A 112,785-nucleotide genomic window follows, 5' to 3' on the forward strand; every position below is an offset into this window, starting at 1 on the left:
CACGCCCGGCGAGTGCACCGGGCTGTTGAGCGGCGCGTAGGCGAACCAGCCGAAGGCGGCCGGGCCGTCGGGCACGAACAGCGAACCCAGCACGATCAGACCGCCGAACAGGAAGAGCCAGTACGACAGCATGTTCAGGCGGGGGAAGGCGACGTCCGGCGCGCCGATCTGCAGCGGCATCAGCTCGTTGGCGAAGCCCGCGAAGCTCGGGGTGGCGAACAGCAGCAGCATGATCGTGCCGTGCATCGTGAACAGCTGGTTGAACTGGTTGTTGTCCACGATCTGCAGCCCCGGCCGGGCGAGTTCGGCCCGCATCAGCAGCGCCATCACCCCGCCCGCCAGGAAGAACAGGAACGACGTGATCAGGTAGAGGTGCCCGATCTTCTTGTGGTCCGTGGTGGTCAGCCAGTCCACGATCAGCCGGCCGTGCTGCCCGCTGCGTACGGGTCGCGCCACTGTCTGCATGGTCTCGGTCCCCATCACGTCATGATGCTCGCGCCGCCGTGCGCACCGACAGGGTGCGTGCGGGGGTTCTGTGTTCGAACCGTGTATTTCTCATGCGGCGTCAGCTCCCGCGGACCCGCACGCAATCAGGCCGGAAAGCATTCCCGGCGGCGCCCGGGCGCACTTCTCACGGCACTTTCCGACGGGGTATTCGACAAGCGGTCACGACACGCGGGAATTACGTTCGAAAGCGTGCGTAAGGGCTACTCGACCGCTCGTCCGTGTGACGCAGCGCGGTCGAAACCCGTGTCGTGATCCTGTGACAGAAGCGTGACCGGAGAGGGACGAGTGACCCCTGGGAACGGCCCGGACTTCCCCCTCCGACGGGCAGCGCCTAGCGTGGCCGCATGGCACCGATTCCCACTCCGCAGGCGGAGCCCCAGGACAGTCCGGAGTCGTACGTCGGCCTCGACGCGACCGGCGCCGAGCGCCGCGCGCGCGAGCGCGGCTGGAGCACGGTGCGCTCGCTGCCGCCGGGGGCGATCATCACGATGGAGTACCGCAGCGGCCGCCTGAACTTCGAGGTGAAGGACGGCCGCGTGGTGCGGGCCTGGAAGGGCTGATGCGCAGGGCCGATACGTGACGAAGGCCCCGGTTCCCGCGCGGGAACCGGGGCCTTCGTCACGCGGGGTCGGCTGTGCGTACCGGACCCCGCTGTCTGGCCGGTGTCAGCCGCCCGTGAGGGGGCGGGCAGAGGCCGGGGTGCCGCGTGGCACCCGGTCCGAGTGAGGCGGTCTGCGGCTGCCGACGGGAGTGACCGGGGTGCGCTCCGAGCGCGTCAGGTGCGGGCCGGGAGCCAGATAGACCGGCGCTCTGGGGGTGCGGGCCGCGGGCTCGTGCGGCGCGGACTCGTCCTGGGCGGACGGGCGCGGCTTGAGCAGCACCGGCGTGCCGACCGCCGGGGAGGCCGGTGCGGTGGCGCCGCCACGGGCGCGCCAGCGGTCGCGGAGGTCGAAGATCCCGACCTCGGCGCGGGCGATCAGCGGCTCGCACCAGGGCAGGGCGAGCAGCACCAGCAGGCCGGCGGCCCAGCCGAGGAGCACGTCGCTCAGCCAGTGCGTACCGAGGTAGACGGTGGCCATCCCCACGCCGAGCGCGGTCACCGCGGAGACGGCGGACAGCCAGCGGCGGGCTCTCGGGGTGGAGGCGAGATAGGCCAGGATTCCCCAGGTCACGACCGCGTTGGCGGTGTGGCCGCTGGGAAATATATCGCCGCCCAGACCCATCTCGTTCGAGCCGATGGTGGTCGCGTAGTGGGGGCCCAGGCGGCCCATGCCGATCTTGGCGGCGCCGACCGTGATGTTCAGCAGCAGCAGCGAGGCGCCCAGGGTGAGCATCGGGCGCAGGGTGTGCTGCCGCCAGGAGCGCCAGCCCAGCCAGGCCGCGACCATCACCGCGGTGGGGCCGCGCTGGCCGAGGACCACGTAGTAGTCGACGAACCAGTGGATGCCCTGCCACTGCTGGTACGGGCGGAAGAACATGACCTGCCAGTCCAGCCGGACCAGCCACGAGGTGGTCACCACGGCCCACACGATCGCCAGGTAGAACGCCAGGGTGCCGGTCAGCAGCGCCACCCGGTGCCGGCTCATCTTCGGCACATCGATGTGGGCCGGTCGTTCCGGCTCCCTGTCGAGTCTGGCGAACACCCGGTCCAGACGGGTGAGCTTTCGTTCGGTACGCACCCAATCGACGTTACAGCGAGTGAGCTCAGTTCTCGGTCGATACAGCGGCTTTGTGATGACGCCGTGATGTGGGATTCCTCTCAGGTCGGGGTTTATTTCCTGGGAATCCGCAATGCGCGGCGCGACCCTCCTTCAATTCCTTTGATCATTCTGGGAATCTGTTTTATGGGACTTATGAATTCGTTCACCGAATGATGGGGTGGATTTACCCGGCTGGTCACGGCGGACCGGAGCCGTTCAGCCAGAACGCTCCGTACACGGCCGACACCACCGCGACACCGCCCACCACCAGCGCCGACCGGGACGTACGCAGCCGGGACAGGGCCAGGGCGAGGGGCAGCAGCAGCGGGAAGGCGGGCAGCAGGAGGCGCGGTTTCGAGCCGAAGTAGCTCGACGCGCACAGCGCGAGCGCGGTGACCACGCCGGCGTACACCAGGAGCGGGAGCGGCTGGCGCTGCCGCACGCAGACGACGTACAGCCAGATCACCAGGCCGACCCCGGCGATGATTCCGACGCCCGCGAGGGCGCCCGGGAACGACGTGAACTTTTCGCCGACGAAGCGGGCGAAGGCGGCGCCGCCGTCGAAGCCGTTGCGCCAGCCCGCCTGGACGTCGAGATAGCCGAGGGGGCCCTTGCCGGTGCGGTGGCCGACCCACAGGACGTAGCCCGCGGCGCCCAGGGGGGCCAGGAGCAGCGCCAGGGCGCGCCGGACGGCCGAGGGGGCGCGTGGCGCGTCCGGGGCGCTCACGGTGGCCTTGGCGCGCCCTGTGGTGCCCTCTGAGGCCGGCGCGGGGGCGCGTCCGCCCGGGTGCGCGCCTTCCGGGTCCGCCGCGCTTCGCTCCCGCACGAAAGAGGCGATCCCGGCGGCCCAGACGGCCGCCACGACGGCCAGCCCGACCGGCCGGGTCAGCCCCGCCAGCGCGGCCAGCGCGCCCGCCGTCAGCCAGCGCCCGGTCAGCACGGCGTACAGCGCCCACGCGGCCAGCGCCGTGAACAGCGACTCGCTGTACGCCATCGACTGCACGATCCCGACCGGCAGCACGGCCCACAGCAGCACCGCGCAGACTCCGGCCCGGCGCCCGTACACGTGCTCCGCGACCGCGAAGATCCCCCAGGCCGCCGCGAGCGAGGCGAGCAGGCTCACCGTGAAGCCCGCGTCGGCGTACGACAGCGGGGTGAGCGTGTGCAGCAGCCGCTCCAGCCAGGGCAGCAGCGGGAAGAAGGCCAGGTTCGAGTGGACGTCGCCGTTCGGCAGCCGGACCTCGTAGCCGTAGCCCAGCTCGGCGACCCTGACGTACCACAGCGAGTCCCAGCGGGCCGTCAACAGCGTGTACCCGCTCCTGCCGCGCGCCGCGCTCCACCCGGCCAGCACGAGCAGGCCCAGGGCGCGCACGGCCGCGTACCCGAGAAGGGCCGGGGCCGCGCGGCGCAGGGCCGTGCCGCTGGGTGGCGCCACGCGCGTCGCAAGATCGGTCACGGGCTCGATTATCGACGGCCCGGGGAACCGGCCGGCCGGTCGGGGCGTGGTCGCGGAGGAGGGGGAGTGGCGCACGCCACACGAGTTCCGCGCCGGTCTGAGAGGTCCGCCACGTGACCGTGGCGCGAACTCGCGTACGCTGACGTGTCACTCGCCTTCGTTGCGCGGGCCGGAGACAGCCGCTCCTCTCCGGCCGAGATCACGGGGAGTCCCCACCCCGTGTGCCCGCCGACCGCGAGGGAACATCTGGGAGGTACGTACATGTCCGGGACGACCACGGCCGCCACCGCGCTGCGCCGTCGGGCGGCCGGCGCCGGTGCCAACCGCTGGGTCGTCCTCGTCGTCCTCTGCGTGAGCCTGCTGCTGGTCGCGGTCGACGCGACCGTGCTGCACGTGGCCGTGCCCGCCGTCACCGAGGACCTCAAGCCCGGCGCGATAGAGCTGCTCTGGATCGTCGACGTCTACCCCCTCGTCTGCGCCTCGCTGCTGATCCTCTTCGGCACGCTCGGCGACCGGGTCGGCCGCAGACGGATCCTGCTGCTCGGATACGCCCTCTTCGGCGTCGCCTCCGGTCTGGCCGCGCTCGCCCACGACCCGCAGGTGCTGATCCTGGCGCGGGCGCTGCTCGGCGTCGGCGGCGCGATGATCATGCCCGCGACGCTCTCGATCCTGCGCCAGGTCTTCCCCGACCGGCGCGAGCGGGCGCTGGCCATCGGTGTGTGGAGCGCGGTGGCCGCGGTCGGCGCGGCGGTCGGACCGCTCCTCGGCGGCTTCCTCCTCGAACACTTCTGGTGGGGCTCGGTCTTCCTCGTCAACATCCCCCTGATGCTGGTCAGCCTCCCGGTGGGCCGGCTTCTGCTGCCCGAGTCGCGCGGCACGGGCGACGGCCCCTGGGACGTCACCGGCGCCCTGATGGCGGCGGCCGGCCTGTTCGGAGTCGTCCTGGGCGTGAAGCGCCTCGGCGGCGGAGAGGCCCCGACGGGCGTCTTCACCCTGGCGCCCCTGTTCCTGGGCGCGCTGCTCCTGTTCGTCTTCGTACGACGTCAACGGCGGCGCACGCACCCGCTGGTGGACCTCGGCATGTTCGCCCGCCCGGCGTTCAGCACCGCCGTCGGCTGCATCGTGCTGGCGATGCTGGCGCTCGTCGGCCTGGAGCTGATCGCGGCGCAGTATCTGCAACTGGTCCTGGAACTCTCCCCGTTGGAGACGGGCCTGCGACTGCTGCCGCTGACCTTCGCGGCAATGGCGGCGGGCCTGGCGGGCGCGCGCATGCTGCGCCGCTTCGGCCCGCGCCGGATGGTGTGCTTCGGGTTCTGCCTGACGGCCGGCGCGGTGATCCTGCTGACCGCGATGGGCGGTTCGGACAACACGGGCTTGCTGGTCTCCGGCTTCATGCTGCTCGGCTTCGGCCTGGAGACCACGCTCTTCGGGGCCTACGAGTCCATGCTCAGCGAGGCTCCGCCGGAGCAGGCGGGCGGTGCGGCGGCGATCGGCGAGACCTCGTACCAGCTCGGCGCGGGCATCGGCATCGCGCTCCTCGGCAGCGTCATGAACGCGGCGTACGCGCCGGGCCTGGCGTCCGTGCCGGGCGTCCCGGCGTCGGCCTCCGCCTCGGCCGGGCACTCGCTGGGCGAGGCCTACGACATCGCCGACCACCTGGGCGGGCCCGTCGGCGTCGCCCTGCGCCGGGCGGCCCGGGACTCCTTCGTGCACGGGCTGCATGTGACGCTGCTGGTGAGCGCGGGGCTGCTGGTGCTGGGGGCCGTGATGGCGCTGCGGCTGCCCCGGGTCATGAACTGCGGGGAGGCGGTGGGGCCGGTGGAGCTGCCCGCGCCCCGGGAAGTCGCCGAGTCCCGCGTCTCGGCCTGACCTTCGACCCTCGCGCCGGTTCTCAGCCGTAACTAGCGGTGCTAGTTTTGAACTATGTCCGCATCCTCGAAACTGCCTCCGTTCGACCCCGCCGACCCCCTCGGCATCGACGACCTGCTGGAACCGGAAGACCTCGCCATCAGGGACACCGTGCGCAGCTGGGCGGCGGACCGCGTGCTGCCGTATGTCGCCGAGTGGTACGAGAAGGGCGAGCTGCCCGGGATCCGTGAGCTCGCCCGTGAGCTCGGGAGCCTCGGCGCGCTCGGCATGTCGCTCAGCGGGTACGGGTGCGCGGGCGCCAGCGCCGTGCAGTACGGCCTCGCCTGCCTCGAACTGGAAGCCGCCGACTCCGGCATCAGGTCGCTGGTCTCCGTGCAGGGCTCCCTCGCCATGTACGCCGTCCACCGCTTCGGGAGCGAGGAGCAGAAGCAGACCTGGCTCCCGCGCATGGCCGCCGGCGAGGTCATCGGCTGCTTCGGGCTGACCGAGCCCGACCACGGCTCCGACCCCGCCTCCATGCGCACGTACGCCAAGAAGGACGGCGGGGACTGGGTCCTGAGCGGACGCAAGATGTGGATCACCAACGGCTCGGTCGCCGGTGTCGCCGTCGTGTGGGCGCAGACCGACGACGGCATCCGGGGGTTCGTCGTCCCCACCGACAGCCCCGGCTTCTCCGCGCCGGAGATCAAGCACAAGTGGTCACTGCGGGCGAGCGTGACGAGCGAACTCGTCCTCGACGACGTGCGGCTGCCCGCCGATGCCGTACTGCCGGAGGTCGTCGGGCTGAAGGGGCCGCTGAGCTGTCTGTCCCACGCCCGGTACGGGATCGTGTGGGGCGCGATGGGCGCGGCCCGCAGCTGTCTGGAGGCAGCCGTCGACTACGCGAAGACGCGCGAGCAGTTCGGACGGCCCATCGGTGGCTTCCAGCTCACCCAGGCCAAACTCGCCGACATGGCGGTCGAACTGCACAAGGGGATTCTGCTCGCCCATCACCTGGGGCGCCGCATGGACGCCGGCCGCCTGCGTCCCGAGCAGGTCAGCTTCGGCAAGCTCAACAACGTACGGGAGGCCATCGAGATCTGCCGGACCTCGCGGACCATCCTCGGTGCCAACGGGATCTCGCTCGAATACCCCGTCATGCGGCACGCCACCAACCTCGAGTCGGTGCTGACGTACGAAGGCACCGTCGAGATGCACCAGCTCGTGCTGGGCAAGGCGCTCACCGGACTCGACGCGTTCCGGTAACCCTGCGCGGGGGCAGGGCCGGTGAGCGGCCCTGCCTCAGCTCTGGTTGAAGAAACCGTCCTCGCGGCGCGCGGCCGGCTCACCGCTGACGATCTCCGTGTTGGCGGGCGTCAGCAGGAAGACACGGGTCGCGACCCGCTCGATGGTGCCGCGCAGACCGAAGGTCAGACCGGCCGCGAAGTCGACGACGCGCTTGGCGTCGGCGGCCTCCATGGCCGTGAGGTTCACGATGACCGGCACGCCCTCGCGGAACAGCTCGCCGATGGCGCGCGCGTCCCGGAAGCTGTCCGGGGTCACCGTGCCGATCCGGCGGCCCTTCTCCTCGGCGGTGTCCGAGGCCACCTTGACCCTGGGGTCGGTGACCCAGGCATCCCCGGGCTGCTCGGTCCCTTCGGAGTAGTCGTCGTCGTAGTAACGCTCGTCATCGTTGTCGTCGACGAGGCCAAGCCAGGCACTCGCCTTGCGTACCGATCCCATGGACGCCTCCTCTCACAGCGGTCTCTCTTGCTCTTCGCATCCCTATGGTCATCCATGATGCGGATCGCGCGCCAAGTGGATAGACGCCGCGCGGGGGGTTTGTGACGGTACTGGTGCACAGCGAATACGTCGAGAGCCCGGATACCCCAAGGGTCGCGCAGCACACCGCTGCTGACTGTGAGTGAAATATGATTCTTCCCGGCGTACGGGTGATGACGGGTGCGTACGGGTGAACGGATCACGGGGGATCGTCATGTTCGGAATCGTCCGGCCCTGCCGGCACAGGCTCGGTGAAAATCTCAAGACGCAGTGGATGGCGCACCTGTGCGGGCTGTGCCTCGCACTGCGCAAGGATCACGGCCAGTTCGCGAGGGTCGTGACGAACTACGACGGGCTGCTCATATCGGTTCTGACGGAGGCTCAGTCAGAACGGGCGGGCGGATGGCGGCGTACGGCGGGCCCTTGTCCGCTGCGCGGGATGCGCACCGCGTCCGTCGCCCAGGGCGAGGGCGCGCGCCTCGCGGCCGCCGTCTCGCTGGTGCTCGCCTCGGCCAAGGTGCGTGACCATGTGGCCGACGGGGACGGGCTGCTGGCGCGCAGGCCGGTGGCGCTCGCGGCGCGCCGGGTCGCCGCGAGCTGGGGCGCGGCCGGCGCCCGTACCGGGTCCGACGTCGGATTCGATACGGCGGTGCTGCTCGACGCGGTCGAACGGCAGACCGGCGTCGAGGCGTTGGCCGGGCTCGGCACGTCGGTGCTGACGGTCACCGAGCCGACCGAGACCGCGACGGCGGCCGCCTTCGCGCACACGGCGGTGCTGGCCGGGCGGCCGGGCAACGCCGAGCCGCTCGCCGAGGCGGGGCGGCTGTTCGGGCGGCTCGCGCATCTGCTGGACGCCGTGGAGGACCGTGAGGCCGACGCGGCGGCGGGCGCCTGGAACCCCCTCACCGCCACCGGGACCTCCCTCGCCGAGGCGCGGCGGCTGGCCGACGACGCGGTGCACGGGGTCCGGCTCGCGCTGAGAGAGGTCGAGTTCGCGGACGGGAAGCTCGCGCACCGGCTGCTGGTGCACGAGCTGCCGGCGTCCGTGGACCGGGCCTTCGGGGGTGCGGGTGCTTCGTGCGCGCACGGGAGCGGGCCGTCGCTCGCGGGGCCGTACGCGCCGCCCGGTGGGCCGGGTGGGCCGCTGCCCCCGCAGCCGCCCCGGCGGGACCGGCGCGGGCTGCTCGCGGGGTGTGCGGTGTGGGCGGGGCTGGCCTGCACCTGCCAGTTGTGCTGTGGCGAGTACGAGGATCCGTGGAGCCGGGAGCGCAGGGACGGGCTGTGCAAGGACGCGGACTGCGGTGACTGCTGCGACTGCTGTTCGTGTTGCGACTGCGATTGTTGCGACGGGTGCGATTGCTGCGACTGCGGCTGCGACTGCTGAGCCGGTTACCGACGGTGTCGTATACGGGCTACGCCGGGGCCGATGGCGACCTGGCGATTCCCGGAGATCCTGTTTCCGCAACGTAAAACAAAAACATGATCCGGTGACCGCTGCCTCGTGAGCTTCGTTGAGCGGGAGCAGAACCATTTCTGCCCCTGTCCCAACTCGCCCCTCATATAAGGCATTTCAGTGGACGTCACAGCAAAAGCGACCACCAGCATCCGCACCAGGCTGCTGAGGATCCTGATCCTCGCCCTCGCGGTCCTGCTGGCGCTGCTCGGCCTCGCGGCCGCCGAACAGATCTCCGCCTACCGCAACGCCGCGGCCACGCAGGGCAACGCGAGACTGGAGATCACCCTCCAGGGCCTCGTGCACCAGCTGCAGAAGGAGCGCGGCCTCACCACCGGATACGTGGGCGGCGTCTGGCAGTTCAAGGCCAAGCTGCCGGCCCAGCGCAAGGCCACCGACGCCGCGCGCACCGAGCTCGACACGGCGCTGAAGGGCCGCGGCGACAGCGCCGCCGACTCCGTGCGCGAGTCCCTCGGCCGGCTCGACGGACTCGCCGGGATCCGCAGGCACGCCGACGACCACACCGGCGTCGTCAAGGACACCTTCGACTACTTCACCACCACGATCACCGAACTCGACCGGCTCGACCTCGGCCTCGACGAGGTGCACGACGGCACCCTGCGCGACGCCTACCAGTCGCTCCAGGTGCTCGGCAACGCCAAGGAGTTCATGGGCGAGGAGCGCGCGATCGCACTCGGCTCCGTGCGCGCGCAGGGCGGCCGGTTCCGCGGCGACGACTACAGCCGCTTCATGCAGATCCGGGCCGGCCGGCTCGCCGCCCTCGCCGCCTTCCCGCGCACGGCCACCGGCGCCCAGGAACGGCGCCTCGACGCGAGCCTGACCACGCCGGACGCGGAGCGCGCCCTCGCCTACGAGAGCGTCGCTGTGCACGGCGCGGGGCGGCTGAGCTCCCGTGACATCCCGCCCATGGCCTGGTGGGACGCGATGACCTCGACCATCAACGGACTGCGGGACGTGCAGATCGCGCTCGGCGCCGACGTCGAGAACCGCGCCACCGCACTGGAGAGCGACGCCCAGCGCGACCTCCTCCTGTTCGTGCTGCTCGCCCTCGCCACCGTCGGTGCGCTCGGCGCCCTCGCCCTCGACTGCGTCCGCTCCGTCTCCACCCCGCTGGCCGAACTCGCCCAGCAGGCACGGGAGATGGCCGGAGAGCGGCTGCCGCGGGCCGTCGCCGCCGTCCAGGACGCCGACTCCGGACACAGCCCCGAGCCGCCCGCCCCGCTCGCCCTGCCGGGCCGGGCGGGCGCCGAAGTCCGCGAGGTGGCCGAGGCGTTCGACCGGGTGCAGCGCTCCGCCTTCGACCTCGCCACCGAGCAGGCAGTACTGCGCCGCAACGCCACCGACTCGCTGGTCAGCCTCGGCCGCCGGAACCAGAACCTGGTGCGCCGGCAGATCAGCTTCATCAACAAGCTGGAGCACGAGGACGCCGACCCGGCGACGCTGGCCAACCTCTTCGAACTCGACCACCTGGCCACCCGGATGCGCCGCAACGCCGAGAGCCTGCTCGTGCTCGCCGGTGAGTCCAGCCCCCGGCCCTGGGCCACCCCGCTGGCCGTCACCGACGTGCTGCGCGCCGCGCTGGCCGAGGTCGAGGAGTACCGCAGGGTCACCCTGCGGCGGATCGAGCCCGTCCATGTCACCGGTTCGGTCGTCGCCGAAGTCGCCCATCTGCTGGCCGAGTTGATCGAGAACGCGCTGACCTTCTCGCCGCCGGACTCCGACGTGGAGATCGAGGGGCGGCGGACCAGCGCCGGGTACCTCGTCGCGATCGTCGACCACGGGCTCGGCATGGACACCCAGGCGCTCGCCGAGGCGAACGTACGCCTTTCCGGCACGGCCAGCTTCATGGCCGAACCAACCCGATTCCTCGGCCACTTCGTGGTCGGCGCCCTCGCCCGCAAGTGCGGCATCGAGGTACGGCTCGGCGAGGCGCCGGCGGCGGGTGTGGTGGCCCGGGTGCTGATCCCGGCGGCACTGCTGACGGACGCTCCGCAGGGGAAGGCGGACGCACCGGGCAAGGGCGGGGAGCAGACGGCGCCGGCGCTGCCCGCGCCGCGCAAGGAGGAGACGGCCCCCGCAGGGGAACTCGTCACGGTCGCGGCCGAAGCGAAGGGGAACACGAAGGTGAGCGACGGCAAGAGCCCCGGCGGGAAGAGCGGGAAGAGCACGTCCGCCGCCCGTACCCGCAACGGGCTCGTCAAGCGGCCGCAGCGCAGCGCCATCTCGGACGCCGTCAGCGAGGCCGACCGGCCCGGGCGTCCGGCGCCCGCCGGGCCCACGCCCGAGCGCAGCCCCGAGCAGGTCTCCGGAATGCTCTCCACCCTGCGCAGCGCCCATATGCGGGGCGGGATCAGCGTGGAGAAGGAGAAGCAGCGGTCCGCCGAGAAGGGCTCCGCCGAGCAGGGCGAGGGTGACGCCAAGTGACCACCGTCGACGCGCACAGCGACTCCCGTACCTTCAACTGGCTCCTCGCCAACTTCGTCAAGAGCACCGACGGTGTACGGGACGCGGTCGCCGTATCCTCCGACGGGCTGCTGATCGCCGTGTCTGACGGGCTCGGGCGGACCGAGGCGGACCATCTCGCCGCGATCGTGTCGGGGCTCAGCGGCCTGGCGCGCAGCGCGTCGCGGCGGTACGGCTTCGACGGGGTCAAGCTCATCATGATCGAGATGGGGCAGGGCTTCCTGCTCGTCTCCGCGATCAGGGACGGCAGCTGCCTCGGTGTGCTCGCCGACAGCAGCGGTGAACTGGGGCTCGTCGGCTACGAGATGGCCGTGCTCGCGGAGCGGGCGGGGGATCTGCTGACGCCGACCCTCATCGCCGATCTGCGGCAGGCGCTGCCGCGGTGAACGGTGGGGAGCCCATGGACGTACAACCCATGGAGGACGACGCGACGTTCGTCCGGCCGTTCATCATCACCGGCGGCCGGGCCGAGCCGCTCCAGGCCGACCTGCGCCTGGAGACGCTGGTCGTCGCCGTCGGCGTGCCCGACGAGACGCTGACGTTCGAGCGGCGGCACATCGTCGCGGTGTGCGCGGAGCCGACGACGCTCGCCGAGGTGGCCTCGCGCGTCGGTGTCCCTCTCGGAGTCGCCAAGGTGCTGGTCTCCGACCTCGTCGTCGCCGGTCGGCTGGACTGCCGGCAGCCCGCGGAGCTGCCGCTCCAGATGCTCGAAAGGATCAGGGACCATGTCCGGGCGCTCTGACAGGATCGTGCCGCTCGCCGTGAAGATCGTGGTGAGCGGCGGACTCGGTGTCGGCAAGACCACGTTCATCGGGGCCATTTCGGAGATCGAGCCGCTGGACACGGAGGCGGCGATCACTCAAGTCTCCGTGGGGGTCGACTCGTTGGACGGGGTGGAGTCGAAGACCACGACCACGGTCGCCCTGGACTTCGGGCGGATCACGCTCGATCCGACGATCGCGCTGTATCTGTTCGGGACGCCCGGGCAGGACCGGTTCTCGTTCCTGTGGGACGACCTGGTGGAAGGTGCGCTCGGGACGGTCGTCCTCGCGGACACGCGGCGGATCGAGGAGTGTTTTCCGGCGGTGGACTACTTCGAGTCCCATGGGGCGCCGTTCGTGCTGGCCGTGAACCGCTTCGATGGCGCCGAGCGGTTCGAACTGGAGGAAGTCCGGGAGGCGTTGGGGCTGGGGGCGGATGTTCCCGTGCTGGAGTGTGATGCGCGGGAGCGGGGGTCTGTGCGGGATGTTCTGGGGGCGTTGATGGATCGGGTGATCGGGGTTCGGGCTGCGCCCAAGAGGAGGGTTGCAATGGTTCGGTAGCGGCTGCGGGTGCTTTGTGGCTGGTCGCGCTCACGCGGCGGAGCCGCATATCGAAACAGCCCCGCGCCCCTTTGGGGCGCGGGGTGTGGCCGTCAGTTCTTTAGTTCTGGTGGGGAGATCTGGGACTTCTCGATCGCCGAACCCGTTGTTCCCCACTTCTTGAGGATCTTCGTGTAAGTGCCGTCCGCTATCAGCTTGTTGACCGCCGCCTGGAAGGCCGGGGCCAGCTTTGTGCCCTTCTTGAAGGCGAAGCCGACGTCCAGACGGTGGTACTCGTTGAGGAACTTGACGCCCTGTTGGTGGGCCACGGCGTAGCGGAGGCCGTTGATCGTGGACATCACCACGTCGCTGCGGCCCTGCTGGAGGGAGGACCAGATGGCGCCCTGCTCGCTGTAGGTCTGGATGCCGTACGGCTTCTTCCCGGCCGCCGTGCAGACCTTCTTGTTCTCCTCCAGCGTCGCCTCGAACGTCGTGCCGGCGCCCGTCGCCACGTTCAGGCCGCACAGCTGCCTGAGGTCCGTGACCTTGGCGAGCTTGCTGTCCTCGCGGGTGGCGAAGCCCTGGCCGTCGTTGATGTAGGTGACGAAGTCGATGGTCCTGCGGCGTTCGTCCGTGACGCCGAAGTTGCTCGCGCCGAAGTCGTACTTGCCGCTGTCGAGAGCCGGGAGGATCGCCTCGAAACTGGCTTGTTCCGTCTTGAGGCCGATGCCCAGGACCTTGGCCACCGCGTCCGCGAAGTCGACGTCCTGGCCGGTCAGTGTCTTGCCGTCAGCCAGGTAGGTGGTGCCGGGCGGGGTGCCGCCGACGCTGATCGCGACGGTGAGGGACCTGGTGCCGGCGGGCAGCAGCCTCGCGGCCGCCTCGTCCTTCGCGATGCCGGAGACGACGTCGGTCGTGGGGATCTTGTCCGCCTTCGCCGAGGTGCCCGCGGCGTCGGCCGGGTCGTCCGAGCCGGAGCCGCATGCCGTGAGCAGCAGAGCGGCCGAAGTAATCAGGGCGAAAGGCGCAAATACCCTTCTACGGGTACGCGTGGGCGTGCGCATCGTGTGCGGTCTCCTGAGAGCAGAAAGGAGTGGAGAGAAGCCGAAAGGAGCTGGGAACGGCGCGAGGGGAGGGGTGCGCGTGTGAAGGCGGAGAGGGAGAACGCGAAAGGCGCTCGGTCAGGAGCGCGCAGTGGGTCGGCTCAGCTCAACAGGAACAGGACCACACTCGACCGAAGTCGATGTGGGAGCGCGTGACCAGCCACTGCTGTGGATGCATGGGCCAAGTGGAACAGGCATCCGGTTCCGCGTCAACCGACATGAGACGTGCGGCTCACATGATGGACGGCCTTGACAGCGAGGGGAAACGGCGCCGTAAAGTCGACGGACGGCCCTGCTGAGGGGCTCGGCCGTAGCGCGCCCCGTGCGGCGCACTCGTGTGAAGGCACCCGCCGTCGATCGACGTCCACGGAGCCTTCGCATGTCCTCCGACACTCTCGCCAAAGTCCCGGCACCCGACATACCCGAGCAGGCCGACGCCCTGCGGATCGTTCCGCAACGGCGGTACGGCCAGTGGGCCGCTGCCGTGCTCGTGCTCGCGCTGCTCGGTCTCGCCGTCAACTCCGTTCTGCGCAACCGGGCGTTCCAGTGGGACGTCGTCGCCGACTACTTCACCTCGGACTCCGTGCTGCGCGGGCTGTGGCTCACGCTGTGGCTGACCGCGGTGGTGATGGTGCTCGGGTTCGCGCTCGGCACCCTGCTCGCTGCGTTCCGGCTGTCCGCCAACCCCGTGCTGAGATGGGTGAGTTGGGGGTACGTCTGGCTGTTCCGGTCGATCCCGATCCTGGTGCAGCTGCTGTTGTGGTTCAACATCGGCGCGCTGTACCCGGAGTTGTTCGGCGTCAGGACCGTCAACCTGCTCGGGCCCGTCGAGGTCGCCATCGTCGGGCTGACCCTGCACGAGGCCGCCTATGCCGCCGAGGTGGTGCGCGGCGGGATCCTCGCCGTCGACCGCGGGCAGATCGAGGCCGCCCAGGCGCTCGGGCTGAGCCGGTGGCGGCGCTGGCGGCGGATCGTGCTGCCGCAGGCGATGCGCTCCATCGTGCCGCCCGCCGGGAACATGCTGATCGGCACCCTCAAGGGCACCTCCATCGTCAGCGTCATCGCGGTCAGCGACCTGCTCTTCTCGGTGCAGCTCGTCTACCACCGCACCTACCAGGTCATCCCGCTGCTGATGGTCGCCACCCTCTGGTACACGATCGTCACCTCGGTGCTCGGCGTCGGCCAGTACTACGTGGAGAAGCACTACGCGCGCGGCTCGGAGCGGGTGCGATGAGGGCCTCCCTGGTGATCGTCGGGGCCGGGCCGCGGGGGACCGGTCTGATCGAGCGGATCGCCGCCAACGCGCCCGAGCTGTACGCCGGTTCGGGCCTCGACATCCATCTCGTGGACCCGCATCAGCCGGGCGCCGGGCGCATCTGGCGGGCCGCGCAGTCGCCGCTGCTGTGGATGAACTCCCACGCGGAGGACGTCACCATGTTCACCGACGAGACGGTGGCCATGGAGGGCCCGGTGCGCGAGGGCCCCACGCTGCACGAGTGGGCCGGCATCGACGGGCGCGTCTTCGCCGACCGGCAGCTGCAGGGCTCGTATCTGCGCTGGGTGCACGAGCAGGCCGTCGCCGCCCTGCCCCCGGACGTCACCGTCCACCACCACCCGCGCCGCGCCCTGCGGATCAGCGGCTCGCGCGAGGGGCGTCAGCAGGTGTGGCTGGAGGGCCGGCCCAGACCCCTCCTCGCCGACCTGGTCGTGGTCGCGGTCGGCCACCTCGACGCCGAACTCGACGATCAGCAGGGCGAGTTGGCGGCCTACGCGCGCACCCACGGGCTCGTCCACCTGCCGCCCGACTTCACCGCCGACAGCGACCTGTCCGCGCTCAGGCCCGGCGAACCCGTCCTCGTCCGCGGCTTCGGGCTCGCCTTCGTCGACCTGATGGTGCTGCTCACCGAGGGACGCGGCGGCCGGTACGAGGGGGACACGTACGTGCCCTCGGGACAGGAGCCCGTGCTGTACGTCGGGTCGCGGCGCGGAGTGCCGTACCACTCGAAGATCGGTTACGACTGGAGCGGCGAACGGCCGCCGCTGCCGCGGTTCTTCGGGCCCGTGCAGGTGCGGGAGCTGCTGGACCGGCCGCACGGGTTCGACTTCGGGCGGGACGTGTGGCCGCTGGTGGAGAAGGAGTTGGGGTTCGCCCACTACCACCGGTTGTTCACCGCGCACCAGGAGCGGACCGCGATGTCCTGGGCCGACTTCGAGGAGAAGTACGCGGCCGGGAGCGGGGCCGAGATCCAGGCGCTCGTGGCGTCCGCCGTGCCCGACCCGGCCGACCGGCTGGACCTCGCCGCGCTCGACCATCCGCTGGACGGGGTGCGCTACGGCTCCTTCGAGGAGTTCCAGGAGGGGCTGCGCGGATATGTCGAGGCCGATCTGAGGCGGCGTCATGACGACCGGAACAGTCCGGACTTGGCCGTCTTCCTCGGACTCCTGTCCGTCTACGGGCAGTTGATCCGGCTCGGTGGCATCGGGCCCTGGTGGCACGGGTTCTTCAGCTATCTGGCCTCCGGGCCGCCCGGACCGCGGCTGCGGCAGCTGCTGGCGCTGTCCCGGGCCGGGATCGTGAAGTTCCTCGGCGCGGACATGACCGTCACCGCGGCGGACGGGGTGTTCCGGGCGGCCGGCGCGACCGTGCCCGGTGCCTTCGTCGAGGCGCGGGCGCTGGTCGAGGCCCGGCTGCCCGAGCCCACCGTCAAAAGGGCGAGCGATCCGCTGCTGCGTGAGCTGGCCGCCGACGGCGCCGCCGAGACAGCGGACGGACTGCTGCGGGTGGACCCGGTCGACGGGCGCGTCCTCGACCGGGCCGGCCGGCCGCATCCACGGCGTTTCGCGCTGGGCCCGTTCACCGACGGGCGAACCCCCGGCGCCTTCACCCGCCCGCGCACCGGCGGGCCCGCCTTCCGGCAGAACGACGCCACAGCGCGGGCCGCACTGCGCTTCCTGGCCGAGCTCTCCTCCCGGGCGGCCGCATGACATCCCCTACCCCGAGGAACCCATCGATGAGTGTCATGGTCGACATCAGATCCGTCCACAAGAGCTTCGGACCGCTCGACGTCCTCAAGGGCATCGACCTCCAGGTGCGCACCGGCGAGGTCACCGTCGTCCTCGGCCCGTCCGGCTCCGGCAAGTCGACGCTGCTGCGCACCATCAACCACCTGGAGAAGGTGGACCACGGCGCGATCAGCGTGGACGGCACCCTGATCGGCTACCGGCGCTCCGGCGACAGACTGCACGAACTGCCCGAGCGCGAGGTGCTCAGACAGCGGACACGGATCGGCTTCGTCTTCCAGAACTTCAACCTGTTCCCGCACCTCACCGTGGTGGAGAACGTGATCGAGGCGCCGGTGTCCGCGCTGAAGCGGCCCCGCAGGGAAGCCGTGGCGAGTGCGCGCCGGCTGCTGGAGCGGGTGGGGCTCGGCGACAGGACCGACGCCTACCCGGGGCAGCTCTCCGGCGGCCAGCAGCAGCGGGTCGCCATCGCGCGGGCGCTCGCCCTGGAGCCGAAGCTGCTGCTCTTCGACGAGCCGACCTCCGCGCTCGACCCCGAACTGGTCGGTGAAGTCCTGGATGTCATAAGGGACTTGGCCCACCAGGGCACCACGATGATCGTCGTCACGCACGAGATCGGGTTCGCCCGCGAGGTCGCCGACACCGTTGTCTTCATGGCCGACGGGCGGATCGTCGAGCAGGGCCCGCCGACGGACGTACTGGACAACCCGCGGCACGAGCGCACGCGGGCCTTTCTCTCGAAGGTGCTGTGATGCTGCATCTCTCCGCCGCCGTCGACCAACCGTCCGCCTACGACGCGGGCTCCTACGTGGAGCTGGCGCGGCTCGCCGAGCGCGGCGGACTCGACTTCGTGACCCTCGGCGACACCTTCGCCCGCCCCGGGCCCGACGCGCTCGCCGTGCTGTCCAGGGTCGCGCCCGCCACCACCCGTGTCGGCCTGGTGCCCACCGTCACCACCACGCACACCGAGCCCTTCCATGTGCAGGCCGCCGTCGCCACCCTCGACTGGGTCAGCCGGGGCCGGGCCGGCTGGCGGATCGAGGTGTCGGCCACCGAGGGCGAGGCCCGGCTCTTCGGCCGCAGGCACGCGGCCCCCGCCGAGACGCTGTGGCACGAGGCCGGCGAAGTCGCCGACGTGGCCGCCAGGTTGTGGGACAGCTGGGAGGACGACGCCGAGATACGGGACGTGTCCACCGGCCGCTTCATCGACCGGGACAAGCTGCACCACGTCGACTTCGAGGGCACCGGCTTCTCGGTGAAGGGCCCCTCGACCGTCCCCCGCCCGCCGCAGGGCCATCCGGTACGGGTGGTCGACGCCACCGAGGGACCCGCCCGGCGTACCGCCGCCCGGTACGCCGACGTGGCCCTCGTGCGCGCCGCGAGCCCCGCGCAGGCGGGCGCCGTACGCGACCAACTCCGGGCGGACGCCAAGGACTTCGGGCGGGACCCCGACACCCTCCGGGTCCTCGCGAGCCTCCTCGTCGACCTCGGCGACGGCGAGCACGCGGCCGAACCGGGCCACGGCGGGGGCGGCCCCCGGCAGACCGCGCAGGGCCCGCTGTACCGGGGCGGCCCGGTGGACCTCGCCGAACTCGTCACCGCCTGGCACACGGACGGCATCGTCGACGGCTTCCACCTCACACCCGCCGAGCCCCGCCGCGACCTGGAGCGGCTCGTCAACGGCACGGTCGCGCTGCTCCAGCACCGCGGTCTGTTCCGCACCTTCTACCCGGGCAGCACGCTCCGGGAGCACCTCGGCCTCGCCAGGCCGGCCAACCAGTACGCCGTGACAGGGGGAACGTCATGACCGTACGGCCGCGCAGGCGGATGCATCTGGCGGCGTACTTTCCCGGCGTCGACAACACCACCGTACGGGCCGATCCGCGGTCGAGGTCGCGGATCGAGTTCTCGTCGTTCGAGCATCTCGCCCGCACCGCCGAACGCGGGCTGTTCGACTTCTTCTTCCTCGCCGAGTCGCTGACCGTGCTCAGCGCCCTGGCCGGGGTGACCGAGCGCCTCGGGCTCGCGGCCACCGTCGACGCGACCTTCAACGAGCCGTACGAACTCGCCCGCAGGCTGGCCACCCTGGACCACCTCAGCGGCGGGCGGGCGGCCTGGAACGTGGTGACCTCCTCCGACGCCTCCACCGGCGCGAACTTCCGCCGCGGCGTCTTCCTGAACCGGGCCGACCGGTATGTGCGGGCCGCCGAATTCGTCGCCGTGGCAAGGAAGTTGTGGGACTCCTGGACGCCGGAGGGCGTCTCCCGGCCGGTGGCACACCGGGGGCGGCACTTCGACATCGCGGGCGAGTTCACCGTGCCGCGCCCGCCGCAGGGGCACCCGGTCGTCATCCAGGCCGGCGACTCGGACGAGGGACGGGAGTTCGCCGCCGCCACCGCCGACGTCGTCTTCACGCGGCAGAGTTCGCTGGAGTCGGGGCGCGCCTTCTACGCCGACGTGAAGCGCCGCCTGGCGAAGTACGGCCGTACACCCGACGATCTCAAGATCATGTCCGGGGTCTCGGTCGTCCTCGGCGACACCGCGGCCGATGCTCGGGAGAAGGCCGCCGAGATCAGGCGGCAGCAGAACTCCTTGTACGACCCGGACGGGCCCCGGTCCTTCGTCGGCACCCCGGAGGCGGTCGCCGGTGAACTCGACGATCTCGTGCGGCGTGAGGCCTGCGACGGCTTCGTCCTCGTACCGCATCTCACCCCGACCGGACTCGACGGGTTCGTGGACCGGGTGGTGCCGCTGCTCCAGGAGCGCGGTGCGTTCCGTACGGAATACCGGGGGGCGACGTTGCGCTCCCATCTGGGGTTGTCCGAGCCGGTATGGAAGGGTTGATCGTATGAGTTCGGATGCGTCCGACGAGTGGAAGAAGTGGCACGAGCAGCGCGTGGAGTCGGTCGCCGGGCCCTACGGGCCGCTCGCGCTGACCGGCACGCACTGGCTCGACGACCATCCGGACGGTCGACTTCCGGACATCCCGGGGGTCTGGACGGCCGACGGGGACGGTGTGGTGCTGGCCGCCGCCGCGGTGGACGGTCTCACGGTCGACGGACGCCCGCTCGACGGCGAGGTGCGGCTGGCCGCCGACACCGGCGCGCTGGCCGCGGCCCGGGTCGCGCACGGCGAGCGGCGGCTGGTGGTGCTGGTGCGCGAAGGGCTCTGGGGGGTACGGGACTTCGACCCCGGAGCCGGGACGCGGCGGGCCTTCCGGGGCATCGACGCCACTCCGTACGATCCGCGCTGGTCGGTGCCGGGGCGGTTCACCCCGTACGGCGAGGACCGGACGGTGCGGGTGAGGAACCACGACGGGCGTGAGCGCGGGCTCGGACTCGCCGGCTCGCTGGCCTTCGCGCTGGACGGGCGGGAGTTCACCCTTCAGGTCGCCGCCCAGGGCGACGTCCTGTGGGCGGTGTTCGCCGACTCGACCAGCGGCGACGGCAGTTTCCGCTTCCGTTTCCTCTACCCGGCCGCCCCCGACGGACAGGGGCGTACGACCGTCGACTTCAACCGCGCCCAACTGCCGCCGTGCGCCTTCGCCGACCACTTCATCTGCCCCTTCCCGCCGCCCGGGAACACCCTCGACATCGCGATCGAGGCGGGGGAGCGCAACCTGGTCTGAACCAGGGCGCAAGTGGCCAAAAAACATGGTTCGTTCAGTGGTCGACGGCCGAAAGGCGCCCTTGCGTCTACCGGTCGTTCGGCCGAATACTCCCGGGAAGCGCTTGTCAGGGGCACGGCTTGTCCGAAATCCGGACGATCAAAGCCCTGACTGCGCCTCACGGGGCCCCGACCCCACGCGGGCCCCCCGACTTCCCCTTGGGAGGAACGAACGTGAGGATCAAGCGCACCACCCCCCGCAGCGGCATTTCGAGACGGACCCGGCTGATCGCCGTGACCACCGGACTCGTGGCCGCCGCCGCGATCGCGGTCCCCAGCGCGAACGCGTCCACCGCCACGCCCTTCAGCACGGCGCAGCTGAAAAGCGCCAACGCCTCCGTGCTGAAGGCCGACGTCCCCGGTACCGCCTGGGCCGTCGACAGCAAGACCAACCGCGTTGTCGTCACCGTCGACAGCACGGTCTCCAAGGCCGAGATCGCCAAGATCAAGAGTGCGGCGGGCAGCAACGCCGGCGCCCTCACCATCAAGCACACGGCCGGGCAGTTCAAGCCGCTGATCACCGGCGGCGACGCCATCTACGGCGGGGCGTACCGCTGCTCGCTCGGCTTCAACGTGCACAGCGGGAGCACGTACTACTTCCTGACCGCCGGGCACTGCGGCGAGGTCGCCTCGACCTGGTACTCCAACTCGGGGCACACCACGACGCTGGGCACGAACGTCAGCTACAGCTTCCCGACCAACGACTTCGCGCTGGTCCGCTACACCAACTCCTCGATCGCCCACCCGAGCGCGGTCGGCAGCCAGACCATCTCCAGTGCGGCCACCCCGAGCGTCGGTACGACCGTGTACCGCCGCGGCTCGACCACCGGCACGCACAGCGGGCGGGTCACCGCGCTGAACGCGACCGTCAACTACGGCAGTGGTGACATCGTCTACGGCATGATCCAGACCACGGTCTGCGCCGAGGGCGGCGACAGCGGCGGTCCGCTCTACGCGGGTACAGTCGCGTACGGTCTGACCTCCGGCGGCAGCGGCGACTGCACCTCCGGCGGCACGACCTTCTTCCAGCCGGTCACCGAGGCGCTGAGCTACTACGGCGTGAGCGTCGGCTGACGAACCTTCCGGCGGCCCCCGCGCGCAACAGGCGCGCGGGGGCTCCCTCTTGTGCGGGTTACGGAGTTACCGTCGAAGTACAGGTAGGGGTACAGGCAGGCACAGTCCCCTGGGGGCCGGCATGGTCGAGGAGCTGGTGGCGGCGGGAGTGACCCTCGCGTCCGCCGGCGTGGTGTACGCGATGGCCGCGGCACGGGTCGTCAAGCAGTACGAACGTGGTGTGGTGTTCCGGCTGGGCAGACTCCGTGACGAGGTGCGCGGACCGGGGTTCACGATGATCGTGCCCTTCGTGGACCGGCTGCAGAAGGTCAACATGCAGGTCGTGACGATGCCGGTGCCCGCGCAGGAGGGGATCACCCGGGACAACGTCACGGTGCGGGTGGACGCCGTCGTCTACTTCAAGGTGACCGGGCCCGCCGAGGCTGTGGTGCGGGTGGAGGACTACCGGTTCGCCGTGGCGCAGATGGCGCAGACCTCGCTTCGGTCCATCATCGGCAAGAGTGAGCTGGACGATCTGCTGTCGAATCGGGAGAAGCTCAATCAGGGGCTGGAGTTGATGATCGACAGCCCGGCCGTGGAGTGGGGGGTGACCATTGACCGGGTCGAGATCAAGGACGTGTCCCTGCCCGAGACCATGAAGCGGTCCATGGCCCGGCAGGCCGAGGCGGACCGGGAGCGGCGGGCCCGGGTCATCAACGCCGACGCGGAGTTGCAGGCGTCCAAGAAGCTGGCCGAGGCGGCGCAGCAGATGGCCGATACGCCGGCCGCGTTGCAGCTGCGGCTGCTGCAGACGGTGACCGCGGTGGCCGCCGAGAAGAACTCCACGCTTGTCCTGCCGTTTCCGGTGGAGTTGTTGCGGTTCCTTGAGAAGGCGCAGCAGCAGGGGCCGCAACCGGTGCAGCAGCAGCCGGTGCAGCAGTCAGTGGAGCAGCGACCGGTGCAGCAGTCAGTGGAGCAGCAACCGGTGCATGAGCAGCTCCCGGCTGCCGAGCCGCCGTCGGATTCAAGCCAGGGCTAGACCTTGCGGAGTGCGCACGCTGTTCGGCTGTGATGTTTGCAGTGTGAAGGCATGGGGGCGTGCGGAGTGTGTTCTACGCGCGTCCTGAAGACGCCCTTGTGTGCTCCCTGTGCGGCTCGGAATAGTAGGCGCCGTTCAACGCCTTCCGGCCCGGCGAAGTCCCCACAACCTCGCGGGCCGACCCCCCACAGGAGGACATGAGTTGAAGCATCGACGCATACCCAAGCGGCGTGCGGCCCTGGCGGGTGCGGGTGTCGCCGCGCTCGTGGCGGCCGGAGTCACGTTCCAGTCTGCGAACGCCAGTGAGCCTGTGAAGACCGGTGAGCCCCGGACGCTGTCCATCGCGGCGGCCGGAAAGCTCGCCTCCACGCTCGGCGAGGACCTCGGGACCGCGGCGGCGGGGACGTATTACGACGCGAAGGCCAAGAGCCTCGTCGTGAACGTTCTCGACGAGAGTGCCGCGAAGACCGTCGAGGCGGCCGGCGGCAAGGCCAGAATCGTCGCGAACTCCCTGGCCGAACTCGACGGCGCCCGTACGACGCTGGCGAAGGACGCGACCGTTCCGGGGACGTCCTGGGCCACCGACCCGGTGAGCAACAAGGTCGTCGTGACGGCCGACAGGACCGTTTCGAAGAGTGAGCTGGCCAAGGTCTCCGAGGTCGTGGAAGGGTTGGGCGGCAAGGCCGAACTCAAGCGGTCGAAGGGGGAGTTCAAGCCCTTCATCGCCGGCGGCGACGCCATCTCCGGCTCGGGCGGGCGGTGTTCGCTCGGGTTCAACGTGACCAAGGGCGGGGAGCCGTACTTCCTGACCGCCGGGCACTGCACCGACGCGATCTCGACGTGGTCGGACTCCAGCGGGAACGAGATCGGGACGAACGCCGACTCGCAGTTCCCGGGCAATGACTTCGGGCTGGTCAAGTACACGGCGGAGGTGGACCATCCGAGCGCGGTCGACCTGTACGACGGGTCCTCGCAGGCCATCACGCACGCGGCCGAGGCGACGGTGGGGGAGAAGGTGACGCGTAGTGGGTCCACCACGCAGGTGCACTCCGGGACGGTCACTGGGCTGAACGCCACCGTGAACTACTCCGAGGGCACGGTGAGCGGGCTCATCCAGACCGACGTGTGCGCGGAGCCGGGGGACAGCGGGGGGTCGCTGTTCGACGGGGACGCGGCGATCGGGCTGACGTCGGGGGGTAGCGGTGACTGCACCTCCGGCGGGGAGACGTTCTTCCAGCCGGTGACGGAGGCGCTGTCGGCCACGGGGGCCGAGATCGGCTGAGGGTGCGTTGTGGGTCGGGGTCGGGGCGGTACGGCGAACCCGCCGCCCACGGGGTTGCCGTCTCTTGAGGGGTGGGCGAACCCGAGTGGCCTCGTACGCGGCGGGTTGCGCCGTACCGCCCCGACCCGCTCCCGTGCGTGCGCGACTGCGGGCCCGGGGGCGGTGCGGCTTCGACCCGCCTCCGTGTGTGGGGGGCTTCGGTTTCCCCTGCGGGTGGTTACGGCGTCTGTGGCTGGCGTTTCGCGCGCAGTGTTGCTGCCAGGAGTGTGATCGTGATGCCTGCCGCTGCCCAGGCCGACAGGACCAGGAGGGGGCCTGTTGTGTCGTTGCCCTTGAAGTAGGCGATCGAGCGGGCCACCCAGGTGCCGGCGCCCGGTGGCAGTGCGGGGCCGATCGCTTTCCAGAACGGCGGCAGCATGGGGAGGGGGAAGGCGCCGCCCGCGCTGGGGTTGCCCGCGATCACCACCAGCAGGATTGCCAGCCCGATGCCGACGATCCCGAAGATCCCCTGCAGGGCGAGCGTCGCCGCGCCCACCGCGAAGGTGATCAGTGCGCCCAGCCCCCAGAGGGCCATGACGCTGCCCGGCAGGGCGCCCAGGATCGGGCCGACGATCACCGCTCCGCCGAGCCCGCCCACGATCGAGACGAGCGCCATCACCACCAGCCGGATCACCGCGCGGCGCGGGTTGGCCGGGCGGGCGCCCGTGCTGATCGCCAGGATCGAGGCGCACAGGTAGCCGCCCACGCACCAGCCGACGACCACGTAGAAGGACGACAGCCCGTCGAAGTCCGCCGCGGAGGCCGGGGCCACGTCGACCGTCCTGACCGTCCGCTGCTGGGAGGCCTCCAGGGCGGTGAGGTACTTCTCCAGGGTCGTGGCCAGGACCGTGCCGCCGCCGCTGGCCACCAGGAGGGTGTCGGTGGTGCGGGCCGGGTTGATGATCAGGGCGCCGTCGATGTCCCGGTTGAGGATCTTGTCGCGTGCCGTCGCTTCGTCGGAGACCGTTCGCGCGTCCAGGGGGGAGCCGGGCAGCTGGTTCAGCCGGGTCACCGCCTGCTGGGCCGCTGCCTGCGGGGCGACCACCCCGAAGGGCACGTCCTTCGGGGTGGGACTGTGCAGGGCGCCCACGTAGGAGGCGATGAACAGCAGCTGAAGGGCGATCACGCCGAGGACGAGCAGGGTGGCCCGCGGGGTGACGGCGTCCTTCACCTCACCGAGGAACGAGGTCTCTGTCATGTACCCACGGTGTGAGGCGGGGAGTGTTTTCGCAGGTGGGAGGCGGCCGAACGGTTGTCGCACGGGAGTTCGAATTTTGGTCTATGGTGGGGGTGGGGCGATCGGGAACTGATGTTCGAGGGTAGGAGGTGCGGATGTCGGGTTTCACGCATCTGCACACCGTTTCCGGGTTCTCCTTGCGGTACGGGGCCTCGCATCCGGAGCGGCTGGCCGAGCGTGCCGCCGAGCGGGATATGGACGCTCTGGCTCTCACCGATCGCGACACCCTCGCGGGGGCGGTTCGCTTCGCCAAGGCCTGTGGGAGGGCGGGTGTCCGTCCGTTGTTCGGTGCGGAGCTGGCGGTGGAGTCGCCCGCGCGGGTGCGGGAGGACGATCCGGTACGGCGGGAGCGGCGCCGTACTCCGGTGCGTGGCGGTGTCTTCGTCGATGAGTCGATGCCCAGGGTCACCTTTCTGGCCCGGGACGGTGCTCGGGGGTGGGCCGATCTGTGTCGGCTCGTCACTGCCGCTCACGCGGGTGAGGGGGCGCCGGTGGTGCCCTGGGGCAGTAATCATGCCGATGGGGTGAGTGTTCTGCTCGGGCCCGCCTCCGATGTCGGGCGGGCGCTGGCGGCGGGGCGGCCCGATCGTGCCGCCAAGCTGCTCGTTCCCTGGCGTGAGGTCTACGGCGACGCCCTGCGGCTGGAGGCCGTCTGGCACGGGCTGAAGGGTACCGGGAGCGGCTCCCTGCGGCTGGCCGCCCGTACCGTCGGCTTCGCCGCCGAGCAGCGGGTCCGGCCGGTGCTCAGCAATGCCGTCCGTTACGCCGATCCGGGGCTGGGGCCGGTCGCCGATGTGCTGGACGCGGCCCGCCGGCTCGTCCCGATCGATCCGGGGAAGGAGCTGGACTCCGGGGAGGCCTGGCTCAAGGGCGCGGGGGACATGTTCCAGGTCGCCGAGCGGATCGTCGAGGCCGCGGGCTATCGGCGTGACGTCGCTCAGCGGCTGCTGGAGCAGACGCGGGCCGTGGCCGCCGAGTGTCTCGTCGACCCCGAGGACGACCTCGGCATGGGTGCCGTCCACTTCCCCGAGCCGCATCTCGTGGGCGCCGGGCGGCGTACCGCCCAGCGGGCGCTGGCCTCGCGGGCGGCGGCGGGCATGGTGCGGTACGGCTATGCCGGCCGGCGTGACTACTGGGAGCGGATGCACCGGGAACTGGACATCATCGGTCACCACGGCTTCGCCTCTTACTTTTTGACGGTCGCTCAGGTGGTGGATGACGTAAGGGAGATGGGAATTCGGGTCGCTGCTCGTGGTTCCGGCGCGGGGTCGCTGGTGAATCATCTGCTGGGCATCGCGAACGCCGACCCGGTCGAGCAAGGGCTGCTCATGGAGCGGTTCTTGTCGAAGGAGCGGGTCGTGCTGCCCGACATCGACATCGACGTGGAGTCCGCGCGCCGGCTGGAGGTCTACCGCGCGATCATCGGACGGTTCGGGGAGGAGCGGGTCGCGACCGTCGCGATGCCCGAGACGTACCGGGTGCGGCATGCCGTGCGGGATGTGGGGGCGGCCTTGTCCATGGACCCGGCCGAGATCGATCGCATCGCCAAGTCCTTTCCGCACATCCGGGCGCGCGATGCCCGCGCGGCCCTGGAGGAGCTGCCCGAACTCAAGGCGCTGGCAGGGGAGATGGACAGGTACGGCCGGCTGTGGGAGCTGGTCGAGGCTCTTGACGCCTTGCCGCGCGGAGTCGCCATGCATCCGTGCGGGGTGCTGCTCTCCGACGCGTCCCTGCTGAGTCGTACGCCGGTCATGCCGACCAGTGGGGAAGGGTTCCCCATGTCGCAGTTCGACAAGGACGACGTGGAGGACCTCGGACTGCTCAAGCTCGATGTGCTGGGCGTGCGGATGCAGTCGGCCATGGCGCACGCGGTGGCGGAGGTCGAGCGGGCCACGGGAGAGCGGATCGATCTGGACGGGCTGGCGGGCGGGGATCCGGCCACTTATCAGCTCATCCGGTCGACCGAGACCCTGGGCTGCTTCCAGATCGAGTCGCCGGGGCAGCGGGATCTGGTGGGGCGGCTGCAACCGGCTACTTTTCATGATCTCGTCGTCGATATTTCGTTGTTCCGGCCGGGGCCGGTCGCCGCCGACATGGTGCGGCCGTTCATCGAGGCCCGGCACGGGCGGGCGCCGGTGCGGTATCCGCATCCGGATCTGGAGGAGCCGCTGAAGGGGACGTACGGGGTCGTCGTCTTCCACGAGCAGATCATCGACATCGTCGCCATCATGACCGGGTGCGGTCGGGGGGAGGCGGACCGGGTGCGACGGGGGCTGTCCGACCCCGAGTCGCAGGGGCGGATCAAGGTGTGGTTCGGGCAGCACGCGGCGGCCAACGGGTACGGGGAAGAAACGATTCGGCGGACTTGGGAGATCGTGGAGGCCTTCGGCAGCTACGGCTTCTGCAAGGCGCATGCCGTTGCGTTCGCCGTGCCCACCTATCAGTCGGCCTGGCTGAAGGCTCATCATCCCGCTGCTTTCTACGCGGGGCTGCTCACGCACGATCCCGGGATGTATCCGAAGCGGCTGCTGCTGGCGGACGCGCGGCGGCGGGGGGTGCCGGTGCTGCCGTTGGATGTCAATCGGTCGGCGGTCGCACATCGTATCGAACTGGTGTCTGAATCTGGGGTGTGGGGGCTGCGGTTGGCGCTCTCCGACGTGTACGGCATCAGCGAGGCCGAGGCGGCGCGGATCGCGGAGGGGCAGCCCTATGCCTCGCTGCTGGACTTCTGGGAGCGGGCGCGACCGAGCAGACCGCTCGCCCAACGGCTCGCGCAGGTGGGGGCGTTGGACGCCTTCGGCGCCAACCGGCGTGATCTGCAACTGCACTTGACCGAGCTGCACCGGGGGGCGCGGGGTGCGGGTGGCGGGCAACTGCCGCTGGCGGGCGGGCGGAAGACCGCGCCCGCCGGTCTGCCCGACCTGTCCGAGGCCGAGAAGCTCAGTGCCGAGCTGGGTGTGCTGTCGATGGACGCCTCACGCAATCTGATGGACGATCACCGGGCCTTCCTGGACGAGCTGGGCGTGGTGTCCGCACGTCGGCTGCGGGAGGCGCGGCACGGTGAGGTGGTGCTGGTCGCGGGTGCCAAGGCGGCCACCCAGACCCCGCCGATCCGGTCCGGCAAGCGGGTCATCTTCTCCACCCTCGACGACGGTACGGGGCTGGTCGACCTCGCCTTCTTCGACGACTCCCACGACGCCTGCGCCCACACCGTCTTCCACTCCTGGCTGCTGCTGGTGCGCGGGGTGGTGCAGCGGCGCGGGCCGCGGAGCCTGAGCGTGGTGGGTTCCGCCGCCTGGAACCTCGCCGAGCTGGCCGAGCTGCGCGCCGAGGGCGGTCTGGACGAGGTGGCGAAGCGGCTGGCGGAGCCGGTGGCGGAGGGGACCGGCTCGGATCCGGCCGGCGGACGGCGAATCCAAATGCCCACCGGATACGAAATGAACCCGTGGGCCGATCTGCGACCTGCGGGTCAAGAGGCTTCACAGATGCGGAAGTTGTGGCACCAGAGTCCGGGGAGTGCGGGATGACCATTCTGTGCGTACGTTTCCAGTTGCCGTCGGCGGACGAGGCCGCGCTGCCGGGGCTGCTCGGGTTGCTGGAGGAGTTCACCCCGGTCGTGGAGGCGCTGCCGCCGGACGGGGCGCTGGCCGATCTGCGGGGCGCCGAGCGGTACTTCGGGCGCAGCGCCGTCGAGCTGGCCTCGGTGATCCGGGTGCGCGCCCTCGCCCTGCACGGCGTCGACTGCGCGATCGGCGCCGGGCCGGGGCCGATGCTGGCCCGGATCGCGCTGCGGGCGGCCCGGCCGGGGCTGACCTGCGAGGTTCCGGAGGACCCGGACGGCATCGCGGAGTTCCTCGCGGACCGGGCGGTGGGCGTGCTGCCCGGTGTCGGCACGGCCACCGCTCGTACGCTGTGCGACTACGGTCTCGACACCCTGGGCAGGGTCGCCGGCGCGCCCGTCTCCACGTTGCAGCGGCTGGTCGGCGCGAAGGCGGGGCGCGAGCTGCACGAGAAGGCGAACGGCATCGACCGCGGAAGGGTTGTCCCGAACGGCATCTCCCGGTCCCTCGCCACCGAACGACCCTTCCCCCTCGACGAGTTGGACCCGGACCGGCACCGGCGTGCGCTGCTCTCGGCCGCCGAGGAACTGGGCACCCGCCTCCGCGCCGTGGACAAGGTCTGCCGCACTCTCACACTCACCGTGCGCTATGCCGACCGCACGGCCACGACCCGCACCCGCACCCTCAAGGAACCCACCGCCCACTCCGCCGCCCTGACCAGGACGGCCTACGAGATGTACGACGCCCTGGGCCTCCAGCGCGCCCGGGTCCGCTCCCTGCTCCTGCGCGCCGAGTCCCTCGGCCCCGCCGAACAGGCCTCCTACCAGCTCACCTTCGACCCGGCCGACGAGAAACTGCGCCGCATCGAGGAGGCCGCGGACCGGGTACGGGCGAAGTTCGGGGCGGGGGCCGTGATGCCGGGGGCGCTGGCGGCGTGAGGTGCCACAGGCCATAGGGTGCCCGCATGGGATGGCGGGGGCCGACGTATCGGACGGTGGACGGGGAGCGGATCGGCGGGACCTGGTGTCATGTCTGGCGGCGGCACCGGGGGAGCGACGAGTACTTCGTCGAGGATCTGGTCGTCTTCGCCGACGGCGCCGTCGGATGCGGGGAGTTGACGGATCTCGCCGGGCTGGAGCGGATGCTCGCCGCGGGCCGGATCGCCGTCACGGATCCCGCGACGCCTCCCCGAGAGGAGCCGGCGGGCAGGTGGGCCTCGCGCAGCGGCGGGCCACTGACACCGGAGAGCTTCCTCGCCGAAGTCGCCGACCGGATCGAGGAGTTGGCCGGGCGGCCGACCGCCGTGCAGCGCTGCCGGGAGGCGGTCGGCCGGTTCCGGAAGACGCCCACCGAAGCCAACCGGGGCCGGCTCCGGGAGGCCTACCTGGCCATTCCGGCGCACCTGCGCATCTTCTGCCTGGGCGACATGGACCGCCAGGACCGCCCGCTGCGGATCCTGCTCACGGACATCGGCGAACCGGTCGACGGCGACGGGCCGGTGGTCACGGCCGAGATGCACCAGGACGCGCTGGACTACTTCAAGCACGAGGACGAAGCCGTCGAGGGGGAGCGTGCCGCGCAGGCCGTCCGGCACGCCGACGACCCGACGGCCCCCGGGCGGCCGGCCGTCGTCCTGCACGAGACCTACTTCCCGAACGGCCGGCCGGCCGACCCCGGCCTCTCCGCCCTGCGCAACGACTTCCCGGCCCCCGTCCGCTGGGCCGGCGACATCTACCCCTCGGTGCTGCACGGCTACTGGGCCCTGTCGGTGGCCGAGGAGGCCGACCGGGTCACCGTCCGTGACGCCCCGACCCCGCGCGAGGCCCACGAACTCGGCAGTCGGGCCGCCCGGCGCGACGACTGGACCGCCGTACGTCTCGGCGTCATGGCCGGGCTGCTGCGGGCCAAGTTCACCCAACACCCCGAACTGGCGGAGATCCTGCTCGGCACCGGAGACGCGACGATCGCCTACACCGGGTACTCGGAGTCCCCGTACTGGAGGGACACCCGGGACCGGGGCGGCCGCAACTGGACCGGTCGTCTGCTGGAGTTGGTCCGTGCGGAACTCCTTGCCGGGCGGGTCAGTTGGCCCACGGGGGAGTGATGCGGGTGCCGTCCTCCAGTTGCGCCTCCAGGCCTATGGACGTCGTGACCCAGGTGATCGCCGTCTGATCGGTCGGGTTCTCCACGCCCAGGGTCGCGCCGGGGTTGACGATCAGGGTGTCGCCGGCGGTGATGCGGTCGGTGCGGTCGTCGAGGGTGATCAGGAGTTCGCCGACGAGGAGGTGGAGGATCTCCTCGCGGCTCACCGTGTGGACGGGGGCCTTGGTGTTCGGCGGGATCTCGCCGCGCCAGGCGCAGAGTTCCTTGCTGCCGGTGAGGGGCGAGGCGTACGAGACGAAGCGGGCGCCGTGGATCTCGTGGGTGACGGCCTCGGAGGTGCGGATGACGGGCATGAGTGCCTTCCGTTCGAGTCGAGTCGAGTCGGTCGGAGTCGAATGGTCAAGCTGCTTGACTACCTTTGCGGCTCCTATGGTCAAGCTGCTTGACCAGTTCGTCAAGGGTGTTTCAATGCCCCCGTGCACAATTCCGAGGCCATGGCCCTGTCCGCCGCCCTGCTCGCCGTAGCCGGTGAGCTCACCCAGCGCATCAACGCGGGTGTCGTCGCCCGCGGTTTCGAAGGGGTGCGGCCCGCGCACGGGTTCGCCTTCACCCGGCTCGCCCCGGACGGGGCGACCGTGACCGAGCTCGCCGTCCATCTCGGGGTCACCAAGCAGGCCGCGAGCCAGCTCGTCGACGATCTCGTGCGCAAGGGGTTCGCCGAGCGGCGGCCGCATCCCGTGGACGCGCGGGCCCGGCTGGTCGTGCTCACCGAGCGCGGGTGGGCGTGCACCCGGGCCGCCGAGGAGGTGGCCGGTGAAGTGGTCCAGGAGTGGGTCGGGGTCATCGGTGAGGGTGAAGTGCGGGCGTTGCGAGATCGATTGGGGCGGATTGCGCCCTATGGTCCCATCAGGCCCGCCTGGTGACGGTTCATCAGTGGCTACTGCAGAGTCAGTTACCACTGGAAGTTTTTACTGACGCGTAACTTCACAGTTGCACTACTCGCCCGTAACTTGACGAGTGAACAGCATCCTTCGTGATCCGGATCACAGGGCGTAAGGCCATCGCAACTCCCTTGAGCCGCAAGGAGATCACACGATGCTGCCCTGGAAACGAGTGCTCAGACCCCTGGCCGCGCTGCTGCTGACAGCCGCCGCAGCCACCGTCCCCGCCGCCACCGCAGCTCAGGCGGCCGACGCCACCGCGAGCTCGTCGAGTGGCTGGAACGACTACTCCTGCAAGCCGTCCGCCGCCCATCCCCGCCCCGTCGTCCTGGTCCACGGCACCTTCGCCAACTCCGTCGACAACTGGCTGTCCTTCGCGCCCTATCTGGAGGACCGCGGTTACTGCGTCTTCTCCCTGGACTACGGCCAGCTGTCCGGCGTCCCGCTCATCTACGGCCTCGGCCCCATCGACAAGTCGGCAGAGCAACTCTCCGCCTACGTCGACAAGGTGCTCGCCGCCACCGGTGCCGCCAAGGTCGACATCGTCGGCCACTCGCAGGGCGGCATGATGCCCCGCTACTACCTCAAGTTCCTCGGCGGAGCGGCCAAGGTGAACGCCATGGTCGGCATCGCGCCCAGCAACCACGGCACCGACCTGGACGGCCTGACCAACCTGCTGCCGTACTTCCCGGGCGCCGCGGACTTCCTGTCCACGTCCACCCCGGCGCTGGCCGACCAGGTCGTCGGCTCCGCCTTCCTCGCCAAGCTGAACGCGGGCGGCGACACCGTCCCCGGCGTCCACTACACGGTGATCGCCAGCAAGTACGACGAGGTCGTGACGCCTTACACGAGCCAGTTCCTGAGCGGTTCCGACGTGCACAACGTCCTCATCCAGAACCTGTGCGCGCTCGACCTCTCCGAACACGCCCTGCTCGGTCTCACCGACCGGATCGCGTTCCACGAGGTGGCCAACGCCCTCGACCCGGCGCACGCCACCGCCACCACCTGTGCGTCGGCGCTGAGCTGACGCACGAACGGGGCCTGTCCGACCTGAGCCGCCGGACAGGCCCCGCCCCCCGTCGTGGCCGTCAGCGGCCGTGGCGGCCGCCGGTGGTCGCGCGGCGGCGGACCGAGGCGAACAGGGCCGCCGCTCCGAGGGCCAGAGCGGCGGCGCCGCCGATGGCCAGGTACGGGGTGGTGCCGCTGCCGCCGGTCTCGGCGAGGTTCTCCGAAGTGCCCGCCGCCTCCGGCTGGTTGGCGGCGACCGGCTCCGTGGTGGCCGCGGGCTCCGCGGACGTGCCGGCGTCCTGGTCGCCGTGGCCGTGGTGTTCGACCGTCGACCTGTCGGCACCGTCCGCGATCTGCTCGTCGGAGGGCGCGGAGGCGGTCGGGGCCGGGGTCGCGCCGCTCGTCGTACCACTGCCGGAAGTGCTGCCGCTGCCGCCGCCGAAGGTGACGTCCGAGCAGGAGTAGAACGCCTCCGGGCTGTCCGAGCGCTGCCAGATCGCGTACAGGAGCTGCCTGCCGGAGCGGGCGGGGAGCGTGCCGGAGAAGGTGTAGAAGCCGCCCGAGGCGACCGGGTCGGTGGCCGTCGCGACGGGGTTGGCGAGGTCCAGGTCGGCCCAGGCCAGCGGCTTCGTCGGGTCGTAGCCGGGCTTGGTGACGTACACCTTGAAGGTGCCCTTGTGCGGGGCCGTCACACGGTACTTGAAGGTGTACGAGCCGCTCTTGACGGCGGTCGCGGGCCAGTCGGCGCGGGCCAGGTCGAGGCCCTTGAACTCGTCGTTGTTCGCGCTGCACAGCTTGCCGTCCGGGATCAGCGCCTGGTGCTGCCCGTTCGCGTCACCGATGCGGATGCCGTTCCAGTCGTAGAGCGCCTGGGTGCCCCCAGCCGCGACCGCCGCCTTGCACGCGTCCGACTTCGGGCTCTCCGGGTTCTCCGCGTAGCACTGCGCGACCCGGCTGACCGGGTCCCCCATCGTGCCGTGCGCGGACGCCGGGGCGGCGGCCAGCGCGGTCAGGGCGAGCGGAGCCGCGCCGAGAACGGCGAGCGTTGCGACCTTGCGGCGGCGTGCGGGCATCGGGGAACTCCTTGGGACGGGTGATCAGAAGCTAGCCCCAAGAAACCGTGAAATCGCCTGCTGGAGGCGGGTGATGGTGATCCTTATGGTCGCGTTAAGGGAGTGCTGAGACTGGGATCAGGTAGGTACCGTTCGCGGCATGGAAGACGACGGGATCCGGCCGGCCGGCGCCGCCGACGTGGCGGCCGTGAAGGCCGTGACCGACGCCGCGTACCACCACTACATCGAGCGGATCGGCGTGGTTCCGGTGCCCATGGAGGCGGACCACGCGGCGAACGTGGCCGCGGGGAAGGTGTTCGTGACGGGAGACCCCGTCATCGGGCTCGTCGTGCTGGAGGAGCACGACGACCATCTGTTCCTCGACAGCATCGCCGTCCACCCCGACGCGCACGGCAGGGGCGTGGGGGGACGGCTGCTGCGGTTCGTCGACGCCCGCGCGCGTGCGCTCGGCCTGCCCGAGGTCAGGCTCTACACCAACGCGATGATGTGGGAGAACCAGAAGATCTATCCGAAGTACGGCTACGAGGTCGTGGAGCGGCGCGTGGACGGTCCCTACGACCGCGTCCACTACCGCAAGCGGCTGGACTGACAGGCAGCGTCAGCCGTCCGGCCACCACGTGCGCGCGATGTCCTTTCGCACCTCCGGACGCCCGGCCGGACGCTCGTCGGCTTCCTCACGGACCTTGCGGGAGTCCGTCCTCTTCAGGGGCTTGTGCACGGTTGTCCGGCGCATGGCTGCCTCCTTCAGCGCCTACCGAGTTCCGCGTTCTCACGGAGGTAGACCCTTTTCGGGAGGGTGACTCATCGCTGCCGGTCTGTCAGTGGCGGCTGTCACGATTCGATTGTCAGTGGCGGGTGTCACTCTTGGCCTCATGACACACGACAACGAGCGTCTGACCGGGGCGAACGCCGGCACGGACCTGGACTGGGACGCGCAGGCGGCCGCCTTCGATGACGAACCGGACCACGGACTGCGCGATCCGGAGGTACGGCGGGCCTGGGCCGAGCGGCTGCGCGACTGGCTGCCGGGACGGGCCTTGGACGTCCTCGACCTCGGCTGCGGCACCGGCAGCCTGTCGCTCCTCGCGGCCGAACAGGGACACCGCGTCACCGGCGTCGACGGCTCCCCGGCCATGATCGACCTGGCCCGGGCCAAGCTGGCCGGGCGTGACGCGGTGTTCCTCGTCGGTGACGCGGCGGCACCGCCGGTGGGCGAGCAGCGCTACGACGTGATTCTCGTACGACACGTGGTGTGGGCGCTGCCCGACCCCGGCCGCGCCCTCCGGCACTGGCGCGGGCTGCTGCGCCCCGGCGGCCGCCTGGTGCTCGTCGAGGGCGTGTGGGGGACGGTCACGCCGGCCGGGATACCGGCCGACGTGCTGACCGGGCTCGTCACGCCCCTCGCCGCCGAGGTGCGGACGGAGCGGCTCTCGGGGGAGCCGGCGCTGTGGGGCAAGGAAGTGAGCGACGAGCGGTACGTGGTGGTCGCCATGGTGTGAGACCGGCCGGCTCAGGCCAGGAGCGTCTCGATGCCGGTCCCGCGGGCCAGCGCCTCCAGCTCGTCCAGTGCGGCGACGGCGGCCGCAGCGGCCCGCGGGTCCTTCTCCTCCAGACCACTGTCCGCGAACTCGTCCTCGTCCAGACGGCGTACGTCCGTGCCGTCCGCGGAGACCCACAGGTCCAGGTCGAGGTCCTCGACGACCAGCTCGCCGCCCGAGAGCACGGCGGGCCGGGTGATGTCGCAGTACCAGCCCTTCAGCGCGCCGTCGGCGTCCCGGACCTCCTTCACCGCGTACCAGCGGTCCCGCCAGTAGTACTCGGTGAAGACGTCGCCCGTCTCGAAGCGGACGAAGCCGAAGTCGCGGACGCCCTCGCCCGCCCAGGGGGCGCGTACGGCGACCCGGGTGCCGTCGTCGGCGAGCAGCTCGGCGTCGTAACGGATCTTCGTGCGGCCCGCCTTGACCAGGACGACGGTCAAGTCGCCGGTCCGCTCAGGTGAGTTCGCGGACAAAGCGCACCTCCGACCCGCAGATCTCGTACCCGAACCACTTGTTGATCGCGAGCATCGGACCGTTGCCCGCGTCGTTGCCCGTCAGCGCCTCGGTGAAGCCGGCGGCCCGCGCGCGGTGCAGGGAGGCGTTCTTGGCGAGCTTGGCCAGGCCCCGGCCGCGGAAGTCGCGGGAGGTGCCGGTCATGGCGGTGGCGTAGCGGCGCGAGGCGGGGTCCGTGTGGGCCACGCTGAACGCGGCTGGGCGGCCCTCCACCAGCGCGACCATCGTCAGCTCCCGGTCGAGGAGGGGGTGTTTCCAGTTCTCCTCGATCCAGTTCTGGTAGTCGCCGAACTCGGTGTCCACGTCGCTCGGTTCGTCCGAGGCCGTCTCCGCGTCCAGCTCGAACAGCGGGCGCGGGTCGTCCGTGAACTCCGCGGCGCTGCGCAGCTCGACCCCGGCCGGCGGGGTCTCCAGCGGCGGGAGGGCGGCGGCGGTCAGGTCGAGGCGGAGGAAGTGGGCGGAGCGGCTGGCGTGGTAGCCGTGCCGCTCGGCGAAGGTGCGGTTGGCCGGCTCGTCCAGCACCCAGGCGAACAGCTTGGTCGCGCCGTGCGAGGTGAGGTGCTCCTCGGCCGCGCGGACCAGGAGGTCGCCGGCGCCGCGGCGGGTGCGGTCCGGGCGTACGTAGATGTTGAGCATGCCCTGGCCCGGCTCCGGGCTGTCGTGGGCCAGCTGCACCTGGGCCGTGCCGATCACCTCGCCGTCCTCCTCCGCGACGAGGGAGCGGAAGCGGGCGTCGGGGTGGGTGTGGGCGAGGCGGTGCACGATGGCCGCCGGGGTCCACATGATGTACGGGAGGGCCAGATGCCGCACCAGGGCGAATGCCTCGACGTCGGCGGAGTCGTCGATGCGCAGGTCGCGCACGTTGAGTGTCATTGGGCGCACGCTACGACGGGACACGCCCGGACGCCTCTCATTTTCCGGCGGGTGCGGGAGAATCGGCAGCGTGACCTTGAAGATCCACATCGACGACAGCGCGCCGCCGTACGAGCAGGTGCGGGCGCAGATCTCCGAGCAGGCGCGGACGGGGGTGCTGCCGGTGGGGTACCGGCTGCCTACCGTGCGGGGGCTCGCGGAGGGGCTGGGGCTGGCGGCCAACACCGTGGCGAAGGCGTACCGGGCGCTGGAGAGTGACGGGGTGATCGAGACGCGGGGGCGCAACGGCACGTATGTGGCTGCCGCCGGCTCGGCCGCGGAGCGGGAGGCGGCGTCGGCCGCTCAGGCCTACGTGGAGCGGGTCCGGCGGCTCGGGCTGGGGGAGGAGGCGGCGCTGGCCGCTGTGCGGGATGCGCTGCGGGCGGGATATGGGGAGGGCTGAGACGGGTTCGGCACCGCCGGGATGCGCCGTCGTGGCTGATCGCCGTTGCGGCGGAAAGAAAACAGCGGAAAGAAACCAGCGGAAAGAAAACAGCGGAAAGAAAACAACGGAGGAAAGGGTCAGGGTGTGCGTGTGACCGGTAGGTCCGTCGTGCGGGCCCTTCTCGCGAAGGTGCTCGCGTCCCCGACCGCCGCCCCGTTCGGGTCGTTGTTGAAGTACGCGTAGACGTCCTCGGTCCTCGCCCAGGTGTCCGTGATCCGCTCCACCCACGTCTCCAGCGACTGGCGGCCGTAGTGCGGCCACGCCTTGGCGCGGCCCTGGTGGAAGCGGACGTACCCCCAGTCCGTCGTGCGCCACAGCGGTGTGGCCGGGCGGGAGCGGACGTCGGCCCAGCACAGGGCCGCTCCACGGGATTCGAGCAGCGAACGGATCTCGGGTGTCCACCAGGAGTCGTGCCGGGGCTCGACCGCGATCCGGGTGCCGGACGGGAAGCAGGCCAGGCAGGCGTCGAGGAGTTCCGCGTCCGCCCGCAGCGTCGGCGGGAGTTGGAGCAGGACCGGGCCCAGCCGGTCGCCCAGGCCCGCCGCGTGGTCCATCAGGCGGTGCACCGGCTCCTCGGGGTCACGCAGCCGCTTGATGTGGGTCAGATAGCGGCTCGCCTTCACCGCCACCACGAAGTCCCCCGGCACCCGCTCCCGCCACGCCGCGAAGTTCTCCCGGGACGGCAGACGGTAGAACGCGTTGTTGATCTCCACCGTGGCGAAGTGCTCCGCGTACTCCTCCAGCCACAGGCGCGTCGGACACCCGGGTGGGTACAGGACCCCTCGCCAGTCCTTGTACTGCCACCCTGATGTGCCGACGAACAGGGTCATACCTCCATCAAAGCACCCGAGGCCGAGCGCTACAGGTACAGCCCCGCGTCCGCCCCGTCCCGCGGGTCCGGCACGGCCGTCGGCGAGGTGCCGCGGCGCAGGGCGTACAGCTCCGCGAGGGTCGCGCCCTCGCGGCCGATGCCCTCCTCCGTGCCGAGCCAGTTCACCGCCTCCCGGCGGGTCAGGGCGCCCACCTCGATGCGGGCCAGGCAGCGGCCGGGGCGGACGACGGCCGGGTGGAGGCGCTCCAGGTCCTCGTTGGTCGTGACGCCCACCAGGACGTTGCGGCCCTGGCCGAGCAGGCCGTCGGTGAGGTTGAGCAGCCGGGACAGGGCCTGGCCCGCCGTGTGCTTGGCCTCGCCGCGGATCAGCTCGTCGCAGTCCTCCAGGAGCAGCAGGCGCCAGCGGCCCTTGCCCGTGCCGTCCTCCTCGCCGATCGCGATGTCCATCAGATAGCCGACGTCGGAGAAGAGCCGCTCGGGGTCGAGGACGCAGTCCACCTGGCACCAGTCCCGCCAGGAGCGGGCGAGTGTGCGCAGGGCGGAGGTCTTGCCGGTGCCCGGCGGGCCGTGCAGCAGCAGGAGCCGGCCCGCGATGTCCTCCGGCGTCGTCTTCATCAGGCGGTCCATCGCGTCCGCCACCGGCGCCGTGTAGTTCTCCCGGACCTCGTCCCACGTACCGGCGGAGATCTGCCGGGTCGTGCGGTGCGGGCCGCGCCTGGGGGAGACGTACCAGAAGCCCATCGTCACGTTCTCCGGCTGGGGTTCGGGCTCGTCCGCCGCGCCGTCCGTCGCCTGGTCGAGGACCTTCTTCGCGAGCTCGGCGGTGGTCGCCGTGACCGTGACGTCCGCGCCGCGGTTCCAGCGGGAGACCAGCAGCGTCCAGCCCTCGCCCTCCGCGAGCGTCGCGCTGCGGTCGTCGTCGCGGGCCACCCGCAGGACGTGGGCGCCGGCCGGCAGGAGGGTGGCCCCGGAGCGGACCCGGTCGATGTTCGCCGCATGCGAGTACGGCTGCTCGCCCGTCGCGAAGCGGCCGAGGAACAGCGCGTCGACGACGTCGGACGGCGAGTCGCTGTCGTCGACGTTGAGCCGGATCGGCAGCGCGTCGTGTGGGTTCGCAGACATGGCGTCCATGATCCGGCACGAGCGCCCCGCGTGCACCCGGTTTCCGTAGTGCGCCGGGTGTGTCGGCTGTGTCCCCGTGTCTCCTTCCGTGTCCCCTCCGCCCTGTTACAAGGCTGTCGATTTACGACATCTGCCCGATCGGGGACCTCCCCCGTTACTGTTTTCCTCGATGGGACGTCATGGGTGGACCTCGGGGGCACGGCGGTGGCGGCTCACCGCGCTGCTCGGCGTGGGCGTGGCCGCGCTGGCCCTGATCGTGACCTTGATCAACACACTGCCGGACAGCGGCGGCAGCACCGCCGGCACCTCGCGCAACGGCGACACGGTGCACGGCACTCCGGTGACCCCGCCCGACCAGGACGAGCCCGAGGTCGGCTGGGGCTTCACGCACACGCAGTACAGCGCCGACGAGGGCAGCTCCACCTCCACGGACCGGGTCGAGAAGCTGATCTCGGACGCCGGCGGGCTGCCGCAGGACCAGGCGATCATGGGCTGGGGCGCGGACAACCCCGAGCCGGTCAAGGGGCGTTACGACTTCGACGCGATGGACCGCCGTATCGACTTCATCCGCAAGTCCGGCGGCACACCCGTGGTCACCCTGTGCTGCTCGCCGGACTGGATGAAGGGCGGCAAGGCCGGCGTCGACAGCACGAACTGGAGCCAGTCCGCCCTGGAGACCGCCCCGCTGCCCGAGCACTACGCCGATTTCGCCGCGCTCGCCGCGACCGTCGCCAAGCGGTATCCGGACGTGCGGCACTTCATCGTCTGGAACGAGTTCAAGGGCTTCTGGAACGACGCCAAGGGCCGCTGGGACTACGAGGGTTACACCAAGCTGTACAACCTCGTCTACAAGGCCCTGAAGAAGGTCGACAAGGACATCATGGTCGGCGGGCCGTACCTGGTGATGGACAGCGTCGATCCGCGCGCGGACGAGGCCTCCAGGACCTTCAAGGGCGCCTGGGGCGCGATGGACCAGCGGGTCCTCGACGCCTTCGACTACTGGAACAGGAACAAGGCGGGCGCCGACTTCGTCGTCGTGGACGGCTCCAGCTACACCAACGACGACGAGATGCTCCCGAACGAGTTCGCGGCCACCGACAAGCTGACGGCCGTGGGGCAGTGGGTGCGGCAGCAGACGGACGACCTGCCGCTGTGGTGGGCCGAGTATTACGTCGAGCCCGCCGACGGCAACGACGAGCGCAAGGGCTGGTCCGAGACCCGCCGGGTCGCCGTCCAGGCGGCCGGGATGATCGCGATGGTCAAGGGCGGCGCCTCCTCCGGCTTCTACTGGAACCCGGAGGACGAGAAGGGCGACGACTGCGCCGGCTGTCTGTGGACGCCGACGAACAGCTCGGACGGCGGCAAGGAGCTGCCGATGTTCGGGCTGGTCTCCCGCTTCGACAAGGAGTTCCCGCCGGGGACTTCGTACAAGACCGTGTCGGTCGCCGCGGACGACGTGCCCAATGTGCGGGTGCTCGCCACCGACAGGACGGTCCTTGTGGTCAACACCCTGGGGCGGACCATCAGCGCGGAGATCGACGGCAAGCGGTTCGACATGGCCGCGTACGAAGTGAAGTGGCTCACCAGGTAGTCCCGGTGAGCCACTCGGACGTCTACTTCTCGGACGTCTACTTCATGGTCAGGAATCTCTGCACCAGCGAGGCCAGCAGCACCGCCAGCAGGGGCAGCGAGAACCAGAAGCTGCTCTGCAGCCGGCGCAGTCGGCGCACGCTCGGCCGCATCGCGACCCGTACCACTTCGCGCGCCGTCAGCAGCACGATCAGCGCGAGGGCGGCCAGGGCGCCGACGACCGACCACGGCGTCCAGGTGATCTGCGGACCGATCGGACCCGGGTCCGGCTGCGGCACCTTGCCCTCGGGCTGCTTCTTCAGGCTGTAGATCACGGCGTCGTCGTTGACGAAGACCTTCTTCAACTCCGCCCGCCGGTCCAGGTTCTGGATCAGCCGGGGCTCCCAGGTGGCCGAGTAGCCCACGTCCATCTGGAGATACGTCACCTGGCTCTCGTTGATCATCAGGTACGAGTTGGGGCCCGCGTCCTTGAGCGCCTTGACCAGGCCGGAGACCAGCACCGGGTCGGCCGGTGCCAGCGTGGGCACGTAGTTGACCTTCTCCATGTCCTTCGCGCCCCACGGCAGCGCCGGCGTCACGTCGTTCACCGTGTCGTTGCTCAGCCACAGCAGTCGGACCGTGGGTCTGTCGTGGGCGTACACGTAGTCCATGGCGGCGACCTCGCCGGGCCGCACCCGCTCGAACGGCTCGTTGCCCCAACGCGCCACCAGGAAGCCGCCCATGAGGAGCAGGCCCGCCAGCAGCGCCGCCAGCGGGGCGAGGCTGACCTTGTCCTTGTCCCGCTCCTCGACGGTCACGCCGGTGCGCGGGAACAGGGCGAGTCCGGCCAGCAGGGCCGCGCCGGGCACGGCGAACATGAAGACGCGCAGCGCCATCTCGCCGCCGTACGACTGCATGCCGAAGCCCAGGAACGGGACGAAGGTCAGAACCAGCAGCGAGCGTTCGCGGTACTTGTGGTCGCGGCGGCGCCACCAGCCCCAGCAGGCGAACAGCATGACCCCGCCGGCCAGCAGTACGCGCGTGTACAGGACGAGCTTGTGGGTCGAACTGCCGCCCTGGATACGGCCGGAGACGGACGTCGACACATTGCTGCCGACGCCGCCGACCCCGCCGAACAGGTCCTGGAAGTGCCCGGACCAGTACGGCTCGGCCATGAAGCCCAGCCAGACCGCGACCAGCACGCCGAACAGGATGGGCAGGCCTCGCAGTTCGGACCGGCCGATCAGGACGAGCACCGCGAGCACGCCCAGCATCACGAACGGGGTCAGCTGGTGGGCCGGGACGCTCGCCGCGAACAGGCCGATCAGCACGCCGAGCAGGACCGCCTTCTGGCGCCGGGTGGTCGGCTCGACCTCCAGCTCGCCCGGCCGTTTCTTCGTCCAGATCACGCGCGGTTCGCGGAACCAGACCAGCAGGATCGCGACGAAGGCCAGGTACAGCAGATAGGTGAAGCCCTGCGGCGAGAAGTAGTCCTGGCCGACCCAGCCGCTGAGCACGAAGATCCAGATGCCGGTCCACTTGGCCCGCCAGCTCGCCCGCATATGGCGGACGAGGAGGAACATCGGGGCCAGGTAGAGGAGTTGGACGGTCAGCGGCCACCAGCGGATGAGGTCGGTGAGGTCCGTCATCCCGCAGGCCCTGGTGACGAACGCGGCCACCGCGAAGAAGCCCGGCCAGCTCCAGCGCGCGTCCAGGTCCGGCACCGCCGACCCGGTGCGGTCGATGTAGTCCAGGAAGCCGAGGTGCTGGTAGGCGGTCGGGAACCGCGGCTCGGTCTCGATCACCGCGGGCAGCGCGTGCAGCGAGATCACGGTCGCGAGGAGGGTGACCAGCAGCAGCGCCCGGTGCTCACGGCCCAGCCACAGCAGCGAGGCGAACACCGCGACCAGCAGCGCGGCCCCGACCAGCGTGGGCAGCGGCAGGACCGAGATGAGCCCGAGCCCGCCCATCCGGTCCAGGTCGGCCTCGTCCAGGCGCAGCGCCGGCACCCAGTACAGCAGCAGGGCGGCGGCCAGCAGACAGCCGAGGACGACCCCGAGCCGGGACGGCCGCAGCCGCTCGCGCCACGGGACGGCGACCGGCGGCTCCGGCTCAGGGACGGGCGCTTCCTCCCGCACCGGCGCCTCTTCCCGTACCGGCGCTTCCTCCCGTGCGAGCGACGCCCCGGGCTCTCGTACGGACTCCCGCTCGAACTCCGCCTCGAAGGGCGCGTCCACCTCGATCTCGGCCGGTCCGAGGGAGGCCTCCGAGCCCGGCTCGCGCTCCTGTACGGGAAGCCCGACCTCCGGGTTCCTCGCCCAGGTAGGCCGGTGGTCCGGACGGACGACCGGCGTGCCCGTGGGCGGAGTTCCGGGTCCGGGGCGCACGTCCGGGCGGCGCTCCACGTGGTCGAAGTCGACGTGGATGCCGAGCGCCAGGGTGTCGGTGTCCAGCGCCCAGGCCGGACCGCGCCTGCGGGGCCGGTCGGTCGCCGGGACCTCGCGCGCCCCCAGGTCGGCGAGGTCACCGTCGGGTGCCGCGTGCTCCGGCACGGCGGCGGGCACCGCCCTGATGGTCCGGTAGAGCTTCGGCGCGGCGATCATCACGATCACCGCGAGCGAGGAGATCTCGGCGACACCGGCACCGGTCAGCCCCATGCGGGGGAGCAGCAGCAGTGTCAGACCGAGCACCAGGACGCACAACAGGCCCTGCAGCCAGGCGAGTCCGGCCGTGCGGCTCTGCGCGCGCAGCACCGCGAAGTACGTCTCCATGCAGACCCGCAGCAGCGCGCCGACCGCGAACCAGCGCAACAGCGGGGTCGCCGCGTCCGCGTAGCCCGCGCCGAACACGCCGAGGATCCACGGCGCCCCGATGAACAGCAGCCCGCAGATCGGCACCATGATCCGGGCCATCCGCTTCAGCGCGGCACGGGTGTTGGCGGCGAGGCGTCCCGGGTCGTGCGAGCCCTCGACGGTCAGCGAGGCGCCCATGTTGATGGCCAGCAGGTTGACCGTGCCGCCTATGGTCGTGGTGATGTAGAAGTAGGCGTTGTCCTCGGAGCTGACCTGCGAGGCGATGATCACCGGCACCAGGTAGACCACGGCGAGCGAGAACAGCGAGCCCGTGTAGTCGCCCGCGAGGAACGTGCCGATCTCCTTGACCGTCGGCGGCTTCGCGTGGTCCTCGGTGGCCTTGATGTGCCGGGGCACCAGGCGCCGGAACACCAGCCAGCCGAGCGGCACGACCGAGGTGGCGATCGCCAGCACCCAGGCGACGAAGACACCGCTCGTCGCCAGCGCGGCCGCGAGCCCGATGAGCAGGGCGAGCTTGACCATGGAGAACACGGTGTTGCCGACCGGCACCCAGCGTGCGCTGCGCAGCCCGGTCAGCACCCCGTCCTGCAGCGTGAGCAGGTTCCAGGCGACCACGGCGACGATGAAGCCGAGGCCGTTGAGCGGACCGTGCAGGAAGCGGTACGACGGCCCCCACACGTCCAGCGTCAGCAGGAACACGATCGCCGCGAGCCCGACCACGACCGAACTGCCCGCGTACGTACGGAAGATGAGCCGCCCGGTGGAGCGGCCCGCCACCGGGATGAAGCGGGCCAGGGCGCCCGTCAGGGTCACCGCGGTCAGTCCGGCCAGCAGCTTCATCGCCGCTATCGCGGCGGAGCCCTGGCCCACGGCGGATTCGGAGTAGTAGCGCGCGGCCACCAGCCAGTACCCCAGGCCCAGTACGGCCGAGATGCCGGTGTTCAGCATCAGGGCGTAGGCGTTGCGGAACAGCTGGCTGCCGCCGTTCCCCCGGCCCATGCCGGGCAGGCGGAAGCGGCGCCCCGACTGCTCGGGCGCCTCGGCCGGGGGCGACGCCGTCTCGGTTGTGGTCGTCGTGTCAGACACGGGTACGGATGGCCTTCCGGCGGACCTGGCGTGCTCTGCGGACCATGGCGTACCCCTTGGTGAGGGCACGGTCCCTGGCGAAGTTGCGGGCGATCGAACGGCCCTCGACGAGCCGCTCGAACTCCTCGATCCCGGTGCTGCGGCGCACGGTGACGCGTTGCAGCGCGTACGGGCCCTGACGGCGGCGCGCGAGGCCGTTGCCGACGGCGAGCGCCTGGGCGTAACCCGTCTCGCGCACGGCCTCGCGCACCCGGCGGCTGGAGTAGCCGTAGGGGTAGGCGAAGGAGGCCGGGACGGTGCCCAGTTCGTCGGCGACGATCTCCTTGCAGTGGATCAGTTCATGGCGAAGGGTGCCGTCGTCGAGCTGGTCGAGCTGGGGGTGGGTGTGGCTGTGGCCGCCGATCTCCACGTCCGCGGCGGCCAGTTCGCGCACCTGGTCCCAGTCGAGCATGGTGTCGAGGCCGCCCCCGGTGTCGTGACCGCCCTTGATCCAGCCCGTGGAGACGAACAGCGTGGCCGCGAAGCCGTGCTTGGCGAGCACGGGCAGGGCGTGCCGGTGCACGCCCTCGTAGCCGTCGTCGAAGGTGATCAGCAGGGGGCGCCTGGGCAGCGGGCGGGACGAGCGCCAACTCGCGGCGAGATCGGCCGTGTTGACCGGGGTGAAACCCAGGTCGCCGATCATCGCCATCTGTTCGGCGAACGCCTCCGGGGCCACCGACAGGGCGCGGGTGGCGTCGTTCGGCGCGGTCGCCACCGAGTGGTACATCAGGATCGGCACCGGAGTGTCAGCCATGAGATCCCCCCTCGATCCCGACGACGGCGAAGGTCGCTCCGCCACGGCGGGCGCGCAGACTCCCGACGACGTACCCGCCGGCCGCCGTGAGCACTCCGGCGACGATCGCGCCCGCGCGGCCCGCACCGCCCGGCCGGGCCAGCGCCGCGTCGCGCAGCCCGCGCGCCACACCGCTCGGCAGTACCCGGGTGGTGTACCGGCGTTCGGACTCGAGCCCCTTGTCCGCGCCGACACTCCGCGCCACCAGGGCCTTCGACAGGCCCTCGGCGTAGGCGCGCGTGCGGAAGTACCGGAAGTGCTCGCGCGCCTCGGGCACCCGGTGGTGGATCACCGCACGGTCGTCGATCAGCAGGACCGCGTCCGGTCTGGCGCGGCTGAGGCGGATGCACAGCTCCGTCTCCTCGCAGCCCAGCGGCCGCTTGTCGCCGTCGCGCCCGATGCCGGTCGCGAAGCCCCCGGCCGCGTCGAACGCCGTACGGCGGAAGGAGGCGTTGCCGCCCAGGACGTTGCGCACCCGGACCCGGCCCGGGGGCAGGCCGCGGTAGGTGCAGCCCACCACCCAGTCGAACTCCTCGGGGAACCAGGCCGGACGGCGGCCGGACGCCCAGATCGGCATCGTGCGGCCGCCGACGGCCATCACCCGCGGGTCGGCGTACCCCTCGGCGAAGCGCCGCAGCCACTCCCGCTCGGCCACGGCGTCGTCGTCGAGGAAGGCGATCACCTCGCCGCGGGATGCGGCGATGCCGGTGTTGCGGCCGGCGGACAGACCGCGCGGACCGGCGTTCGCGAGCACCTCGACCTCGGGAACCTCCTTGTACTCCTTGGTCAGTCGCTCCAGCAGCGCCGGGTTGTGGTCGACGACGAGCAGGGTCTCCAGGGCAGGCCTGGACTGCGCCCGCACGGAGGAGACCGCCGCGAGGATGTCCTCCCAGCGGTCCTCGGTGTAGACGCAGATCACGACGGAGATGTCGGGATCGCTCAAGACACCTCTCCTCGAACCGAGTCGAGCATCGGCGAGTGGTGTTCCTGCCGGCGCAGTTCCCTGCGGTTCGACCGCTCCTTGAGGATGACCTTGAGCACCCGGAACCCGTCGCGCACGGCCCGCAGATTGCTCGCGCCGTGGATGCGCAGGTACTCGTAGCTCGGGATCTCCTGCACCTTGAGTCCCGCCTTGACCACCCGGATGTTGATCAGGGTCTCGATCTCGAAGCCGGTGCAGTCGAGCGAGATCTTGTCCAGGCAGTGGCGCCAGAACGCGTTGTACCCGTAGCAGAGATCGGTGTAGCGGGCGCCGAACTTGCGGTTGACGATGGTGCACAGCGCCCAGTTGCCGAGCTTGCGGATGAAGGTCATGTCGTCGGTGCCACCGCCGTTGGCGAAGCGGGAGCCCTTGGCGAAGTCGGCGCCCGAGACCAGGGCGGAGACGTACGACACGATCTCGTTGCCGTCGGCCGAGCCGTCCGCGTCGACCATCACGATGATGTCGCCGCTGCACGCCTCGAAGCCGGTGATCAGGGCATCCCCCTTGCCCTTGCCCCGCTGCTCGACGACCTTGACGTCCGGCCACAGTCCGCGGGCCACGTCGACGGTGCCGTCCGTGGAGTTGCCGTCCACGAGGACGACTTCGTGTATCCAGTCCGGCAGCGTCTTGAAGACGTAGGGGAGATTCTCCGCCTCGTTCATGGCGGGAATCACCACGCTCACCGGTGGCGCGATGGCCAGATGTGAGGAGATCGGCCGGTATTCGGGCCGAACAACAGAACTCATGAGTCTTGGTCCCTCTCGTCCGGTGGACCGCCCGCCCCTGGGCGGCCCGGATCGTGTCCGGTTCGAAAGGGGGGTTTCACGCCTGTGGCATGACGAGATGGAACTACGCGCACGCCGAGGCGAGCTGGCAAAGCTGGCCGCCTGCCGCGATCAACGGCAGCCGGTCGCGCGGCACGACTCGGTCACATGAAGCGGTCACCGAGCACGGCACCCCCCTACCGCGCCCCGCTCCGGAAGCCATCGCGGTCCTTGAGCCCTCCCCATGAGCCGCTCGATGATGGACCGATGCGGGTGAGATTACGACGGTATTGATGATTGAACCCGTATGGCAAGACCTGAAACCGGGCCTCACATTTTTGTTGGTTTGACCGTTACACAACTTAGAAGAAGAAGGAGACAGCTGATCACGGTCACGGTGATGATCCCGCCGTGGACGGACCAGCGGTGGACGGCGAGCATCCCTTGTGCCACCAGCATGTCGATCACGACCGCGCCCGCGATGGCGGCGAGCGTCCGGCCGAAGGGTTCCAGTCCGCGCAGGGCGGCCGCGACGGCGGTCGCCGGTGCCGCGAGCAGGAAGAACAGGGTGAGCGGGCCGCGCAGCGGCGAGCCCGAGTCGAGAAGCGCGAGAAACGCGCCGAATCCCCCCACGGCGGTGGCCGCACCCGCGAGCAGCGGTGCCAGATCCCCGTCGTTCGATGGTCTCTTGATGCGGATGGTCTGCATTGGCGACTTTGCCCCCCAGCGCGCCGGATGCCGGACTTCAATGTCGCGCAGTGCGACAGGGGGAGTCAACAGGGGCAGTCAAGATGTTCCCCGGAGGCGCCGGCTGCCTCCGGGGAACTGGTGTTCAGGCTCTGGGGTGCGGTGTTACGGGACCAGCTTGAGGAGCTTGTTCGGTGAGCCGGTGCCCACGCTGGTCAGCACGCCCGAGGTCGCGCCGCCCACGAGTGCCGAGGCGACGGTCGCCGGGGTGGCCGAGGTGTGGCCCGCGAGGTAGACCGCCGCGGCGCCCGCGACGTGCGGGGTGGCCATGGAGGTGCCGGAGAGCGTGGCGGTCGCGGTGTCGCTGGTGTTGTAGCCCGCGAGGATCGAGGAGCCGGGCGCGAAGATGTCCAGGACCGAGCCGTAGTTCGAGTAACTGGCCCTGGCGTCCGAGCTGGTGGTCGCGCCGACCGTGATCGCGGTGGAGACGCGGGCCGGGGAGTACGAGGAGGCGTTGGCCGAGCTGTTGCCCGCCGCGACCGCGTACGTCACGCCGCTGGCTATGGAGTTGGCGACCGCCGTGTCCAGCGAGGTGGAGGCGGAGCCGCCCAGCGACATGTTGGCGACGGCCGGGGTGGTGTGGTTCTCGGTGACCCACTCGATGCCGTCGATCACGCCCGCGGTGGTGCCGGAACCGCTGTTGTCCAGCACCCGGACCGCCACGATGTTCGCCTTCTTGGCGACGCCGTAGGTGGTACCCGCGATCGTGGTGGCCACATGGGTGCCGTGGCCGTTGCCGTCGGAGGCGGTGGTGTCGCCGTCGACCGCGTCGTAGCCGTAGGAGGCACGGCCGCTGATCTGGGTGTGGGTGATGCGGACGCCGGTGTCGATGACGTACACCGTCACGCCGCTGCCCGCGGTGTCCGGGTAGGTGTACGTCCCGGAGAGCGGAAGCGAGGTCTGGTCGATGCGGTCCAGGCCCCAGGGAGCGCTGGACTGCGTGGTGTCGGCCAGCCGGACGCGCTGGTTCTGCTCGACCGAGGCCACCGACGGGTCGGCCGCGAGTCTCTTCGCCTCGGTCGCCGAGAGCGTGGCCGTGTATCCGTTGAGCACGGTGTCGAAGGTCTTGCCGACCGTGCCGCCGTACTCCTTGATCAGGCCCTTGCCCGTGCTGGAGGCCGCCTTGAAGCCGGCCCCCTTCTTCAGCGTGACGATGTAGCTGTCCTTGACGGCCGTGGGGGAGCCGGCGGCCAGGACCTTGCCCTCCGCCGGGGCCGCCTGGGCGGGCAGGGCGGTGAGCCCGCCGACGAGGGCGGCGGTCGCGAGGCCGGTGACGGCGGCGAACCGGAACTTCTTGCTACGCGGTTGTGCCATGACGAGGAGTCCTCCTCCATGGGGGGAAACGCGCCTGGGTAAGGCAACGCCGGAGTAAAGAGTGGCCCATCTACAGGCATAGAGAAAGGGAGTTGAGGAGGCGTCAACAAATCTGTCATGCGCACGTAATCAGAGTTGCTTTTGGCATGGACACTTCCCGTCAATGCGCGTAGTTGCTACGACAGTTGTGGCAGACATCCTGCTAAAGGGAGGTTCCATGAGACGTTCCCGACTTGCCGCTTACGTCAGCACGCTCCTCCTCGCCGTCGCCGCCGTCCTCACCGGGACCGGTACGGCCCACGCAGCCACAGCCCCCTATGTGGCCCTCGGCGACTCGTACTCCTCCGGTGTCGGCGCGGGCAGTTACATCTCGTCCAGCGGCGACTGCAAGCAGAGCACCAAGGCCTACCCGTACCTGTGGGCGGCCGCCCATTCACCCTCGTCGTTCAGCTTCAAGGCCTGCTCGGGCGCTCGTACGGGTGATGTCCTGGCCAACCAGCTGGGCACCCTCACGACCTCGACCGGCCTGGTCTCCATCAGCATCGGCGGCAACGACGCCGGCTTCTCCGACGTCATGACGACCTGTGTGCTCCAGTCCGACAGCGCCTGCCTCTCACGCATCAACACCGCGAAGGCGTACGTCGACTCGACGCTCCCGGGCCAGCTGGACAACGTCTACTCGGCGATCAGCGGCAAGGCGCCGAACGCCCACGTCGTCGTCCTCGGCTATCCCCGCTTCTACAAGCTCGGCACCACCTGCGTCGGCCTCTCCGAGACCAAGCGGAAGGCGATCAACGACGCGGCCGACTACCTGGACACCGCCACCGCCAAGGTCGCCGCCGACCACGGCTTCACCTTCGGCGACGTCCGCTCCACCTTCACCGGCCACGAACTCTGCTCCGGCAGCGCCTGGCTGCACAGCCTCAACCTGCTCAACATCGGCGAGTCGTACCACCCGACCGCGTCCGGCCAGTCCGGCGGCTATCTGCCCGTCCTGACCAGCGCGGCCTGATAACACGTGCCACCCGTCCCCTCACTGCGAGGGCGACGGCGAAGCACTGGGGGAGGCCCCGCCCGTCGGGGTCTCCGCCACACAGGTCACCGAGAACGGCACCGAGTTGGACGTCGTCGCCTTCGGCGAACGCACCTCGACACTGATCGAGTTGCTGAAGGTCCCCGTCTTGTCGTACGTCGTCACGTACGCCCTGTCCTGCTTGGACCTGCCGCCGCCGGCCGGGAAGGACATGGTCTTCCACCCCGGATCCATCACCTGCCCGTCCTTCGACACCCAGCGATAACTGACCTCGGCCGGCAGCTTCCCCACCGAGATCGTCGCCGTGAAGCCGGGCGCGTCGCTCTGCGCGGGCGGACAGCTGCCGGAGTACTGCGTGTTGGACCCCGTGAGCGTCACGCTCACCGACTGGGGCGCCGAACTCGGGCTGCTGCTCTTGCTCGGCGCCGTGTTGACCCCACCGGGCTTCGTGTCCGTCGGGCCCGCCGAAGTCGCCGTGTCGGAGCGGGTGTTGTCACCACCGGTGTTGTTGTCCCCACCGCCGTTGTCCCGGTTCAGCAGCCCGTACGTCAGCCCGGCCAGCGCCAGCGCCAGGACCACCACGCCGACGACCAGCACGACACCGGCGCGGCGGTTGCGGTCCGGCGGCGGCGCGCCGGTCGCGGTCGTCCCCGGGCTCGGCACCGGCTGGGTGCGGGGGGCCGGGTACGGCGTCTCCCGAGTCGGCGCCTGCTCCGGGTAGGCCGCGATCGTCGGCGGGTACGGCGCCGCCTGGAAGCCGTCCGTACGGGGAGCGCCCCCGGCCGCGACGAGCCGCAGGTCCTGCTCGGCCCGGTCGGCGGAGATCCGCTCGGCGGGGTCCTTGCGCAGCAGGCCCTCCACGACCGGGGTGAGCGGTCCCGCCCGCAGCGGCGGCGGCAACTCCTCGTCGACGATCGCGCGCAGGGTGCTCAGCGGGGTGTTCTGGCGGAACGGGGAGTTGCCCTCGACGGCCGCGTACAGCAGCACACCGAGCGACCACAGGTCGGACTCGGGGCCGGGGGTGCGCCCCAACGCCCGCTCGGGGGCGAGGAATTCGGGCGAGCCGATCACCTCGCCCGTCATCGTCAGCGCCGAACTGCCCTCGACCTGCGCGATGCCGAAGTCGGTGAGCACCACCCGGCCGTCGTTCGACAGCAGTACGTTGGCCGGCTTCACGTCCCGGTGCAGCACCCCGGCCTCGTGCGCGGCCCGCAGCGCGGCCAGCACCTCGGCGCCGATGTGCGCGACCCGCTGCGGCTCCAACGGGCCCTCGGCGTCCAGGAGTTCGGCCAGCGAGATACCGCGGACCAGCTCCATCACGATCCACGGGCGGCCGTCCTGGGTGGCCACGTCGTACACCGTGACAACGTTGCGGTTGGCGACCCGCGCCGCCGCCCACGCCTCGCGCTCCAGACGGGCGTACATCCGCTCGACGTCCTGGGCCGGCAATCCGGCGGGCGCGCGCACCTCCTTGACGGCGACCTCGCGGTGCAGGACCTCGTCGCGGGCCCGCCACACCGTGCCCATGCCGCCCTCGCCGAGAGGGGACAGGAGACGGTAGCGGCCCGCGATCAGACGTTCACTGCCCGGTTCTTCGGACACGGGCGTCCCCCATTCGCATCCGTGCGATTTCTCCACTCCGCGCGATTTCTCCACAAACGTAGCTCAGCCGAGTGCGGATGCCGCCCCCTTGAGAACCAATCCGATCCCGAGGGCCACGACGAGGAACGCCGACGCCAGCGGGGTCGCCCGGCGGACCAGGGTCGCCATCGGGTGGGTGGTCCAGCGGGGGCGCCTGTCCAGCACCCGGTTCATTCCCGTACCCAGCTTGACCACGGCGAACCCGGCCGCGGTGAGGGTGAGGGCGAGTCCCACGCCGTACGCGACGACGAGCAGCAGCCCGAACCAGGCCTGCCCCAGCGCCATCGCGCCGACCAGCACCACGACCGCGGACGGGCTCGGCACGAGACCGCCGGCGAAGCCGAGGAGGATCGTGCCGCGCAGGGTCGGGGCGATGGAGTGGGTGTGGGTGAAGCCGCCGTGGGTGTGCTCGATGGTGTCGGGGTGGTCGTGCGTGTGACCGTGATCGTGACTGTGTGAGTGGTCGTGATCGTGGCTGTGCCCGGGGGAGTGCGAGTGGGAGTGGGTTTCGGTGGTCGCCGAGACGGTCTCCGTGTGGGCGGCGACCAGGACCAGGGCGCGTTCCCCGGTCTCCTCGGTGTCGTGCGTGTGGGGGTGGGGGTGGTCGTGCGTGTGGCCGGTCCCGTGGGGGTGGTCGTGTGTGTGGCCGTCGGGGCCAGGGGGGTGCGGGTGCGTGTGCCCGTGTCCGGGGCCGCGGTTGCGCCAGGCCCGGCCTACCAGGCTCGCGCCCGCCGTGATCACCAGGACGCCGCTCGCGATGCCCAGCCAGGTGATCACCGAGGGCGCGGCGGCCGAGCCGGCCGTCACCAGGAGGCCGAGTGCGACGACGCCCAGCGTGTGGGTGACCGTGACCGACGCGGCCAGCGGCATGACGTCCTTGAGCCGGGCGCGGCCACCGCGGGCCGCTGCCGTCGCGGCCATCAGGGTCTTGCCGTGGCCCGGAGCCAGCGCGTGCATCGCGCCCAGGAAGACCGCGATGAGCAGGGCGAGCGCGGCGAAGCCGAAGGTCAGGTCGTGCCGGGCGACCAGGGAGTCCAGGGCGCGGGTCCAGCGGTCGGCGCCGCGCGGCAGCACGGAGGCGGCCGGAGCGTTCGTCTCGTCCTCGACCAGGGCCGGTCCACCGGGGCGCACGCGCAGCGACGCGGACGAGGTGTCGGCGGGGGAGGAGAGCAACTCCTTGGGGTAGCTGGTCAGTTCACCCGAGATCGACTTCTTCGGTACGTCCGTCGCGGTGAGCGTCATCCGGTCGCCGCGCGCGGTGATCTCCCGCCAGCCGGGGCCGGTGGTGGCGCCCGCGCTGTGGAAGCCGACGGTGAGGTTCTCGCCGTCGGGCAGCTCCGCGGTCAGCCGGCACTCCACCCGCAGCGTGTTGAGCCCGGCCTGTCCGGGCCGGGTCTGTGCCTTGCTGCCGCCCACCGTCAGAGCCGTCGCCCGCCCGTCGACGGTGAGCTTGCTGCCCTCGGCGGCCTTCTCGCACCGCTCCTTCGCCCAGGTGCCCATGCCGAGCCGTTCGATGTCCGGCTTGGCCTGGGTGGCAGGGATCTCGGCGAGGTCCTCGACGTGGTCGACGCGGAGCTTGCCGGGGGCGGCGACGAGGCCGTCGTAGCGGTTGACGGTGAAGTTGCCGAGGGGGTGCGCGCTCGCGCTGGTGGAAGGGATCAGCGCGAGCGCGCAGGCCGCCGTGAGGACGGCCCCGGTGGAGGCGAGCAACCGACGGGGTTTCACTTGGCCGCCTCCAGGTCCTTCAGTGCCTTGCGGGCCTCGCTCGCGCCCAGCGGTGAGAAGCCGGGGTTCAGCTTCAGCGCGGACCGCAGGGAGGCGCGGGCGTCCTCGGCGTGGCCGGTGGCGCGCTCGATCACACCGCGGTGGTAGAGGAACGTGGCGTTGCGGTAGCCGGTGGCCGTGGCCTGCTTCGCGTACGGGAGGGCCTCGGCGTCCTTGCCGTTGACGTGCAGCGCCCAGGCGAGGGCGTCCGCGGTGTGCACGGTGTGGCGGCGGGCCCACTCGGCGCGGGCGGCGCGCAGGGCGGAGGCCCTGTCCCCGTGGTCGGCCGCGGCGAGCGCGGTGTCGAGGTCGGCGTTGACGCCGTTGGCGCGGGCGAGCGCGGTCCAGGCGTCGACGAGGGCGTACTGGTCGCGGGCCTTGTCCTTGTCGCCGTCCTTGCCGCGGTCCTCGTACATCTCACCGAGTTCGACGAGGGGTTGGGGCAGCGGATAGCGGGCGACGACCTGCTCCATGCCCTTGAGTCCGGCGGCCTTGTCGCCGCTCGCGTACTGGGCGCGGGCGCGTCCCTCCAGGGCCGGGAGGTAGTTGTCGTCGGCGGCGAGGGCGCGGCCGTAGTAGGTGAGCGCGGTCTTGTAGTCGCCCTGGTTCCAGGCCAGCAGGCCGAGTTGGGCGGCCACGTAGGAGATGTCCCCGGGGGTACTGGAGGCCGACAGCGCCTGTTCGAGCACCCGCCGGGCCGTCTTCACGTCGCCGCGCAGCTCGTGCACGTAGGCGTACCGGGTGAAGACGGGGATGCCGGGGCGCCGGGTGTCCGCGGTGTCGGCGGCCTTCGACGCGTCGGCGTAGCGGCCGAGTTCGACGAGGGCGTCGATGCGGGAGGAGAGGGCGTCCTGGCTGTAGGGGTTCTCCTTCAGCACCTGGTCCGCGTACTTCAGCGCGTCCTTGAAGTCGTGCCGGGCCGCGGCGAGGGCGGCCTGCCCGGTGACGGCCTGCTCGTTGCCGGCCTTGATGTCGAGGGACCGCTTCAGCGCCTTGTCGGCCTGCGGGTAGCGGGAGGGATCGCCCTTGGTGCGGGCCTGCTCGACGTACGCGAGCCCGAGGGTGGCCCAACTGCCGTAGTCCTTCGGCTGGGCCCGGAGCTGGGCCTGCAGCGCGGTGATGCTCGCGTCGATGTTCCCGCTGTTGAGGAGCGCGGGGGACATGGCACTGGGAGCGGCGGCGACGCTCGTACCACCGTGGTCCCGAAGCGCCCCGAAGGCGATGGACCCGCCGGTGAGAGCGATGGCCAACAGCACGGCGGTACCGCCGAGTTGGACGGCCCGCAGCCGCTTCCCGGCCTCACCCACCCGACGAACGGCGGCGACCCGCTCGTCGTCGACGTCGGTCACCTCTTCGGAGGTACCCGCAGACTGCTCACTACCGTCCTCGGCACTCTCTTCGAAGCCTTCGGTGTCGTTGCTGCGCGGGCCCATGCCCTCTCCTCGATCGGCTTGCTGTCAAAGAAGGTTGTGCGGCGCGGCCCGGCCGTGGGGGATGGGTACGGATCGGGCCGCGCCAGTCGATGGGGGCCGGGGAGTCAGGCCCCGGCCCCGGTCCGAAGGGCCTAGTACACGCGGCTGCGCATCCGGCGCCACCACATCAGGCCCGCGCCGATCAGCGCGATACCGGCCGCACCGCCACCCGCGGAGGCGGCGATCAGACCCGTGTTGCTCATGCCGGTCGAGGAACCCGCCGGCTGCAGCGCGTCGCCCAGCTGGTTCTTGACGTCGCTGCCGCCGGAGACCCCCTTGGCGGTGGCACCGCGCGAACCGGCGGTCGGGTTGGCCAGGTACGGGAAGTACTTGCCGAAGCCCTTGTCGTTCTTGTCCACCGCGTCGCCCAGGTCGTTCTTGGAGCCGACCAGTTCGCCCTCCATGACCTGGAGCGCCTCGTCGATCACGTCGTCGGTGAGGCGACGGCCGTTCGGGAAGCCCTGGTTGTCACCGTCGAGGACGCCCAGCCGCTTGGGAGAGGCGGTCGGCTTGATGGACGTGTTCAGGCGCAGCTCCTCCGCCGGGGTCACCTTCGGCGGCTGGTTGAGGCCCTTGACGCCCTTGAGGAACACGTCGACGAGGTCGTTGCGCGGCTCCGACGGCGCCTTGATCTTGTAGATCGCCTCGATGAGCTTCGGCAGCTCCGGGTTGGTCACGTTCTTCAGGAACTGCGAGTCGTACCAGGGCGAGGACGCGTTGAACTTGTCCTTGTCCTTCAGCGGGTTGACGACCTCGTTGACCAGCGGGTTGCCGAGGCGCGAGACCTGCTCGTAGTAGCCCTGGGCGTTCTTGCGCTGCACGGTCGACCAGACGCCGATGACCGGCTGGTCCTTGGACTCCGTGAGCATGTCCGTGGGCAGCTGCAGGGCGATCGAGTTGACGTTGTAGCCCTTGAGGGTGTCCCGGCCGACCTCGGAGAGGTTCCCGCCGTACAGCAGGTCGAAGACGCGCAGGTCCGCGAAGAACGGGTCGTCGGCCTGGCCGGCGAAGGTCTGGCCGCCGTTCGACAGCTTGTAGATCGCCTGGTCGCGCAGCTTGCCGTAGTCGGGCATCGACGCCTTGCCGACGTCCGACGGCGCGACCGGGATGTCGTCGGCGAGCCTGGTCTTGGAGACGACCTTCTGGTTCTTCAGCTTGATCAGGTCGAGGTCGTACGTCTGCGTGATGTTCAGGTCGGGGTCGGTCAGGTTGTTGACCACGCCCGTGTTGTACAGGAACGACTTCTTGTTCTTCGTCTGCGTGGCGAAGGTGTAGCGGAGCAGCAACTCGCCCTGCGCGTCACCGTTGTTGTCGATGTGGATGTCGTACTGGGCGTCGTCCGCGAACTGGTAGAAGTTCGGACCGCCGGCCGGCTCCTCCATGGGGATGAAGTTGGCGATGAGCGTCGTCGTGTCCGGCTTGTCCGGGCTGACGAACGCGTACAGGTCCGTGTTGTCGTACTGGGGCTGCCCCGAGATCAGCGGGGCCTCCCGGTGGCTGGAGGCGGAGGCCGCCCCCGGTTCCAGCGTGGCCACACCGGCGGCCGCGAGCCCGCCGGCGGCCAGCGCACTGGCTATCAGGGTCGCGATGCTCCTGCGTCCCGAGCCGCTCCTGGAGATAGGTGTCATGCCGTCCGTCCTCAGTCCCAACTTGCCTGACGAACGCTGATTCGGAGCGGTCGGCAGGGTGGATTGGTCGAATCCCAAACGTCTTTACGGCGAACTCGGAATCTTGTTTCAGCGCGGACGGCAATCTTGTCCGGTGGGCTGCGGACCCGCGTTTTCGGCGCTGTGATCCGTACCCATCCAGAGGCGCGCTCGCTGCGAATGCCTCGTGTGACAGGGAGGGGCCACGTGCGGTCGGGGAAGAGGGGGATCGTGTTGGAGGCGGACGAACTTCTGGTGCTCGTCGCGGGCGGCGACCAGAAGGCATTCGAGGAGCTGTACGGCCTGGTGTCCGGTCCGGTGTTCGGACTGGTGCGCCGGGTCGTGCGGGACCCGGCGCAGTCGGAGGAGGTGGCTCAGGAAGTGCTGCTCGAACTCTGGCGGTCCGCCGCGCGGTTCGACCCCGGACGCGGCAGCGCGCTGTCCTGGATCCTCACCCTGGCCCACCGCCGTGCCGTCGACCGGGTCCGCAGCGCCCGCGCGGCCGGCGAACGCGAGCAGCGCGAGGCCCGTCGGGCCGCCAACAACCCCGCCTTCGACCATGTCGCCGAGGAGGTCGAGGCCGGCCTGGAGCGGGAATGGGTGCGCCGCTGCCTGGACCGTCTCACCGCGCTGCAGCGCCAGTCCGTCACCCTCGCCTACTACGACGGGTACACGTACCGTGAAGTGGCCGACCGGCTCTCGCTGCCGCTGGGCACGGTCAAGACCCGTATGCGCGATGGACTCACCCAGCTGCGCAAATGCCTGGGAGGTGTCGCATGAGTCTCTTCGGTCGAATGTTCCATCGCGAGGATCTGCACTCGCTCGCGGCGCCCTACGCGCTCGACGCCCTGGAAGCGGGGGAGCGGATCCGCTTCGAGAAGCATCTGAAGAGCTGTGACATGTGTGCCGCCGAGGCGCGCGCGCTGTCCGAGGACGCGGTGCGGCTCGCCTGGTCGACGGCGGCCCCGGCGCCGGCCGCGATGCGCGACCGGGTGCTGGCCGCCGTACGCGCGACTCCGCAGGAGCCGGGGCCGGTGCGGGAGCACACACCGCAGCTGCCGCCGCACGTCTGGGGCACGCAGCCGCCGCCGGCGCGCACCCGTGCGCCCCGCGAGCGCCGCCCCTTCTTCGTGCCGCTCGCCACGGCGACGGCCGCCGCGGCGCTCGTCGTGGCCTCCCTGTTCGCCGTACAGGCCAGGCAGACCCAGGACAAGCTGGACGCCGCGCAGTCGCAGGCACGTGAGATCAACCACGTTCTCGCAGCTCCCGACGCACGCGCGACCATCGGCAAGGACGCCCAGGGCCGAAGTCTGGGCGTGATCGCCTCCGCTTCCGAGGGGCAGGCGATCGTCACCCTGAGCGGATACGGCGAACCGTCAGGCGGACGCGTGCACCAGCTCTGGCTCATGCGCCCCGGCGCGCAACCACGCTCCCTCGGGCTCTTCAAGGGCGGCGACACGCCCTTGGTCGCCACCGACCTCAACAAGTCGGCTACATCACTCGCTGTGACCGTCGAGCCCGACGGAGGCTCACCGCAGCCCACCAGCCAGCCCATTGTCCAACTCGCCCTGAAATCGGTTGGATTCGGAGAGTGACGACGGAGGAGTCGTCAACACCCTTGCAGGGAAGGTGAATCCTGTGACCGCGATACACGAGTGCCCGGTTGGGGCGATAGGGTTACCCTGCCCGGGCCGGGTGGACTCGTACGGGTGGGGAGTGACATGGAACAGATAACACGTAGCAGGGCGAGGGTCCCTGCGATCACCTGCGGGAGCAGCGCGACCAGTTCGCGCCTCGACCGTCATCTCTCGGTGCTGGCGGGTCCCGCCGTGCCGCAGCAGAAGACGGCCGAGGCGACGTCACTGATGCGTGAGCTGACCGCGCGTGACACCACGCAGAACCGCAGCGACAGGGGCGCGCGCATGCGTCGCGTCTCGCTCTTCGCGCCGCTGCGCCGGCTGACCCGTTCGCTGTTCGGCGGGCACTGAGCCGTACCGGCGTTCCCGCGACCGGTGCGGCCCCGCGCTCGCCCATGCCCTGGAGGGTGTCTTCGGTACGTTCCACCCGCTCGGTACCGAAGACACCCCTGGGGTCACCGCTCCCCGCGCGCGTACCGCCGCACCGCCAGCGGCATGAACACCGCGATCAGCGCCACGCTCCACACCAGCGACCCGGCCACCGGATGCGTCACCGGCCAGGCGCCGTCCGCCGGCACCGGAGCGTTCCCGAACAGGTCCCGCAGGGCCGTCGTCACCGCGCTGATCGGATTCCACTCGGCGAGGGTCCGCAGCCAGCCCGCGAGCCCGTCCGTCGGGATGTAGGCGTTGGACAGCAGCGGCAGCACGAAGGTCGAGGCGCCCAGCTGCCCGGCCGCGTCCTCGCTGCGGGTCAGCAGCCCGAGGAAGATCCCGATCGACGTGCACGCGAACCGGAACAGCAGCAACAGCCCCACCGCGCCAGCCACTTCGAGGGCGCTGCCATGGATCCGCCACCCCACCGCGAGCCCCACCAGCAGCAGCGGCACCGTCCCGATCGCCGTGACCACCAGATCGGCCACCCCCTGCCCGAGCGGCACGGCGGCCCGGCTCACCGGCATCGTGCGGAACCGGTCCATGACACCCCGGTGCGAGTCGGCCGCCGCCTGGAACATCCCGGTCATGATCCCGCCCGCGGCGGTCGCCACCAGCAGCCCCGGCACCAGGAACGAGCGGTACTCGCGGCCCGGCATCGCGAGGGCGCTGCCGAAGACGTAGCCGAAGAACAGCAGCATGTTGATCGGCATGACCTGGGTGAGGACCGCGAGCCCGGGGCTGTTGCGGACCCGCCGCAGCTGACGGCCCACCATCGCCATGCCGTCGTACGTCAACGTGCTCATACCGCGGGCTCCTTGTCGTCGGCATGCTCCGAAGAGCGGTCGGTCAGCCGGAGGAAGACGTCGTCCAGGGTCGGCGTGCGCAGGCTCGCGTCGAGCAACGGCACGCCCGCCGCGTCGAGTTCGCGCACCAGCCGCGGCAGGGTGAGCGTCGAGTCCCGGGTGACCGCGCCGACCGCGTGCCGCTCGTGGTCGAACGACGGCTGCGCGCCGGTGAGTTGACCGAGGACGCCAGCCGCCTTCGCCATCACGTCCGCATGGGCGACGACCACCTCGACGTAGGACCCGATCAGCGCCTTGAACTGGGCCGGTGACCCCGTGTGCGCCACCCGTCCCCGGTCCACCAGGGCTATGTCGTCGGCGAGTTGGTCGGCCTCCTCCAGGTACTGCGTGGTCAGCACCACCGTCGTCCCGTCGGCGGTGAGCTCACGCACCACCTCCCAGATCAGCGTGCGGCTGGCCGGGTCGAGTCCCGTCGTCGGCTCGTCCAGGAACAGCACCTCGGGACGGCGGATCAGGCTCGCCGCGAGGTCCAGCCTGCGGCGCATCCCGCCCGAGTACGTCGACGCCTGCCGGTCGGCGGCCTCGGCGAGGCCGAACCGGTCGAGGAGCTCGCCGGCCCGCTCACCGGGCGCCCGGACCCGGTGCAGCCGGGCGAACAGCCGCAGGTTCTCCCGGCCGGTCAGGTCGCCGTCGACCGACGCGTACTGCCCGGTGACACCGATGCTGCGCCGTACCGCCGCCGCCTCCCGCGCCAGATCGTGCCCCGCGATCCGCGCGGAGCCCGCGTCCGGCCGCAGCAGCGTGGTCAGCAGCCGCACCGCCGTGGTCTTGCCCGCCCCGTTCGGCCCGAGGACACCGCAGACGGTGCCCCGGGCGACCGCGAGATCCAGCCCGCGCACCGCGTGCACCTCACCGAACCTCTTCTCCAGACCCTCACTAAGTACAGCGTACGTAGTTGTCATGGGTCGACCATAGCGCACTACGTACGCTGTACGTAACTAGGATGGTGGCCGAGGTGATGATCGATGGCGGGCCGAGCGGCGGTACCCGAAGTGATCTGGGCGCGTCCCGAGCGGGCGGGCCGCGGGCCGAGGCCGGCGTACACCCGCGCCGACATCGCGGCGGCGGCGGTGAGACTCGCCGACGAGGGGGGCCTGGACGCGGTGTCGATGCGGCATGTCGCGGCCGAGCTGGGGTGCGGGACGATGTCCCTGTACAACTACGTCCCCCGTAAGGAGGACCTGTACGAGCTGATGGTGGACGCGGTCAGCGGCGAGCACGAGGAGTGGGAGCCGTCGGGGGACTGGCGGGCCGACATGCTGCGGGTGGCGCACCAGACGCGGACACTGATGCACCGGCACCCCTGGCTGCCGCGGCTGATGTCACCGGTGTACGGGTTCAGCCCGAACGCGCTGCGCTACCTGGAGCACTGCCTGGCCTGTCTGGACCCGCTCCAGGACATGAAGTACGGCATGAAGATGCAGCTGATCGGGCTGCTCAACGGTGTCGTGACGATGTACGTGTCCAACGAGCTGGCCACGGCCGAACGGACCCGCAATCTGCCGTGGTCGGAGGAGCAGGAGAACGCGGTGCGGATGGCCTATCTGGGCGGTCAGATCGCCGGCGGGGCGTATCCCAGGATGGCGGCGGCGTTCATGGAGGACCCGGGGCCGATCGACCTGGACGCGGTGTTCGACCTGGCGCTGGCACGGGTACTGGACGCCTTCGACCCCGCCAGGGCATAGGCCCTGGCGTCCTAGATCAGCGTGAACTGCCCCTCCGGGCCCTCCTCGTGGTGGTCCAGCACCGAGGCCGGCCTGCGTGCCGTCTCCGGGACGGGAAGCACGCCCGCCTTCGCCAGGTCGGTGGCCGTGACCGGCTCGGTGATCGTCAACTCCTCCTGCCGCGGGCGCACTTCCGCGAGCAGGGCGAGGACCGTGATCAGTTCGAGCAGCTCCGAGGTCCACGGCTGCGGCCAGGTCGTCGGGCGGATCGCCGCGAGCGTCCCCGGCTCGGCCTCCGCGGTCCGCGTCGTGAACCACTGCTCCAGGACCCGCACTCCGGCCGCCTCGAAGTCCCAGGCCTCCGGCGGCACCGGGGAGACGCGGCCCTCGTCCAGGAGCAGGGTCTCCTCGTCGCGGTCGTAGGCGATCGTGAGCGGGCGGGAGGGGAGGGGCGCGCGGACGTACGGGCGGCGGCCCCCGGGCAGCTTGGGGCGCTCGCCGTTGCGGCGCATCAGCCAGAGCACGCGGCGGCCCAACTCCACACCGCGCGACCAGAGTCCGGCGTCCTGGGTGAGCGGGACCGTCAGGTCGGGCCGTGCCGTCGCCAGGATCCAGGCCAGCATGTCCAGCGGCTCGACCGGGTGGCCCAGGCGGCTGCCGAGGTGCTCCAACAGGCCTGGGGCCAGGTTGGGTTCGGCGGCGCCGGGGCGGCGGTACAGCGGCCGGACGCGGCCGGGGCGGAGGAGGGGAAGGTGCGGCGTCGCGAGGAGGTGGGGTCCCGGCGGCTCCGACGCGGCCTCGACGACGAAGACCTGCTGTTCGTCCGCCACCCGCCACAACTCCGGCCGGGCCGAGTCGATCAGCCGGTGGTCCGGGATCAGCCACTGCTCGTCGAAGGGCGCGTGCAGGACCCGTACCGGCTCGGGGGCGGGGCCCGAGGCGCGCACGAGCTTCTCCGTGCCGCTCGACTGGCCCGGCAGCTGCCCGACCGCGGAGTGCAGGGTGCGCGAACGCGTCGGCTCGAACAGGGCCTCCCGGTCGGGGCCGTCGGCCTTCAGCAGGGCGTCCCAGCGGGCCTTCAGGGATGCCGCGTCGGGGCCCGTCGGCCACCCCCGGCCGAGCCGCGGCGGTGCGACGGACCACGGCATGAGGTCCGCCAGCGGCGGAGCGTCGTCGTGTTGCGTCACGCTGGGCATCGTACGACCTGGCACGGACAGTGACGTCATGTGGCGTCCAGGGTGACCGTGAACGAGAAGCGGTCACCGCGGTAGTGGATCACCGCCGCGTCCAGCACCCGTCCCGCCCCGTCGTAGGTCACACCCGTGTAGTGCAGGATCGGGCTGAGCAGCGGCACCTGGAGCAGCCGCGCCGTCTCCGGGTCGGCGAGCCGGGCCTCCACCGTGTCCGTGATCCGGCTGATGTCCGCCCGCACAACGTCCCGCAGCACCTTGGTCATCGGCCAGCGCACCAGGTCCGACGGGTCGATACGGGCGGCCACCTCGGGACGGACGTAGTTGCGCGCGTGGTTGGTCGGCTCGCCGGTCTTCTCGTCGCTGCGCAGCCGGTGGTACGTGGCCACCTCGCCGATCTCCGGGAAGTACTCGGCGAGTTCGGCCGGCACGGGCGCGTGGCCGTGGTCCAGCAGCTCGGTCCTCATGCCGGACTGCTGGGCCACGATCGCGTCCACCGAGCCGAGCAGGCGGACCGGGGTGCCCCGCCGGGCGTCGGGCTCGATGAAGGTGCCCCGGCGCCGGTGCCGGGTGATCAGGCCCTCGTCCTCCAGCTCCTTCAGCGCCTGCCGCATGGTCAGCACGCTCACCCCGTAGTGCCCCGCCAACTGCTCCTCGGTGGGCAGCCGCAGGGGGTCCTGGGGCGAGCGGCCGAGTATCGAGGCGCGCAGGGACTGCGAGACCTGGTACCAGAGCGGCAACTTGCGGTTCAGGACGATCGAGTCCGGGGCGAAGGAGGTCACGGGCTATCCGTACCGGTCGTGCGCGATCAGTGCAACGGGCGGAAGTGGCGCTCCAGGCCGCTCCACACGTCGTCGTAGTGCGGTTGCAGGTGCTCCGCCTGGGCCGCGTGCGCGGTGAGCGTGACCGGCCAGCGGGTCTCGAACATGAACGCCAGCCCGTCGTCGACCTTCTGCGGCTTCAGCTCGGCGGCGCTCGCCCGGTCGAAGGTCTCCCGGTCCGGACCGTGCGCCGACATCATGTTGTGCAGCGAGCCGCCGCCCGGCACGAAGCCCCCCTTCCCGGCCGTCTTCGCGTCGTAGGCGCCCTCGATCAGGCCCATGTACTCGCTCATCACGTTCCGGTGGAAGTACGGCGGCCGGAAGGTGTCCTCGCCGACCAGCCAGCGCGGCGCGAACACCACGAAGTCCACGCCGGCCAGGCCCGGGGTGTCCGACGGGGAGGTCAGGACCGTGAAGACGGACGGGTCCGGGTGGTCGTACGAGATGGAGCCGATCACATTGAAACGGCGCAGGTCGTAGACGTACGGCACATGGTTGCCGTGCCAGGCGACCACATCGAGCGGGGAGTGGTCGTAGGTGGCCGCCCAGAGGTTGCCGCAGAACTTGTTCACCACCTCGACCGGGCCCTCCACGTCCTCGAAGGCGGCCACCGGAGCCCGGAAGTCGCGGGCGTTGGCGAGCCCGTTCGCGCCGATGGGGCCCAGGTCGGGGAGCCGGAACGGCGCCCCGTAGTTCTCGCACACATAGCCGCGGGCAAAGTCGTCGAGCAGCTCCACACGGAAGCGCACCCCCCGCGGAACCAGCGCCACATGGCCCGGTTCCACATGCAGCCGGCCGAACTCCGTGTGCAGCAGCAGCCCGCCCCGCTCCGGGACGATCAGCAGCTCGCCGTCGGCGTCGCTGAAGACACGGTCCATCGAGGAGTTGGCGTGGTACAGGTGCACGGCCATGCCGGTGCGCTGCGTCGCGTCGCCGTTGCCGCCGAGGGTCCACAGGCCGGCCAGGAAGTCGGTGCCGTCGGCGGGGTCCGGGAGCGGGTCCCAGCGCAGGCGGTTGGGGTCGGGGACGGACTCGGTGAAGGGGGCCGTGCGGATCCAGCCGTTGTGGGTGTGCGTGAACGGCGGGTGGGCGGCGGACGGCCGGATGCGGTAGAGCCAGGAGCGGCGGTTGTGGGCGCGCGGCTCGGTGAACGCCGAGCCGCTCAGCTGCTCGGCGTACAGCCCGAGGGGGGCGCGCTGCGGCGAGTTGCGGCCCTCGGGCAGGGCACCGGGCACGGCCTCGGAGCTGTGCTCGTTGCCGAAGCCGGAGAGGTAGGCCAGCCCCTCGGCCGTCTTGCGCGTGTCCCCGCTCATGATCCGCTCCCTTGCGCATCGATTCCTATGTATCACCGTAGGATTGCGGTTTCGCCGGCGCAAGGGGTCATCCCGGCCTCCTCATCAGGGAGGACAAGAACAGGACTCCAGGGGGATTCGGGTTGTCGGACCGGTGTTCTACGCTCCCCGGCATGTCGTGGACGCGGGGACTGCTCACCGTGCTCGCGGCCTGTGTCCTGCTGCTGGCCGGATCCGCGGGCTGCGGGTCCGGTGACGCCCACGAGGGGAAGAACGGCGCGTCGACCTCCCCCGTGGGCAAGATCCTCGACGGCACCGACAAGGAGGGGCGGCATCTGCGCGAGGTGGACAAGAAGGGTGCGCCCGAGGTCGGCATCGAGGTGCGGCCCGACACCGACGACACCTGGGACGTACGGCTGACCGTGCACAACTTCCGCTTCTCGCCCGCCGGGACGAAGTCGCAGGCGGTGGCCGGCCGCGGCTTCGCCTACCTCTTCGTCGACGACCGCCTGGTCACCCGGCTGCGCGGCACCGCCTACCGCCTCCCGGCCCGGCTCGTCCCGCGCGGCACCCACCACGTCACGGCCCGGCTGTACGCCGACGACGGCACGGTGTGGGCCGTGAACGGCGAGCCGGTGGAGAGCACGGCCGACATCACCGCCTCGGAGCCGGACGGCACGGCGAGCGGCACCCCGGACGCCTCCGGTGCCGTGACTCCGAGTGACACCCTGGGCACGGCCGGGATGAGTGCATCGGGCATCAACCTCCGTACAGGGGGGCGAGGTTCACCGGAAGGCGTCGGAAAGGCATCATGAAACCCGTGCCCCACGCGACATCGCTACGCCGAGCGCCCGTGCAGCGGCGCAGCGCCGAACGGCTCACCCGGATCCTCGACGCCTGCGCCGACCTCCTCGACGAGGTCGGCTACGACGCCCTGTCCACCCGCGCCGTCGCCCTGCGCGCCGGCGTCCCCATCGGCTCGGTCTACCGCTTCTTCGGCAACAAGCGGCAGATGGCCGACGCCCTCGCCCAGCGCAACCTGGAGCGCTTCACGGACAACGTCACCGAGCGCCTCCAGAAGGCCACCGGTGAGGGCGACTGGCGCATCGCCATGGACGCCGTGCTCGACGAGTACCTCGCCATGAAGCGCACCGCCCCCGGCTTCTCCCTCGTCGACTTCGGCAACCAGATCCCGGTCGGCGCCCGCCACGCCGAACCCAACCACCGCGTCGCCGACCGCCTCACCGACCTGCTCTCCGGCTACCTCGACCGCGAGCCGGACGAGGACCTGCGCCGCACCTTCCTGATCGCCGTGGAAACCGCGGACACCCTGGTCCACCTGGCCTTCCGGATGGCCCCGGAGGGCGACGAGAAGATCATCGAGGAGGCGCGGGAGCTGTTGCGGGCTTATCTGGCGCGGGTGCTGGACTGAGCCCGCGGGCACGTCCGGTGCACGCGCAGGGCCGCCCGCTCGCGGGTTTCCGACCTCACCCCCGAGAGGGGCTCCCGCGCATGCATACCGGTCGGTATGCTCGCCCGTGTACGAGCGTCACCGTCGCCGCCCTCCGGGAGGACCCGTGTCCCGCACCGCCCTGCGAATCTGCCCCCTGTGCGAGGCCACCTGCGGGCTGACCCTCACCGTCGAGGGCACCCGGGTCACCGGCGCCCGCGGTGACCGCGACGACGTGTTCAGCAAGGGGTTCATCTGCCCCAAGGGCGCCTCCTTCGGTGCCGTCGATGGGGATCCCGACCGGCTGCGCACTCCGCTGGTGCGGCGGGACGGCGAGCTGCGCGAGGCCACCTGGGCTGAGGCCTTCGACGCGGTCGCGGACGGGGTGCGCGGCGTCGTCGAGCGGTACGGGGCGAACTCCGTCGGCGTCGTCCTCGGCAACCCGAACGTGCACACCGTGGCCGGCGGTCTCTACCCGCCCGTCCTGCTCGCCGGCCTCGGCACCCGCAGCGTCTTCACCGCCTCCACCGTCGACCAGATGCCCAAGCACGTCTCCAGCGGGCTGCTCTTCGGGGACGCCAACGCCATCCCCGTGCCGGACCTGGACCACACCGACCACCTGCTCCTGATCGGCGCCAACCCCCTGGAGTCCAACGGGAGTCTGTGCACCGCCCCCGACTTCCCCGGCAAGCTCAAGGCCCTCAAGGCCCGCGGCGGCACCCTCACCGTCATCGACCCGCGGCGCACCCGCACCGCCAGGCTCGCCGACCGCCACATCGCGATCCGCCCCGGTACCGACGCGCTGCTCCTCGCGGCGATGGCGTACACCCTCTTCGAGGAAGACCTGGTGGACCTGGGGGAGTTGGCGCCGCACGTCATGGGTGTCGAGGAACTCCGGGACGCCGTAAGGGACTTCAGCCCCGAGGCCGTCACCGCGGCCTGTGACGTCGACGCCCCGCTGATCCGCACCCTGGCCCGCGAGCTCGCCGCCGCGCCGACCGCCGCCGTGTACGGGCGCATCGGCAGCTGCACCGTCCCGTACGGCACCCTCGGCAGCTGGCTGGTCGACGTCCTCAACATCCTCACCGGCAACCTCGACCGCCCCGGCGGCGCCCTCTTCCCCCAGGCGGCCACCGACCGCACACCCCGCCCCGCCGGACCCAGCCACGGCTTCAGCCTCGGCCGCTGGCACTCCCGGGTCAGCCGACACCCCGAGGCGAAGGGCGAGTTGCCGCTGTCCGCGCTCGCCGAGGAGATCGACACCGCGACCGCGGAGGGCGAGCCGATCCGCGCCCTGATCGCGGTCGCCGCCAACCCCGTGCTGTCCGCGCCCGACGGCGACCGCCTCGACAAGGCCCTGGACGGCCTGGACTTCATGGTGAGCGTCGACCCGTACCTCAACGAGACCTCGCGCCACGCCGACGTCGTCCTGCCGCCGCCCCCGCCCTCGCAGAGCGCCCACCACGACTTCGCGTTCAACACCCTCGCCGTCCGCAACCAGGTCCGCTACACCCGCCCCGCCGTCCCGCTGGAGCCGGGCCGGATGGCCGAGACCGAGATCCTCGCCCGGCTGACCCTGGCCGCCACCGGCATGCACGGCGCCGACCCGTCGGCCGTCGACGACCTGGTCATCGGCCAGACCCTGGGCAAGGCGGTCAAGGAGCCGTGGTCCCCGGTGCACGGCCGCGACCCGAAGGAGCTCGCCGCGCAGCTCACCGGCGAGAACGGCCCCGAGCGCCGGATCGACATGATGCTCCGCCTCGGCCCCTACGGCGACGGCTTCGGCGTACGACCCGACGGGCTGAGCCTGGAGAAGCTGCTCGCGCACCCGCACGGCATCGACCTCGGGCCGCTGCGCTCCCGGCTGCCGCAGCTGCTGAAGACCCGCAGCGGCAAGGTCGAGCTGCTGCCGCGGCCGATCGCCGACGACCTGCCGAGGCTCCGGCGCTCGCTGGACGAACTGCCCGACGGGCTCGTCCTCGTCGGCCGCCGCCATCTGCGCTCCAACAACAGCTGGATGCACAACGTCCCCGCCCTCACCGGCGGCTCCAACCGCTGCACCCTGCACATCCACCCCGAGGACGCGGAGCGGCTGGGCGTGCGCACCGCGACCGAGGTGCGGGTGAAGGGCGCCGGGGGAGAGGTGGTCGTCAAGGCCGAGGTCACCGACGGCATCCGCCGGGGCGTGGTGAGCCTGCCGCACGGCTGGGGCCACGACCGGCCCGGCACCCGCCTCAGCCACGCCGCCACCGACCCCGGGGTCAACGTCAACCAGCTCCTCGACGGCAGCCTGCTGGACCCCCTGTCGGGCAACGCGGTCCTCAACGGAGTACCCATCGAGATCATGGCGCAGCTGTGACCTGCAGTTTTGCGCTTATTGCTCACGCGTCAACATCTTGTTAACGCCGTTTGAACGGACCTAACGTTCCTCGCACCGCCTGCCCCGGTGGAATGTTCAAGGGCGAACGTTAGGTATCCACTCATGCTGACCATCCTCGGCTTCGCCATGATCGCGACCTTCCTGGTCCTGATCATGCTGAAGAAGATGTCGCCGATCGCGGCGCTCGTGCTGATCCCGGCGCTGTTCTGCGTCTTCGTCGGCAAGGGCGCCCACCTCGGCGACTACGTCATCGACGGCGTCACCAGCCTCGCCCCCACCGCGGCGATGCTCATGTTCGCGATCGTCTACTTCGGTGTGATGATCGACGTCGGCCTCTTCGACCCGGTCGTCCGGGCCATCCTGAAGTTCTGCAAGGCCGACCCGCTCCGGATCGTCGTCGGCACCGCCCTGCTCGCCGCGATCGTCTCGCTCGACGGCGACGGCTCCACCACCTTCATGATCACCGTCTCGGCGATGTACCCGCTCTACAAGCGCCTGAAGATGAGCCTGGTCGTGATGACCGGTGTGGCCGCGATGGCCAACGGCGTGATGAACACGCTCCCCTGGGGCGGCCCGACCGCCCGCGCCGCCACCGCGCTGAAGCTCGACGCCGGCGACATCTTCGTCCCGATGATCCCGGCGCTCGCCGTGGGCCTGGTCTTCGTGATCGCCCTCTCGTACGTCCTCGGCCGCCGCGAGCGCAAGCGGCTCGGCGTGCTGACGCTGGACGAGGTGCTGATCGAGGAGAAGGAGACCGAGACCGTGCTGGTCGGCGCGGGCTCCGGCAAGTCCCCCGCGCGGACCGGGGGTTCGGGCGGCGGCGCCGACGCCGACATCCCCGAGGAGGACGAGGGCTTCCAGGGCCTCGCCCCCGACCGCCCCACCCTGCGCCCCAAGCTGTACTGGTTCAATGCGCTGCTCACGGGCGCCCTGCTGACCGCCATGATCATGGAGTGGCTGCCGATCCCGGTGCTGTTCCTGCTCGGCGCCGCGACCGCGCTCACCGTCAACTTCCCGCACATCCCCGACCAGAAGGCCCGCCTGGCCGCACACGCCGAGAACGTCCTGAACGTCTCCGGCATGGTCTTCGCCGCCGCCGTCTTCACCGGCGTCCTGCAGGGCACCGGCATGGTCGACCACATGGCCACGTGGCTGGTCGACAACATCCCGGACGGCATGGGCCCGCACATGGCCTTCGTCACCGGCGTCCTGAGCATCCCGCTCACGTACTTCATGTCGAACGACGGCTTCTACTTCGGCATCCTCCCGGTGCTCGCCGAGGCCGGCCAGGCCCACGGCGTCTCCTCCCTGGAGATCGCCCGCGCCTCCCTCGTCGGCCAGCCCCTGCACATGTCCAGCCCGCTCGTCCCGGCCGTCTACGTCCTGGTCGGCATGGCCAAGGTGGAGTTCGGCGACCACACCAGGTTCGTGGTCAAGTGGGCCGCCCTCACATCACTCGTGGTGCTCGGGGCAGGAATCCTCTTCGGCATCATCTGACCCGAACGACGGAGGACTCGATCATGGGGCCCGGTAGGAACCGCGGCTGGCTGCTCCGCCTCGTCATCGCCTTCGGCTTCGCGCAGGGGGCGGTGTCGATGGCCCGGCCCGCCGTCTCCTACCGGGCCCTCGCGCTGGGCGCCGACGAACGGGCGGTCGGCGTCATCGCGGGCGTCTACGCCCTGCTCCCGCTGTTCGTCGCCGTACCGCTCGGCCGCCGCACCGACCACGGCCGCTGCGCGCCCCTGCTGCCGGCCGGCGTGATCCTCATAGCCGGCGGCTGCGCGTTCAGCGGTCTCGCCAACTCCCTCTGGACGACGGCGATCTGGAGCGGAGTGATGGGCCTCGGCCACCTCTGCTTCGTGATCGGCTCCCAGTCCCTGGTCGCCCGCCAGTCCGCCCCGCACGAACAGGACCGAAACTTCGGCCACTTCACCATCGGCGCCTCGCTCGGCCAGCTGATCGGCCCGATCGCCGCGGGCGCGCTGATCGGCGGCCCGGACATGGCGGGCACGAGTGCGACGGCGCTGCTCGTGGCGGGTGCGGGGGCCGCGGTCGCGTTCACCTCGCTGTGGCGCATCGAGGACCGTACGGCCGTCAAGTCCCGTACCGCGCAAGGCGATCGCGTCCCGGTCGGCTCCATCCTGCGCGCCCGGGGCGTCCCCGCGGGCATGCTCATCAGCCTCTCGGTCCTGTCCGCCACCGACATCCTCACCGCCTACCTCCCGGTGGTCGGCGAGCACCGGGGCATCGCGCCGTCGGTGATCGGCGTGCTGCTCAGCGTGCGCGCGGGTGCGACGATCGCCTGCCGCCTGGTCCTGACTCCGCTGCTACGACTGCTCGGCCGGCCTCTGCTGCTGACGGTGACGTGCCTGCTGGCCGCCGTGCTGTGCGCCGGCATCGCGCTGCCGGTGCCGGTGTGGGTGCTCGGGCTGATGCTGGCGGTGCTCGGCTTCTGCCTCGGCGTCGGCCAGCCGCTGTCGATGACGACGGTCGTGCAGGCGGCACCGGACGGCGCCCGTTCCACCGCGCTCGCGCTACGGCTCACCGGCAACCGGCTCGGCCAGGTCGCCGCGCCGGCCGCGGCGGGCCTGGTCGCCGGGGTCGCGGGGGTGGCGGCGCCGTTCGTGATGCTCGGCGGACTGCTGTTGCTGTCGGCGGGGGTGGCGCTGCGGTCGCCTGCTCCAGAAGGGGGAAATCCGGCAGGGCCGAGGGCCACGCTTCCGCAATCCGTGCGCCGTATGTGAAAGAGAGTCAGACGAACTGCGATTTGTATGAAAATCGTCTGACTCGGAGGCGCCCGTATGTCCACCACACCCTCGTCACGCCGCGCCGGTGCGCGCGTCGCCGCCGCGGCGGCCCTGACCGTCGCGGGGAGCACGCTCCTCGTCTCGCCCGCGCTCGCGGCGCCGCCGCCCGGTGACAACGGAGACGTCAAGATCCACGAGGTGGGCACGCCGTTCACCGACCAGCGGAACGAGCCGAAGGTCTGCGACTTCTACCTCGCGGCCTTCAACTTCGACGGGACGTCCCCGGCCGAGCACGTCACCTGGAGCATCGACCCGCAGTCCAACGGGCCGGGCGCGGGCACCGGCCACCTCGAAGGCGAGATCACCGTCGCCGCCGATGGCTCGGCCCACAGCATGCCGCTCGGCCTGCCCAACGGGATGTACAAGCTGACCTGGAAGACGGACAAGGGGCACGGCGCGGGCAAGTTCAAGGTCTTCAAGGTCGACTGCCCGTCGCCCAAGCCGACCCCGAGCATGCCGGGCGGTCCCGGCGGCCCCAACGGAGGTCCGCCGGCCGGTGGTGGCGGGCTGGCCCGGGACACCGCGATCAGCCCGGTCGCCGGCGCCGCGGCGGTCGGCCTCGCCGCGGTCACCGGCGCGGTCTGGTTCCGCCTCCGCCGCCGCCCGCATGGCGCGTCGTAGACACAGGCGCAGGCCCTGGTACCGGACGCGCGCCTACCGCCTGACGCGGACGGTCGTGCTGACCGCAGCGCTGGTGACGGGCGCCGTCCGGTGCACCCAGGGCGAGGACCCGGCCGCCCCGGCCGGCACCGAGGCGGGCAGGGCCGCAAGCGCCGGCGTGGGCCAGGGCGGCGCTGACGACGCCGCCGCCGGTCGGGGGACGCCGTCCGGTGCCGCACCCGCTCCCGACGGCTCCCGGCGCGGCACCGGCACCCGCGCCGCCGACGCGCGCCCCGCCCACCCCCGTCGACAGCCGCCCCCGCCCAGCCCCCTGCCCCCCTCCCGCCCCACCCGCGTCCTCGTCCCGTACATCGGCGTCGACGCCCCCGTCATCGGCCTCGGTCTCGACCGCGACCACCGGCTCACCGCACCCCCGGAGGGCGACGCCCATCAGGTCGGCTGGTACGAGCGCGGGCCCTCGCCCGGTGCGCGCGGGACCGCGGTGTTCGTCGGGCACCTGGACACCGACAGCGGGCCCGCCGTCTTCGCCGGCCTGCACGAACTCGGCCCCGGTCACCTCGTCGAGGTGCGGCGCGCGGACGGACGTACCGCCGTCTACACCGTCGACGCCGTGCGGACGTACGAGAAGGCGCACTTCCCGAACCGGGAGGTGTACGGCGCCCGTTCGCGCCCCGAGCTGCGGCTGATCACCTGTGGCGGCGAGTACCACCCGCGCACCGGCTACGCGGGCAACACGGTCGTCTTCGCGCACCTCACCCGCACCAAGTGACCGCGCCCCACCCGCTGAAGGGGGTCGTCCGCTTTTTCACAGGGTGAACCGGAGCGCCCGGACTCTTCCCCCGGCCGCACACATTCCGTTAACTTCCGTGACCCGGACGCCCCTCAAGGGGCGTTCTCGACCGCGGAGCACCAGCGCCTGATTCGGCCCCCGGGGGCACTCCACATGACACGCGCCATCTCCCTGCACGACGTGAGCAAGGCCTACACGCGAGGCGTCCGCGTGGTGGACCGGCTGTCGCTGGACATCCGGCCCGGCGAGTTTCTCGTGCTGCTGGGACCGTCCGGCTGCGGGAAGTCGACCGTGCTCCGGATGATCGCCGGGCTGGAGGAGATCACCGAGGGCACACTGCTGCTCGACGGCGAGGAGGCGGGCGAACTCCTGCCGTCCGAGCGGAACATGGCGATGGTCTTCCAGAACTTCGCCCTCTACCCGAACATGACCGGCCGCGGCAACATGAGCTTCCCGCTGCGGGTGGAGAACCCGAACGAGGACCCGCGCCCCCGCGTCGACGCCACCGCCCGCATGCTCGGCATCGAGGACCTCCTGGACCGCTTCCCGAGCCAGCTCTCCGGCGGCGAACGCCAGCGCGTCGCCATGGGCCGGGCCATCGCCCGCCACCCCTCCGCCTTCCTCATGGACGAGCCGCTGTCCAACCTGGACGCCAAGCTCCGCAACCATCTGCGCGCCGAGATATCCGCTCTGACCCGGGAGTTGGGCGTCACCACGGTGTACGTCACCCACGACCAGGCCGAGGCCATGTCGCTCGGCGACCGGGTCGCCGTGCTGCGCGGCGGGGTCCTCCAGCAACTGGGCACCCCGCGCATGGTGTACGCCCTGCCCCGCAACGTCTTCGTCGCCGCCTTCATCGGCACCCCGCGCATCAACCTGCTGCGCGGCCTGGTCCGCGCCCCGCTGGACGGCGCGATGACCATCAGCCTCGGCAAGCAGTACCTGCGGCTGCCCGAACCCCTCTCCCTGGACCACCAGTTGCTCCGGGTCCAGCAGGGCCGCGAGGTGATCGTCGGCCTGCGCTCGGAGGCCGTCCGCATCGCCAAGCCCGCCTCCGCCCGGCCCGGGGAGGTCGCGCTCACCGGTCTGGTCGAGCACGTGGAGTTCCAGGGGCACGAGGTCCTGGTCCACTTCAACACCGGTTCCCAGCCCGCCGTCGTACCGGATCTGGAGGCCCCGCGGCCGGCTGCCCGGCCCTCGCGGCGCAGGCGCCGGGAAGGCGGCCCCACCGTCCTGGGCCGGCTGCGGGAGCGGGCCGGGGCGCTGCGGGCCGGGCCCGTGGTGGTCCTGGACGACCCGCAGGAGTCCGAACCCCCGTCCGTGGAGCCCCGCCTCCCCGGCGACCTGGTCGTCCGCACCACCCCCGACATCGACCTGCGCCGCGGCCTCCAGGTGCCGCTCCTCGTCGACATCGCCCACCTGTTCGTCTTCGACCAGCACGGCGAACGGATCTGCCCGTCCCCGGCGCGGCTGCCCGACCTGGACGAGTGAGACGCGTTCCGCACGGGGGGTGCCTGGCGGTGAAAAACTATCGCCGCTAGTTTGTGTGTCTGTCGGTAGGTTGTGACGCGCACGACGCACCCCGTCCCGGAGGAGCACCATGAAGGCACACGACGGCCACTACATCGACGGCGCCTGGCGTCCCGCCGCAGGTCAGGACGGGATCGACGTCGTGAACCCGGTGGACGAGCAGGTGATCGGCCGGGTCCCGGCCGGCACCGCCGAGGACGTCGACCAGGCCGTACGAGCCGCCCGTGCCGCCCTCCCGGCCTGGGCCGCCACCCCGCCCGCCGAGCGGGCCGCCCGGCTCGGCGCCCTGCGTGACGTCCTCGTCGCCCGCAAGGACGAGATCGCCGAGACGGTCACCGCCGAGCTCGGCTCGCCGCTGAAGTTCTCCGAGAACGTGCACGCGGCCGTGCCGATCGCGGTCGCGGGCTCGTACGCCGAACTGGCCGCGACGTATGCCTTCGAGGAGAAGGCCGGCAACTCCACCGTCTACCTGGAGCCGGTCGGCGTGGTCGGCGCGATCACGCCCTGGAACTACCCGCTGCACCAGATCGTCGCCAAGGTCGCCCCGGCGCTGGCGGCGGGCTGCACGGTGGTGCTGAAGCCCGCCGAGGACACCCCGCTGGTCGCGCAGCTCTTCGCCGAGGCGGTCCACGACGCGGGCGTCCCGGCCGGCGTCTTCAACCTGGTCACCGGCCTCGGACCGGTCGCCGGTCAGGCCCTCGCCGAGCACCCGGGCGTCGACCTGGTCTCCTTCACCGGCTCCACGGCGGTCGGCCGGCAGATCGGCAGGGCGGCGGGCGCGGCCGTGAAGCGGGTCGCCCTGGAGCTGGGCGGCAAGTCCGCCAACGTCATCCTGCCGAGCGCCGACCTGGCCAAGGCGGTCAACGTCGGCGTCGCCAACGTCATGTCCAACTCCGGCCAGACGTGCAGCGCCTGGACCCGGATGCTGGTCCACCGCGACCAGTACGAGGAGGCCGTCGCGCTGGCCGCCACGGCCGCCGCCAAGTACGGCGAGCGCATCGGCCCGGTGGTCAACGCCAAGCAGCGGGCGCGGGTGCGGAGTTACATCGAGAAGGGCGTCGCGGAGGGGGCCAGGCTGGTGGCCGGCGGGCCCGAATCCCCGCGCGAGCAGGGCTACTTCGTCGCGCCGACCGTCTTCGCGGACGTGACCCCGGAGATGACGATCGCCCAGGAGGAGATCTTCGGCCCGGTCCTGTCCGTCCTGCGCTACGAGGACGAGGAGGACGCCCTGCGCATCGCGAACGGCACGGTCTACGGCCTCGCGGGCGCCGTCTGGGCCGGCGACGAGGCGGAGGCGGTCGCCTTCGCGCGCCGCATGGACACCGGCCAGGTCGACATCAACGGCGGCCGCTTCAACCCCCTCGCCCCCTTCGGCGGTTACAAGCAGTCGGGCGTCGGCCGCGAGCTCGGCACGCACGGCCTCGCCGAGTACCTCCAGACCAAGTCCCTGCAGTTCTAGGAGAGTTCACGTGGTTCGCGCAGCCGTCCTTCCCGCCGTGGGCGCTCCCCTGGAGATCACGGACATCGAGCTTCCCGACCCGGGCCCCGGCCAGGTCCGGGTCCGGCTCGCCGCCGCCGGGGTGTGCCACTCCGACCTGTCCCTGTCCAACGGCACCATGCGGGTACCGGTCCCCGCGGTCCTCGGCCACGAGGGCGCGGGCACGGTCGTCTCCGTCGGCGAGGGCGTCACCGGCATCGCGCCCGGCGATCCCGTCGTCCTCAACTGGGCGCCGTCCTGCGGCACTTGCCACGCCTGTTCGCTGGGCGAGGTGTGGCTGTGCGCCAACGCGCTGAACGGCGCGGGCGACGTGTACGCCCGGACCGCGGCAGGCGTCGACCTGCACCCCGGCCTCAACGTGGCCGCGTTCGCCGAGGAGACGGTCGTCGCCGCCTCCTGCGTCCTGCCCCTGCCCGAGGGCGTCCCGCTCACCGACGCGGCCCTGCTGGGCTGCGCGGTCCTCACCGGCTACGGCGCCGTCCACCACTCGGCGCAGGTGCAGCCGGGGGAGACGGTCGCCGTGTACGGCGTCGGCGGCGTGGGCCTGGCGGCCCTCCAGGCGGCCCGGATCGCGGGCGCGTCGCGCATCGTCGCGGTCGACGTCTCGCCCCAGAAGGAGGAGCTGGCGCGGGGCGCGGGCGCCACGGACTACGTGGTGGCCTCGGAGAACACGGCCCGCGAGATCCGCGGCCTGACCGGGAAGCAGGGCGTCGACGTGGCCGTGGAGTGCGTGGGCCGCGCGGCCACCATCCGCACGGCCTGGGACTCCACCCGGCGCGGCGGCCGCACCACGGTGGTCGGCATCGGCGGCAAGGACCAGCAGGTCACCTTCAACGCCCTGGAGATCTTCCACTGGGGCAGAACCCTCGCGGGCTGCGTCTACGGCAACTCGGACCCGGCCAAGGACCTGCCGATCCTCGCCGACCACGTCAGGGAGGGCCGCCTGGACCTGGGCGCGCTGGTGACGGAGCGGATCGCCCTGGACGGCATCCCGGCGGCCTTCGAGAACATGCTGGCGGGGAAGGGCGGGCGGGCGCTGGTCACTTTCTGACCGGGCGCTGGTCACTTTCTGAGCGGCTCCGGGTCGCTCGGCGCCGCCTCCACCGCCGGTGCCCGGTCACGGGGTCGCGACCGCGACACCGCCACACCGGCGAGGCACAGCACGCCCCCGCCCAGCGTCATCAGCCCCGGCACCTCGCCCAGCGCCAGCCATGACATCAGGACGACCAGCGCGGGCACGGCGTACGTCGTCGCGCCCATGCGGCTGGCCGTCGTACGGGCCAGGGCGTACGCCCACGTGGTGAAGGCGAGCGCGGTCGGGAACACGCCAAGATAGACCATGTTGAGGGTCGCCGACACGGGCGCGTCGGCGGCCTCGCCCACCAGCTGCCCGGCGAACGGCAGACACCCGACGGCTCCGACCAGGCATCCGAAGGTCGTCACCTGCAGCGCGCTCGCCTTCCCGAGCGCCGGCTTCTGCGCGACGACCCCGCCGGCGTACCCGACCGCGGCGAGCAGACACAGCACGACACCCAGCACCGAGGACCCACCGCCCCCGGACATCGACAATCCGACGGCCACCGCCCCGGCGAACGACACGGCCATCCCCGCCAGCAGCCGCGGCGGCATCGGATCCCCGAGCAGCCGGGCGCCGAGCAGCGCGATGAGGATCGGCCCGATGTTCACGACCAGGGCGGCCGTACCGGCGTCGACCTGCTGCTCGCCCCAGTTCAGGACGACCATGTAGAAGCCGAACCACAGGGCCCCGGATATGACGATCCCCCGCCAGGCCGCCCGAGGCGGGAGCCCTTCCCGCCGTACGAGACAGATCACCCCCAGCGCCAGCGCCCCGGAGGACAACCGCCCGAGTGCGAGCGCCCCCGGCGAATAGGCGTCGCCCGCACTCCGGATCGACACGAAGGCGGAGGCCCACAGCACGACGGTCACGGCGGCGGCAGCGGGGGCCAGCAGGTGGGTGTGGCGGGCGTTCATCATGCTCCAGAGGCTAGGGGGCGGAACGGGAAGGAAGCTCGCGGATTTCGGACGGGGCACTTGAGGGGCGCTCACAGCGCCGCGGCCTCGACGCCGAGCAGGTCCCGAAGGGCTCGTACACCTGTCGGTGTCACCTTCACCGCCCGCCCCGACCCGATCCGCACACACCACCCGGCGTCCAGGGCATGCGCGCAGAGCGCCGCCCCCGCGACCCCCGCCAGATGCGGCCGCCGCTCTGTCCAGTCGAGGCACCCCCGGGCCAGCGGCCGCCGCCCCTTGCGCTCCAGCGGGATCCCCGCGCTCCCGAACCACCCCACCCCCGCCTCCGTCAGCGCGAACCCGGTGTCCTGCACCAACAGCCCGCGCAGGGTCATCGCGTCGGTCACCGCGATGCCGAGCTGCCCGGCGAGATGGTCGTAACAGGTCCGCCCCCGGGCCATCGCCGCCCCCGCACTCGCCTCCCGCAGCCCCCGCGGCCGTACGACGTCCCCCGGTTCCACCTGCGCGACGAGATCCTCGACGAGCTGGGCCACGCGCCCGTCCGCGAGCCGCACGTACCGGTGCCGGCCCTGCCGCTCCTCGGCCAGCAGGCCGCCCGCGACGAGCTTGCCGAGGTGCTCGCTCAGTGTCGACGCGGCGACCCCGGCGTGCCGCGCCAGTTCGCCGGCCGTCCACGCCCGCCCGTCCAGCAGCGCCAGCAGACACGCGGCGCGCGTCTCGTCCGCGATCAGCCCGGCGAGGCGGGCGAGCCCGGGTGCCTGGTTCTCCCTCGTGGTCATGGAGCCCAGCATGCGGTACGGACACTTCGGCGCCGGCCGAAGTGTCCCTACGTCGGCTGCCGCAGCTGCTCGTACTGCCCGGCCAGCCCGTCGAGCAGCGCGGTGAGACCCGTCTCGAAGGCCCGCTCGTCGATCTTCTCCTGCTGTTCGGCGAGGAGGTGGGCTTGGCCGAGGTGCGGGTAGTCGGCGGGGTCGTAGGCGGCGGCGTCGTCCACGAAGCCGCCCGCGAACGAGCCGAGCGCGGAGCCCATGACGAAGTACCGCATCAGCGCGCCGATCGAGGTCGCCTGCGCCGCCGGCCACCCCGCGCGGACCATCGCGCCGTACACCGCGTCCGCGAGCCGCAGCCCGGCCGGCCGCCGGCCGGGCCCCCGGGCGAGGACCGGGACGATGTTGGGGTGGTCGCGCAGGGCGGCCCGGTAGGAGACCGCCCAGTCGTGCAGCGCGGTCCGCCACGCGCGGCCGTCCTCGAACATCGACAGGTCGACCTGCGCGCTCACCGAGTCGGCGACGGCCTCCAGGATCTCGTCCTTGGTGCGGAAGTGGTTGTAGAGGGAGGGTCCGCTGACGCCGAGCTCGGCGGCGAGCCGACGCGTGGAGACGGCCGCGAGGCCCTCCGCGTCCACCAGCGCACGTGCCGTCTCGACGATCCGGTCGGTGCTGAGCAGGGGCTTGCGCGGTCGGGCCATGGCGCACATAGTAGGGCTGCGCGAACGAAACTAGCAGTGCTAATTTAAATGTGCGGGATCTCGATTGGGGTGACTGGTCTCATGAATCTGGAGCTCAGCGACGAGCAGGAGGCCGTCCGGCGGCTCGCCCGGGACTTCGTGGACCGTGAGATCGCCCCGCACGTCATCGCCTGGGACCGCGCCGAGGAGGTCGACAGGTCGATCGTGAAGAAGCTCGGCGAGGTCGGCTTCCTCGGCCTGACCGTCGACGAGGAGTACGGCGGCTCGGGCGGCGACCATCTCGCGTACTGCCTGGTCACGGAGGAGCTGGGGCGCGGCGACTCGTCCGTGCGCGGGATCGTGTCCGTCTCGCTCGGGCTGGTCGCCAAGACGATCGCCGGGTGGGGGAGCGAGGAGCAGAAGCGGCGGTGGCTGCCCGGGCTGACCTCGGGCGAGTACGTCGGCTGCTTCGGCCTCACCGAGCCCGGCACCGGCTCCGACGCCGGCAACCTCACCACGCGCGCGGTCCGCGACGGCGAGGACTACGTCGTCAACGGCACCAAGATGTTCATCACGAACGGCACCTGGGCCGATGTCGTCCTGCTCTTCGCCCGCTCCACCGACGCCCCCGGCCACAAGGGCGTGACCGCCTTCCTCGTGCCGACCGACACCCCCGGCCTGACCCGCCGCACCGTCCACGGCAAGCTCGGCCTGCGCGGCCAGGCCACCGCCGAGCTGGTCCTGGAGGACGTACGGGTGCCCGCCTCCGCGATGCTGGGGGAGGAGGGCAAGGGCTTCTCCGTCGCCATGTCGGCCCTCGCGAAGGGGCGGATGTCGGTCGCGGCGGGCTGCGTCGGGATAGCCCAGGCCGCCCTCGACGCGGCCGTCCGGTACGCCGGTGAGCGCGAGCAGTTCGGCACGCCGATCGCCGGGCACCAACTGGTCCAGGAGCTGATCAGCGACATCGCCGTCGACGTGGACGCGGCCCGGCTGCTGACCTGGCGGGTCGCCGACCTGATCGACCGCGGGCAGCCCTTCGCCGTCGAGTCCTCCAAGGCCAAGCTCTTCGCCTCCGAGGCCGCCGTCCGGGCCGCCAACAACGCCCTCCAGGTCTTCGGCGGCTACGGCTACATCGACGAGTACCCGGCGGGCAAGCTGCTGCGCGACGCCCGCGTGATGACCCTCTACGAGGGCACCAGCCAGATCCAGAAACTGCTCATCGGCCGTGCCCTGACGGGGATTTCGGCGTTCTGAGTAGCGTCTAGGTACGTGCGCGGATGTGGTAACGGCCACATCCGTCGACCCTTGTCCTCATGAGTGACACACCGGGCAAGCAGCAGAACACGGCCGCCTTCTACGGCCAGGCCGTCGCCTCCTTCGCCGTCGCGATGGCCGCGACCGCCATCGGCATCTTCAAACTCCACGCCGACGCCTGGGTACGGGCCTTCCTCGCGATCGCCGTCCTGTACCTCGTCACCTCCGCCTTCACCCTCGCCAAGGTGATCCGCGACCGGCAGGAGGCCACCGAGCGCGCCTTCCATCCCTTCGAGAAGCTCTGAGGACCCTCCGAAAAGCTCTGAGCGGCCACGCTAAGCGGTTGCTCACCTTCGGCTGTATGGTTGTGTCCCTGTCGGTGAGAGGGGCGAACGAGCGATGAGTACGGCGGAGGAGACGGCCGGCGGCGAAGTGGCGCCGTGGGGCGAGGTCACGCCCGACGCGGCCCGGCGATTGCTGATGGCCGCCGTGGAGGCCTTCGCCGAGCGCGGCTACCACGCCACGACGACCCGTGACATCGCGGGCCGCGCCGGCATGAGCCCGGCCGCGCTCTACATCCACTACAAGACGAAGGAAGAGCTCCTCCACCGCATCAGCCGGATCGGCCACGAGAAGGCGGTGGACATCCTGCGCACCGCGGCCCGCCGCGAGGGCACCCCGGCCGAGCGGCTCGCCGACGCGGTCAGCTCCTTCGTACGGTGGCACGCGGGCGGCCGTACCACCGCCCGGGTCGTGCAGTACGAGCTGGACTCGCTCGGCCCCGAGGCCCGCGCCGAGATCCTGGCGCTGCGCCGGCAGTGCGACGCCGAGGTGCGCGGGATCATCGAGGACGGCATCGCGGCCGGCGAGTTCGACGTCCTGGACGTCAAGGGGACGACGCTCGCCGTGCTCTCGCTCTGCATCGACGTGGCCCGCTGGTTCAACATCGAGGGCCCCTGGACGCCCGACGAGGTCGGCGCGCTCTACGCCGACCTCGTGCTGCGGATGGTGGGAGCGGGCAAGTGACCGCTCCCGCTCAGAGGTAGTAGCGCGAGACGGACTCGGCGACGCACACCGGCTTGTCGCCGCCCTCGCGCTCGACGCTGAAGGCGACGGTCACCTGGACGCCGCCCGCCACGTCGTCGACCCCGGTGATCACCGCGGTGGCCCGCAGCCGCGAGCCGACCGGCACGGGCGAGGGGAAACGCACCTTGTTGGTGCCGTAGTTGACCCCCATCTTCACGCCCTCGACCTGGATCAGCTGCGGGCCGAACAGCGGCAGCAGCGACAGCGTCAGATAGCCGTGCGCGATGGTCGTCCCGAACGGACCGGCGGCGGCCTTCTCCGGATCGACGTGGATCCACTGGTGGTCACCGGTGGCGTCGGCGAAGAGATCGATCCGCTTCTGGTCGACCTCCAGCCAGTCGGTGTACCCCAGCTGCTCGCCCACCGCAGCCTTCAGCTCGTCGGCGCCCGTGAAGACCCTCGGCTCTGCCATGTCCCGCCTCCTCGTCCCAAAATGCTAAGCGACTGCTTAGCATGGTAGGCCTCGGGGTCTGTGTCAACGGAAGCCTGGGTAGGCTTCGAGGGGTGCCTCAGATTCCAGAGAAGATCCACGAGCTCACGGTCGGCCAGCTCGCCGCGCGGAGCGGCGCCGCCGTCTCCGCCCTGCACTTCTACGAGTCCAAGGGGCTGATCAGCAGCCGCCGCACCGCGGGCAACCAGCGCCGCTACCACCGTGACGCGCTGCGCCGGGTGGCCTTCGTCCGCGCCGCCCAGCGCGTCGGCATCCCCCTCGCGACGATCCGCGAGGCCCTCTCCGAACTCCCCGAGGAACGCACCCCCACCCGCGAGGACTGGGCCCGTCTCTCGGAGACCTGGCGCTCCGAACTGGACGAGCGCATCAAGCAGTTGAACCGCCTCCGCGACCACCTCACGGACTGCATCGGCTGCGGCTGCCTGTCCCTGGACACCTGTGTGCTGTCCAACCCGGACGACGTCTTCGGCGAACGGATGACGGGCTCCCGGCTGATGGTGGAGCGACGGGAGAACCGCAAGCAGCGGCGGCAGTGCTAGGCCGGCCGCCGCTGTGCGGTCACTCGTACTCCGTGCCGCCCTTGCGGGTCAGATACGCCGGGCTGACTGCCTTCGCGATCGCCCGGCCCCCGGTCACCGGGCTGTACCGCTCGACCGCGGGCCGGATCACCACGCCCTCGCGCAGATGCAGGCCCCGCCCCGACACCGTCTCGCGCCCGCTCGCGACCTCCAGCACCCGCTCGATGTCGTACGGCCCCTCGTACAGTCGGGGCACCAACGGCAGCTCCCCGTCGAGCAGTTCGGCCGGATCCAGCCAGCGCACCGTGCCGTCGATCTCCGCGGAGACGTCGAACACGGCGTACCCGAGGCTCTCCCGCCGCCCGTCGGCGCCGTACGTCAGGTCCTGCACCCCCGCCCCGTACACCTCGCCGAAGATCCCGACCCGCCGCGCCCCCAGCCGCTCGGCCAGTCGCGCCGCGACCTCGGCGACCTGGTGCCCGTGCACCGCGCGCCAGTACAGATTGCGCGGATCCTCTTTCAGGGCAAGGGACTTGGCCCCGAAGCCCTTGGAGGAGACGAGCGCCCGGTCGGCGTCGGCGAGCCAGGTCAGCAGGCAGGCCGAGCCGTGCAGCTTCTCGGTCAGGACCACAGCCTCGCCCGGTTCGAAGACGTCCGGAAACCGCTGGATGTTCTCGATGTCCACCCAGGGCAGCAGATCGGGCGCGGATTCCACCTCCCCGCTCATCGTGGGCGGGATCGGCGGCACCCACTTGGTGATGCCCAGCCGCTCCGCGAAGTCCGTCCCGTCCAGCGCCGCCCGCGCGAGGTCGACGTCGGCCAGCGCCTTCGGCCGGCACACGATCCCCTGCGACAGCTCACCGCGCAGCCGCACCGCCTTCACCCGGTTCGCGTCGCTCCCCGCCAGCCGCCCGGTCAGCCCCAGCTCCTCGATCAGACCGGCCGGCAGCACGGACTGCTCCGGGATGTAGACGGCGGTGTCGCCGGTGCGGAACGCGCCCTTGGCGACGACGGCCCGGTACAGGCCCACCTGGGCCAGTTCGAGGGCGTCGGCGTTCGGATGCTCGTGGACGGTCAGCACTTCGGCGGTGACGCGCAGCGTCGACATGGGACACCTCGGTTCCTGGATCGCTCAGTTCGGTTTCATCGCCTCCCAACTGTCCTGACGGGAAAGGGGTGGAGCGAGTGGATTAGCCCTTGCTAGCGTGGGGATCTTCGGCCGGCGGGTTCGGGTGCCGCCCGGCTTCGTGGCGGTGAAGACGGCTCACCCGTACTGGAGCAACCCCTCGGCCACCAACTGAGCGTTGGACAGGGCCCGTTGTCCGTCCGGCAGGAGCAGGGTGTCCTCCAGGCCGATGCGGGTCGCCAGGCCCAGCCGCCCGGCCAGCCGCAGCACCGGCCAGGCGCCGCCGTCCTCGCCGTGCAGGAGGATCGGGCGGCCGTGGGCCGGGCCGAGCGCGGCCAGCAGAGTCTGGGCCGTCCGCTCGGCCGTGTCGGCCGAGGTGTTCGTCACCTCGGCGAGGACGCGCAGAACTCGCGGGCCGAGCGGTGAGGCTCTGAAGCGGGCCGCGCCGTCCGTGCCGGACCAGATGCCGGCCTCGACGCCGACGCCCAGCTCCAGCAGCGCGGCGGCGATCTCCTCGGCGCCCTCCTCATGCCAGTTGACCGAGGCGTGGTCGGGGAGGGCGGACAGGCCGGCCCAGCTCCGTATCCGCGCGAGGCGGGCCGCCGGATCCGGCTCCGCCCACGCGCCCGTGGTCACACCGACCGGCACCGACACCCGCGCCCGGATCGCCGCCAGCGTCGGCGCGAGCACCTTGGGCGACAGGGAGTCGTCCCCGCACGGGCTCTTGGGATGGACGTGCACGTCCGTGGCCCCGGCCGCGACCGCCCGCGCCGCGGACTCGGCCATCGCCTCGGGAGTCAGCGGAACCATCACGCCGTCGGCGGACCCCCGCGGCCCGTTGAGACACACCTGCACCATGCCCTTGATCTTCCCGGACAAATAGGGGGTGCGGCATCCCCGGCGCACCCCCGCCGTGCTAGGCCGACACCAACAGCCTTCCGCGCCTTGCGTCCGCCAGGGCCTCGGGCTTGAGCACGGGCCGTGGTACGAGAATTCCGCAGTGAGTGCACACCGGACCCGCCGAGGGTTCGTGGTCCAGGTCGTACTTCCAGCTCAGCCGCTCCCCGCCGCACACCGGGCACCCCGAGCCCGGTTCGCGCTCCAGGGCGGAGATCAGCCGGCGCAGTACCTCGGCCAGCGGCTCACGGGGGTGCACCCGCGGGTCGTCGCACCAGGCGACACCGAAACCGCCCCAGGTCAGCCGGTGCCAGTCGTCCACAGTGCCCGGCCTGCGCAGTCCATCGTGCTTTTCCTTCCGGCGCCGCTCGGCGAAGTCGACCTCATAGGCCAGCCACACCGAACGCGCCTCCTCCAGCTCCTCCAGTGCGGCCACGAGCCGCGCCGGGTCGGGAGAACGGTCCTCGGGACCGAAACCTGCCCGGGAGCACAAGTGGTCCCAGGTCGCCCTGTGCCCGTAAGGAGCGAACCGCTCCAGGCACTTGCGCAGTGAGTACCGCCGCAGTGCCAGATCGCACCGCGGATCGCGGACCTGTCTCGCCAGACTCCGGAAACCGGCCATCGCCCTGCACCTCCGTCACACCTGCACCTGTACTTCGGTCACTTCGGCGTCGTCGTACGGACGTCGCCGAATAGACGTATCGACAAGCGATTCGGCTCCATCCGATTTCCGATGACCCCCATAAGCCATCGCACCGAGTACCAAAACTTGACGCATGTTCATCTTCCAACCCGGGGATACCGCCGGTAACGTCCCGGCTCACCCCCCGTCGGTTGGAGCTGCCATGCCACGACGTACCGCGCGCACCACCCTTGACAGACTGAGAACTCCCGGCAGGCTCACCGGGTTCCTGAAGGGCGCATCGATATGCGCCCTGATTGCTGCTCTTTTGTCCCCGCTCGCCCAGGCACCGGCGGCGGCCGCGGCCTCGAACGACTACTGCGGCGGCCAGTGTTCCGACATCCTGCCGCCCGGCGAGAACGGCAACGCGACCCTCGCCCAGATCCTCCTCAACCAGGCCTTCGGCTCCCAGCCCGACCACGCCGAGGACCAGCTCGGCCCCTACGCCAACCTGGCCAAGGGCTACTCCGGACTCACCGACGCGACGATCAACACGTTCTTCAACGACTCGTCGTTCGGGGTCGCTTCCGATCAAGTCGCCTCCACTGAGAAGCCCGCCAGCCGCACCGACGTGACGATCGTCCGCGACAAGAAGACGGGCGTACCGCACATCACCGGTACCACCAGATACGGCACCGAGTTCGGGGCCGGGTATGCGGCCGCTGAGGACCGGCTGTGGCTCATGGATGTGTTCCGGCACGTGGGACGCGGCCAGCTGACCACCTTCGCCGGCGGCGCCGCCTCCAACCAGGGCCTGGAGCAGGAGTTCTACCGCAACGCCCCCTACTCCGAGGCCGACCTCCAGGCGCAGATCGACAACGCCGTGGCGAACAACGGCGCCCGCGGCCAGCAGGCCCTCGCCGACGCCAACGCCTACCTCGACGGCATCAACTCCTACATCGACGCCTCCGACAGCGGCCGCTACTTCCCCGGCGAGTACGTCCTCACCGGCCACAAGGACTCCATCACCAACGCCGGCACGATCGACCACTTCAAGCTCACCGACCTCGTCGCGCTGGCCTCCGTGATCGGCTCCCTGTTCGGCTCCGGCGGTGGCGGCGAGGTCAACAACGCGATCTCGCTCATCGCCGCCCAGTCCAAGTACGGCGTCGAGGAGGGCACCAAGGTCTGGGAGTCCTTCCGCGAACGCAACGACCCCGAGGCCGTCCTCACCGTCCACAACGGCGAGAGCTTCCCGTACGCCACCAAGCCCGCCACCGCGCAGGGCGAGGCACTGCCCGACGCCGGTACGGTGACGACCGAACCGCTCGTCTACGACGCCACCGGCACCGGTGCGAGCCAGTCCGCCACCGCCGCCTCCGAGACGGCGACCGCGACCGCCCTCAGCTCCGCCAAGCGAGGCATGTCCAACGCCCTCGTGGTGAGCGGCAAGTACACGGCCAGCGGCCACCCCATCGCCGTCTTCGGCCCGCAGACCGGCTACTTCGCCCCACAGCTGCTCATGCTCCAGGAGATCCAGGGCCCGGGCATCAGCGCCCGCGGCGCCTCCTTCGCGGGCCTGAGCATGTACGTCGAACTCGGCCGCGGCCAGGACTACTCGTGGTCCGCGACCACCTCCGGCCAGGACATCATCGACTCCTACGCGGTCGAGCTGTGCCAGGACGACTACCACTACCTCTACCACGGCACCTGCACCGCCATGGACAAGGTCGAACAGAAGAACTCCTGGTCACCGACCACGGCCGACAGCACGGCCGCGGGCTCGTACACCATGAGGGTCTGGAAGACCAAGTACGGCCCCGTCGAGTACCGGGCGACCGTCGGCGGCAAGAAGGTCGCCTACACCACCCTGCGCTCCTCCTACATGCACGAGGCCGACTCGATCATCGGCTTCCAGATGCTCAACGACCCGAGCTACGTGAACAGCCCGCAGACCTTCCAGAGCGCGGTGCAGCACATCAACTACACCTTCAACTGGTTCTACGCCGACTCCTCGCACACCGCCTACTACAACAGCGGCGACAACCCGGTGCGCGCGAGCGGCGTCGACGCCGAGTTCCCGGTCTGGGGCCAGGCCGCCTACGAGTGGAAGAACTGGGACCCCACCACCAACACCGCCGACTACACGCCCGCCTCGGCCCACCCCAACTCCATCGACCAGGACTACTACATCTCCTGGAACAACAAGCAGGCCCTCGACTACACGACCGCGCCCTGGGGCGACGGGTCGGTCCATCGCGGCAACCTGCTGGAGGACCGGGTGAAGAAACTGGTCGCGGCCGGCGGGGTCACCCGTACGAAACTCGTGCAGGCGATGGCCGACGCGGCTCTCGCCGACCTGCGCGCCGAGGACGTGCTGCCGAAGCTGCTGAAGGTCATCAACAGCAGCACGGTGACCGACTCCACGGCCGCGGCCGCGGTCAGCAAGCTCCAGGCCTGGGTGACCGCGGGCGCCAAGCGCACCGAGACATCGGCGGGTTCGAAGACGTACGCCAACGCCGACGCGATCCGCATCCTCGACGCCTGGTGGCCGCTGCTGGTGAAGGCCGAGTTCCAACCCGGCCTCGGCAGCGACCTGTACACCGCCTTCAGCAACAACCTGCCGATCGACGAGTCCCCGTCGGCCGCGCACGGGCCCACCGGCTCGCACGCGGGCAGCTCCTTCCAGTACGGCTGGTGGAGCTACGTCGACAAGGACATCCGCTCGGTGCTCGGCGAGACGGTGAAGGGCCCGCTGGCGGAGCAGTACTGCGGCGGCGGGGTCCTCAGCTCCTGCCGGGACATCCTCATCAGCACCCTGAAGACGGCGGCCGGCACCTCGGCGTCGACGGTCTACCCCGGGGACTCGCTGTGCTCGGCGGGGGACCAGTGGTGCGCGGACTCGATCGTGCAGCGGACGCTGGGCGGGATCAAGCACTACAACATCAGCTGGCAGAACCGGCCGACGTTCCAGCAGGTGGTCGAGTACACGTCACACCGGTGACATGTGACATGTGACATGTGACATGGTACTGACGGTGGGTCAGATCACTCGGCCCGCCGTCAGTACCACCCGAGCCAGTTCGGCGTGCACGATGTCGCTGTGCGCCCCGGTCGGCGGGCCCCCGCGGTTGACCACCGCGGCCGCGTCGACGTTCACGCATCCCGAGGTGGGGAGCTTTCCGCCCAACGCGCCCGCCAGGTCCAGCCGTTGGGTGCCCGGCACCGCCTGCACCCCGTCGTGGCCCATCGCCCCCCACTCGGGGCCGAGCGTGTGTCCCAGGTCGAAGCCCGTGACCTCGTTGTTCACCCCCGCCATCCGCGAGGCCAGCGGGTACAGCGTGCCCAGCGCCTGGTCGAAGTGCGAGTAGCAGCACACCAGGGGGCCGTCGATCCGGTTCTGCTGCCCCTGCAACACCCCGCCCGTGCGGGCGTCCTGGGGCAGCCGGGACGCGAACGCGTAGTGGGAGAAGGCCCCTTGGAGCAGTGTCACCGACTTCACCGTGTGCACGCCCTCGGGCAGCCCGCGCAGCGCGAACGACACCAGCCGCCCGCCGAAGCTGTGCCCGACCAGATGCACCCGCACCGCCGGGGCCGCCGCGGCCAACTGCCCCACCACCCGGCCGAGTCCACGCTCGCCGACGGTGCCCGCGCGCCGCTTCATCGCGTAGTACGTCGCCTGCCGCAGCAGTTCCTTGGCCCCGTCCCACGGGTTCGGCAGCGAGAACCCCTCCGTGTCACCGCCGGACCGCAGGGACGCCAGCGCTTGCGCGAACTCGTCGCACAGTGTCGCCGCGTCCCCGGTGAACAGCACCGGCTCGCTCTGCGGGACGCCCTCCGCGAGGGTGTCCGCCGCGAACAGCGGCTGCGGTCCGCCGGGTACGACCTCCACCAGCAGCCGCACCAGCCGCCCGAACTCGTCGAGTTCGTTGTCCGGCCGCTGGTCCAGCATCCGCGCGATCTGGTCGACCACGGTGGCCCGCCCCGGGAACGCCTCCAGCAGCGCGTGCCGGGTGTCCTTGTCGAGCACCGGCGCCGGGGCCGCCTCCGCCTCCATGGCCACCACCGACTTCGGGAAGTCGGGGATCGGCTCGTCGCAGAACCGCATCGACGGCCAGACGACACCCACGTATCCGATCTTCGCCTTCGGCGCGAGCCTCGGGATCGGGGTGAAGAACTTCCGGTAGAGGGCGGTGGCGCCCGAACGGTCGTTGTTCCAGCCGTGCGCGAAGACGATCAGATCCTTGACGCCCTTCGTGGGGACCTCGGCGAGCAGCCGCTCGCGCTCCCGCCCGTCCGGGTCCCCGTCCGCGTCGAAGGTCAGCTCCCAGTAAGGAGTCACGCTCATTGCCGGCTGTGCCATGACTGGCCCCCTCGTCCCCCGTAGCGGTGCGATGTGGGCGCATCGTCCTCCTGCCGGGCAAGGATGGCCATACGGCGCGAGTCACTTGTAGAGGAGGTATTCCTTTCGAATCCGCCGGAATCCCGCGAGTTCCTCCTGCCAGCCGTCCACCACCTCGTCGGTGTCCGCACCCGCGTCGATCCGCGTCCGCACCCACGAGGAGCCGGTGAGCTTGTCGATCCAGTTGTCGGAGCGCCAAGTGAAGCCGCTCCACACCTGCTTGGCGGTCACCAGGAGGGCGATTCCGGTGCGGACGGGGTCGTACGCGGTCCGGTCGTGCACATGGATCTGTACGCCGCCGATGGTCCTGCCCTGGAACTTGGAGAAGGTCGGCGCGAAGTACGCCTCCCTGAAGTGCACGCCGGGCAGGGCGAGTTCCCCGAGCGCGGCGGCCCAGCGGCCGTCGATGCCCTCCGCGCCGAGGAGTTCGAAGGGGCGGGTGGTGCCGCGGCCCTCGGAGAGGTTGGTGCCCTCGAACATGCAGGTGCCGGAGTACACGAGCGCGGTGTCGGGGGTCGGCATGTTGGGGCTGGGCGGGACCCAGGGGAGGGCGGAGGCGTCGTAGAACTCCGAGCGCTTCCAGCCCGTCATGAGGACCGTCTCCAGCGGGACGGGGGTGGCGAGGAACTCCCCGTTGAACAGGCGGGCGAGCTCCGCGACCGTCATCCCGTGCGCCTGGGAGATCGGCTGCCTGCCGACGAAGGTCGCGAACTCCTTGTGCAGGACCGGGCCTTGGGCGGCGCGGCCGGTCACGGGGTTCGGGCGGTCCAGCACGACGAAGCGTTTGCCGGCGAGCTGGGCGGCCTCCATGCAGTCGTAGAGCGTCCAGATGTACGTGTAGAAACGGGCGCCGACGTCCTGGATGTCGAACACGACGGTGTCCACGCCGGAGGCGGTGAAGATGTCCGCCAGGGGCCGGCCGCTTTTCAGGTACGTGTCGTAGACGGGGAGGCCGGTGGCGGGGTCGTCGTAGCGGCCTTCGGAGCCGCCGGCCTGGGCGGTGCCGCGGAAGCCGTGTTCTGGGCCGAAGACGGCGGTGACGTCTACGCGGGGGTCTTTGTGCATGACGTCGACGATGTGGTGGACGTCTCGGGTTACGCCCGTGGGGTTGGTGACGACTCCGACGCGTTGGCCTTCGAGTTGCGCGTAGCCGGTTGCCGCGAGGCGTTCGAAGCCGGTGTGGAGGCTGCCGTGGCGGTCGGCTGCCGTGGCCGGTGTTGCGGAGAGTGCTGTTGCTGCCGTTGTCGCTGCGAGGAGGGCTCGTCTGGATAGGCGCATGGGGGGCAAGGTATTGCTCCCACGGGTTGTGTGGAAGCTGCGGGTGGGTCGTGGCTTGTCGCGCCCACGCGGCGGAGCCGCAAATCGATACAGCCCCGCGCCCCTTTGGCGGCGTGGCAGTCGGGCCTTTCCTCATACATACCGACCGGTTAGTCTGGGCCGCACCGCAGAGCCGCAGTCGAAGGAGACCGATGGTGGGAGCCGTTCAGGGTGCCGGTGTGGTTGTCACGGGGGCCGGAGGAGGTATCGGGGCCGCCCTTGCGCGGCGGTTCGCCGCTGAGGGGGCCCGGGTCGTCGTGAACGATCTCGACCCTGAACGGGCCAAGGCCGTTGCCGATGAGGTCGGGGGAGTTGCCGTGCCTGGTGATGCCTCCGCGATCGTCGGCGATGCGCGGGACGCTCTCGGTGGGGTCGTCGACGTCTACTGTGCCAACGCCGGTGTCGCCTTCGACGACGGGGACGTGGAGAAGGGGCTCGACGAGAAGTCCTGGGCCACCTCCTGGGACGTCAATCTCATGGCTCATGTCCGGGCCGCGCACGAGCTGCTTCCGGGGTGGCTGGAGCGGGGGAGTGGGCGGTTCGTCTCGACCGTTTCCGCGGCCGGGCTGTTGACCATGATCGGGGCGCCCTCCTACAGCGTCACCAAGCACGGCGCGTACGCCTTCGCCGAGTGGCTGTCGTTGACGTACCGGCACCGGGGGATCAAGGTGCACGCCATTTGTCCGCAGGGGGTGCGGACCGACATGCTGGCCGCCACCGGCAGCGCGGGGGATCTGGTGCTGCGGCCCACCGCCATCGAGGCGGCGGACGTGGCCGACGCGTTGTTCCGGGGGATCGAGGAGGACCGGTTCCTGATCCTGCCGCATCCCGAGGTCGCGCAGTACTACCGGGCCAGGGCCGGCGATCCCGATCACTGGCTCGGCAACATGAACCACCTGCAGCGGAAGTGGGAGGAGGCGCGATGACCGAGTCCCGTTACGCCGCCAAGCCCTGGGTCGCGCTGCTCAACGAGGCGCAGAAGGCCGACATCCATCCCCTCGACTCGCTGGTGCACGCGCTGCGGCGGGCCGTCGACGAGGATCCCGAGCGCGTCTTCCTCGCCTACTTCGACGGGCGGCTGAGCTACCGCGAGGTCGACGAGCTGAGCGACTCCGTCGCCGGGCACCTGGCCTCGCGGGGGCTGGAGCGCGGGGACCGGGTGGCGATCCTGCTGCAGAACTCGCCGCTCTTCGTGCTCGCCCTGCTGGGCGCCTGGAAGGCGGGCGCCATCGTGGTGCCGGTCAACCCCATGTACAAGTCGGGGGAGGTTGGGCATGTGCTGCGGGACGGCGAGGTCACCGCGCTGATCTGCTCCGACCGGGCCTGGGAGTCGTATCTGCGCGACACCGCCGCCGACTCGCCGGTGCGGATCGTGCTGACCGGGTGCGAGCTGGACTTCCAGACCCGTGGGGACGCGCGCGTGCTCGGCTTCGAGCGGCTGCCGCAGGCCGGTGACGCCGCCGATCTGACGACCGTGGCCCGCGCCGGGTACGCGGCGCCCGAGGGCCGTGACCTCACCCCGTCCGACATCGCGCTGATCAGCTACACGTCGGGCACCAGCGGCACCCCCAAGGGCGCCACCAACACGCACGGCAACATCATGCACAACGCCGAGCAGCAGAGCGTCGGGATCGCCCTGCCCGAGGCGCCGGTGTACTTCGCGATGGCGCCCCTGTTCCACATCACGGGCATGGTGTGCCAGCTCGGCGGCTGTCTGAACAGCGCGGGCACGCTCGTCCTCGCGTACCGGTTCGAGGCCGGTGTCGTCCTCGACGCGTTCGCCGAGCACCGGCCGCACTACACCGTGGGTCCCTCGACGGCCTTCATGGCGCTGGCCGCGCACCCGGCCGTCACCCGCGAGCACTTCTCCTCCTTCGAGGTGATCTACTCCGGCGGGGCGCCGCTGCCGCCCGCCCTGGTGGAGAAGTTCCGGGCGGACTTCGGGCCGTACATCCGCAACGGCTACGGCCTGACCGAGTGCAGCGCGCCCTGCGCCTCCGTGCCTCCGGGTCTGCAGGCGCCGGTGGATCCGGTCTCCGGGACGCTGGCCGTCGGACTGCCGGTCCGGGACGCGATCGTCCGTATCGTCGACGAGCAGGGCGCCGAGGTGCCCTTCGGGGAGCAGGGCGAGATCGTCGTCAGCGGCCCACAGGTCGTCCCCGGCTACTGGCGCCGCCCCGACGCGACCGCCGAGACCTTCCCGGACGGCGAGCTGCGCACCGGCGACATCGGGTTCATGGACGAGCAGGGCTGGCTGTACGTCGTCGACCGCAAGAAGGACATGATCAACGCGTCCGGCTTCAAGGTGTGGCCGCGGGAGGTCGAGGACGTGCTGTACACGCACCCGGCGGTGCGCGAGGCGGCCGTCGTCGGGGTGCCGGACGGGTACCGCGGGGAGACCGTGAAGGCGTACATCAGCCTGCGGCCGGGCGCCGACACGGACCCGGATGAACTCGCGGTGTACTGCAAGGAGAGACTGGCCGCCTACAAATACCCGCGGCAGGTGGAGATCCTGCCCGACTTGCCGAAGACGGCAAGTGGGAAGATCCTCCGTCGGGAACTCCGTTCCCGCGGGCAAGCAGGCGAATAGCACACCCAGGAACACGGCAGAACGCTCGGAAGGCAGGTGGCGGCAGGGTGCCCAGGACGACGGACGGTGACGGTACGCCCGTCCCGCAGCGGCTGCTGGCCGCCGCCACCCGGCTCTTCGCGGAGCAGGGCTACGACCGCACGTCCGTGCAGGAGATCGTCGAGGCGGCCGGCGTCACCAAGGGGGCGCTGTACCACTACTTCGGCTCCAAGGACGACCTCCTGCACGAGGTGTACGCGCGCGTGCTGCGGGTCCAGCAGGAGCGGCTCGACGCGTTCGCGAACGCCGACGAGCCGATCGAGAAGCGGCTGCGGGCGGCCGCGGCGGACGTGGTCGTCACGACGATCGAGAACCTCGACGACGCGATGATCTTCTTCCGCTCCATGCACCACCTCAGCCCGGAGAAGAACAAGCAGGTACGGGCGGAGCGGCGGCGCTACCACGAGCAGTTCCGGGCGCTGGTGGAGGAGGGGCAGGAGGCGGGCGTCTTCTCCCGGGCCACCCCGGCCGACCTGGTGGTGGACTACCACTTCGGCTCCGTCCACCACCTGTCGACCTGGTACCGGCCGGACGGGCCCATGGGCGCGCAGGAGGTCGCCGACCATCTGGCGGACCTGCTGCTGCGGGCGCTGCGGCCCTAGGACTCCGGGGCTGTGGGGCCGAGGCCGGCCTCGCGGGCCCAGGCCGCCGCCTCGGCTCGGTCGGCGACGCCCAGTTTGGCGAGGACGGCCGACATGTGGTTGCTGACCGTCTTCGGGGAGAGGCCGAGGCGGGCGGCGACCGCGGAGTTGGGGTGGCCCTCGGCGATCAGCGTCAGTACGTCACGCTCGCGCGGGGTGAGCGTGGGACACGGGTCGGGCGGGGGTGCGGGGCGGCCCAGCTGACCCAGCACCCGCCGGGCCACGCCGGGGCCGAAGATCGCCTCGCCCGCGGCCACCGCCCGGATGGCCCGTACGATCTCGTCCTGCCCGGCCCCCTTGAGCACATAGCCGCGGGCGCCGGCTCGCATGGCCGCGAACACCGAGTCGTCCTCCTCGACCATGGTGAGCATCAGCACCGCGACCGACGGGGCGACCCGGCCGATCTCCCGGGTCGCCTCGATGCCGTTCTGGTCGGGCATCCGGATGTCCATCACGACGACGTGCGGACGCAAGGTCACCGCCGCCCGCACGGCCTCCCGCCCACTGGCGGCCACCCCGACCACCCGCACCCGCGGACTGCCCTCCCGCACCGACTCCAGCAACGCGGCGAGCCCGGTACGGACAACGGGATGATCATCGGCAAGCACGACCCGCAGCGCATCCCCCTCGCCGCTGTGCCGTCGCGTTGTGCGGTCCGGCGCCGGTGTCGCGGCTGTTCGGCCTTGTCCGTCCTGGGGTGTCGTCATGGCGTCCCCCTCCGTCCGTCCGTGCCCGTCGGCCCGCTGTGTCGTCACGTCGTTCCTCCCAGCGGAAGCGTCGCCGTCACCCGGCCCCGGCCCGCCACGCAGTGTCCGCCGAGTTCCGCCGCGCGTTCCTGCATCGACGTGATGCCGACGCCCGGCTGCCACTCCGTCTCGTCGGGCGCGGGTGAGCCGTCGTCGCACACCTCCAGACGCAGGCCGTCGCCTATCTCGATCCGCAGGTCCACCCTCGACGCCCGGGCGTGCCGGGCCGCGTTGGTGAGTGCCTCGACCGCGATCCGGTACGCGGCCACCTCCACCGCGGCGGGCAGCGCCGGCAGCCGCTCGGGCGCCCGGATCCGCACCTGGAGCGGTACGCCGTCGGCCCGCCAGGACAGCAGCGCCGCCCGCTCCCGCAACGCGCCGAGCAGCCCCAACTGGTCCAGGTCCGGCGGCCGCAGCCCGTCCACCAGCCGGCGCACCTCGACGACCGCGCCCCCGATCTCCGCCCGCAGCTCGGCCAGCAGCGCGCCCGCCCGTTCCTGGTCGAAGGCCAGCAGATTGCGCGCCGCGTCCGTCTGGAAGGCCGCGCCGGCGAGCGTCGGCCCGAGCCCGTCGTGCAGGTCCCGCCGGATCCGCCGCCGCTCCTCCTCCCGCGCGGCCACGATCCGCTCCCGCGACAGCTGCAACTGCCGGGACAGATCGGTGGCGTGCAACGCGGCGGCCAGGGGTACGGCGAGCAGCTCCAGGACGGCCAGATCGGCGGGCGCGGGCTGCTGCTCGCCGGGGCGCAGGCCGACGACCAGCGCGCCGACCGTACGCCCGTCGTAGTCGAGGGGCACGGTGTGCAGGAGGTCGCCGGGCACGCCCCAACTTCCCTGCGCCGCACCCGACTTCGCCTCCACCCGGACGTACGGCAGCCGCAGTGCCTCGCCCACCGCCTCCGGCACCGCGCCGATACCGGTCCCCGCCAGCCGCTCACCGATCCGCGAGACCGCGCGCACCGGGTCGTGCCGGTCGCCGTACAGGGCCCGGTCCACCGTGCGCTGGAGCAGCCGCCGGGCCGGTTCGAAGCCCAGGGCCAGGACGACGGTGATGAGGGCGGGGCCGAGGAGTTCGGGGCGCGGGTCGAGCAGCGACTGGAGGAACGTGACGAGACCGACGTAGGCGGCGACCACGCCGACGGTGAGCGCGCCGTACAGCAGGCTGCGGGAGACGACGAGACGGATGTCGAGCAGTTCGTGGCGGACGACGGCGATCATGATGGCGATGGGCATGGCGAGGGTGCAGTACGACGTGTAGACCGGCGGGAAACCGAAGATCTGCAGCACGAGGCTCAGCGCCAGCGGCATCATGCCGGCGATCAGCCACAGCATCCGGCGCCGGTCCTGCTCCCCGCCGCGCCGGTAGCGCAGGATCATCACGCCGCACACCGCCACCAGCAGGAGGCAGGAATCGGCCGTCTGGAGGTTTCGCAGCAGGGGCAGCGAACCCGCCGGCACCGGCAGGTAGGAGGCCTGGGCCGCGGTGCCGCGGAACAGGCCCCAGTCGGCGCGTCCCCAGACCGCCAGACTGAGGGGCAGGACGGCGACCTGGGCGACCAGCACCCAGCGCCAGCGGCGGTCGGGCAGTCGTCCGTCCGGGAACAGGAGGAACACGAGCACGAACGCCGTCGTGCCGACGATCCACGTGTGCCGTCCGACGGTGGTGAGCGCGCCCAGGACCTCCCGCGGCCAGCCCGCCTGAAGTCCCGCGACGGCCAGCCCGATCGACAGACCGGTGAAGGCGTGTCCCAGCCCGTAGGCGGTCAGCAGCCAGCCTATGGGGTTGCGGGGCCGCTGCAGCGCGATCACCGTGCCGCACACCGGGTAGGCGAAGCCGACGGCCAGGTCGATCACCATGTCGTAGCGGATCAGGTCCCCTGGAGTGACCCCCGCCACGGCCAACGCCCCCACACCCACGGCCACTTGGAGCAACGCCAGCCCCAGCAGCACGTACGCCGTCACCGCGCGCCGCCGTGTCCGCCCGTGCCGGTCCTCCATGTGCGTCATCGTCCCGGTTCGCGCACCCGGGTGTCACGGGAACGGTTCCCGGTCCACCCGGGAGAGGTTCCGGGGCGTGCCCGGTGGATTCCTCTCAACTCCCGGCCGGTGCGGGCGCGATGCTCATGGCAGTGGCACGGCGGGACGGCCCGCCGGCCCGAACTGATCGACGGGGGAGAACAACCATGCTTTCACTGAAGCGGCGTGCCGCGGGGGTCGTACTGGGATCGCTGCTCGCACTCGGCGGCACGGCGGCGGTACCGGCCGTGGCCGACGCTCCGCAGATGCCCGCGAAGAAGCTGTGCCTGGGCGACCACCGTATCGACAACGCCTTCATCTACCGTCGCTGGCAGCAACTGGGCGGCTCGGACGGCGCCATGGGCTGTCCTGTGAACGACAACTTCACCCTCCCCAACGGGGCCGAGCGGCAGACCTTCGAGCACGGGCAGCTGGCCTGGTCGCCCGACCAGGGGCACCGGATGGTGGTGGCCGCCTGGCAGGACGGCGGCTACGCCTACTTCACGTGGGGCCCGACGGACCCGTACCACTACGACACCTTCCTGGTGCGCTACACCAGTGCCGCCAACCCGTTCGGCACCCAGAAGGAGCTCGGCAAGGGCAACCACGGCGGGATGTGGGTGCAGCGGCGCACCACCGGCAGCTACAAGTTCGTCGTCGAGGGCTGCGACACCGGCACCTTCGGCCACACCTGCCGGCAGGGCTGGACGACTTCCGTGCGCACCTACCCGTACTGACCGCGGGGACGGGGGAACAGGGCCGGTGCGGACGTGGGGGACGTCCGCACCGGCCGTCGTACCGCTACAGGTACTTCTTCAACTCCCGCCGCGCCAGCGACCGCTGGTGCACCTCGTCCGGGCCGTCGGCCAGCATCAGGGTGCGGGCGCCGGCGTAGAGCTCGGCCAGCGGGAAGTCCTGGCTGACGCCGCCCGCGCCGTGCAGCTGGATCGCGCGGTCGATGATGTCGACGACCGTGCGCGGGGTGGCGATCTTGATGGCCTGGATCTCGGTGTGGGCGCCGCGGTTGCCGACGGTGTCCATCATCCAGGCCGTCTTGAGGACCAGCAGGCGCAGCTGCTCGACGGCCACGCGGGCGTCCGCGATCCAGTTCTGGACGACGCCCTGCTGGGCCAGCGCCTTGCCGAACGCCGTGCGGGAGACCGCCCGCCGGCACATCAGCTCGATCGCCCGCTCCGCCATGCCGATCAGGCGCATGCAGTGGTGGATCCGGCCGGGGCCGAGCCGGGCCTGCGCGATGGCGAAGCCGCCGCCCTCCTCGCCGATCAGGTTGGTGACCGGCACGCGCGCGTTGTCGAAGACCACCTCGGCGTGGCCGCCGTGGTAGTGGTCCTCGTAGCCGAAGACCTGCATCGCGCGCCTGACCGTGACGCCCGGGGTGTCGCGGGGGACCAGGACCATGGACTGCTGGCGGCGGATGTCCGGGCCGTCCGGGGCCGTCTTGCCCATCACGATGAAGATCCGGCAGTCCGGGTTCATCGCCCCGGAGATGTACCACTTGCGGCCGGTGATGACGTACTCGTCGTTCTCCCGCCGGATGTGCGTGGTGATGTTGGTGGCGTCGGAGGAGGCCACCTCGGGCTCGGTCATCGCGAACGCCGAGCGGATCTCGCCCGCGAGCAGCGGCTCCAGCCACTGCTTCTTCTGCTGCTCGTCGCCGAACTGGGCGAGCACCTCCATGTTCCCGGTGTCGGGCGCCGCGCAGTTGAGAGCGGTGGGCGCCAACTGCGGGGAACGGCCCGTGATCTCGGCGAGCGGGGCGTACTGGAGGTTGGTGAGTCCGGCGCCGTACTCGCTGTCCGGGAGGAAGAGGTTCCACAGGCCCTGCCTGCGTGCCTCGGCCTTCAACTCCTCGACCACGGCCGGGGTGTCCCACGGGGACGCCAGCGCGGCGCGCTGCTCCTCCGCCACCGCCTCGGCCGGATAGACGTACTCGTCCATGAAGGCGAGCAGCTTGGCGCGCAGTTCCTCGGTGCGCGCGTCGAACGCGAAGTCCATGGTCCGTCAGCCTTCCTGAAGGGTCGTCAGACCGTGCTCGATGAAGACGGGGACCAGGTCCCCGATGCGGTCGAAGCCCCGGCCGACCGTCTGGCCCAGCGTGTAGCGGTAGTGGATGCCCTCGAGGATCACGGCGAGCTTGAACCAGGCGAACGCCGTGTACCAGGAGACCGACGAGACGTCACGGCCCGAGCGCGCCGCGTAGCGCTCGATCAGCTCGGCCGGAGCCGGGTGGCCGGGGGCCTCGGCGGTGGTGGAGACGGGGGAGTCGGGCATGCCGAGCGGCATGCTGTACATGACCAGCAGTCCCAGGTCGGTGAGCGGGTCGCCGAGCGTGGACATCTCCCAGTCGAGGATCGCCCTGATGCGGTCGTCCTCACCGATCAGGACGTTGTCGAGGCGGTAGTCGCCGTGGACCACGGTGGGCGCGGGGGAGGCGGGCAGCCGACGGCCCAGCGTCGCGTGCAGCTCGTCGATGCCGGCCAGCTCGCGGTTGCGGGAGGCGTCCAACTGCTTGCCCCAGCGGCGCAGTTGGCGGTCCAGGAAGCCCTCGGGGCGGCCGAAGTCGGCGAGTGCGACCTCCGCCGGGTCCACCGCGTGCAGCTGCACGAGCGTGTCCACCAGGGACAGCACCGCGCCCCGGGTGCGCTCCGGGCCGAGCGGGGCCAGCTGTTGGGCCGTGCGGTACGGGGTGCCCTCGACGAACTCCATGACGTAGAACGGCGATCCGGGCACCGCCTCGTTCTCGGGGTTCTCGCACAGCAGCACCGGCTTCGGCACCGGCACGTCCGTCGCGTGCAGCGCGCTGATCACCCGGTGCTCGCGCTTCATGTCGTGCGCGGTGGCCAGCACATGGCCGAGCGGGGGCCGTCGTACGACCCACTTCGAGGTGCCGTCCGAGACCGCGTACGTGAGGTTCGACCGTCCGCCCTCGATCAGCCGGCCGGACAGCGGGCCCCGCACCAGGCCGGGGCGCTCACGGTCGAGCAGGGCCTGCAGCCGGTCGAGATCGAGACCTGGCGGGTGGTCGGGGCTCATCGGTGCTCCTTCGCGGGCGCGTGGACGGGACGCGTCCCATCATGCCGACTGGTCGGTATGTCGTCCAGTGCGGGGGCCCAAAGTGATCGGGGCCACCAAGTGATCGGGGCCACCATAGGCCGACAGCTCCCCGCCGGGTGCGGCGGGGAGCTGTCGGTGGGTGGATCCCGGACAGGTCAGTGGTCGTCCCAGTGGCCCTCGTGGGAGGCGTGGCGGTGGCCGTCGTGGAGGTAGTCGACGTGGTCGCCGTGCAGCACGCTCTCGTGACCGCAGTCCTCGCCGTGGCGGTGGTCGTGGCCCTCGTGCGCGATGTGCCCGTCGGGCTCGCACTCGTCCCAGTGGCCGCCGTGTTCGCGGTGCAGGTGGCCGCCGTGGGCGTAGTCGACGTGGTCGCCGTGCGGGACGGCGGTGTGGCCGCAGTCGGGGCCGTGGGTGTGGTCGTGGGTGGTGTGTTCCTGGTGGAGGGTGGTCATGGGGACAGGCTGCCACGAGGGTGGGATATTTCCGGGCATCTGGAGCATTGCGGTTGCGAGGTGTTCTGTTGTCTGCGGCGCCGTCGTGGCTGGTCGCGCAGTTCCCCGCGCCCCTAAAAGGGGCGCGTTCATGCCCCCCTGGATCGTCAGAGCACCAGCGCTGCCCCGCACGCCGCCATCGCCGCCGTGCACAGGATTGCCGCCGTTGCGTGACGGGGGGCCAATGCGCGGGGGACGGGGGTCGCGGCCAGGCTGCGGATGCGGTGGTGGGCCAGGAACAGGAACGTCAGCCACAGGGCGCAGATCAAGGCGCAGGTCACGACGCTCGCCGCCGACACGCCTCCGTGCAGGGCCGTCTTCATGGCCAGTACCGCCGCCACCGTCGCCGCCAGGGTCGTCCGGCGCCATGCCAGGCGGGTTCGTTCCGGCTGGAGGCCGGGGTCGCGTTCCTCGGCCGCTGCCGTCCTCATCCCTCCCACCCGACCAGCACCACGACCACCATCGCCACCGCCACCACGGCCACAACCAGGCTGAGGAGCGCCGGGAAACGGGACACCGGCAGGTCCTCGCCGCGGCGCATGGCCCGCTCGCAGCGCATCCAGTGGTTGACCGCCCGCAGGGAGCACAGGACGCCGGCGCCGAGCAGCGCAAGGGCCAGGCCCACGCGCCACGCCCAGCGCAGGTCCGGCAGGAACTGGTCCACCGCGAAGCCGCCGCCGATCAGGGCCATGGCCGTGCGCAGCCAGGCCAGGAAGGTGCGCTCGTTCGCCAGGGAGAAGCGGTAGTCGGGGGTGTCGCCTTCCTCGCGGATCTCCTGGGGCTCGAACCAGAGGCGGACGTTCCGTGCGAATTCGATCACGGGCTGGACTTTATCCCCCGGCATCCGCCGGAATCCCTTGGCATCCCCCAGCACCCCCCGGCCTCATTCCGCTGTCGCGGCCCGGTGCTCCTTCAGGCGCTCGTAGGCGGCCAGCCCGTCCGGCACCCACTCCCATTCACCCAGCCGCCGCTCGACCTCCGCCTCCGGGAGGAAGTCGTACCAGGCCACCTCCTCTGCCTGCGGCCGGACCGGGAGTTCGCAGCGGACCTCGTACACCGCCGACCACCAGCTCTGGCCGGTTCCGTTGTCGTACAGGAACTTGAAGAGGAAGCGCGGGGCCGGCAGGCCGGTGACGCCCAGTTCCTCCTCGGCCTCGCGCAGGGCGGCCTCGTCGTAGGACTCGCCGGCGCCGACCACTCCGCCGACGAACATGTCGTACAGGGAGGGGAAGACCAGCTTGGTCGGGGTGCGGCGGTGGACGAACAGGCGGTCGTCCGCGTCCCTGGCCAGGATGAAGGCGCAGCGGTGGCGCAGACCCTGCGCGTAGGCCTCGCCGCGCGGGGACCGGCCGATGACCCGGTCGTTCTCGTCGACGATGTCGAGGATCTCGTCAGCTGGAGTCGTCATGCCGCCATCCAAGCAGTACGGCGGCGAGGGCGTCCGGCGTCAGTTCGGCTGGAGGTCCCTGACCCGCTCCGGCTTGCCCGCTCCCGTCGGCATGCACGGGTGCAGGCCCAGCAGGACGATGCCGCCGACGATCGCCGCGAGCCCGACCGCCTCCCAGGCCAGCGCGCCGGTGTCGGTGCGCAGCCGGTCGCCCAGGAAGCCGACGCCGCAGGCGATGCCCGCGAGCGGCTGGGCCGCGGTCAGGGCGGGCAGCGACATGCGCAGGGGTGCCGTCTCGAAGGCACTCTGGACGAGGACCAGGCCGGTGACCCCGAGCGCGAGGACGGCGTACGGCTGCCAGCCGGTCAGCAGCTCGATCAGGCCGCCCTCGGAGAAGCGCTGGCCGCTGACCCGGGTGAGGGCGTCCTGGAGGCCGTAGAGGACACCCGCGGCCAGCGCGAGGAGGACCGGGCCGGAGCTCAGACGGGAGCGCTTGGCGTACGTCGTGAGCAGGAGGGCGAGGCCCAGCATCGCGCCGATGATCAGCCAGTGGCGGAAGGGGTCGGTGACCGCGCTGCCGCCGCGCGGCTCGCCCGCGACGATGAAGGCCGTGACACCGCCCGCGAGCAGCAGCAGACCGGTCCAGCCCTGCCGGCCGAGCGACTGTCTGGTCTGCCGGCGGGAGAGGGCGAGGGCGAAGAGGAGGTTCGTGGCGAGCAGCGGCTCGACCAGGGAGACCTCGCCCTGGCTCAGCGCGACGGCGCCGAGGACCATGCCGACCACCATCAGGCCGATGCCGCCCAGCCAGCGCGGCACCCGCATCAGGTCGAGCAGCAGCCGGGGCGAGAGGAAGTCGCCCAGGGGCGCGTGCTGGGCCGCGTTCTGCTGGAGCACGAAGCCGAAGCCCAGGCAGCAGGCAGCGCTCACGGCGAGAACGAGAACCAGGACGGACACGCTGCGTACCTCGATCGGATAGGCCGGGCCACGGGGTGCGTAGTGGGTGACTGTAGCGTCCCAGAGCCCGGCTTGCCCCTGGGAGTGCCCGGATCCGGGCAGTCGGATCGGTCACGGTGCCCGGCGATCGGGGACGGTCGGGGGCGGTGGCGCGGCCGTCCCGCCATGGTGAGGGGCAAGGGAGGCGCGCGCCATGGCGTACGCCACACCCGCGGCGCCCGGCGGCCGGTCGACGGTGGTTGTCCGGAATACAACTACCCCGTCCGTAACGGAAGTTGACGCGTGTAACAGCCATGCGACCCTTGACTTGAACCATTGGCTGCGGGTTTGCTGTGCGTGATCAGTTGACGGCAATCCGAAACCTTGACGCCGAGGCGCGTCACGTGAGGAAGTCCCGCGGTGTCACCTCCCCCGCCACCCCTGGGCCGGGCCCGCAAGCGAGCTGCCCTGGCCCTCGACACGGCTCTGGACGACGCCGAACTCGTCGCCGCCCGGGCCGCCTTGGCGCAGGGCCGGTGGCAGGTCGCACGCTCGCTGCTCGTGCACACGGGTGATGACTGGGACCGCCGTGGACACCGGGCCGTCGTCCTCGCACAGGAACGGCACAGCGCCGCCTGGGCCCGGGACTGGCTGGTCGCCGAACCCGACTCCGGCGACGCCGCCCTGCTGCTCGCGCTGGCCCTGGTCGAGCGGGCCCGGCAGGGCAAGGAGAAACCGGACCGCGCCCGCGAGGCCTGCCGGGAGGCCGCCACACTGCTGCCCGGCGATCCCACCCCCTGGCTCGGCCTGCTCCTGCTGGAGCGGACGTGGGCGGAGACCGAGCGGCTCTTCGGGGAGATCCGGGTCCGGTACGCCGACCACCACCACGCCCACCACCTGATGATCGCCCGCCTCGCCGAGCAGCACCCCGGCGCCGGCCCGGACCCGCTGCACGAGGTCTACGACTTCGCCAACTGGGCCGCCGAACAGGCCCCCGCCGACTCCCCGCTCGCCATCCTCCCGGTGATCGCGCACGCCGAGCGCTACCGCGTGCTGGCCACCGCGGGACACGAGCCCGCCGACCCCGCCGCCTCCGGCCACTGGACCGGACGCCGGGCCCGGCAGGTGATGAAGGCCGCCTTCGACTGGTGGCTGGAGTGGGAGCACGAGGGGCACCCGCGCCGCCTGGTCGACCTCAACTACCTCGCCCACGCGAAGGTCTGCGAGGGCCGGGGCGCCGAGGCCGCGGCCCTGTTCCACCGGATCGGCGAGCACCCCACCGCCGCCCCTTGGTCGTACCCGGGCCGGGATCCGTACTCCGCCTTCCGTGCCGCGCGGGCCGCCGCGCTCGGCACGGCGTGAAAGACCGACGTCGAGACAAGGATGGTCCTGCGATGACCACGGACAACCCCAGCGCGAGCAGATCCGCCGCCGGGATCAGTACGTTCAAGGGGCAGGAGCGCGCCCTGCGCGCCGACCGCCTCGGCACCGGGGGCCTGCTGCTCTCCGTGCTCGCCGCCACCGCCCCGCTCATGGTGGTCGCGGGTGTCATGCCCACCACATTCGCGGTGATGGGCATCGTCGGCCAGCCGCTCCTCTTCGTCGCCCTCGGCGTGGTGCTGGTCCTCTTCAGCGTCGGATACGCCGAGATGAGCCGGCACGTGCACAACGCCGGCGCCTTCTACGCGTACATCTCCCGGGGACTCGGCGGCACCGCGGGCGCGGGCGCCGCGCTCGTCGCGCTGGTCGCCTACAACGCCCTCCAGGTCGGCATCTACGGCATCTTCGGCTTCGAGGTCTCCGGGCTGATCGCCAAGTACGCCGACGCACAGGTCGCCTGGTGGATACCGGCCCTGGTGGCCCTCGCGGTCGTCGGCGCGCTGGGCTGGCTGAAGATCGACATCAACGCGCGCGTGCTCGGCGTACTGCTGGTGATCGAGGTGATCCTGGTGGTGATCTTCGACTTCGCGGCCATCGGCGACCCGGCGAGCGAGGGCCTGTCGCTGCACGCCTTCAACCCGGACACGCTCACCGGCGCGGGCGTCGGCACCGCGCTGTGCTTCTGCATCGCGGCCTTCCTCGGCTTCGAGCAGGCGCCGGTGTACGCGGAGGAGACCAGCCGGCCGCACATCCTGGTGCCCCGGGTGATGTTCTTCGCCGTCGCGGGCGTCGCCGTCTTCTTCGCCGTCAGCAGCTGGGCCCTGACCGTCGCCGCGGGCCCCTCCGAGGTGGTCGGCGTGGCTCGGAAGGAGAGCGCCGGGATGCTCTTCACCCTGACCGACGACCGGCTCGGCTCCACCTTCACCGACGTCCTGCACATCCTCTTCGTGACCGGCATGTTCGCGGCCCTGCTCAGCTTCCACAACGTCGTCGCCCGCTACACCTTCGCCATGGGCCGCGAGGGCCTGCTGCCGGCCGCCTTCGGCCGTACGACCGGCTCCAGCGGCGCCCCCGGCACCGGCTCCCTGCTGCAGACGGCCGTCGCCGCCGTGATCGTGATCGTCTTCGCGATCGCCGACGACAAGCCCACCGGCGACCCCACCGCGCCCGTGCTGCACCTGTTCACCTGGTTCGGCAACATCGGCGCGCTCGGCGTGATCCTGCTGATGGCCGCGGCCTCGGTGTCGGTGATCGTCTTCTTCGCCCGGCGCGGCGCCGCGGGCGCCCAGGCCTGGCGCCTGGGCACCTCCGCGCTCGCCGCCGTCGCCCTGCTGGTGATCGCCGGCTACACCGTCAAGGACTTCGACGTCCTGGTCGGCGCGGGCCCCGACTCGGCCCTGAGCTGGGTGCTGCCCGGCACCGTGTTCCTCGCTCTGGTCGTCGGCCTCGTCCAGGGCCTGGTCCTGCGCTCCCGCGCCCCCGAGCGGCACGCCCGCATCGGCCTCGGCAACGAGGCCTTCCAGCTGGACAAGGCGGCACAGGAGGCGTCGTAGTCCGGAGCGGATTTCTGAGAACGCCGTAAGAAGTGATTACGGAACCCTGACGAGCATCCGCGATTCCTGGTCCCGCCGGGGTCGCGGGTGTTCGAATGGAAAACGTGAACCCCGAACAATCCGAGGAGCCGGGCGAGCCCCAGCCGCCGGAACGAGGCACTCCGGTCGGCCGCCGGGTCCTGCTCGGCACCATCGGCCTGGGCGCCCTCGGCGTGGTCGCCGCGCCCAGCCTGCAGCGCGCCCTGGAGGGCTTCCTCGGCGCCGCGGCCGACAAGGACCCCACCGGCCTGACGGGCCTGCTGCCCAACGGCGGCGGCTTCCGCTACTACTCGGTGGCCTCCTCCGTACCGCACAAGAACGCCACGAACTACCGCCTCACCGTCGACGGCCTGGTCGACCGCCCGAAGACCTACACGCTCGACGACCTGCGCGCCCTGCCCCAGACGAAGCTGGTCAAGGACGTCCAGTGCGTCACCGGCTGGCGGGTCCCGGACACGCCGTTCGAGGGGGTGCGGCTGTCCCGGCTGCTGGACGCCGCGGGAGTGCGCGCCAAGGCCGGGGCGGTCCGCTTCACCTGCTTCGACGGCACCTACACCGAGAGCCTCACCCTCGACCAGGCCCGCCGCTCCGACATCCTGGTCGCGCTGCGCATGCAGAACAAGGACATCGGCCACGCCCACGGCGGCCCGGTCCGCCTCTACGTGGCGCCCATGTACTTCTACAAGTCCGCCAAGTGGCTCTCCGGGATCCACGTCACCGAGAAGGTCGAGCCGGGCTACTGGGAGCATCTGGGCTACGACGTCGACGCCTGGGTCGGCAGGTCGAACGGGCGGGACGATGACCCTACGAGCTGAGGCACACACCCCGCCCGCCACCGAGGTCCGCCGCTTCGGACCGGCGCAGAAGTGGGTCCACCGCACGACCGCCGCGCTGATGGGCGTCTGCGTCGTGACGGCCGCCTTCCTGTACGTCCCCGAGCTCGCCGAACTCGTCGGCCGCCGCGAGCTGGTGGTCCGCATCCACGAGTGCGCCGGGCTCGCCCTGCCGGTGCCCGTCCTCGCCGGCCTGGTCTCCCGCGCCTTCCGCGCCGACCTGGGCCACCTCAACCGCTTCGGCCCGCACGACAAGGTGTGGCTGCGCGCCGCCCTGCGCCGCGACAAGCGGCGGTCGCAGCGGCCGGCGGCGAAGTTCAACGCCGGGCAGAAGATCTACGCCGCCTGGATCGCCGGCGCCTCGCTGGTGATGCTCGGCACGGGCCTGATCATGTGGTTCACCCACCTCACCCCGATCATGTGGCGCACCAGCGCGACCTTCGTCCACGACTGGCTCGCCCTCACCATCGGCATCGTCCTCGCCGGGCACATCGGGATGGCACTAGGGGACCCGGAGGCCCGCAGCGGGTTGCGCACCGGGAAGGTGAGCCGGGAGTGGGCCCAGCGAGAACATCCCCTCTGGCGTCCCTGAAGAGGCGTCGGGCGACGGCAGCACAGCCGGCGACCCGACCGTGAGGACATCGGGCAGCCGCGCCTCGGCGGCGCCGTACCGGACCACCACGTCGGCCTTCTTCGTGTAGTCGTCGAGCGGCGGTACGACGACGGACAGCACGAGTTCGTCGCCCGCCGCGGACTTCAGCACCGGCGGCACGGGCACCTGCCTGCCGCCGATCAGCACACTCCCGAACCGCAGGAGCTCGGCGGGATCGAAGTACGTGCCGCGCAGGTCGACGTCGACCACGTCACCCGGCTCGGCGTCGGCGGGGGCCACCCCGGCGACGCGGTAGGAGCACGCCGGTGCGCCGCCGGAGGAGGCCTTCAACCGGACGGTGGCGGACGGGTGTTGGCGGTGGAAGTCGAGCAGCCCTCCCAGCACGGCGTAGGCGGCGCGCCCCTTGCAGGTGTCCGCCTTCCCGGTCAGGGCGGCGTACTCCTTGGTCGCCGTGTCCCAGCTGCCGCCCTGGCCCTGCACGGCGAGGCAGGCCGAGGCGAGGGCGCGCAGCAGCCGCCACTCCGGGTCCGCCGAGGTGGGCGGGATGGAGCTGAGGGCCGCCCGGCACTGGCCGGGGTCGCGGAGCTGGTCGTAGACGCTCGACGGGTCGGGCGTGGGATCGCTGTTGGGCGAGACCGGGCCCGGCGGGAGCCAACTCGGTGTCAGCAGGGGCTTATTGGTGGGGGTGGCGCTCGGGGCCTGTGTGCTGCGGTGGGTGTGGGTCGGGGTGTCCTGCGGGACGGTGGCGCTCGCCTCGCCCGCGGGGGACTGGTGCGGGGTGGGGGACGCGGGTGCCGTGTGGGCCTGGGCCTCGTCGGATGGGCCCACGGTCACGACGGTGCTGCCGCCGCCCCCGCCGTCCGGCGTGTCACTTCCGTCACCGCCGAAGGCCGCGACGGCCACCGCAACCGCCCCCACCACGAGCAGCCCCGAGATGCGCACCCCGAGGGAAACCGCCATGACGCCCCCCGAACACGGTCGGCCCCTGGAGGTCCCATGTCCAGGGGTCACCTCATCATCGGGCCGACGATGGCCCCACGGAACCCGCTTTGGGATGATCCTTGGGGAAAATTCAGCTTCGGAAATCGATCAGAACCTTGCAGGAACGGCTCCGGTCGGCCGCGAGGGCGAACGCCGACTCCGCCTCCCGGACCGGGATCACCGCGCTGACCAGGGCGTCGAACGACGGCTCGGCGGCGAGCAGTTCCAGCGCCGCGTCGAACTCCCCGTCGAAGCGGAACGCCCCGCGCAGTTCGATCTCCCGGCTCACGACCAGATTCCCGGCGAACGGCGACTGCCCCGGCGGCAGCATCCCGAGCTGCACCACCACACCCCCGCGCCGCACCAGCCGCAGACACGTGTCCAGCCCGGCGGCGACCCCGGAAGCCTCCACGGCCACGTCCACCTCGTCCTCCTCGGCCGGCCACCCGGCATCATCCGGATCATCGGCCCGTACGACGGTGTCGGCGCCGGCGGCGCGCGCGTACCGCAGCGCCTCCGGCAGCAGGTCGGTCACCGTCACCCGAGCCGCACCGGCCGCCCTCGCCGCCGCGACCACCAGGCAGCCGATGGGTCCGGCGCCGGTGACGAGGACGTGCTTCCCGGCGACCTCCCCGGCCCGCCGCACCGCGTGCAGCGCGACGGACAGGGGCTCGGCGAGAGCGGCCCGACGCAGGCCGAGACCCGCCGGAACCGGCCTCAACTGCTCGGCCGGTACGGCCACTTGGGCCGCGAACCCGCCCTGGACGTGCGGGAAGCGGGCCGCGCTGCCGAGGTAGCGGGTGTCCCGGCAGACGTTCCGCCGCCCGTCGGCGCACTCCGGGCACGCCCCGCACGGCGTGGCGGGGTGCACCGCGACGGCCGTACCGGGAACCGGACCCGAGGCACCGGCGCCGTACGAGACGACCGTCCCGACCACCTCGTGCCCGAGCACCATCGGCTCCCTGAGCCGGAAGTCACCGACCCCGCCGTGCCGCCAGTAGTGCAGGTCGGAGCCGCAGACCCCGCCGTACCGCACGGCGACGAGCGCCTGCCCGGGGCCCGGCGCGGGGACGGTCAGCTCCTCGACCCGCAGGTCGCCCCGACCGTGGATCACGCAACCGAGAGTCGTCACAGCACGCTCGTCATTCCGCCGTCGACGTACAGGATCTGCCCGCTGACGAAGTCCGCGGCGGGCGAGGCCAGGAAGAGCACCCCGCCCACCAGGTCCTGGGTGCGGCCCCAGCGCCCCGCCGGGGTGCGGCGGCGCACCCAGGTGCTGAACTCCTCGTCCTCGACGAGGGCTTGGGTCAGCTCGGTCTCGATGTAGCCGGGGCCCAGACCGTTGACCTGAACGCCGTGCGGGCCCCAGTCGGCGCACATGCCCTTGGTGAGCATCTTCAGCGCGCCCTTGGTGGCCGCGTAGGGCGCGATGCCGGGGCGGACCACCTCGCTCTGCAGCGAACAGATGTTGACGATCTTTCCGTGGCCGCGTTCCGTCATCCGGCGGGCCGCCTCCCGGCCGACCAGGAAGGCGCTGGTCAGGTTGGTGTCCAGGATGCGGTGCCAGTCGGAGTCGGTGAACTCCAGGAGCGGGGCGCGCAGTTGCATGCCCGCGTTGTTGACCAGGATGTCGAGCGGGCCGACCCGCTGTTCGACATCGGCGATGCCGGCCGCGACCGACGGGCCGTCGGTCACGTCGAAGACGGCCGTGTGGACGTCCCCCGGCAGTTCGGCCGCCGCCTCGGTGAGGCGGCCGGCGTCCCGTCCGTTGAGGACCACCGTGCAGCCGGCCTCGGCGAGGCCGCGGGCCAGGGCGAGGCCGATGCCGCGGCTGGAGCCGGTGACCAGGGCCGTACGGCCGCTGATGTCGAACAGCGGATGACTCATTCCCGTACCCCTAGATGATCAGCGACAGAAGCAGGACCAGTCCGCCCGCGACCACCGAGATGATCGTCTCCATGACGGACCAGGTCTTGATGGTCTGGCCGACGTTCAGGCCGAAGTACTCCTTGACCAGCCAGAAACCGGCGTCGTTGACATGGCTGAAGAAGAGTGAGCCGGCGCCGATGGCCAGGACCAGGAGGGCCGTGTGGGTGGTCGACATGTCGGCCGCGAGCGGGGCCACCAGGCCGGCCGCCGAGACCGTCGCCACCGTCGCCGAGCCGGTCGCGAGGCGGATCGCGACCGCGATCAGCCAGGCCAGCAGCAGCGCCGGGATCGACCAGTCCTTGGAGATGTCCAGGATCATCTGGCCCACCCCGGTGTCGATCAGCGTCTGCTTGAAGCCGCCGCCCGCGCCGACGATCAGCAGGATGCCCGCGATGGGCGCGAGCCCCTTCTCGACCAGCGGCGTCAGGCGCTCGCGGCCGAATCCGGCGGGCCGCAACAGGGTGAAGATGCCGACCAGGACGGCGGCGAGCAGGGCGATCAGCGGGGAGCCGACGACGTCGAAGACGCGCTGGGTGAGGTCGGCCGGGTCGTCGATCACGATGTCGACCAGCGCCTTGGAGAGCATCAGGACGACGGGGAGAAGGATCGTGGCGAGGGTCGCGCCGAAGCCGGGGCGCTTCTCCAGCTCCTCGGACGGACGCTGCGGGATCATGCGCTCGGGAGCCGGGACATCCACCCAGCGGGCCGCGAACTTCGAGAACAGCGGGCCCGCGATGATGACCGTCGGGATGGCGATCAGGACGCCGAGGGCCAGGGTCACGCCGAGGTTGGCCTTGACCGCGTCGATCGCGACCAGCGGGCCGGGGTGCGGCGGGACCAGGCCGTGCATCACGGAGAGGCCGGCCAGTGCCGGGATGCCGATGCGCATCAGGGAGTAGTTGCCGCGCTTGGCGACCATCAGCACGACCGGGATCAGCAGCACGACGCCGACCTCGAAGAACAGCGGCAGACCGATGACGGAGGCGATCAGCACCATCGCCCACGGCATGGACCGGCCCCCCGCCTTCGCGAGGATCGTGTCGACGATCTGGTCGGCGCCGCCGGAGTCGGCGAGCATCTTGCCGAGGATCGCGCCGAGCGCGATCAGCACGCCCACGCCGGCGACGGTGGTGCCGAGGCCGGCGGTGAAGCTGGCGATCACCTTGTCGAGAGGCGCTCCGGCGATCGCGCCCAGTGCCAGTGACCCGATGGTCAGCGACAGGAAGGCGTGCAGTTTGAACTGCGTGATGAGCACGACGATGACGGCGATGCCCGCCAGGACGGCGATGCCCAGCTGTGCGTGGCCCGCCGAGGTGATTGGCTCGACGGTGTCCGCTGCCAGCATCTCGACGCTGAGTCTGGTCACGGTGGTTCCCTTGCAGATACGGGGATGGGGGAGGTGGTGCGGGTGCTACCGGGCCGGGTGGGGGAGTGCGCTCAGCGCCTGCACGGCCCGTTCGGTGATCTCCTCGGGGCTGCCGGTGACGTCCACCGCGACGCCCGCCTCGTCCGGCTGGAGCGGCTGGAGCGTGGCGAACTGGGAGTCGAGCAGCGCCGTCGGCATGAAGTGGCCCTGACGGTGTGACATCCGGTCCTCGATCAGGGCGCGGTCGCCCGTCAGATGCACGAAGACGACATCGGGGGCGGCGGCGCGCAGCCGGTCGCGGTACGACCGCTTCAGCGCCGAGCTGCTGACCACCCCGCCGAGCCCCGCCCGGCCGTGCGCCCAGGAGCCGATGGCGTCCAGCCACGGCCACCGGTCGGCGTCGTCGAGCGGTACGCCGGCCGACATCTTGGAGATGTTGGCCTGCGGGTGGAAGTCGTCGCCCTCGGCGTAGGGAACGCCGAGCCGGGCGGCCAGCAGCGGACCGATGGTGGTCTTGCCGGTGCCGGCGACGCCCATGACCACGACGACATGGGGGGTGCTCATCGCTTGCCTCGCTGTCCTCTTCGACATCTGGACGCCATCGGGCGTCGACGCAACTGAAACCGATTAGGTAGGACTAATTCAAGACCCTGTGACGAATAAGTCTGACTTTTTATGGCTGTGACGCGCCACGTACTCTGAGTGCATGAGCACACCGGGCCGGGGGCTGCACGGCCATGTACTGGACACCCTTGGCCCCGCGATCACCGCGGGCGAGTACCCGCCGGGCAGCGTTCTGCGCACGGACGAACTGGCCCAGCGTTTCGACGTGTCACGCTCGGTGATGCGGGAGGCGGTCCGGGTCCTCGAATCCATGCACCTGGTCGAGTCGCGCCGGCGCGTGGGCGTGACGGTGCAGCCGAAGACGGCGTGGAACGTCTACGACCCGCAGGTCATCCGCTGGCGCCTGGAGGGCGCCGACCGACCGCACCAGCTGCGCTCGCTGACCGTGCTGCGCTCGGCGATCGAGCCGGTCGCGGCGGGCCTGGCGGCGAAGCACGCGACCGCGGAACAGTGCGCCGAACTCACCGAGTGCGCGCTCGGCATGGTGGCCAACTCGCGCGGCCACCAGCTGGAGGGCTATCTGATCCACGACATGGCCTTCCACCGGGTGATCCTCACCGCGTCCGGCAACGAGATGTTCGCCCGCCTCGGCGACGTCGTCGCGGAGGTCCTGGCGGGCCGCACCCACCACGAGGTCATGTTCGAGGACCCCGACCCGGCGGCCGTCACCCTCCACGTCCAGGTCGCGGAGGCGGTCCGGGAGGGCGACGCGGCCCGCGCGGAGGAACTGACCCGCGAGATCACGGTGGGGGCACTGCAGGAGCTGGACATCCTGGCGC

The 112,785-nt window shown here is 71.2% G+C and carries 105 protein-coding genes and 1 pseudogene (2 of these 106 cut by a window edge); 55 read left to right on the top strand and 51 right to left on the bottom strand.

What is annotated here, in order from left to right; genetic code table 11:
- Positions 1-480: pseudogene (gene ctaD, locus MQP27_RS31145) on the bottom strand (aa3-type cytochrome oxidase subunit I); its annotated part reaches 1,089 nt to the left of the window's first position; the annotation flags it as partial.
- 371 nt (positions 481-851) lie between these two features.
- On the opposite strand from ctaD, the gene MQP27_RS31150 reads away from it, so the two are divergent.
- Positions 852-1,067, top strand: coding sequence for an I78 family peptidase inhibitor (locus MQP27_RS31150; RefSeq protein ID WP_242769696.1), 216 nt, complete (start codon positions 852-854; stop codon positions 1,065-1,067).
- Positions 1,068-1,172: 105 nt separating this feature from the next.
- Here the strand turns inward: MQP27_RS31150 and MQP27_RS31155 are convergent, their stop codons facing one another.
- Entirely contained in the window at positions 1,173-2,186 is a 1,014-nt protein-coding gene (locus MQP27_RS31155; protein ID WP_242769699.1) for a phosphatase PAP2 family protein, read from the bottom strand.
- A gap of 217 nt (positions 2,187-2,403) precedes the next feature.
- Positions 2,404-3,663, bottom strand: coding sequence for a mannosyltransferase family protein (locus tag MQP27_RS31160; RefSeq protein WP_242769702.1), 1,260 nt, complete (start codon positions 3,661-3,663; stop codon positions 2,404-2,406).
- Between the two features lie 261 nt (positions 3,664-3,924).
- Between MQP27_RS31160 and MQP27_RS31165 the strand changes: the two genes are divergently transcribed.
- Both MQP27_RS31165 and MQP27_RS31170 read left to right on the top strand, forming a co-directional pair.
- Complete coding sequence (locus MQP27_RS31165) at positions 3,925-5,532, top strand: MFS transporter (RefSeq protein ID WP_242769705.1); 1,608 nt, start codon at positions 3,925-3,927, stop codon at positions 5,530-5,532.
- A gap of 54 nt (positions 5,533-5,586) precedes the next feature.
- On the top strand, positions 5,587-6,777 hold the full coding sequence (locus tag MQP27_RS31170; RefSeq protein ID WP_242769720.1) for an acyl-CoA dehydrogenase family protein: 1,191 nt from the start codon (positions 5,587-5,589) through the stop codon (positions 6,775-6,777).
- A gap of 36 nt (positions 6,778-6,813) precedes the next feature.
- Here the strand turns inward: MQP27_RS31170 and MQP27_RS31175 are convergent, their stop codons facing one another.
- Positions 6,814-7,254, bottom strand: a complete 441-nt coding sequence (locus tag MQP27_RS31175) for a cell division protein SepF (RefSeq protein WP_242769723.1) — start codon at positions 7,252-7,254, stop codon at positions 6,814-6,816.
- A 253-nt stretch (positions 7,255-7,507) separates the two neighbouring features.
- On the opposite strand from MQP27_RS31175, the gene MQP27_RS31180 reads away from it, so the two are divergent.
- The 5 genes from MQP27_RS31180 (at position 7,508) to MQP27_RS31200 (ending at position 12,552) form a co-directional block, all read left to right on the top strand.
- Entirely contained in the window at positions 7,508-8,677 is a 1,170-nt protein-coding gene (locus tag MQP27_RS31180; protein WP_242769738.1) for a DUF5685 family protein, read from the top strand.
- Between the two features lie 189 nt (positions 8,678-8,866).
- On the top strand, positions 8,867-11,191 hold the full coding sequence (locus MQP27_RS31185; RefSeq protein ID WP_242769785.1) for a sensor histidine kinase: 2,325 nt from the start codon (positions 8,867-8,869) through the stop codon (positions 11,189-11,191).
- Positions 11,188-11,616: a roadblock/LC7 domain-containing protein gene (locus MQP27_RS31190; RefSeq protein WP_242769803.1), complete on the top strand. Its 429-nt coding sequence runs from the start codon at positions 11,188-11,190 to the stop codon at positions 11,614-11,616. The genes MQP27_RS31185 and MQP27_RS31190 overlap by 4 nt, the downstream gene beginning before the upstream one ends.
- Positions 11,617-11,630: 14 nt before the next feature.
- Positions 11,631-11,972, top strand: a complete 342-nt coding sequence (locus tag MQP27_RS31195; RefSeq protein WP_242769806.1) for a DUF742 domain-containing protein — start codon at positions 11,631-11,633, stop codon at positions 11,970-11,972.
- Positions 11,956-12,552, top strand: a complete 597-nt coding sequence (locus MQP27_RS31200) for a GTP-binding protein (RefSeq protein ID WP_242769809.1) — start codon at positions 11,956-11,958, stop codon at positions 12,550-12,552. The genes MQP27_RS31195 and MQP27_RS31200 overlap by 17 nt, the downstream gene beginning before the upstream one ends.
- Before the next feature lie 92 nt (positions 12,553-12,644).
- On the opposite strand, the gene MQP27_RS31205 is transcribed toward MQP27_RS31200, so the two are convergent.
- Entirely contained in the window at positions 12,645-13,595 is a 951-nt protein-coding gene (locus MQP27_RS31205) for an ABC transporter substrate-binding protein (RefSeq protein WP_242769812.1), read from the bottom strand.
- 418 nt (positions 13,596-14,013) lie between these two features.
- On the opposite strand from MQP27_RS31205, the gene MQP27_RS31210 reads away from it, so the two are divergent.
- From MQP27_RS31210 to MQP27_RS31250, 9 genes are all read left to right on the top strand, one after another.
- Positions 14,014-14,868, top strand: a complete 855-nt coding sequence (locus tag MQP27_RS31210) for an amino acid ABC transporter permease (RefSeq protein ID WP_242769815.1) — start codon at positions 14,014-14,016, stop codon at positions 14,866-14,868.
- Complete coding sequence (locus MQP27_RS31215; protein WP_242769818.1) at positions 14,865-16,619, top strand: FAD/NAD(P)-binding protein; 1,755 nt, start codon at positions 14,865-14,867, stop codon at positions 16,617-16,619. The genes MQP27_RS31210 and MQP27_RS31215 overlap by 4 nt, the downstream gene beginning before the upstream one ends.
- A gap of 26 nt (positions 16,620-16,645) precedes the next feature.
- Positions 16,646-17,407 carry an amino acid ABC transporter ATP-binding protein gene (locus MQP27_RS31220; RefSeq protein WP_278196781.1) on the top strand — a complete coding sequence of 254 codons (762 nt, stop codon included), beginning with the start codon at positions 16,646-16,648 and terminating at the stop codon, positions 17,405-17,407.
- Positions 17,407-18,462: an LLM class flavin-dependent oxidoreductase gene (locus MQP27_RS31225; RefSeq protein WP_242769821.1), complete on the top strand. Its 1,056-nt coding sequence runs from the start codon at positions 17,407-17,409 to the stop codon at positions 18,460-18,462. The genes MQP27_RS31220 and MQP27_RS31225 overlap by 1 nt, the downstream gene beginning before the upstream one ends.
- Positions 18,459-19,499 carry an LLM class flavin-dependent oxidoreductase gene (locus tag MQP27_RS31230; RefSeq protein ID WP_242769837.1) on the top strand — a complete coding sequence of 347 codons (1,041 nt, stop codon included), beginning with the start codon at positions 18,459-18,461 and terminating at the stop codon, positions 19,497-19,499. The genes MQP27_RS31225 and MQP27_RS31230 overlap by 4 nt, the downstream gene beginning before the upstream one ends.
- Before the next feature lie 4 nt (positions 19,500-19,503).
- A complete protein-coding gene (locus MQP27_RS31235; protein WP_242769840.1) occupies positions 19,504-20,283 on the top strand; it encodes a DUF1684 domain-containing protein in 780 nt (259 codons plus the stop codon).
- Between the two features lie 212 nt (positions 20,284-20,495).
- Positions 20,496-21,395 (top strand): S1 family peptidase, encoded by a 900-nt coding sequence (locus MQP27_RS31240; RefSeq protein ID WP_242769843.1) that lies wholly within the window; start codon positions 20,496-20,498, stop codon positions 21,393-21,395.
- Between the two features lie 121 nt (positions 21,396-21,516).
- Positions 21,517-22,413 carry a slipin family protein gene (locus tag MQP27_RS31245; protein ID WP_242769847.1) on the top strand — a complete coding sequence of 299 codons (897 nt, stop codon included), beginning with the start codon at positions 21,517-21,519 and terminating at the stop codon, positions 22,411-22,413.
- A 202-nt stretch (positions 22,414-22,615) separates the two neighbouring features.
- Positions 22,616-23,695, top strand: coding sequence for a S1 family peptidase (locus tag MQP27_RS31250; protein WP_242769850.1), 1,080 nt, complete (start codon positions 22,616-22,618; stop codon positions 23,693-23,695).
- Between the two features lie 217 nt (positions 23,696-23,912).
- Here MQP27_RS31250 and MQP27_RS31255 read toward each other — a convergent pair whose 3' ends face one another.
- Positions 23,913-24,932 carry an ABC-2 transporter permease gene (locus MQP27_RS31255; RefSeq protein WP_242769853.1) on the bottom strand — a complete coding sequence of 340 codons (1,020 nt, stop codon included), beginning with the start codon at positions 24,930-24,932 and terminating at the stop codon, positions 23,913-23,915.
- A 134-nt stretch (positions 24,933-25,066) separates the two neighbouring features.
- Between MQP27_RS31255 and MQP27_RS31260 the strand changes: the two genes are divergently transcribed.
- Genes MQP27_RS31260 through MQP27_RS31270 form a run of 3 tightly spaced genes read left to right on the top strand, consistent with a single transcriptional unit; the run spans position 25,067 to position 30,635 of the window.
- Positions 25,067-28,498: a DNA polymerase III subunit alpha gene (locus MQP27_RS31260; RefSeq protein ID WP_242769856.1), complete on the top strand. Its 3,432-nt coding sequence runs from the start codon at positions 25,067-25,069 to the stop codon at positions 28,496-28,498.
- Positions 28,495-29,469 (top strand): DNA polymerase Y family protein, encoded by a 975-nt coding sequence (locus MQP27_RS31265; RefSeq protein WP_242769858.1) that lies wholly within the window; start codon positions 28,495-28,497, stop codon positions 29,467-29,469. The genes MQP27_RS31260 and MQP27_RS31265 overlap by 4 nt, the downstream gene beginning before the upstream one ends.
- A gap of 26 nt (positions 29,470-29,495) precedes the next feature.
- Positions 29,496-30,635: an NADAR family protein gene (locus MQP27_RS31270; RefSeq protein ID WP_242769861.1), complete on the top strand. Its 1,140-nt coding sequence runs from the start codon at positions 29,496-29,498 to the stop codon at positions 30,633-30,635.
- On the opposite strand, the gene MQP27_RS31275 is transcribed toward MQP27_RS31270, so the two are convergent.
- Positions 30,613-30,987: a cupin domain-containing protein gene (locus MQP27_RS31275; RefSeq protein ID WP_242769864.1), complete on the bottom strand. Its 375-nt coding sequence runs from the start codon at positions 30,985-30,987 to the stop codon at positions 30,613-30,615. The genes MQP27_RS31270 and MQP27_RS31275 overlap by 23 nt on opposite strands.
- A gap of 123 nt (positions 30,988-31,110) precedes the next feature.
- Between MQP27_RS31275 and MQP27_RS31280 the strand changes: the two genes are divergently transcribed.
- Together MQP27_RS31280 and MQP27_RS31285 are read left to right on the top strand one after the other, a co-directional pair.
- Positions 31,111-31,557: a MarR family winged helix-turn-helix transcriptional regulator gene (locus MQP27_RS31280; protein ID WP_242769867.1), complete on the top strand. Its 447-nt coding sequence runs from the start codon at positions 31,111-31,113 to the stop codon at positions 31,555-31,557.
- 172 nt (positions 31,558-31,729) lie between these two features.
- Positions 31,730-32,602 carry an esterase/lipase family protein gene (locus tag MQP27_RS31285; protein WP_242769883.1) on the top strand — a complete coding sequence of 291 codons (873 nt, stop codon included), beginning with the start codon at positions 31,730-31,732 and terminating at the stop codon, positions 32,600-32,602.
- 61 nt (positions 32,603-32,663) lie between these two features.
- Here MQP27_RS31285 and MQP27_RS31290 read toward each other — a convergent pair whose 3' ends face one another.
- Positions 32,664-33,656 (bottom strand): lytic polysaccharide monooxygenase auxiliary activity family 9 protein, encoded by a 993-nt coding sequence (locus MQP27_RS31290; RefSeq protein WP_242769886.1) that lies wholly within the window; start codon positions 33,654-33,656, stop codon positions 32,664-32,666.
- Between the two features lie 139 nt (positions 33,657-33,795).
- Between MQP27_RS31290 and MQP27_RS31295 the strand changes: the two genes are divergently transcribed.
- Positions 33,796-34,245 (top strand): GNAT family N-acetyltransferase, encoded by a 450-nt coding sequence (locus tag MQP27_RS31295; protein ID WP_242769890.1) that lies wholly within the window; start codon positions 33,796-33,798, stop codon positions 34,243-34,245.
- Between the two features lie 9 nt (positions 34,246-34,254).
- On the opposite strand, the gene MQP27_RS51100 is transcribed toward MQP27_RS31295, so the two are convergent.
- Positions 34,255-34,389, bottom strand: coding sequence for a hypothetical protein (locus tag MQP27_RS51100; RefSeq protein WP_278196783.1), 135 nt, complete (start codon positions 34,387-34,389; stop codon positions 34,255-34,257).
- 139 nt (positions 34,390-34,528) lie between these two features.
- On the opposite strand from MQP27_RS51100, the gene MQP27_RS31300 reads away from it, so the two are divergent.
- Entirely contained in the window at positions 34,529-35,155 is a 627-nt protein-coding gene (locus MQP27_RS31300) for a class I SAM-dependent methyltransferase (protein WP_242769893.1), read from the top strand.
- Positions 35,156-35,166: 11 nt separating this feature from the next.
- On the opposite strand, the gene MQP27_RS31305 is transcribed toward MQP27_RS31300, so the two are convergent.
- Together MQP27_RS31305 and MQP27_RS31310 are read right to left on the bottom strand one after the other, a co-directional pair.
- Entirely contained in the window at positions 35,167-35,667 is a 501-nt protein-coding gene (locus MQP27_RS31305; protein ID WP_242769896.1) for a ribonuclease FAU-1 family protein, read from the bottom strand.
- Positions 35,648-36,580 carry a GNAT family N-acetyltransferase gene (locus MQP27_RS31310; protein ID WP_242769899.1) on the bottom strand — a complete coding sequence of 311 codons (933 nt, stop codon included), beginning with the start codon at positions 36,578-36,580 and terminating at the stop codon, positions 35,648-35,650. Before MQP27_RS31310 ends, MQP27_RS31305 begins: the two co-directional genes overlap by 20 nt.
- A 70-nt stretch (positions 36,581-36,650) precedes the next feature.
- On the opposite strand from MQP27_RS31310, the gene MQP27_RS31315 reads away from it, so the two are divergent.
- On the top strand, positions 36,651-37,022 hold the full coding sequence (locus MQP27_RS31315; RefSeq protein WP_242769915.1) for a GntR family transcriptional regulator: 372 nt from the start codon (positions 36,651-36,653) through the stop codon (positions 37,020-37,022).
- Positions 37,023-37,141: 119 nt separating this feature from the next.
- On the opposite strand, the gene MQP27_RS31320 is transcribed toward MQP27_RS31315, so the two are convergent.
- Both MQP27_RS31320 and MQP27_RS31325 read right to left on the bottom strand, forming a co-directional pair.
- Positions 37,142-37,894, bottom strand: coding sequence for a DUF72 domain-containing protein (locus tag MQP27_RS31320; RefSeq protein ID WP_242769918.1), 753 nt, complete (start codon positions 37,892-37,894; stop codon positions 37,142-37,144).
- A 29-nt stretch (positions 37,895-37,923) separates the two neighbouring features.
- Positions 37,924-39,018, bottom strand: coding sequence for a DUF5925 domain-containing protein (locus MQP27_RS31325; protein WP_242769921.1), 1,095 nt, complete (start codon positions 39,016-39,018; stop codon positions 37,924-37,926).
- Between the two features lie 169 nt (positions 39,019-39,187).
- On the opposite strand from MQP27_RS31325, the gene MQP27_RS31330 reads away from it, so the two are divergent.
- Positions 39,188-40,609: a GH39 family glycosyl hydrolase gene (locus tag MQP27_RS31330; protein WP_242769924.1), complete on the top strand. Its 1,422-nt coding sequence runs from the start codon at positions 39,188-39,190 to the stop codon at positions 40,607-40,609.
- 37 nt (positions 40,610-40,646) lie between these two features.
- On the opposite strand, the gene MQP27_RS31335 is transcribed toward MQP27_RS31330, so the two are convergent.
- The 6 genes from MQP27_RS31335 to MQP27_RS31360 all read right to left on the bottom strand — a co-directional run bounded on the left by MQP27_RS31335 (position 40,647) and on the right by MQP27_RS31360 (position 49,125).
- Entirely contained in the window at positions 40,647-44,486 is a 3,840-nt protein-coding gene (locus MQP27_RS31335) for a lipopolysaccharide biosynthesis protein (RefSeq protein WP_242769962.1), read from the bottom strand.
- Entirely contained in the window at positions 44,479-45,279 is an 801-nt protein-coding gene (locus tag MQP27_RS31340) for a polysaccharide deacetylase family protein (protein ID WP_242769965.1), read from the bottom strand. Before MQP27_RS31340 ends, MQP27_RS31335 begins: the two co-directional genes overlap by 8 nt.
- Complete coding sequence (locus MQP27_RS31345; protein WP_242769968.1) at positions 45,272-46,261, bottom strand: glycosyltransferase family 2 protein; 990 nt, start codon at positions 46,259-46,261, stop codon at positions 45,272-45,274. The genes MQP27_RS31340 and MQP27_RS31345 overlap by 8 nt, the downstream gene beginning before the upstream one ends.
- The gene (locus tag MQP27_RS31350) at positions 46,258-47,046 is read right to left on the bottom strand and encodes a glycosyltransferase family 2 protein (RefSeq protein ID WP_242769971.1); all 789 of its coding nucleotides are present in this window, start codon (positions 47,044-47,046) and stop codon (positions 46,258-46,260) included. Before MQP27_RS31350 ends, MQP27_RS31345 begins: the two co-directional genes overlap by 4 nt.
- 348 nt (positions 47,047-47,394) lie before the next feature.
- Positions 47,395-47,772, bottom strand: coding sequence for a hypothetical protein (locus MQP27_RS31355; RefSeq protein WP_242769974.1), 378 nt, complete (start codon positions 47,770-47,772; stop codon positions 47,395-47,397).
- 144 nt (positions 47,773-47,916) lie between these two features.
- Positions 47,917-49,125 carry a S8 family peptidase gene (locus tag MQP27_RS31360; protein ID WP_242769977.1) on the bottom strand — a complete coding sequence of 403 codons (1,209 nt, stop codon included), beginning with the start codon at positions 49,123-49,125 and terminating at the stop codon, positions 47,917-47,919.
- Between the two features lie 217 nt (positions 49,126-49,342).
- Here MQP27_RS31360 and MQP27_RS31365 point away from each other — a divergent pair, with 217 nt between their 5' ends.
- Positions 49,343-50,137: an SGNH/GDSL hydrolase family protein gene (locus tag MQP27_RS31365; RefSeq protein ID WP_242769980.1), complete on the top strand. Its 795-nt coding sequence runs from the start codon at positions 49,343-49,345 to the stop codon at positions 50,135-50,137.
- A gap of 21 nt (positions 50,138-50,158) precedes the next feature.
- Here the strand turns inward: MQP27_RS31365 and MQP27_RS31370 are convergent, their stop codons facing one another.
- From MQP27_RS31370 to MQP27_RS31385, 4 genes are all read right to left on the bottom strand, one after another.
- The gene (locus tag MQP27_RS31370) at positions 50,159-51,760 is read right to left on the bottom strand and encodes a serine/threonine-protein kinase (RefSeq protein ID WP_242769983.1); all 1,602 of its coding nucleotides are present in this window, start codon (positions 51,758-51,760) and stop codon (positions 50,159-50,161) included.
- A gap of 63 nt (positions 51,761-51,823) precedes the next feature.
- The gene (locus MQP27_RS31375; protein ID WP_242769999.1) at positions 51,824-53,524 is read right to left on the bottom strand and encodes an urease accessory protein UreH domain-containing protein; all 1,701 of its coding nucleotides are present in this window, start codon (positions 53,522-53,524) and stop codon (positions 51,824-51,826) included.
- Complete coding sequence (locus MQP27_RS31380; protein ID WP_242770003.1) at positions 53,521-54,996, bottom strand: tetratricopeptide repeat protein; 1,476 nt, start codon at positions 54,994-54,996, stop codon at positions 53,521-53,523. Before MQP27_RS31380 ends, MQP27_RS31375 begins: the two co-directional genes overlap by 4 nt.
- 131 nt (positions 54,997-55,127) lie before the next feature.
- A complete protein-coding gene (locus MQP27_RS31385; RefSeq protein ID WP_242770006.1) occupies positions 55,128-56,663 on the bottom strand; it encodes a DUF4331 domain-containing protein in 1,536 nt (511 codons plus the stop codon).
- Between the two features lie 252 nt (positions 56,664-56,915).
- Here MQP27_RS31385 and MQP27_RS31390 point away from each other — a divergent pair, with 252 nt between their 5' ends.
- The 3 genes from MQP27_RS31390 to MQP27_RS31400 all read left to right on the top strand — a co-directional run bounded on the left by MQP27_RS31390 (position 56,916) and on the right by MQP27_RS31400 (position 58,669).
- Positions 56,916-57,461 carry a sigma-70 family RNA polymerase sigma factor gene (locus MQP27_RS31390; RefSeq protein ID WP_242771250.1) on the top strand — a complete coding sequence of 182 codons (546 nt, stop codon included), beginning with the start codon at positions 56,916-56,918 and terminating at the stop codon, positions 57,459-57,461.
- Positions 57,458-58,276, top strand: a complete 819-nt coding sequence (locus tag MQP27_RS31395) for an anti-sigma factor (protein WP_242770009.1) — start codon at positions 57,458-57,460, stop codon at positions 58,274-58,276. The genes MQP27_RS31390 and MQP27_RS31395 overlap by 4 nt, the downstream gene beginning before the upstream one ends.
- Positions 58,277-58,402: 126 nt before the next feature.
- Positions 58,403-58,669 (top strand): hypothetical protein, encoded by a 267-nt coding sequence (locus MQP27_RS31400; RefSeq protein WP_242770025.1) that lies wholly within the window; start codon positions 58,403-58,405, stop codon positions 58,667-58,669.
- Positions 58,670-58,773: 104 nt separating this feature from the next.
- On the opposite strand, the gene MQP27_RS31405 is transcribed toward MQP27_RS31400, so the two are convergent.
- Both MQP27_RS31405 and MQP27_RS31410 read right to left on the bottom strand, forming a co-directional pair.
- The gene (locus MQP27_RS31405; protein WP_242770028.1) at positions 58,774-59,556 is read right to left on the bottom strand and encodes an ABC transporter permease; all 783 of its coding nucleotides are present in this window, start codon (positions 59,554-59,556) and stop codon (positions 58,774-58,776) included.
- Positions 59,553-60,518 (bottom strand): ATP-binding cassette domain-containing protein, encoded by a 966-nt coding sequence (locus MQP27_RS31410; protein ID WP_242770031.1) that lies wholly within the window; start codon positions 60,516-60,518, stop codon positions 59,553-59,555. The genes MQP27_RS31405 and MQP27_RS31410 overlap by 4 nt, the downstream gene beginning before the upstream one ends.
- Before the next feature lie 63 nt (positions 60,519-60,581).
- On the opposite strand from MQP27_RS31410, the gene MQP27_RS31415 reads away from it, so the two are divergent.
- A complete protein-coding gene (locus tag MQP27_RS31415; RefSeq protein ID WP_242770034.1) occupies positions 60,582-61,301 on the top strand; it encodes a TetR/AcrR family transcriptional regulator in 720 nt (239 codons plus the stop codon).
- Between the two features lie 11 nt (positions 61,302-61,312).
- Here the strand turns inward: MQP27_RS31415 and MQP27_RS31420 are convergent, their stop codons facing one another.
- The 3 genes from MQP27_RS31420 to hmgA are packed head-to-tail and all read right to left on the bottom strand — an operon-like array spanning position 61,313 to position 64,604.
- Complete coding sequence (locus tag MQP27_RS31420) at positions 61,313-62,476, bottom strand: type ISP restriction/modification enzyme (RefSeq protein ID WP_242770037.1); 1,164 nt, start codon at positions 62,474-62,476, stop codon at positions 61,313-61,315.
- A gap of 26 nt (positions 62,477-62,502) precedes the next feature.
- On the bottom strand, positions 62,503-63,252 hold the full coding sequence (locus tag MQP27_RS31425) for a GntR family transcriptional regulator (RefSeq protein ID WP_242770040.1): 750 nt from the start codon (positions 63,250-63,252) through the stop codon (positions 62,503-62,505).
- 26 nt (positions 63,253-63,278) lie between these two features.
- Entirely contained in the window at positions 63,279-64,604 is a 1,326-nt protein-coding gene (gene hmgA, locus MQP27_RS31430; RefSeq protein ID WP_242770045.1) for a homogentisate 1,2-dioxygenase, read from the bottom strand.
- A 152-nt stretch (positions 64,605-64,756) separates the two neighbouring features.
- Between hmgA and MQP27_RS31435 the strand changes: the two genes are divergently transcribed.
- From MQP27_RS31435 to MQP27_RS31480, 10 genes are all read left to right on the top strand, one after another.
- Positions 64,757-65,398: a hypothetical protein gene (locus MQP27_RS31435; RefSeq protein ID WP_242770048.1), complete on the top strand. Its 642-nt coding sequence runs from the start codon at positions 64,757-64,759 to the stop codon at positions 65,396-65,398.
- Positions 65,395-66,015: a TetR/AcrR family transcriptional regulator gene (locus tag MQP27_RS31440; RefSeq protein WP_242770051.1), complete on the top strand. Its 621-nt coding sequence runs from the start codon at positions 65,395-65,397 to the stop codon at positions 66,013-66,015. The genes MQP27_RS31435 and MQP27_RS31440 overlap by 4 nt, the downstream gene beginning before the upstream one ends.
- A 145-nt stretch (positions 66,016-66,160) precedes the next feature.
- Positions 66,161-68,392 carry a molybdopterin-dependent oxidoreductase gene (locus MQP27_RS31445; RefSeq protein ID WP_242770054.1) on the top strand — a complete coding sequence of 744 codons (2,232 nt, stop codon included), beginning with the start codon at positions 66,161-66,163 and terminating at the stop codon, positions 68,390-68,392.
- Between the two features lie 87 nt (positions 68,393-68,479).
- Entirely contained in the window at positions 68,480-69,910 is a 1,431-nt protein-coding gene (locus tag MQP27_RS31450) for a CitMHS family transporter (RefSeq protein WP_372511360.1), read from the top strand.
- A 23-nt stretch (positions 69,911-69,933) separates the two neighbouring features.
- On the top strand, positions 69,934-71,157 hold the full coding sequence (locus tag MQP27_RS31455; RefSeq protein ID WP_242770060.1) for an MFS transporter: 1,224 nt from the start codon (positions 69,934-69,936) through the stop codon (positions 71,155-71,157).
- A gap of 57 nt (positions 71,158-71,214) precedes the next feature.
- Positions 71,215-71,841 (top strand): hypothetical protein, encoded by a 627-nt coding sequence (locus tag MQP27_RS31460; RefSeq protein WP_242770063.1) that lies wholly within the window; start codon positions 71,215-71,217, stop codon positions 71,839-71,841.
- Positions 71,828-72,610 carry a class F sortase gene (locus tag MQP27_RS31465; RefSeq protein ID WP_242770066.1) on the top strand — a complete coding sequence of 261 codons (783 nt, stop codon included), beginning with the start codon at positions 71,828-71,830 and terminating at the stop codon, positions 72,608-72,610. Before MQP27_RS31460 ends, MQP27_RS31465 begins: the two co-directional genes overlap by 14 nt.
- A 174-nt stretch (positions 72,611-72,784) precedes the next feature.
- A complete protein-coding gene (locus MQP27_RS31470; RefSeq protein ID WP_242770080.1) occupies positions 72,785-74,122 on the top strand; it encodes an ABC transporter ATP-binding protein in 1,338 nt (445 codons plus the stop codon).
- Between the two features lie 109 nt (positions 74,123-74,231).
- Positions 74,232-75,620 (top strand): aldehyde dehydrogenase family protein, encoded by a 1,389-nt coding sequence (locus MQP27_RS31475; protein WP_242770083.1) that lies wholly within the window; start codon positions 74,232-74,234, stop codon positions 75,618-75,620.
- A 10-nt stretch (positions 75,621-75,630) separates the two neighbouring features.
- The gene (locus tag MQP27_RS31480; protein WP_242770086.1) at positions 75,631-76,710 is read left to right on the top strand and encodes a Zn-dependent alcohol dehydrogenase; all 1,080 of its coding nucleotides are present in this window, start codon (positions 75,631-75,633) and stop codon (positions 76,708-76,710) included.
- A gap of 11 nt (positions 76,711-76,721) precedes the next feature.
- On the opposite strand, the gene MQP27_RS31485 is transcribed toward MQP27_RS31480, so the two are convergent.
- The 3 genes from MQP27_RS31485 to MQP27_RS31495 all read right to left on the bottom strand — a co-directional run bounded on the left by MQP27_RS31485 (position 76,722) and on the right by MQP27_RS31495 (position 79,119).
- Entirely contained in the window at positions 76,722-77,651 is a 930-nt protein-coding gene (locus tag MQP27_RS31485) for a DMT family transporter (RefSeq protein WP_242771253.1), read from the bottom strand.
- A gap of 71 nt (positions 77,652-77,722) precedes the next feature.
- Complete coding sequence (locus MQP27_RS31490; protein ID WP_372511361.1) at positions 77,723-78,442, bottom strand: ArsR/SmtB family transcription factor; 720 nt, start codon at positions 78,440-78,442, stop codon at positions 77,723-77,725.
- 35 nt (positions 78,443-78,477) lie between these two features.
- The gene (locus MQP27_RS31495) at positions 78,478-79,119 is read right to left on the bottom strand and encodes a TetR/AcrR family transcriptional regulator (RefSeq protein WP_242770103.1); all 642 of its coding nucleotides are present in this window, start codon (positions 79,117-79,119) and stop codon (positions 78,478-78,480) included.
- 81 nt (positions 79,120-79,200) lie between these two features.
- On the opposite strand from MQP27_RS31495, the gene MQP27_RS31500 reads away from it, so the two are divergent.
- The 3 genes from MQP27_RS31500 (at position 79,201) to MQP27_RS31510 (ending at position 81,378) form a co-directional block, all read left to right on the top strand.
- Positions 79,201-80,352: an acyl-CoA dehydrogenase family protein gene (locus MQP27_RS31500; RefSeq protein WP_242770106.1), complete on the top strand. Its 1,152-nt coding sequence runs from the start codon at positions 79,201-79,203 to the stop codon at positions 80,350-80,352.
- Positions 80,353-80,411: 59 nt separating this feature from the next.
- Entirely contained in the window at positions 80,412-80,657 is a 246-nt protein-coding gene (locus tag MQP27_RS31505; RefSeq protein WP_242770109.1) for a YiaA/YiaB family inner membrane protein, read from the top strand.
- Positions 80,658-80,751: 94 nt separating this feature from the next.
- On the top strand, positions 80,752-81,378 hold the full coding sequence (locus MQP27_RS31510; RefSeq protein WP_242770112.1) for a TetR/AcrR family transcriptional regulator: 627 nt from the start codon (positions 80,752-80,754) through the stop codon (positions 81,376-81,378).
- Positions 81,379-81,388: 10 nt separating this feature from the next.
- Here MQP27_RS31510 and MQP27_RS31515 read toward each other — a convergent pair whose 3' ends face one another.
- A complete protein-coding gene (locus tag MQP27_RS31515; protein WP_242770128.1) occupies positions 81,389-81,850 on the bottom strand; it encodes a MaoC family dehydratase in 462 nt (153 codons plus the stop codon).
- A gap of 92 nt (positions 81,851-81,942) precedes the next feature.
- On the opposite strand from MQP27_RS31515, the gene soxR reads away from it, so the two are divergent.
- Positions 81,943-82,428 carry a redox-sensitive transcriptional activator SoxR gene (soxR, locus tag MQP27_RS31520; RefSeq protein WP_242770131.1) on the top strand — a complete coding sequence of 162 codons (486 nt, stop codon included), beginning with the start codon at positions 81,943-81,945 and terminating at the stop codon, positions 82,426-82,428.
- A gap of 19 nt (positions 82,429-82,447) precedes the next feature.
- Here the strand turns inward: soxR and MQP27_RS31525 are convergent, their stop codons facing one another.
- The 3 genes from MQP27_RS31525 to MQP27_RS31535 all read right to left on the bottom strand — a co-directional run bounded on the left by MQP27_RS31525 (position 82,448) and on the right by MQP27_RS31535 (position 85,052).
- Positions 82,448-83,515, bottom strand: a complete 1,068-nt coding sequence (locus MQP27_RS31525; RefSeq protein WP_242770134.1) for an RNA ligase (ATP) — start codon at positions 83,513-83,515, stop codon at positions 82,448-82,450.
- Positions 83,516-83,671: 156 nt separating this feature from the next.
- The gene (locus MQP27_RS31530; RefSeq protein WP_242770150.1) at positions 83,672-84,391 is read right to left on the bottom strand and encodes a 3-keto-5-aminohexanoate cleavage protein; all 720 of its coding nucleotides are present in this window, start codon (positions 84,389-84,391) and stop codon (positions 83,672-83,674) included.
- Between the two features lie 58 nt (positions 84,392-84,449).
- Complete coding sequence (locus tag MQP27_RS31535; protein WP_242770153.1) at positions 84,450-85,052, bottom strand: hypothetical protein; 603 nt, start codon at positions 85,050-85,052, stop codon at positions 84,450-84,452.
- 223 nt (positions 85,053-85,275) lie between these two features.
- Between MQP27_RS31535 and MQP27_RS31540 the strand changes: the two genes are divergently transcribed.
- Positions 85,276-88,056: a penicillin acylase family protein gene (locus MQP27_RS31540; protein WP_242770156.1), complete on the top strand. Its 2,781-nt coding sequence runs from the start codon at positions 85,276-85,278 to the stop codon at positions 88,054-88,056.
- Positions 88,057-88,095: 39 nt separating this feature from the next.
- On the opposite strand, the gene MQP27_RS31545 is transcribed toward MQP27_RS31540, so the two are convergent.
- Both MQP27_RS31545 and MQP27_RS31550 read right to left on the bottom strand, forming a co-directional pair.
- Entirely contained in the window at positions 88,096-89,415 is a 1,320-nt protein-coding gene (locus MQP27_RS31545) for a serine-threonine protein kinase (RefSeq protein ID WP_242770159.1), read from the bottom strand.
- 81 nt (positions 89,416-89,496) lie between these two features.
- Complete coding sequence (locus tag MQP27_RS31550) at positions 89,497-90,732, bottom strand: exo-beta-N-acetylmuramidase NamZ family protein (protein ID WP_242770162.1); 1,236 nt, start codon at positions 90,730-90,732, stop codon at positions 89,497-89,499.
- Between the two features lie 191 nt (positions 90,733-90,923).
- Here MQP27_RS31550 and MQP27_RS31555 point away from each other — a divergent pair, with 191 nt between their 5' ends.
- Genes MQP27_RS31555 through MQP27_RS31565 form a run of 3 tightly spaced genes read left to right on the top strand, consistent with a single transcriptional unit; the run spans position 90,924 to position 94,002 of the window.
- Complete coding sequence (locus tag MQP27_RS31555) at positions 90,924-91,697, top strand: SDR family oxidoreductase (protein ID WP_242770165.1); 774 nt, start codon at positions 90,924-90,926, stop codon at positions 91,695-91,697.
- A complete protein-coding gene (locus MQP27_RS31560; RefSeq protein ID WP_242770168.1) occupies positions 91,694-93,361 on the top strand; it encodes a class I adenylate-forming enzyme family protein in 1,668 nt (555 codons plus the stop codon). Before MQP27_RS31555 ends, MQP27_RS31560 begins: the two co-directional genes overlap by 4 nt.
- 47 nt (positions 93,362-93,408) lie before the next feature.
- On the top strand, positions 93,409-94,002 hold the full coding sequence (locus tag MQP27_RS31565) for a TetR/AcrR family transcriptional regulator (RefSeq protein WP_242770171.1): 594 nt from the start codon (positions 93,409-93,411) through the stop codon (positions 94,000-94,002).
- Here the strand turns inward: MQP27_RS31565 and MQP27_RS31570 are convergent.
- The gene (locus MQP27_RS31570) at positions 93,999-94,748 is read right to left on the bottom strand and encodes a response regulator transcription factor (RefSeq protein ID WP_242770174.1); all 750 of its coding nucleotides are present in this window, start codon (positions 94,746-94,748) and stop codon (positions 93,999-94,001) included. The two genes, MQP27_RS31565 and MQP27_RS31570, sit on opposite strands and share 4 nt — an antisense overlap.
- 44 nt (positions 94,749-94,792) lie before the next feature.
- Entirely contained in the window at positions 94,793-96,784 is a 1,992-nt protein-coding gene (locus MQP27_RS31575; RefSeq protein WP_242770177.1) for a sensor histidine kinase, read from the bottom strand.
- Between the two features lie 185 nt (positions 96,785-96,969).
- Here MQP27_RS31575 and MQP27_RS31580 point away from each other — a divergent pair, with 185 nt between their 5' ends.
- Complete coding sequence (locus MQP27_RS31580) at positions 96,970-97,539, top strand: LGFP repeat-containing protein (RefSeq protein WP_242770180.1); 570 nt, start codon at positions 96,970-96,972, stop codon at positions 97,537-97,539.
- A gap of 64 nt (positions 97,540-97,603) precedes the next feature.
- Here MQP27_RS31580 and MQP27_RS31585 read toward each other — a convergent pair whose 3' ends face one another.
- The 7 genes from MQP27_RS31585 to MQP27_RS31615 form a co-directional block, all read right to left on the bottom strand.
- Positions 97,604-98,818, bottom strand: a complete 1,215-nt coding sequence (locus MQP27_RS31585) for an acyl-CoA dehydrogenase family protein (protein WP_242770183.1) — start codon at positions 98,816-98,818, stop codon at positions 97,604-97,606.
- Between the two features lie 6 nt (positions 98,819-98,824).
- A complete protein-coding gene (locus tag MQP27_RS31590) occupies positions 98,825-99,856 on the bottom strand; it encodes a phosphotransferase family protein (RefSeq protein ID WP_242770186.1) in 1,032 nt (343 codons plus the stop codon).
- Positions 99,857-100,032: 176 nt separating this feature from the next.
- Entirely contained in the window at positions 100,033-100,329 is a 297-nt protein-coding gene (locus MQP27_RS31595; RefSeq protein WP_242770189.1) for a hypothetical protein, read from the bottom strand.
- 146 nt (positions 100,330-100,475) lie between these two features.
- A complete protein-coding gene (locus MQP27_RS31600; RefSeq protein WP_242770192.1) occupies positions 100,476-100,799 on the bottom strand; it encodes a DUF202 domain-containing protein in 324 nt (107 codons plus the stop codon).
- Complete coding sequence (locus MQP27_RS31605; protein ID WP_242770195.1) at positions 100,796-101,188, bottom strand: YidH family protein; 393 nt, start codon at positions 101,186-101,188, stop codon at positions 100,796-100,798. Before MQP27_RS31605 ends, MQP27_RS31600 begins: the two co-directional genes overlap by 4 nt.
- 63 nt (positions 101,189-101,251) lie before the next feature.
- Positions 101,252-101,776, bottom strand: a complete 525-nt coding sequence (locus MQP27_RS31610) for an NUDIX hydrolase (protein WP_242770198.1) — start codon at positions 101,774-101,776, stop codon at positions 101,252-101,254.
- 39 nt (positions 101,777-101,815) lie between these two features.
- Entirely contained in the window at positions 101,816-102,709 is an 894-nt protein-coding gene (locus tag MQP27_RS31615) for a DMT family transporter (RefSeq protein ID WP_242770201.1), read from the bottom strand.
- A 399-nt stretch (positions 102,710-103,108) separates the two neighbouring features.
- Between MQP27_RS31615 and MQP27_RS31620 the strand changes: the two genes are divergently transcribed.
- From MQP27_RS31620 to MQP27_RS31635, 4 genes are all read left to right on the top strand, one after another.
- Positions 103,109-104,050, top strand: coding sequence for an amino acid adenylation domain-containing protein (locus MQP27_RS31620; protein ID WP_242770204.1), 942 nt, complete (start codon positions 103,109-103,111; stop codon positions 104,048-104,050).
- A gap of 32 nt (positions 104,051-104,082) precedes the next feature.
- Positions 104,083-105,621: an APC family permease gene (locus tag MQP27_RS31625; RefSeq protein WP_242770209.1), complete on the top strand. Its 1,539-nt coding sequence runs from the start codon at positions 104,083-104,085 to the stop codon at positions 105,619-105,621.
- A 104-nt stretch (positions 105,622-105,725) separates the two neighbouring features.
- Positions 105,726-106,475 (top strand): molybdopterin-dependent oxidoreductase, encoded by a 750-nt coding sequence (locus tag MQP27_RS31630; protein ID WP_372511362.1) that lies wholly within the window; start codon positions 105,726-105,728, stop codon positions 106,473-106,475.
- Complete coding sequence (locus MQP27_RS31635; RefSeq protein WP_242770227.1) at positions 106,459-107,085, top strand: cytochrome b/b6 domain-containing protein; 627 nt, start codon at positions 106,459-106,461, stop codon at positions 107,083-107,085. Before MQP27_RS31630 ends, MQP27_RS31635 begins: the two co-directional genes overlap by 17 nt.
- Here the strand turns inward: MQP27_RS31635 and MQP27_RS31640 are convergent.
- The 5 genes from MQP27_RS31640 to MQP27_RS31660 all read right to left on the bottom strand — a co-directional run bounded on the left by MQP27_RS31640 (position 106,996) and on the right by MQP27_RS31660 (position 111,946).
- Positions 106,996-108,066: a hypothetical protein gene (locus tag MQP27_RS31640; protein WP_242770230.1), complete on the bottom strand. Its 1,071-nt coding sequence runs from the start codon at positions 108,064-108,066 to the stop codon at positions 106,996-106,998. The two genes, MQP27_RS31635 and MQP27_RS31640, sit on opposite strands and share 90 nt — an antisense overlap.
- A gap of 112 nt (positions 108,067-108,178) precedes the next feature.
- Positions 108,179-109,201, bottom strand: coding sequence for an L-idonate 5-dehydrogenase (locus tag MQP27_RS31645; protein WP_242770233.1), 1,023 nt, complete (start codon positions 109,199-109,201; stop codon positions 108,179-108,181).
- 14 nt (positions 109,202-109,215) lie between these two features.
- A complete protein-coding gene (locus MQP27_RS31650) occupies positions 109,216-109,974 on the bottom strand; it encodes an SDR family oxidoreductase (protein WP_242770236.1) in 759 nt (252 codons plus the stop codon).
- 10 nt (positions 109,975-109,984) lie between these two features.
- Positions 109,985-111,382, bottom strand: a complete 1,398-nt coding sequence (locus MQP27_RS31655; protein WP_242770239.1) for a GntP family permease — start codon at positions 111,380-111,382, stop codon at positions 109,985-109,987.
- Positions 111,383-111,427: 45 nt separating this feature from the next.
- Entirely contained in the window at positions 111,428-111,946 is a 519-nt protein-coding gene (locus tag MQP27_RS31660; protein WP_242770242.1) for a gluconokinase, read from the bottom strand.
- A 142-nt stretch (positions 111,947-112,088) separates the two neighbouring features.
- Here MQP27_RS31660 and MQP27_RS31665 point away from each other — a divergent pair, with 142 nt between their 5' ends.
- A protein-coding gene (locus MQP27_RS31665) for a FadR/GntR family transcriptional regulator (RefSeq protein ID WP_242770245.1) crosses the window boundary here: on the top strand, positions 112,089-112,785 show its 5' portion. It continues 5 nt past the right edge of the window; only the first 697 of its 702 coding nucleotides appear in the window; it begins with the start codon at positions 112,089-112,091; its stop codon lies beyond the right edge, outside the window.

This window comes from Streptomyces cylindrosporus (assembly GCF_022698165.1).
GTDB classification, from domain to species: Bacteria; Actinomycetota; Actinomycetes; order Streptomycetales; family Streptomycetaceae; genus Streptomyces; species Streptomyces cylindrosporus.

Coding starts and splice junctions, on each gene's coding strand:
- MQP27_RS31475 (WP_242770083.1), top strand. CDS start 74,232: ATGAAGGCACACGACGGCCACTACATCGACGGCGCCTGGCGTCCCGCC.
- MQP27_RS31590 (WP_242770186.1), bottom strand. CDS start 99,856: ATGAGCCCCGACCACCCGCCAGGTCTCGATCTCGACCGGCTGCAGGCC.
- MQP27_RS31205 (WP_242769812.1), bottom strand. CDS start 13,595: ATGCGCACGCCCACGCGTACCCGTAGAAGGGTATTTGCGCCTTTCGCC.
- MQP27_RS31545 (WP_242770159.1), bottom strand. CDS start 89,415: ATGGCACAGCCGGCAATGAGCGTGACTCCTTACTGGGAGCTGACCTTC.
- MQP27_RS31245 (WP_242769847.1), top strand. CDS start 21,517: ATGGTCGAGGAGCTGGTGGCGGCGGGAGTGACCCTCGCGTCCGCCGGC.
- MQP27_RS31275 (WP_242769864.1), bottom strand. CDS start 30,987: ATGCCCGTCATCCGCACCTCCGAGGCCGTCACCCACGAGATCCACGGC.
- MQP27_RS31220 (WP_278196781.1), top strand. CDS start 16,646: ATGAGTGTCATGGTCGACATCAGATCCGTCCACAAGAGCTTCGGACCG.
- MQP27_RS31455 (WP_242770060.1), top strand. CDS start 69,934: ATGGGGCCCGGTAGGAACCGCGGCTGGCTGCTCCGCCTCGTCATCGCC.
- MQP27_RS31660 (WP_242770242.1), bottom strand. CDS start 111,946: ATGAGCACCCCCCATGTCGTCGTGGTCATGGGCGTCGCCGGCACCGGC.
- MQP27_RS31290 (WP_242769886.1), bottom strand. CDS start 33,656: ATGCCCGCACGCCGCCGCAAGGTCGCAACGCTCGCCGTTCTCGGCGCG.
- MQP27_RS31485 (WP_242771253.1), bottom strand. CDS start 77,651: ATGAACGCCCGCCACACCCACCTGCTGGCCCCCGCTGCCGCCGCCGTG.
- MQP27_RS31150 (WP_242769696.1), top strand. CDS start 852: ATGGCACCGATTCCCACTCCGCAGGCGGAGCCCCAGGACAGTCCGGAG.
- MQP27_RS31635 (WP_242770227.1), top strand. CDS start 106,459: ATGACCCTACGAGCTGAGGCACACACCCCGCCCGCCACCGAGGTCCGC.
- MQP27_RS31195 (WP_242769806.1), top strand. CDS start 11,631: ATGGACGTACAACCCATGGAGGACGACGCGACGTTCGTCCGGCCGTTC.
- MQP27_RS31640 (WP_242770230.1), bottom strand. CDS start 108,066: ATGGCGGTTTCCCTCGGGGTGCGCATCTCGGGGCTGCTCGTGGTGGGG.
- MQP27_RS31470 (WP_242770080.1), top strand. CDS start 72,785: ATGACACGCGCCATCTCCCTGCACGACGTGAGCAAGGCCTACACGCGA.
- MQP27_RS31570 (WP_242770174.1), bottom strand. CDS start 94,748: ATGACGACACCCCAGGACGGACAAGGCCGAACAGCCGCGACACCGGCG.
- MQP27_RS31180 (WP_242769738.1), top strand. CDS start 7,508: ATGTTCGGAATCGTCCGGCCCTGCCGGCACAGGCTCGGTGAAAATCTC.
- MQP27_RS31515 (WP_242770128.1), bottom strand. CDS start 81,850: ATGGCAGAGCCGAGGGTCTTCACGGGCGCCGACGAGCTGAAGGCTGCG.
- MQP27_RS51100 (WP_278196783.1), bottom strand. CDS start 34,389: ATGCGCCGGACAACCGTGCACAAGCCCCTGAAGAGGACGGACTCCCGC.
- MQP27_RS31555 (WP_242770165.1), top strand. CDS start 90,924: ATGGTGGGAGCCGTTCAGGGTGCCGGTGTGGTTGTCACGGGGGCCGGA.
- MQP27_RS31415 (WP_242770034.1), top strand. CDS start 60,582: ATGGCGGGCCGAGCGGCGGTACCCGAAGTGATCTGGGCGCGTCCCGAG.
- MQP27_RS31330 (WP_242769924.1), top strand. CDS start 39,188: ATGGGACGTCATGGGTGGACCTCGGGGGCACGGCGGTGGCGGCTCACC.
- MQP27_RS31395 (WP_242770009.1), top strand. CDS start 57,458: ATGAGTCTCTTCGGTCGAATGTTCCATCGCGAGGATCTGCACTCGCTC.
- MQP27_RS31265 (WP_242769858.1), top strand. CDS start 28,495: ATGACCATTCTGTGCGTACGTTTCCAGTTGCCGTCGGCGGACGAGGCC.
- MQP27_RS31510 (WP_242770112.1), top strand. CDS start 80,752: ATGAGTACGGCGGAGGAGACGGCCGGCGGCGAAGTGGCGCCGTGGGGC.
- MQP27_RS31625 (WP_242770209.1), top strand. CDS start 104,083: ATGACCACGGACAACCCCAGCGCGAGCAGATCCGCCGCCGGGATCAGT.
- MQP27_RS31340 (WP_242769965.1), bottom strand. CDS start 45,279: ATGGCTGACACTCCGGTGCCGATCCTGATGTACCACTCGGTGGCGACC.
- MQP27_RS31235 (WP_242769840.1), top strand. CDS start 19,504: ATGAGTTCGGATGCGTCCGACGAGTGGAAGAAGTGGCACGAGCAGCGC.
- MQP27_RS31600 (WP_242770192.1), bottom strand. CDS start 100,799: ATGAGGACGGCAGCGGCCGAGGAACGCGACCCCGGCCTCCAGCCGGAA.
- MQP27_RS31255 (WP_242769853.1), bottom strand. CDS start 24,932: ATGACAGAGACCTCGTTCCTCGGTGAGGTGAAGGACGCCGTCACCCCG.
- MQP27_RS31300 (WP_242769893.1), top strand. CDS start 34,529: ATGACACACGACAACGAGCGTCTGACCGGGGCGAACGCCGGCACGGAC.
- MQP27_RS31200 (WP_242769809.1), top strand. CDS start 11,956: ATGTCCGGGCGCTCTGACAGGATCGTGCCGCTCGCCGTGAAGATCGTG.
- MQP27_RS31410 (WP_242770031.1), bottom strand. CDS start 60,518: ATGACAACTACGTACGCTGTACTTAGTGAGGGTCTGGAGAAGAGGTTC.
- MQP27_RS31650 (WP_242770236.1), bottom strand. CDS start 109,974: ATGAGTCATCCGCTGTTCGACATCAGCGGCCGTACGGCCCTGGTCACC.
- MQP27_RS31360 (WP_242769977.1), bottom strand. CDS start 49,125: ATGGCACAACCGCGTAGCAAGAAGTTCCGGTTCGCCGCCGTCACCGGC.
- MQP27_RS31460 (WP_242770063.1), top strand. CDS start 71,215: ATGTCCACCACACCCTCGTCACGCCGCGCCGGTGCGCGCGTCGCCGCC.
- hmgA (WP_242770045.1), bottom strand. CDS start 64,604: ATGAGCGGGGACACGCGCAAGACGGCCGAGGGGCTGGCCTACCTCTCC.
- MQP27_RS31580 (WP_242770180.1), top strand. CDS start 96,970: ATGCTTTCACTGAAGCGGCGTGCCGCGGGGGTCGTACTGGGATCGCTG.
- MQP27_RS31435 (WP_242770048.1), top strand. CDS start 64,757: ATGTCGTGGACGCGGGGACTGCTCACCGTGCTCGCGGCCTGTGTCCTG.
- MQP27_RS31225 (WP_242769821.1), top strand. CDS start 17,407: ATGCTGCATCTCTCCGCCGCCGTCGACCAACCGTCCGCCTACGACGCG.
- MQP27_RS31295 (WP_242769890.1), top strand. CDS start 33,796: ATGGAAGACGACGGGATCCGGCCGGCCGGCGCCGCCGACGTGGCGGCC.
- MQP27_RS31595 (WP_242770189.1), bottom strand. CDS start 100,329: ATGACCACCCTCCACCAGGAACACACCACCCACGACCACACCCACGGC.
- MQP27_RS31495 (WP_242770103.1), bottom strand. CDS start 79,119: ATGGCCCGACCGCGCAAGCCCCTGCTCAGCACCGACCGGATCGTCGAG.
- MQP27_RS31215 (WP_242769818.1), top strand. CDS start 14,865: ATGAGGGCCTCCCTGGTGATCGTCGGGGCCGGGCCGCGGGGGACCGGT.
- MQP27_RS31575 (WP_242770177.1), bottom strand. CDS start 96,784: ATGGAGGACCGGCACGGGCGGACACGGCGGCGCGCGGTGACGGCGTAC.
- MQP27_RS31285 (WP_242769883.1), top strand. CDS start 31,730: ATGCTGCCCTGGAAACGAGTGCTCAGACCCCTGGCCGCGCTGCTGCTG.
- MQP27_RS31165 (WP_242769705.1), top strand. CDS start 3,925: ATGTCCGGGACGACCACGGCCGCCACCGCGCTGCGCCGTCGGGCGGCC.
- MQP27_RS31530 (WP_242770150.1), bottom strand. CDS start 84,391: ATGGTGCAGGTGTGTCTCAACGGGCCGCGGGGGTCCGCCGACGGCGTG.
- MQP27_RS31175 (WP_242769723.1), bottom strand. CDS start 7,254: ATGGGATCGGTACGCAAGGCGAGTGCCTGGCTTGGCCTCGTCGACGAC.
- MQP27_RS31500 (WP_242770106.1), top strand. CDS start 79,201: ATGAATCTGGAGCTCAGCGACGAGCAGGAGGCCGTCCGGCGGCTCGCC.
- MQP27_RS31365 (WP_242769980.1), top strand. CDS start 49,343: ATGAGACGTTCCCGACTTGCCGCTTACGTCAGCACGCTCCTCCTCGCC.
- MQP27_RS31270 (WP_242769861.1), top strand. CDS start 29,496: ATGGGATGGCGGGGGCCGACGTATCGGACGGTGGACGGGGAGCGGATC.
- MQP27_RS31490 (WP_372511361.1), bottom strand. CDS start 78,442: ATGCTGGGCTCCATGACCACGAGGGAGAACCAGGCACCCGGGCTCGCC.
- MQP27_RS31535 (WP_242770153.1), bottom strand. CDS start 85,052: ATGGCCGGTTTCCGGAGTCTGGCGAGACAGGTCCGCGATCCGCGGTGC.
- MQP27_RS31260 (WP_242769856.1), top strand. CDS start 25,067: ATGTCGGGTTTCACGCATCTGCACACCGTTTCCGGGTTCTCCTTGCGG.
- MQP27_RS31320 (WP_242769918.1), bottom strand. CDS start 37,894: ATGACCCTGTTCGTCGGCACATCAGGGTGGCAGTACAAGGACTGGCGA.
- MQP27_RS31465 (WP_242770066.1), top strand. CDS start 71,828: ATGGCGCGTCGTAGACACAGGCGCAGGCCCTGGTACCGGACGCGCGCC.
- MQP27_RS31230 (WP_242769837.1), top strand. CDS start 18,459: ATGACCGTACGGCCGCGCAGGCGGATGCATCTGGCGGCGTACTTTCCC.
- MQP27_RS31355 (WP_242769974.1), bottom strand. CDS start 47,772: ATGCAGACCATCCGCATCAAGAGACCATCGAACGACGGGGATCTGGCA.
- MQP27_RS31525 (WP_242770134.1), bottom strand. CDS start 83,515: ATGTCGACGCTGCGCGTCACCGCCGAAGTGCTGACCGTCCACGAGCAT.
- MQP27_RS31540 (WP_242770156.1), top strand. CDS start 85,276: ATGCCACGACGTACCGCGCGCACCACCCTTGACAGACTGAGAACTCCC.
- MQP27_RS31325 (WP_242769921.1), bottom strand. CDS start 39,018: ATGTCTGCGAACCCACACGACGCGCTGCCGATCCGGCTCAACGTCGAC.
- MQP27_RS31210 (WP_242769815.1), top strand. CDS start 14,014: ATGTCCTCCGACACTCTCGCCAAAGTCCCGGCACCCGACATACCCGAG.
- MQP27_RS31380 (WP_242770003.1), bottom strand. CDS start 54,996: ATGGGCCCGCGCAGCAACGACACCGAAGGCTTCGAAGAGAGTGCCGAG.
- MQP27_RS31310 (WP_242769899.1), bottom strand. CDS start 36,580: ATGACACTCAACGTGCGCGACCTGCGCATCGACGACTCCGCCGACGTC.
- MQP27_RS31420 (WP_242770037.1), bottom strand. CDS start 62,476: ATGCCCAGCGTGACGCAACACGACGACGCTCCGCCGCTGGCGGACCTC.
- MQP27_RS31170 (WP_242769720.1), top strand. CDS start 5,587: ATGTCCGCATCCTCGAAACTGCCTCCGTTCGACCCCGCCGACCCCCTC.
- MQP27_RS31505 (WP_242770109.1), top strand. CDS start 80,412: ATGAGTGACACACCGGGCAAGCAGCAGAACACGGCCGCCTTCTACGGC.
- MQP27_RS31585 (WP_242770183.1), bottom strand. CDS start 98,818: ATGGACTTCGCGTTCGACGCGCGCACCGAGGAACTGCGCGCCAAGCTG.
- MQP27_RS31610 (WP_242770198.1), bottom strand. CDS start 101,776: ATGACGACTCCAGCTGACGAGATCCTCGACATCGTCGACGAGAACGAC.
- MQP27_RS31440 (WP_242770051.1), top strand. CDS start 65,395: ATGAAACCCGTGCCCCACGCGACATCGCTACGCCGAGCGCCCGTGCAG.
- MQP27_RS31560 (WP_242770168.1), top strand. CDS start 91,694: ATGACCGAGTCCCGTTACGCCGCCAAGCCCTGGGTCGCGCTGCTCAAC.
- MQP27_RS31405 (WP_242770028.1), bottom strand. CDS start 59,556: ATGAGCACGTTGACGTACGACGGCATGGCGATGGTGGGCCGTCAGCTG.
- MQP27_RS31400 (WP_242770025.1), top strand. CDS start 58,403: ATGGAACAGATAACACGTAGCAGGGCGAGGGTCCCTGCGATCACCTGC.
- MQP27_RS31350 (WP_242769971.1), bottom strand. CDS start 47,046: ATGAGTTCTGTTGTTCGGCCCGAATACCGGCCGATCTCCTCACATCTG.
- MQP27_RS31385 (WP_242770006.1), bottom strand. CDS start 56,663: ATGACACCTATCTCCAGGAGCGGCTCGGGACGCAGGAGCATCGCGACC.
- MQP27_RS31550 (WP_242770162.1), bottom strand. CDS start 90,732: ATGCGCCTATCCAGACGAGCCCTCCTCGCAGCGACAACGGCAGCAACA.